The organism is Nocardia abscessus (genome assembly GCF_015477775.1).
Lineage (GTDB): Bacteria > Actinomycetota > Actinomycetes > Mycobacteriales > Mycobacteriaceae > Nocardia > Nocardia abscessus_A.
In genome coordinates this window covers 228,891-344,233 of the sequence record NZ_JADLQO010000007.1, presented here as the reverse complement: position 1 = coordinate 344,233, position 115,343 = coordinate 228,891, and the positions used below count along the sequence as shown (strand labels likewise).

Annotated in this window: 99 protein-coding genes (1 of these 99 only partly in view); 56 read left to right on the top strand and 43 right to left on the bottom strand. The window is 68.1% G+C overall.

All coding sequences use genetic code 11. The features are described from left to right. The first annotated feature begins 15 nt into the window (after positions 1–15). Genes IU450_RS20605 through IU450_RS20595 form a run of 3 tightly spaced genes read left to right on the top strand, consistent with a single transcriptional unit; the run spans position 16 to position 3,646 of the window. Complete coding sequence (locus tag IU450_RS20605; RefSeq protein WP_416382888.1) at positions 16–882, top strand: alpha/beta fold hydrolase; 867 nt, start codon at positions 16–18, stop codon at positions 880–882. Next, the gene (locus tag IU450_RS20600; protein WP_195151365.1) at positions 879–1,907 is read left to right on the top strand and encodes a VOC family protein; all 1,029 of its coding nucleotides are present in this window, start codon (positions 879–881) and stop codon (positions 1,905–1,907) included. The genes IU450_RS20605 and IU450_RS20600 overlap by 4 nt, the downstream gene beginning before the upstream one ends. After that, positions 1,904–3,646 carry a bifunctional 3-(3-hydroxy-phenyl)propionate/3-hydroxycinnamic acid hydroxylase gene (locus tag IU450_RS20595; RefSeq protein ID WP_195151364.1) on the top strand — a complete coding sequence of 581 codons (1,743 nt, stop codon included), beginning with the start codon at positions 1,904–1,906 and terminating at the stop codon, positions 3,644–3,646. The genes IU450_RS20600 and IU450_RS20595 overlap by 4 nt, the downstream gene beginning before the upstream one ends. Positions 3,647–3,757: 111 nt before the next feature. Here the strand turns inward: IU450_RS20595 and IU450_RS20590 are convergent, their stop codons facing one another. The 3 genes from IU450_RS20590 to IU450_RS20580 form a co-directional block, all read right to left on the bottom strand. After that, the gene (locus IU450_RS20590; protein WP_228834834.1) at positions 3,758–4,396 is read right to left on the bottom strand and encodes a TetR/AcrR family transcriptional regulator; all 639 of its coding nucleotides are present in this window, start codon (positions 4,394–4,396) and stop codon (positions 3,758–3,760) included. Between the two features lie 140 nt (positions 4,397–4,536). After that, entirely contained in the window at positions 4,537–5,760 is a 1,224-nt protein-coding gene (locus IU450_RS20585) for an alkane 1-monooxygenase (protein ID WP_195151363.1), read from the bottom strand. Positions 5,761–6,520: 760 nt separating this feature from the next. Further along, positions 6,521–7,822: a lipase family protein gene (locus IU450_RS20580; RefSeq protein WP_195151362.1), complete on the bottom strand. Its 1,302-nt coding sequence runs from the start codon at positions 7,820–7,822 to the stop codon at positions 6,521–6,523. On the opposite strand from IU450_RS20580, the gene IU450_RS20575 reads away from it, so the two are divergent. The 3 genes from IU450_RS20575 (at position 7,815) to IU450_RS20565 (ending at position 9,730) form a co-directional block, all read left to right on the top strand. After that, complete coding sequence (locus tag IU450_RS20575) at positions 7,815–8,552, top strand: TetR/AcrR family transcriptional regulator (protein WP_324197745.1); 738 nt, start codon at positions 7,815–7,817, stop codon at positions 8,550–8,552. The two genes, IU450_RS20580 and IU450_RS20575, sit on opposite strands and share 8 nt — an antisense overlap. Before the next feature lie 114 nt (positions 8,553–8,666). Beyond that, positions 8,667–9,323, top strand: a complete 657-nt coding sequence (locus IU450_RS20570; protein WP_195151361.1) for an SRPBCC family protein — start codon at positions 8,667–8,669, stop codon at positions 9,321–9,323. Continuing rightward, entirely contained in the window at positions 9,323–9,730 is a 408-nt protein-coding gene (locus IU450_RS20565) for an ArsR/SmtB family transcription factor (protein WP_195151360.1), read from the top strand. The genes IU450_RS20570 and IU450_RS20565 overlap by 1 nt, the downstream gene beginning before the upstream one ends. A 30-nt stretch (positions 9,731–9,760) precedes the next feature. Here IU450_RS20565 and IU450_RS20560 read toward each other — a convergent pair whose 3' ends face one another. Beyond that, positions 9,761–11,020 carry a KasA/KasB family beta-ketoacyl-ACP synthase gene (locus IU450_RS20560; protein ID WP_195035782.1) on the bottom strand — a complete coding sequence of 420 codons (1,260 nt, stop codon included), beginning with the start codon at positions 11,018–11,020 and terminating at the stop codon, positions 9,761–9,763. Positions 11,021–11,126: 106 nt separating this feature from the next. On the opposite strand from IU450_RS20560, the gene IU450_RS20555 reads away from it, so the two are divergent. Then, positions 11,127–12,077: a GlxA family transcriptional regulator gene (locus IU450_RS20555; RefSeq protein WP_195151359.1), complete on the top strand. Its 951-nt coding sequence runs from the start codon at positions 11,127–11,129 to the stop codon at positions 12,075–12,077. Positions 12,078–12,090: 13 nt separating this feature from the next. Here the strand turns inward: IU450_RS20555 and IU450_RS20550 are convergent, their stop codons facing one another. Both IU450_RS20550 and IU450_RS20545 read right to left on the bottom strand, forming a co-directional pair. Beyond that, complete coding sequence (locus tag IU450_RS20550; protein WP_195151358.1) at positions 12,091–12,807, bottom strand: HAD family hydrolase; 717 nt, start codon at positions 12,805–12,807, stop codon at positions 12,091–12,093. Beyond that, a complete protein-coding gene (locus IU450_RS20545; protein ID WP_195151357.1) occupies positions 12,804–14,057 on the bottom strand; it encodes a cation:proton antiporter in 1,254 nt (417 codons plus the stop codon). Before IU450_RS20545 ends, IU450_RS20550 begins: the two co-directional genes overlap by 4 nt. Before the next feature lie 326 nt (positions 14,058–14,383). On the opposite strand from IU450_RS20545, the gene IU450_RS20540 reads away from it, so the two are divergent. The 10 genes from IU450_RS20540 (at position 14,384) to IU450_RS20495 (ending at position 25,364) form a co-directional block, all read left to right on the top strand. Continuing rightward, entirely contained in the window at positions 14,384–15,199 is an 816-nt protein-coding gene (locus IU450_RS20540; protein WP_195151356.1) for an SDR family oxidoreductase, read from the top strand. A gap of 11 nt (positions 15,200–15,210) precedes the next feature. Then, positions 15,211–16,389 carry an acyl-CoA dehydrogenase family protein gene (locus IU450_RS20535; RefSeq protein WP_195151355.1) on the top strand — a complete coding sequence of 393 codons (1,179 nt, stop codon included), beginning with the start codon at positions 15,211–15,213 and terminating at the stop codon, positions 16,387–16,389. 5 nt (positions 16,390–16,394) lie between these two features. Further along, positions 16,395–17,540: an acyltransferase family protein gene (locus IU450_RS20530; RefSeq protein WP_195151354.1), complete on the top strand. Its 1,146-nt coding sequence runs from the start codon at positions 16,395–16,397 to the stop codon at positions 17,538–17,540. Between the two features lie 389 nt (positions 17,541–17,929). Then, a complete protein-coding gene (locus IU450_RS20525) occupies positions 17,930–18,973 on the top strand; it encodes an L-tyrosine/L-tryptophan isonitrile synthase family protein (protein WP_195151353.1) in 1,044 nt (347 codons plus the stop codon). A gap of 8 nt (positions 18,974–18,981) precedes the next feature. Continuing rightward, positions 18,982–19,785, top strand: a complete 804-nt coding sequence (locus IU450_RS20520) for a TauD/TfdA dioxygenase family protein (RefSeq protein ID WP_195151352.1) — start codon at positions 18,982–18,984, stop codon at positions 19,783–19,785. A gap of 27 nt (positions 19,786–19,812) precedes the next feature. Then, entirely contained in the window at positions 19,813–21,609 is a 1,797-nt protein-coding gene (locus IU450_RS20515) for an NAD(P)/FAD-dependent oxidoreductase (protein ID WP_195151351.1), read from the top strand. A gap of 9 nt (positions 21,610–21,618) precedes the next feature. Continuing rightward, positions 21,619–22,560: a GlxA family transcriptional regulator gene (locus IU450_RS20510; protein WP_195151350.1), complete on the top strand. Its 942-nt coding sequence runs from the start codon at positions 21,619–21,621 to the stop codon at positions 22,558–22,560. A gap of 275 nt (positions 22,561–22,835) precedes the next feature. Next, complete coding sequence (locus IU450_RS20505; protein WP_195151349.1) at positions 22,836–24,512, top strand: S8 family peptidase; 1,677 nt, start codon at positions 22,836–22,838, stop codon at positions 24,510–24,512. A 4-nt stretch (positions 24,513–24,516) separates the two neighbouring features. Continuing rightward, entirely contained in the window at positions 24,517–24,924 is a 408-nt protein-coding gene (locus IU450_RS20500; RefSeq protein WP_416382887.1) for a hypothetical protein, read from the top strand. Positions 24,925–25,013: 89 nt separating this feature from the next. Further along, positions 25,014–25,364, top strand: coding sequence for a hypothetical protein (locus IU450_RS20495; protein WP_181721821.1), 351 nt, complete (start codon positions 25,014–25,016; stop codon positions 25,362–25,364). Positions 25,365–25,434: 70 nt separating this feature from the next. Here the strand turns inward: IU450_RS20495 and IU450_RS20490 are convergent, their stop codons facing one another. Next, complete coding sequence (locus IU450_RS20490; protein ID WP_228834833.1) at positions 25,435–27,039, bottom strand: MDR family MFS transporter; 1,605 nt, start codon at positions 27,037–27,039, stop codon at positions 25,435–25,437. Then, positions 27,032–27,529 (bottom strand): MarR family winged helix-turn-helix transcriptional regulator, encoded by a 498-nt coding sequence (locus IU450_RS20485; RefSeq protein ID WP_195151347.1) that lies wholly within the window; start codon positions 27,527–27,529, stop codon positions 27,032–27,034. The genes IU450_RS20490 and IU450_RS20485 overlap by 8 nt, the downstream gene beginning before the upstream one ends. Positions 27,530–27,843: 314 nt before the next feature. Here IU450_RS20485 and IU450_RS20480 point away from each other — a divergent pair, with 314 nt between their 5' ends. The 4 genes from IU450_RS20480 (at position 27,844) to IU450_RS20465 (ending at position 36,194) form a co-directional block, all read left to right on the top strand. Beyond that, entirely contained in the window at positions 27,844–29,487 is a 1,644-nt protein-coding gene (locus tag IU450_RS20480) for a fatty acyl-AMP ligase (RefSeq protein ID WP_228834832.1), read from the top strand. A 29-nt stretch (positions 29,488–29,516) separates the two neighbouring features. Continuing rightward, positions 29,517–29,783: an acyl carrier protein gene (locus IU450_RS20475; protein WP_195151345.1), complete on the top strand. Its 267-nt coding sequence runs from the start codon at positions 29,517–29,519 to the stop codon at positions 29,781–29,783. Next, positions 29,780–34,072, top strand: coding sequence for a type I polyketide synthase (locus IU450_RS20470; RefSeq protein WP_195151344.1), 4,293 nt, complete (start codon positions 29,780–29,782; stop codon positions 34,070–34,072). Before IU450_RS20475 ends, IU450_RS20470 begins: the two co-directional genes overlap by 4 nt. A gap of 520 nt (positions 34,073–34,592) precedes the next feature. Next, positions 34,593–36,194, top strand: a complete 1,602-nt coding sequence (locus IU450_RS20465; protein WP_195151343.1) for a carboxylesterase/lipase family protein — start codon at positions 34,593–34,595, stop codon at positions 36,192–36,194. A 121-nt stretch (positions 36,195–36,315) separates the two neighbouring features. Here the strand turns inward: IU450_RS20465 and IU450_RS20460 are convergent, their stop codons facing one another. Beyond that, positions 36,316–36,876 carry a TetR/AcrR family transcriptional regulator gene (locus tag IU450_RS20460; protein WP_195151342.1) on the bottom strand — a complete coding sequence of 187 codons (561 nt, stop codon included), beginning with the start codon at positions 36,874–36,876 and terminating at the stop codon, positions 36,316–36,318. Between the two features lie 151 nt (positions 36,877–37,027). Here IU450_RS20460 and IU450_RS20455 point away from each other — a divergent pair, with 151 nt between their 5' ends. The 4 genes from IU450_RS20455 (at position 37,028) to IU450_RS20440 (ending at position 42,420) form a co-directional block, all read left to right on the top strand. Further along, positions 37,028–39,505, top strand: a complete 2,478-nt coding sequence (locus IU450_RS20455) for a 2Fe-2S iron-sulfur cluster-binding protein (RefSeq protein WP_195151341.1) — start codon at positions 37,028–37,030, stop codon at positions 39,503–39,505. A gap of 232 nt (positions 39,506–39,737) precedes the next feature. Further along, positions 39,738–39,992: a S1 RNA-binding domain-containing protein gene (locus IU450_RS20450; RefSeq protein ID WP_195151340.1), complete on the top strand. Its 255-nt coding sequence runs from the start codon at positions 39,738–39,740 to the stop codon at positions 39,990–39,992. 486 nt (positions 39,993–40,478) lie between these two features. Continuing rightward, complete coding sequence (locus IU450_RS20445) at positions 40,479–41,483, top strand: glycosyltransferase (RefSeq protein ID WP_195151339.1); 1,005 nt, start codon at positions 40,479–40,481, stop codon at positions 41,481–41,483. 250 nt (positions 41,484–41,733) lie between these two features. Next, positions 41,734–42,420, top strand: a complete 687-nt coding sequence (locus IU450_RS20440) for a PAS and ANTAR domain-containing protein (protein ID WP_195151338.1) — start codon at positions 41,734–41,736, stop codon at positions 42,418–42,420. Between the two features lie 27 nt (positions 42,421–42,447). Here IU450_RS20440 and IU450_RS20435 read toward each other — a convergent pair whose 3' ends face one another. Next, positions 42,448–43,521: a hypothetical protein gene (locus IU450_RS20435; RefSeq protein WP_195151337.1), complete on the bottom strand. Its 1,074-nt coding sequence runs from the start codon at positions 43,519–43,521 to the stop codon at positions 42,448–42,450. Positions 43,522–44,274: 753 nt separating this feature from the next. Between IU450_RS20435 and IU450_RS20430 the strand changes: the two genes are divergently transcribed. Then, the gene (locus IU450_RS20430; protein WP_157230073.1) at positions 44,275–44,433 is read left to right on the top strand and encodes a hypothetical protein; all 159 of its coding nucleotides are present in this window, start codon (positions 44,275–44,277) and stop codon (positions 44,431–44,433) included. A 404-nt stretch (positions 44,434–44,837) separates the two neighbouring features. Beyond that, a complete protein-coding gene (locus IU450_RS20425; RefSeq protein WP_195151336.1) occupies positions 44,838–47,594 on the top strand; it encodes a hypothetical protein in 2,757 nt (918 codons plus the stop codon). Here IU450_RS20425 and IU450_RS20420 read toward each other — a convergent pair. After that, positions 47,576–49,048 carry an MFS transporter gene (locus IU450_RS20420; protein ID WP_195151335.1) on the bottom strand — a complete coding sequence of 491 codons (1,473 nt, stop codon included), beginning with the start codon at positions 49,046–49,048 and terminating at the stop codon, positions 47,576–47,578. The two genes, IU450_RS20425 and IU450_RS20420, sit on opposite strands and share 19 nt — an antisense overlap. A gap of 113 nt (positions 49,049–49,161) precedes the next feature. Here IU450_RS20420 and IU450_RS20415 point away from each other — a divergent pair, with 113 nt between their 5' ends. Then, the gene (locus IU450_RS20415) at positions 49,162–49,818 is read left to right on the top strand and encodes an EthD domain-containing protein (RefSeq protein ID WP_195151334.1); all 657 of its coding nucleotides are present in this window, start codon (positions 49,162–49,164) and stop codon (positions 49,816–49,818) included. 4 nt (positions 49,819–49,822) lie between these two features. On the opposite strand, the gene IU450_RS20410 is transcribed toward IU450_RS20415, so the two are convergent. Then, positions 49,823–50,701 carry a LysR family transcriptional regulator gene (locus IU450_RS20410; RefSeq protein WP_195151333.1) on the bottom strand — a complete coding sequence of 293 codons (879 nt, stop codon included), beginning with the start codon at positions 50,699–50,701 and terminating at the stop codon, positions 49,823–49,825. A 71-nt stretch (positions 50,702–50,772) separates the two neighbouring features. Here IU450_RS20410 and dapA point away from each other — a divergent pair, with 71 nt between their 5' ends. Both dapA and IU450_RS20400 read left to right on the top strand, forming a co-directional pair. Further along, a complete protein-coding gene (gene dapA, locus IU450_RS20405; protein ID WP_195151332.1) occupies positions 50,773–51,708 on the top strand; it encodes a 4-hydroxy-tetrahydrodipicolinate synthase in 936 nt (311 codons plus the stop codon). Then, positions 51,705–53,243 (top strand): DHA2 family efflux MFS transporter permease subunit, encoded by a 1,539-nt coding sequence (locus IU450_RS20400; RefSeq protein WP_195151331.1) that lies wholly within the window; start codon positions 51,705–51,707, stop codon positions 53,241–53,243. The genes dapA and IU450_RS20400 overlap by 4 nt, the downstream gene beginning before the upstream one ends. Before the next feature lie 60 nt (positions 53,244–53,303). Here the strand turns inward: IU450_RS20400 and IU450_RS20395 are convergent, their stop codons facing one another. Beyond that, a complete protein-coding gene (locus tag IU450_RS20395) occupies positions 53,304–53,858 on the bottom strand; it encodes a TetR/AcrR family transcriptional regulator (RefSeq protein WP_195151330.1) in 555 nt (184 codons plus the stop codon). An 84-nt stretch (positions 53,859–53,942) separates the two neighbouring features. On the opposite strand from IU450_RS20395, the gene IU450_RS20390 reads away from it, so the two are divergent. Then, positions 53,943–54,659 carry an SDR family NAD(P)-dependent oxidoreductase gene (locus tag IU450_RS20390; protein ID WP_195151329.1) on the top strand — a complete coding sequence of 239 codons (717 nt, stop codon included), beginning with the start codon at positions 53,943–53,945 and terminating at the stop codon, positions 54,657–54,659. 27 nt (positions 54,660–54,686) lie between these two features. Here IU450_RS20390 and IU450_RS20385 read toward each other — a convergent pair whose 3' ends face one another. Continuing rightward, the gene (locus tag IU450_RS20385) at positions 54,687–55,118 is read right to left on the bottom strand and encodes an SRPBCC family protein (RefSeq protein WP_195151328.1); all 432 of its coding nucleotides are present in this window, start codon (positions 55,116–55,118) and stop codon (positions 54,687–54,689) included. Between the two features lie 625 nt (positions 55,119–55,743). Here IU450_RS20385 and IU450_RS20380 point away from each other — a divergent pair. From IU450_RS20380 to IU450_RS20335, 10 genes are all read left to right on the top strand, one after another. After that, on the top strand, positions 55,744–57,114 hold the full coding sequence (locus IU450_RS20380; protein WP_195151327.1) for a sensor histidine kinase: 1,371 nt from the start codon (positions 55,744–55,746) through the stop codon (positions 57,112–57,114). Then, positions 57,114–57,539 carry a roadblock/LC7 domain-containing protein gene (locus IU450_RS20375; RefSeq protein WP_043739327.1) on the top strand — a complete coding sequence of 142 codons (426 nt, stop codon included), beginning with the start codon at positions 57,114–57,116 and terminating at the stop codon, positions 57,537–57,539. Before IU450_RS20380 ends, IU450_RS20375 begins: the two co-directional genes overlap by 1 nt. A 73-nt stretch (positions 57,540–57,612) precedes the next feature. Beyond that, positions 57,613–57,963, top strand: coding sequence for a DUF742 domain-containing protein (locus tag IU450_RS20370; RefSeq protein ID WP_039805398.1), 351 nt, complete (start codon positions 57,613–57,615; stop codon positions 57,961–57,963). Further along, positions 57,938–58,543 (top strand): GTP-binding protein, encoded by a 606-nt coding sequence (locus IU450_RS20365; protein ID WP_174184304.1) that lies wholly within the window; start codon positions 57,938–57,940, stop codon positions 58,541–58,543. Before IU450_RS20370 ends, IU450_RS20365 begins: the two co-directional genes overlap by 26 nt. Next, positions 58,540–59,811 (top strand): cytochrome P450, encoded by a 1,272-nt coding sequence (locus IU450_RS20360; protein ID WP_228834831.1) that lies wholly within the window; start codon positions 58,540–58,542, stop codon positions 59,809–59,811. The genes IU450_RS20365 and IU450_RS20360 overlap by 4 nt, the downstream gene beginning before the upstream one ends. 13 nt (positions 59,812–59,824) lie before the next feature. Beyond that, the gene (locus IU450_RS20355; RefSeq protein WP_195151326.1) at positions 59,825–61,054 is read left to right on the top strand and encodes a cytochrome P450 family protein; all 1,230 of its coding nucleotides are present in this window, start codon (positions 59,825–59,827) and stop codon (positions 61,052–61,054) included. A 299-nt stretch (positions 61,055–61,353) separates the two neighbouring features. After that, positions 61,354–62,646 (top strand): cytochrome P450, encoded by a 1,293-nt coding sequence (locus IU450_RS20350; RefSeq protein WP_195151325.1) that lies wholly within the window; start codon positions 61,354–61,356, stop codon positions 62,644–62,646. 234 nt (positions 62,647–62,880) lie between these two features. After that, on the top strand, positions 62,881–64,110 hold the full coding sequence (locus IU450_RS20345) for a cytochrome P450 (RefSeq protein WP_195151324.1): 1,230 nt from the start codon (positions 62,881–62,883) through the stop codon (positions 64,108–64,110). A gap of 10 nt (positions 64,111–64,120) precedes the next feature. Then, positions 64,121–65,350, top strand: coding sequence for a cytochrome P450 family protein (locus IU450_RS20340; protein WP_195151323.1), 1,230 nt, complete (start codon positions 64,121–64,123; stop codon positions 65,348–65,350). Between the two features lie 296 nt (positions 65,351–65,646). Next, positions 65,647–66,147 carry a flavin reductase family protein gene (locus tag IU450_RS20335; RefSeq protein ID WP_195151322.1) on the top strand — a complete coding sequence of 167 codons (501 nt, stop codon included), beginning with the start codon at positions 65,647–65,649 and terminating at the stop codon, positions 66,145–66,147. A gap of 32 nt (positions 66,148–66,179) precedes the next feature. Here the strand turns inward: IU450_RS20335 and IU450_RS20330 are convergent, their stop codons facing one another. Together IU450_RS20330 and IU450_RS20325 are read right to left on the bottom strand one after the other, a co-directional pair. After that, positions 66,180–67,046: a TIGR03619 family F420-dependent LLM class oxidoreductase gene (locus IU450_RS20330; RefSeq protein WP_195151321.1), complete on the bottom strand. Its 867-nt coding sequence runs from the start codon at positions 67,044–67,046 to the stop codon at positions 66,180–66,182. After that, positions 67,043–67,417, bottom strand: coding sequence for a MerR family transcriptional regulator (locus IU450_RS20325; protein WP_195151320.1), 375 nt, complete (start codon positions 67,415–67,417; stop codon positions 67,043–67,045). The genes IU450_RS20330 and IU450_RS20325 overlap by 4 nt, the downstream gene beginning before the upstream one ends. A gap of 165 nt (positions 67,418–67,582) precedes the next feature. Between IU450_RS20325 and IU450_RS20320 the strand changes: the two genes are divergently transcribed. Together IU450_RS20320 and IU450_RS20315 are read left to right on the top strand one after the other, a co-directional pair. Further along, positions 67,583–68,710: an acyl-CoA dehydrogenase family protein gene (locus IU450_RS20320; RefSeq protein ID WP_324197744.1), complete on the top strand. Its 1,128-nt coding sequence runs from the start codon at positions 67,583–67,585 to the stop codon at positions 68,708–68,710. Positions 68,711–68,809: 99 nt separating this feature from the next. After that, positions 68,810–71,053: a hypothetical protein gene (locus IU450_RS20315; RefSeq protein WP_195151318.1), complete on the top strand. Its 2,244-nt coding sequence runs from the start codon at positions 68,810–68,812 to the stop codon at positions 71,051–71,053. An 11-nt stretch (positions 71,054–71,064) separates the two neighbouring features. Here IU450_RS20315 and IU450_RS20310 read toward each other — a convergent pair whose 3' ends face one another. Next, the gene (locus tag IU450_RS20310; protein ID WP_195151317.1) at positions 71,065–71,925 is read right to left on the bottom strand and encodes an alpha/beta fold hydrolase; all 861 of its coding nucleotides are present in this window, start codon (positions 71,923–71,925) and stop codon (positions 71,065–71,067) included. A gap of 64 nt (positions 71,926–71,989) precedes the next feature. Here IU450_RS20310 and IU450_RS20305 point away from each other — a divergent pair, with 64 nt between their 5' ends. Continuing rightward, a complete protein-coding gene (locus IU450_RS20305) occupies positions 71,990–72,574 on the top strand; it encodes a TetR/AcrR family transcriptional regulator (RefSeq protein ID WP_228834829.1) in 585 nt (194 codons plus the stop codon). Positions 72,575–72,696: 122 nt separating this feature from the next. Here the strand turns inward: IU450_RS20305 and IU450_RS20300 are convergent, their stop codons facing one another. Continuing rightward, positions 72,697–73,113: a GNAT family N-acetyltransferase gene (locus IU450_RS20300; protein ID WP_228834828.1), complete on the bottom strand. Its 417-nt coding sequence runs from the start codon at positions 73,111–73,113 to the stop codon at positions 72,697–72,699. Positions 73,114–73,280: 167 nt separating this feature from the next. On the opposite strand from IU450_RS20300, the gene IU450_RS20295 reads away from it, so the two are divergent. Next, entirely contained in the window at positions 73,281–73,976 is a 696-nt protein-coding gene (locus IU450_RS20295) for a hypothetical protein (RefSeq protein WP_195151314.1), read from the top strand. A gap of 111 nt (positions 73,977–74,087) precedes the next feature. Here IU450_RS20295 and IU450_RS20290 read toward each other — a convergent pair whose 3' ends face one another. From IU450_RS20290 to IU450_RS20280, 3 genes are all read right to left on the bottom strand, one after another. Next, entirely contained in the window at positions 74,088–74,783 is a 696-nt protein-coding gene (locus tag IU450_RS20290; protein WP_195151313.1) for an NAD(P)-dependent oxidoreductase, read from the bottom strand. Positions 74,784–74,863: 80 nt separating this feature from the next. Continuing rightward, positions 74,864–75,358, bottom strand: coding sequence for a cupin domain-containing protein (locus IU450_RS20285; protein WP_195151312.1), 495 nt, complete (start codon positions 75,356–75,358; stop codon positions 74,864–74,866). Then, complete coding sequence (locus IU450_RS20280; RefSeq protein WP_195151311.1) at positions 75,355–76,188, bottom strand: NAD(P)H-binding protein; 834 nt, start codon at positions 76,186–76,188, stop codon at positions 75,355–75,357. The genes IU450_RS20285 and IU450_RS20280 overlap by 4 nt, the downstream gene beginning before the upstream one ends. 172 nt (positions 76,189–76,360) lie before the next feature. Here IU450_RS20280 and IU450_RS20275 point away from each other — a divergent pair, with 172 nt between their 5' ends. Beyond that, on the top strand, positions 76,361–76,840 hold the full coding sequence (locus IU450_RS20275; protein WP_324197743.1) for a MarR family transcriptional regulator: 480 nt from the start codon (positions 76,361–76,363) through the stop codon (positions 76,838–76,840). On the opposite strand, the gene IU450_RS20270 is transcribed toward IU450_RS20275, so the two are convergent. Beyond that, positions 76,826–77,887 carry an NAD-dependent epimerase/dehydratase family protein gene (locus IU450_RS20270; RefSeq protein ID WP_195151309.1) on the bottom strand — a complete coding sequence of 354 codons (1,062 nt, stop codon included), beginning with the start codon at positions 77,885–77,887 and terminating at the stop codon, positions 76,826–76,828. The genes IU450_RS20275 and IU450_RS20270 overlap by 15 nt on opposite strands. A 138-nt stretch (positions 77,888–78,025) precedes the next feature. Further along, positions 78,026–79,186, bottom strand: coding sequence for a lipase family protein (locus tag IU450_RS20265; RefSeq protein ID WP_195151308.1), 1,161 nt, complete (start codon positions 79,184–79,186; stop codon positions 78,026–78,028). A 490-nt stretch (positions 79,187–79,676) separates the two neighbouring features. Between IU450_RS20265 and IU450_RS20260 the strand changes: the two genes are divergently transcribed. After that, positions 79,677–80,069 (top strand): hypothetical protein, encoded by a 393-nt coding sequence (locus IU450_RS20260; RefSeq protein WP_195151307.1) that lies wholly within the window; start codon positions 79,677–79,679, stop codon positions 80,067–80,069. A gap of 142 nt (positions 80,070–80,211) precedes the next feature. Here the strand turns inward: IU450_RS20260 and IU450_RS39820 are convergent, their stop codons facing one another. After that, positions 80,212–89,577 carry a beta strand repeat-containing protein gene (locus IU450_RS39820; RefSeq protein ID WP_228834827.1) on the bottom strand — a complete coding sequence of 3,122 codons (9,366 nt, stop codon included), beginning with the start codon at positions 89,575–89,577 and terminating at the stop codon, positions 80,212–80,214. 468 nt (positions 89,578–90,045) lie between these two features. Here IU450_RS39820 and IU450_RS20200 point away from each other — a divergent pair, with 468 nt between their 5' ends. Then, a complete protein-coding gene (locus tag IU450_RS20200) occupies positions 90,046–90,513 on the top strand; it encodes a PaaI family thioesterase (RefSeq protein WP_195151306.1) in 468 nt (155 codons plus the stop codon). A gap of 61 nt (positions 90,514–90,574) precedes the next feature. On the opposite strand, the gene IU450_RS20195 is transcribed toward IU450_RS20200, so the two are convergent. Genes IU450_RS20195 through IU450_RS20170 form a run of 6 tightly spaced genes read right to left on the bottom strand, consistent with a single transcriptional unit; the run spans position 90,575 to position 95,585 of the window. Further along, a complete protein-coding gene (locus tag IU450_RS20195) occupies positions 90,575–91,417 on the bottom strand; it encodes an acyl-ACP desaturase (protein ID WP_195151305.1) in 843 nt (280 codons plus the stop codon). A gap of 16 nt (positions 91,418–91,433) precedes the next feature. Then, positions 91,434–92,282, bottom strand: a complete 849-nt coding sequence (locus IU450_RS20190) for an SAM-dependent methyltransferase (RefSeq protein ID WP_195151304.1) — start codon at positions 92,280–92,282, stop codon at positions 91,434–91,436. Then, positions 92,279–92,545 carry an acyl carrier protein gene (locus IU450_RS20185; protein WP_195151303.1) on the bottom strand — a complete coding sequence of 89 codons (267 nt, stop codon included), beginning with the start codon at positions 92,543–92,545 and terminating at the stop codon, positions 92,279–92,281. The genes IU450_RS20190 and IU450_RS20185 overlap by 4 nt, the downstream gene beginning before the upstream one ends. Beyond that, positions 92,542–93,111, bottom strand: a complete 570-nt coding sequence (locus IU450_RS20180) for a PaaI family thioesterase (RefSeq protein ID WP_195151302.1) — start codon at positions 93,109–93,111, stop codon at positions 92,542–92,544. The genes IU450_RS20185 and IU450_RS20180 overlap by 4 nt, the downstream gene beginning before the upstream one ends. Positions 93,112–93,114: 3 nt before the next feature. Next, complete coding sequence (locus IU450_RS20175; RefSeq protein ID WP_195151301.1) at positions 93,115–93,903, bottom strand: ferritin-like domain-containing protein; 789 nt, start codon at positions 93,901–93,903, stop codon at positions 93,115–93,117. A gap of 23 nt (positions 93,904–93,926) precedes the next feature. Next, complete coding sequence (locus IU450_RS20170; RefSeq protein ID WP_195151393.1) at positions 93,927–95,585, bottom strand: fatty acyl-AMP ligase; 1,659 nt, start codon at positions 95,583–95,585, stop codon at positions 93,927–93,929. A gap of 268 nt (positions 95,586–95,853) precedes the next feature. On the opposite strand from IU450_RS20170, the gene IU450_RS20165 reads away from it, so the two are divergent. From IU450_RS20165 to IU450_RS20150, 4 genes are read left to right on the top strand one after another with little or no spacing between them, the layout of a single operon-like run. Continuing rightward, positions 95,854–97,092 (top strand): cytochrome P450, encoded by a 1,239-nt coding sequence (locus IU450_RS20165; RefSeq protein WP_195151300.1) that lies wholly within the window; start codon positions 95,854–95,856, stop codon positions 97,090–97,092. Then, entirely contained in the window at positions 97,089–98,312 is a 1,224-nt protein-coding gene (locus IU450_RS20160) for a cytochrome P450 (RefSeq protein ID WP_195151299.1), read from the top strand. The genes IU450_RS20165 and IU450_RS20160 overlap by 4 nt, the downstream gene beginning before the upstream one ends. Continuing rightward, positions 98,309–99,715, top strand: a complete 1,407-nt coding sequence (locus IU450_RS20155; RefSeq protein ID WP_195151298.1) for an FAD-dependent oxidoreductase — start codon at positions 98,309–98,311, stop codon at positions 99,713–99,715. Before IU450_RS20160 ends, IU450_RS20155 begins: the two co-directional genes overlap by 4 nt. A 58-nt stretch (positions 99,716–99,773) precedes the next feature. After that, the gene (locus IU450_RS20150) at positions 99,774–101,042 is read left to right on the top strand and encodes a cytochrome P450 (protein WP_195151297.1); all 1,269 of its coding nucleotides are present in this window, start codon (positions 99,774–99,776) and stop codon (positions 101,040–101,042) included. 45 nt (positions 101,043–101,087) lie between these two features. Here IU450_RS20150 and IU450_RS20145 read toward each other — a convergent pair whose 3' ends face one another. The 7 genes from IU450_RS20145 to IU450_RS20115 form a co-directional block, all read right to left on the bottom strand. Beyond that, positions 101,088–101,498 carry an RNHCP domain-containing protein gene (locus IU450_RS20145; RefSeq protein WP_195151296.1) on the bottom strand — a complete coding sequence of 137 codons (411 nt, stop codon included), beginning with the start codon at positions 101,496–101,498 and terminating at the stop codon, positions 101,088–101,090. Between the two features lie 10 nt (positions 101,499–101,508). Beyond that, the gene (locus tag IU450_RS20140; protein ID WP_324197747.1) at positions 101,509–101,823 is read right to left on the bottom strand and encodes an RNHCP domain-containing protein; all 315 of its coding nucleotides are present in this window, start codon (positions 101,821–101,823) and stop codon (positions 101,509–101,511) included. Positions 101,824–102,302: 479 nt separating this feature from the next. Then, complete coding sequence (locus tag IU450_RS20135) at positions 102,303–102,728, bottom strand: NUDIX hydrolase (RefSeq protein WP_195151294.1); 426 nt, start codon at positions 102,726–102,728, stop codon at positions 102,303–102,305. A gap of 99 nt (positions 102,729–102,827) precedes the next feature. Continuing rightward, on the bottom strand, positions 102,828–103,598 hold the full coding sequence (locus IU450_RS20130; RefSeq protein ID WP_195151293.1) for a glucose 1-dehydrogenase: 771 nt from the start codon (positions 103,596–103,598) through the stop codon (positions 102,828–102,830). Between the two features lie 75 nt (positions 103,599–103,673). Beyond that, entirely contained in the window at positions 103,674–104,525 is an 852-nt protein-coding gene (locus IU450_RS20125) for a helix-turn-helix transcriptional regulator (RefSeq protein ID WP_195151292.1), read from the bottom strand. Positions 104,526–104,581: 56 nt separating this feature from the next. Further along, on the bottom strand, positions 104,582–105,148 hold the full coding sequence (locus tag IU450_RS20120) for a flavoprotein (protein ID WP_195151291.1): 567 nt from the start codon (positions 105,146–105,148) through the stop codon (positions 104,582–104,584). 4 nt (positions 105,149–105,152) lie between these two features. After that, complete coding sequence (locus tag IU450_RS20115; protein WP_195151290.1) at positions 105,153–106,352, bottom strand: helix-turn-helix domain-containing protein; 1,200 nt, start codon at positions 106,350–106,352, stop codon at positions 105,153–105,155. A gap of 852 nt (positions 106,353–107,204) precedes the next feature. On the opposite strand from IU450_RS20115, the gene IU450_RS20110 reads away from it, so the two are divergent. From IU450_RS20110 to IU450_RS20095, 4 genes are all read left to right on the top strand, one after another. Continuing rightward, a complete protein-coding gene (locus IU450_RS20110) occupies positions 107,205–107,519 on the top strand; it encodes a hypothetical protein (RefSeq protein ID WP_195151289.1) in 315 nt (104 codons plus the stop codon). A gap of 301 nt (positions 107,520–107,820) precedes the next feature. Next, positions 107,821–108,669, top strand: a complete 849-nt coding sequence (locus tag IU450_RS20105) for a hypothetical protein (RefSeq protein ID WP_195151288.1) — start codon at positions 107,821–107,823, stop codon at positions 108,667–108,669. A gap of 46 nt (positions 108,670–108,715) precedes the next feature. Continuing rightward, on the top strand, positions 108,716–109,804 hold the full coding sequence (locus IU450_RS20100; RefSeq protein WP_195151287.1) for a hypothetical protein: 1,089 nt from the start codon (positions 108,716–108,718) through the stop codon (positions 109,802–109,804). A gap of 83 nt (positions 109,805–109,887) precedes the next feature. Further along, positions 109,888–110,838 (top strand): ADP-ribosylglycohydrolase family protein, encoded by a 951-nt coding sequence (locus IU450_RS20095; RefSeq protein ID WP_228834826.1) that lies wholly within the window; start codon positions 109,888–109,890, stop codon positions 110,836–110,838. Positions 110,839–110,900: 62 nt separating this feature from the next. On the opposite strand, the gene IU450_RS20090 is transcribed toward IU450_RS20095, so the two are convergent. The 6 genes in view from IU450_RS20090 to IU450_RS20065 are tightly spaced (each overlapping or abutting the next) and all read right to left on the bottom strand, a layout consistent with a single transcriptional unit that may run on beyond the window. Further along, a complete protein-coding gene (locus IU450_RS20090) occupies positions 110,901–112,136 on the bottom strand; it encodes a cytochrome P450 (protein WP_324197742.1) in 1,236 nt (411 codons plus the stop codon). After that, a complete protein-coding gene (locus IU450_RS20085; RefSeq protein ID WP_195151286.1) occupies positions 112,133–113,404 on the bottom strand; it encodes a cytochrome P450 in 1,272 nt (423 codons plus the stop codon). The genes IU450_RS20090 and IU450_RS20085 overlap by 4 nt, the downstream gene beginning before the upstream one ends. Further along, positions 113,401–114,045 carry an ATP/GTP-binding protein gene (locus IU450_RS20080; protein ID WP_195151285.1) on the bottom strand — a complete coding sequence of 215 codons (645 nt, stop codon included), beginning with the start codon at positions 114,043–114,045 and terminating at the stop codon, positions 113,401–113,403. Before IU450_RS20080 ends, IU450_RS20085 begins: the two co-directional genes overlap by 4 nt. Continuing rightward, positions 114,026–114,391 carry a DUF742 domain-containing protein gene (locus tag IU450_RS20075; RefSeq protein ID WP_195151284.1) on the bottom strand — a complete coding sequence of 122 codons (366 nt, stop codon included), beginning with the start codon at positions 114,389–114,391 and terminating at the stop codon, positions 114,026–114,028. Before IU450_RS20075 ends, IU450_RS20080 begins: the two co-directional genes overlap by 20 nt. Continuing rightward, positions 114,388–114,804: a roadblock/LC7 domain-containing protein gene (locus IU450_RS20070; RefSeq protein ID WP_195151283.1), complete on the bottom strand. Its 417-nt coding sequence runs from the start codon at positions 114,802–114,804 to the stop codon at positions 114,388–114,390. The genes IU450_RS20075 and IU450_RS20070 overlap by 4 nt, the downstream gene beginning before the upstream one ends. Continuing rightward, positions 114,801–115,343, bottom strand: the 3' portion of a protein-coding gene (locus tag IU450_RS20065) for a sensor histidine kinase (protein WP_324197741.1). The gene runs 747 nt beyond the window's last position; the window shows 543 of its 1,290 coding nt (coding positions 748–1,290); its start codon lies off the right edge, out of view; it ends in the stop codon at positions 114,801–114,803. The genes IU450_RS20070 and IU450_RS20065 overlap by 4 nt, the downstream gene beginning before the upstream one ends.

Here is a 115,343-nt window from a genome sequence, read left to right as displayed (position 1 = left end):
TATCTGGAGGTAGTGGTGACCATCGACAACGCCGCCGAGACCGGGCGGGTGATCCGGGTCGGCGATCGGGAGATCTTCTTCAGTGAGACCGGTGCCGGTCCGGCCGTGATGCTCCTGCACGGTGGTGGGCCCGGCGCAGGCGGCCTGTCGAACTACTCCCGCAACATCGAGCCGTTGGCGCGGCGGTTCCGGGTGATCGTGCCCGATATGCCCGGCTACGGGCGTTCGACGAAACGCATCGACCAGTCCGACCCGTTCGGCGACCTGGCCGCGGCGGTCGGCGGGCTGCTGGACGCCCTCGACATCGGCTCGGCACACCTGATCGGCAACTCCTATGGGGGAGCGGCGGCATTGCGGTTGGCGATGGATCGGCCCGAGAAGGTGGAAAAGCTGATCCTCATGGGGCCCGGCGGTGTCGGTACCACGCGCGCGTTGCCGACCAAAGGCTTGCAGTCGCTGCTGTCCTATTACGGTGGCGACGGTCCGAGCCGGGCCAAACTCGCCGAATTCATCCGCGAGTATCTGGTCTACGACGCCGGCGCCGTCACCGAAGAGATCATCGACGACCGTTATCGGGCCAGTCTCGACCCGGCCGTGGTGGCCGAGCCGCCGTTGCGCCGCCCCTCGGGTCCGTCGGCGTTGCGCACGCTGTGGCGGATGGATTTCACCCGTGATTCCCGGCTGTCCCAGGTGCGCAACCCGACGCTGGTGATCTGGGGCGCCGAAGACAAGGTCAATCGTCCCTCCGGTGGGCGCATGCTCGCCGAGACCATGCCGAACTGCGACCTGTACCTGGCGGCCAGGACCGGTCATTGGGTGCAGTGGGAGCGCGCGGAGCTGTTCAACGAGCTGGCCGGTGCGTTCCTGGGAGCGGCGGCATGAGCCGGTTCGCCCGGCCGAACACCGACGGGTCGGTGTTCGGCGCGGTGCACCTGGGTTATGTCGTGGTGCATTCGCGTCGGCTGGCCGACTGGCGCCGGTTCGGCGCGCTCGCGATCGGCATGCACGTCGACGAACTCGGCGCCGACGCGCTGCGCTTCCGCCTGGACGACCGCGCCTGCCGCTTCCTGATCCGCCGCGGGACGGCCGAGGACGTCACGGCGCTGGGCTGGCAGGTCGACGACCACGAGACCTTCGACCGCATCCTCGCGCGGGTCGGCGGTCGCGGGGTGCCGATCGAGGAAGGCACCGCCGAGCAGGCGGCATCGCGAGGCGTGGAGCGGTTGTGGCGCTTCCCCGGCCCGAAGGGCATCGCCACGGAGATCTTCACCACCCCGGTGACCACGCCGGAGCCACTGCGGATGATCGGTTCCGGCTGGGTCACCGGGGAGGCGGGGATGGGCCACGTCGCGATCCTCTCCCGGGAGCCGGAGTCGATGCGCGGTTACTACGACACCGTGTTCGACGCGCGATTGACCGACTACATCGATGAGAACGTCTCCGGGTTGACGATGAAGATCCGCTTCCTGCGGGTGAACGAACGGCACCACTCGATCGCGATCGCGAACCTGCGTGGAGTGAAGATCGATCCGATTCGAACCCGGGTGCAGCACATCAACATTCAGTCCGCGAGCCTGGACGACATGCTGGCCGCGTTCGGGCGGGTCACCGATCTGGGTTTCCGGATGGCATGGTCGGTCGGCCAGCACACCAATGATCGCGAGTTGTCGTTCTATTGCGTGACGCCGTCCGGGTTCGAGCTGGAGGTGGGGTGGAACCCGGTGGTGATCGGTCCGGAGCTGGAATCCACTTGGGAGCCGAGCACCTATCAGGGCATCAGCATCTGGGGCCACACCGCGGTAGGGGAGACGGTGCTGGACAAGTTCGCGCAGTTCCGCCGAGCGCTGTGGTCGGTGCGGACACCGGAGACGACTGTTCCGGAACTGGCGGAAGGACTGTCGCGATGAGTGTCTTCGATGTCGACGTCGTAGTGGTCGGCCTGGGCCCTACCGGTTTGACCTTGGCCAATCTGCTGGGCAGGCGCGGGGTTCGGGTGCTGGTGCTGGAACGTGAACCGGAGTACTACGGGTTGGCCCGTGCGGTCTACACCGATGACGAGGGCATGCGGATATTCCAGACCGCCGGTGCGGCGGACGAATTGGCGGCGGACATGAACGTCGATTCGACCGTGCAGTGGGTGCGCGGGGACGGCTCGGTGCTGGCGCAGTTCCACCGGATCGATCGGCCGCTGGGCTGGCCGGTGGTCAATTTCCTGTACCAGCCGTATCTGGAGAACACCCTCGAACGGGCTCTCGGCCGCTACCCGCACGTCACGGTGCGGCGCGGTCGCGAGGTCGTCGGCTTCGATCAGGATGCCGACGGTGTGAACGTCGAGCACGCCGGGTGCCGCGGCACCGGATACGGCAAATTCCCGGCGGACACCGACCTCGGCACCGCCGAGCGGGTGCGGGCGAAGTTCCTGGTCGGCTGCGACGGGGGCCGCAGTGTGGTGCGCACCGAGCTCGGCATCGATATGTCCGGCACCAGTTTTCCGGAACGGTGGCTGGTGGTGGACCTGAAAGCCCGTGACGGCGTCGACGCTTTCCGGCATCTGCCGTATTTCGACTTCGTGTGTGATCCCGAACTGCCGATCGTGTCCTGCCCGCAGCCGGGCCGGCATCACCGGTTCGAGTTCATGCTCACGCAGACGCAGACGAAGGAGGAGATGGAGGACGCCGACACCGTGCGCCGCCACATCGCCCGTTTCGTCGACCCGGACGAAGTGGAGGTGCTGCGCAAGCTCGTCTATACCTTCAACGCCGTCGTCGCCGACCGCTGGCGGGACGGCCGGGTCCTCATCGCGGGCGATGCCGCACACATGACGCCACAGTTCATCGGTCAAGGCATGAACTCCGGGGTGCGTGACGCGGACAACCTGTCCTGGAAGCTGACCGCGATCATCGAACACGGTGCGGCGCTGGAGATCCTGGACAGCTACGAGTCCGAGCGGAGACCGCACGCCGAGGCGATGATCGATCTGTCGGTGCTGAACAAGAAGCTCGTCTCCATCGACAACAGGGTGGTCGCGGCGGCCCGGGACATCGGGCTCACCACCGCGCTGCGCGTGCCTGGGCTCGGCGGCTGGATCCGTGGCGCGAAAATGAAGCCACGGCCGCGTTTCCGTCGTGGGGCATACCTCGGCCTGCCTCGCCGCGGGCTGCGCGGTATCGAGGGAACCCTGGCCCCGCAGCCGGATGTGCGCGACTACGACGGACGTCATCGGCGTTTGGACGAGGAATTGGGTATCGGGTTCGCGATCCTGGGCAACGGCGTCGATCCCCGCCTGGGGATCGGAGCCGGAGAACTGGCGATCATGCGGAATCTCGACGTCGCTTTCGTCACCGTGTACCCGCTGGGCGGACGCCCCCAGGGCAAGCCGGGCGAGGGACGTGACGACGTCATCGACGTCGAAGACCACACCGGCACGCTGACCCGGTGGTTCGGCAAGGCCGGACTGCGCACCGGCGGCGTCGTCGTGCTGCGGCCCGATCGATTCGTCTTCGGCACCGCCGCGGCCGGGCAAGGCACGGCGTTGATCGCCGAACTCGTGCGGCAACTGGGCGTTTCCGCGCAGACCCGGACATCGCCGGTCGATCAGCTCGTCACCGGTGGCGAAGGAACGCCGCAGTACGAGCAGACCCGTTGAGGTCGGGGACGACACCGGTTCGCCTGGTCATCGGGTCTCCCCGCCGCACCGGTCGGTGATCGCGACCGCCGAACCGGCGTCCACCGGTCGCGGCGTCAGTGACCGGCACGTTCACAACTGCGGCTGGGGCGGTAGCTGCCCGGACACCAGTTTGCGGGCCGTCCGCTTCGGCATACCGAACATCCGCAGCACGTGAAAGGTCATCTCGTCCGACAGCGCCCCGGCGTCGGCATCGGGGCGGGTGTCGAGCATCTGCAACAACCCCAGCAACGCGCCGCCCGCGGCCATCATCGCCATCTCCACGTCCATCTCCTCGAACCGGCCCGCCTCCTGTGCGGCGAGGATGTCGCGGCGTGCCCGCGGGGCCAAGCCGTCGTCCCGCGAGAGCACCGGCATTCCGGAATTCAGGATGACCCGCACCATCTCCGGGATCTGCCGCTGCAAGCGCCCGGTCATGCGGAAACTGACCGCGAACACCTCGGCCGGGTCGTCGTAGAGCCGCACGATCTCGTCGCGCATCTGGGCGTAGATCTCCAGCGCCGAACGCACCGCTTCGTCGAACAACTGCTCTTTGGTCTGGAAGTGGTTGTAGAACGAGCCGAAACCGACGTCGGCGGCATCGGTGATCTCCTGAATGCTCACCGCCGACCGGCCTTCCGCCAGGAACTTCCGCGCGGCCGCCAGCAGCGCGTTGCGGGTGCGCTCCCGGCGTCGATCGGTCCGAGTACGCACCACCGGTTCCGCAGTCATCGACCTACCCCGCCTCCGCCATCAGTGCGGGAATCGTAACTGATCAAAGAATCAGTTCCAGCGTGGCGTGCGCTACGACCAAGGGCGGGGCGCTACACCTGATCGCGGCGCGATCGGGACCGTCACCCGGCGATAGGCAGTTACCGATCCGCCCCGGTCGAGAAGCGCTCCTCGTCGGCACCCGAGGACGTGATCGGCTGCTCGTCGTCTCGCTGTTGCCGGATCGGAAGGACGAGCCGGCGTTTGCGGGGCAACGTGTTGATGAGGGCGGTATCGCCGTTGTAGTGGGCAAGGACCCGGTGGTCCATGACCGCGCGCCACAGCGGTGGAATCGCCGCCAGCACAACCATCGTGGCGTAACCCGCGGGAAGCTGGGGAGCTCGCGCGGAGCTGCGGAGGGTCTGGTAGCGACGGCCGGGGTTGGCGTGATGGTCGCTGTGGCGCTGGAGGTGGAACAGGAAGATGTTGGTGACCAAGCGGTCGCTGTTCCAGCTGTCGCGCGGCGAGCAGCGGGCATAGCGGCCGTCAGGGCGGCGGGCGCGCAGTAGTCCGTAGTGCTCGACGTAGTTGACCGTCTCCAGCAGGCCGGCGCCGATGAGCGCTTGGAGGGCCAGGTAGGGGATGACCACGGGGCCGAAGGCCACGATCAGGGCGGTGAACAACGCCGCGCTCATCGCCCAGGCTTGCAGAAGATGGTTCGCCGGGCTGAACCAGCGTTTGCCGTTCCGGGCGAGGCGTTGGCGTTCCAGCGCGAGGGCGGAGCGGAAACCGCCCACCATGGTGCGCGGCAGGAACCGCCACAGCGATTCGCCGAAGCGGGCGCTGGCCGGGTCCTCGGGCGTGGCGACGCGAACGTGGTGGCCACGATTGTGCTCGACGAAGAAGTGCCCGTACCCGGACTGGGCGAGCGCGATCTTGGCCAGCCAGCGTTCGAGGCGCTCGACGCGATGCCCGAGTTCGTGGGCGGCGTTGATGCCGATACCGGAGACGAAGCCGAGAGTTACGGCCAAGCCGAGTTTGTCGGCCAGGCTCAACTCGTCGCTGGCCCACAGGTAGCCCGCGATGAGCAGGCCGATGAATTGAAGCGGCAGGAAAAGGTAGGTGCACCAGCGGTAATAGCGGTCGTTGGACAGCGCCTCGTAGTCTTCGTCACGAGGGTTGCTACCGTCGTCGCCGATGGCCCAATCCAGCAGGGGGATCACCACCAGGACGATGATCGGGCCTATCCACCAGAACACCTCCAGCCCGGTGTACACCACCAGCTGGGAAGGCAGTAATGCGCAACCCGGGGCGATCAAGCCCAGTACCCACAGGTAGCGCTTGGGATCGCGGGCTCTCGTGTGCTCGAAGATCGTCATAGTCATCTCGCCGATCCATCAGGAGAACACTCAACCGACAGTTCTGACTGCGGATAACGCAGACACCTTGCTCGCCCTTCAAGGATAGCTGGAAGTTCGCTGAATGGTAGCGATCCATGGAAACCGCCGTCTGAGCGGGCAGTGTCCGCCCCGAGGTCGCGCAGCGGCCCTCGGTCGGCCGGGGTGTCATCGGAAGGGCTCGAGCATGCGACGCATGTCCGGCTCGAAGCCCTGTGATCGGATTCGGCGACCGCGATCTCCGCGGCCATGTCGATGCCAACTGCATACGCGGAGTGCGTATTCGAACGGCACAGCATCGACCTGCGGCCTTCGCGCAGTCGGTGTCGTCGCCTCGGGCACGGATCGATCCGCGCCGGATCTCCGTATTTCACCGGTGTGCGCACCTGAGCGGCTCGGGCGGGCAGGGGTGAGCCAACTCCGACATTCGAACCTTTCTGTACCGAATTCGACCTAGCTGACGAACGGCTGAAGACTGCGACAGCAAATTTCCTGCGAATCAGGCTCCGCCGATTTCGGAGCCGGGCATCAGGCTGATCCTCGGGCGAAGCCCGCCTGCCACACGAGGGATCTGTGATGACCCGGGCAGGCAGGTCGGCCGCGGTTCGGTCGTGAGACCGAACCGCGGCCGACCACCGTGCGTGGAGATCACGGCACTACGCGCCGATGTCGCGCTCCAGCGCGAGGCGCTGCCCCGAGTCTCCGATCGAGATACCGACGGTATCCGAGTCGATCGTGATTTCGCAAATCAGGGCAGGGCACCGCAGTTGGTCGGTGCGGGCTGATTCGCGAGCCGCTCGGTTATCCACTGCTGCGACGAGACCAGCGAGGGGAAGAACGCCAGCACGTGGGTGGCCCGCAATCCCGTGATGACGCTGGGCAGCTCGACGTTCGCGTTCAGCTGCACCGGCACGCCCGCGGCGCACCATCCGGCGGCCATCTCGCGCACGGGCACGTACGGCGCACCCTCGTCGCTCGGGCTCGAGGAGATGAGGACCGGCACCCCCGGGTTCAGCGTGCCGACTCGTTGCTCGGTGAACGCCGACTTCAACACGGGGGACTGATCGATCACCGCGGTGAGCGGTTGCCCGCTGGTGGTCCACTGTGACGTGTTCGGGAACTGCTGGGCCAGTCCGAGCGGTACGGCGCACTTCTCCAGGGACTCGCGCAGGATCGCCTTGCCGGTGTCGTTGAGTTCGGCCTCGAGTACCGGACGGGTTTCGGGATAGTTGGCGGCGATGCCGTTGAGGATCCACGCGAAAGCCGGTCCGAGTGGGGCTCGGCCATCGTTGAACCCGATGAAGTACTGGTCGTCCACCACCGGCCCGCCGATGTAGGCGCCACGGACGTTCAAATCAGGGGCGTAACTTGGTTGCAATTCGGCCGCGCCCGCGGAGGCCATGCCGCCCTGCGAGTAGCCGTACAGAATCACCGGTGAGCCGGGGTGCAGACTGGTGCCCGGCAATTGCAGTGCCGCACGCGCGGAGTCGAGTAGCGCGTAGGCCTGAGATTTCCGGTTGAGATAGTCGTGGACCGCAGGCGTTCCCAGACCGTGGTAATCGGTCACCATCACCGCCATGCCGCGCGCCAGCAGCGTGTACAGCGCCAGTACGTCGTATTCGACGATCACGTCGAACGGAGGCTGGTATTGGACGAATTGCGCGAGCAGTTTCGAAGGCGCGCATTGGTCGCCTTGCCCCTTCGTGCCGACCGCGTACGCGATCAGCGGGCGCTCACCGGGGCCGGTCCACGGTGCTGCCGGCTCCAGATACGTACCCACCACCGTTGTCCTGGCGCTGTGGGTATCGCTGCTGACGTACATCAGGCGCGTCGACGTGGCCGGAATCGCTCCGGACAGTCCGGGGACCGATATCGCCAGCCGCGACGCTTCGGTGCGGATGATGGATCCCGGCGCGCCCCCGGGCTCCGCAGGCGGGATGTAGAACTCGTCGCCCGCCACCGCCTCCGCGACCGGCTCCGCCCACCCGTTCGGGGCCGCGAGCGCCGCGCCTCCGGCCACGATGAGGGTTCCCGTCAAAGCTGTGGCCAATCTGAGTATTCGACTCCTCACGATGCGATCCTTCCTGCGATTGGGATACCCATGGCATCTAGAATCGGATACTGAGAGTATCTGTAAGGGGTATGGATTGTCTGGGAATAGCGATGAGTGTCGGCGGCTTCGGGGGGCAGGGCATTCGCGGCCGACTCGAGCGCAGAGCCAGGCGCGGACGCGCACCGTGTTGACGGCGACCGCCAAACGGCTTTTTCTGGAGGACGGGTATCAGGCGACGACTCTGGACAAGGTCGCAAAGGCCGCCGGTTTCACCAAAGGGGCGGTGTATTCGAACTTCCGCACCAAAGACGACCTGTGTCTGGCGGTGCTCGACGAAATTCACCGTGAGCGAGCGGCGGAGGTCGCCGAAATCATCGCCGCGCCGACGGCTACCGACCGTCTGAAGCGGATGACGGAATGGGCCGAACGGGTCGTCGGCGATCCCGATTGGACGCAGCTGGAACTGGAGTTCAGCGTTCATGCGCGGCGCGACGACCACCTCCGTGCCGAACTCGCGACCCGGCTCGGCAACATCGTCGGCATGGTCGGCGCCGCGTTGGAGACGGCGGACGACACCGAAACCCCGAAGCCGCGGGCCGAAGCCGCGGTCGCCGTACTGGCGCTCGGCGTCGGGCTGGGCCTGTTCCGGTCGATCGATCCGGGCATCCCGGTGACGGGCATGATCTCGGCGCTGCGCGCGATCGCGGGGTTGGCTCGGAACGGCTGATCCGCTGGCCGGAATGTGTTCCGGCCGCAAGCCCGCGAGGCCGAGCACTCGGGTGGTGTTGCGGTCGCCACGTTTGCATCTAATATAAGTCAAAACTTATTCAAGGAGGACGCCATGCCACTGCTCACCGATCCCGCCGCCATCGCCGGGCTCGTGACCCGCGAGGTCCGCACCGGTTCCCGGGACGGCACCCCGACCAGAATCGCTGTCGCCCGGCGCAGCTACCCGACCGATCAGGCGGATCTCTGGGACGCACTCACCGATATCGAGCGGATCCCGCGCTGGTTCCTGCCCGTCAGCGGTGATCTGCGGGTCGGCGGCCGCTATCAGACCGAGGGCAACGCCAACGGTGTGGTGGAAGAGTGTGATGCCCCGGAGCGGTTCACCGTGACCTGGGAGATGGGCCCGCAGATCTCCTGGCTGACGGTTCGTCTCACGCCCGCCGGAGACGGCACCGAGCTGGAGTTGCTGCACGAGGCTCCGGTCGATCCCGAGTTCTGGTCGCAGTACGGGCCGGGCGCTGTGGGCGTCGGCTGGGATCTCGCCCTGATGGGTCTCGGGCTGCACCTGTCCAGCGGAGCTCCGGTGGACTCGGCGGAGGCGCTGGCCTTTCCGGTCACGCCCGAAGGAGTGGCGTTCGTGCGCAAGGCGGCGCTCGGTTGGGCGGATGCCGCAGTCGACGACGGTGACGACCCGGCGGAGGCGAACGCGGCGGCGCTGCGAACCGTCGATTTCTACACGATCGTTCCCGAGGAGGGCTCCGAGGGCTGATGGATCGGTCCCCGGCGAAGGTCTTCGAGGCACTCGGCGACCCGGTTCGCCGATTCATCCTCGAATTGGTGGCGGCCGACGAGCAGCCCGCGGGTGCGGTGGTCGCCGCCGTGCAGCAGCGCGCGCCGATCTCCCAGCCCGGCGTCTCCCAGCACCTCAAGGTGCTCCGCGACGCCGGGCTGGTACGCGTCCGCGCCGAAGGCACTCGACGGCTGTACGCCCTCGACCCCGAGGGCGTCGACGCCGCCCGGGCTTGGCTCACCGGATTGGCCGACCCGCTGCACCAGTTCGCGCAACCGCTCGACGCTCTCGCGACGGAAATCGCCCGCGGGAAACGAGCCCGCCGCAGCGCCGCGCCCGATCAGGCCGGCGACGAGGATTCCGGCCGACGAGCCCGGCAGGCATGACCCGCCGGGCCGGGGCCCACGATCTTCTTGTCAGCAGCGGCCGAACACGACGGCCGCGTTGTGGCCGCCGAAACCGTAGGAGTTGTTCAACGCGAAGTTGATGTTCTGGGTTCGGGCGCTGCCGTGGACGATGTCGAGATCGATCTCCGGGTCCTGGTTGTCGAGGTTCAGCGTCGGCGGCACCACACCGTCGCGGACGCTGAGCACGGTCAGGGCGGCTTCTACCGCGCCGACCGCGCCGACCGAGTGTCCCAACGCGGATTTCGGCGCGTAGACCGACGCGTGGTCGCCCACCGCGGCCCGGATCCCCTTGGCTTCCGCGAGATCGCCGAACGGGGTGGCCGTCGCGTGGGCATTGACGTGGTCGATCTCGGTGGGGCTCACCCCGGCCGTTTCGATCGCCCGGCGCATGGCTCGGATGTTTCCCTCGCCTTCCGGATGCGGGAGCACCATGTGGTAGCCGTCGGCGGTGAGGCCCGCGCCCATCAAGCGAGCCAGGGGCTTGGCCCCCCGGGCCCGTGCGTGGTCTTCCGACTCCAGCACGAACAGCGCGGCGGCTTCGCCGAAGACGAATCCGTCGCGGTCCCGGTCGAACGGCCGTGACGCGCGTTCGGGTTCGTCGATCCGTGTGCTCAACGCGCGCATCATGGAGAATCCGGCCACCGCGAGCGGGTTGATACGGCCCTCCACGCCTCCCGCGACGATGATGTCGGCTTCCCCCAGGATGATCGAACGCCACGCGTGGACCAGCGCCTCGCATCCCGAGGCACAGGCGGAGACGGGCGTGATCACGCTGGCTCGCGCGCCCAGTTCCAGTCCGACCACCGCGGCAGCGCCGTTCGGCATGGCCATGGGTACCGCGAAGGGTGACACCTTGCGGTAGCCGGCTTGCTGCATCAGGTCGTTGGACTCGATGATCGTGTCGGCGCCACCGAGGCCGGTGCCGATGCAGACGCCGAGGCGATCGAGATCCACCTCCGGCCGTCCCACCGTGTCCCAGATCCGGTTGCCCATGACATAGGCGACCTGCTGGACATAGGACATCCGGCGCTTCTGGACGCGGCTGAGTTCATCGGTCGGATCCAGTTCGAACTGGCCGCCGATGTCGACGGGAACCTGGAAGCGCTCGAAGTCCGGGTCTTGCACCTTGCCGATACCGGTTTCCCCGGCGAGCAGTCTCTTCCAGGTCGCCTCGGTGTCGGCGCCGACCGCCGTCGACATCTCGACAGCCGTCACGACCACGCTCCGGAACCCTCCGTTGCTGGTGGAGAAGTCCGTCAAATCGGACATCAAACCCCTTCTTTCGGCTTGTCGGCTCGGATGCTCAAGCGAGGCTATGTGCGCTCCCGAAGGCCGGGGTAGTAGCCCGAGTGCCTTTCACCGCTACGATCGGGCCATGCAACCGGATGGGGGAGCGCGCCGGGTCGCCGTCGTCATTCCCGATGAAGTAGTCGTGCTGGACGCGGCGATTCCAATCGACGTGTTCGGCTCGGATCCCAACTATTTACTCGAGGTATGCGCGGTATCACCTGAGGTGCAGACGTCGGCGCCGGGGTTGTCTTGTGTGGCGGTAGCGGGGCTGGAGGCTTTGCAGCGCGCCGACACGGTGGTGGTGCCCGGTTACGCGTCCTTCGAAACACCGCCGCCGGATTCGGTGCTGCGAGCACTTCGCGACGCCCACGAGCGGGGCGCGCGGGTGCTGTCGATCTGTACCGGTGCTTTCGCTCTGGCCGCCGCGGGACTGCTGGCCAACCGGCCCGCGACGACGCACTGGCGGGCCGCCGCGATACTGCAGAGCCGGTACCCCGACGTCGAGGTCCATCCGGACCGCCTGTTCGTGGACGACGGTGACGTGATGACCTCCGCCGGGGTCACCAGCGGGATCGACCTGTGCCTGCACGTGGTGCGCAAGGACATCGGTGCGGCGGCCGCGAACGAACGCGCCCGCGACCTGGTGGCGCCACCGGTTCGCGAGGGCGGGCAGGCACAGTACACCCGGCAGTTCCCGACGCAGACCTCCTCCGGCGTGCTGGCCGAGACACGGGCGTGGATCCTAGCCAACCTCGATCACCGGCATTCGCTCGAAGAGCTCGCCAGGCGGTCGAATCTCTCGCGGCGCAGCTTCGTCCGGCGGTTCCGGGAGGAGACCGGAACCTCCGCGCACGTGTGGATCACCAGTGCGCGCCTGAACCAGGCGCGCGAACTGCTCGAGACGACCGAACTGCCGATCGATCAGATCGGCTACCGCGTCGGTCTCGGGAACCCGGCCAACACCCGCGCGGTATTCAAGCGTCATCTGGGCGTCAGCCCCGGTCAGTACCGGCGCACGTTCGCGGTCGGAAACTGAAGGAGCGCGAGACTCAGCCCGGAAGTCGTTCCGCGGGATAGTCGCGCAGTCGCGGATCGGCGTCGCCGACGACGACCGGATGGCCGACCAGGTCGAACATCGCGATGTCGGAATGGTGATCGCCGAACGCCGTACAGGAGGCCGGATCGATGGCCCTCCGCTCGGCGTACCGGAGCAAGGCCGCGGACTTGTCGGCCCCGACCATCGTCGCGAGGACGTTCCCGGTGTATTTTCCGGCCGCCGTCTCCATCGTCGTGCACAGCACCGAGGTGGCGCCCACGGCGTCGGCGATCGGTCGCAGCGCCGGGGTGAACGAGCCGGAGACCAGCACGATCCGAGTCCCGGCCAGGGACAGTTCGTCGAGCCGCCGTCGCACGGCGGCGTTGAAGAAAGCCGGATCCGCGGCGCACGAGGTGAACCAGTCGTGGCCGATGCGTCGCACGTCGGCGACGTCGCGGCCGGCCCATTGCCGATAGAACCACCGATGGGATTCGCTGCGGCTCATCCCTGCCCCGCGAAGTGCGCGGAACTCGTCGACCACGGTGTCGGCTTCGGGGCCGTGGCCACGTCGGCGCGCGTCGAACAGGAACAAGGACAGGAAGCTCACGCAACGGACCAAGGTTTCGTCGACGTCGACGAAAGCCGCTGGGACACCCGCTGGATCGATCCGACGCGCCACCGGCGACGCGCCGGCGCGGGCGGAGTCCGGAGTCTCCGCATGCTGTCTCATGACGCGGCGACCTCGGTCTGGTCGGCGGAATCGACGCGACGGCCTCCTTCTTTCCCCGGTGGCGGGTCGCCGCGGTGCGCCGCGGGGGTGGCGCCACAGAGTTTCAGCAACGGTGCCGTCATCGCGGTGGTGACCAACGCCATCATGACGAGCAGCGAGTACAGCCGCTGTTCGATGACGCCGATCGTGAGCCCGATGTTCAGGATCACCAGTTCCGTCAGCCCTCGGGTGTTCATCAGCGCCGCGAGGGCCGCGGACTCGGCTCGATCGGTCCGAGCGAGCCGGGCCGCCAGGTAGGTGCCGCCGAGCTTTCCGGCGATCGCGGCGAACATGATCGCGGCGAACTCACCGATCGCGGCGCGATCGAGGGCGCCGAGGTCGACCTGGAGGCCGGCCACCACGAAGAACGCGGGCAGGAAGATGCTGCTCAGGAGCTGGGCGCCGCTGTCGACCGCCGCGCGCAGCCGCCGGGGGAAGACGACACCGAACAGGAACGCGCCGAAGATCAAGTGCAGTCCCAGCCATTCGGTGGTGGCGCCCAGCAGCAGAGCACCGGCGACGCCGAGGAAGACCATGTTGCCCGGAGTCTTCTCGGAACCGGTGCGGGAGAGGTGGTCGAGGGCTGGACGCACCGCCCACCACAACGCCAGGACCAGCGGAACGAACAACAGCAACCGCCAGTGGTGATCCGTGCCCGGCCGGGCGATGGCGATGACCACCGCCAGCCCGCACCAGGCCAGGACGTCGTCGAGCGCGGCGCAGGTCATGGCGGATTGGCCGAGACGGGTACCGAGCAGCTTGCGGTCGTGCAGGATCCGGGCCAGCACCGGGAACGCCGTGACGGACAGCGCGCAACCGATGAAGAGCGCGAAGGTCAGCCGGTTGCCGCCGTCGTGCCGGGCCAGCGCCCAGAGCGCGATGACGGAACCGAGCGCGAAGGGCGCGAGGTAGGCCGACAGCGCGATCGCCGTGACCGACCGCCTGCGTCCGGCGAGCGACCGCAGATCCATCTCGAGGCCCGCCGAGAACATGAAGATCATCACCCCGACATTCGCGAATGCCGTGAGGTACGAACGGATGTCGAGCGGGAAGACCGCCTCGGACAACTGCGCCCCGAGAACCGTCGGACCCGCGAGTATGCCCGCCACGATCTCCCCGATCACGGCGGGCTGGCCGAGCCGCTCGGCCAGCCCGCCCAGCAGACGTGCCGCGCCCACGATCAAGACGAGGTCCAGCAACAGAAAGATCATTTGATGGCTCGGCAACGCCTTGACTCCGTTCGACCTCGAGAAATCGCGGGATCGGATTCGATGCTCGCACGGGGTATCTCCGTAGCGAATCGACCGCGGTGCGGAACCCCCCGAAACATGGACTGCCTGCACCGAGACGATAGCGCACCGGCCCGGTGGACGAGAGCGCGGAGTGATCCAGGACACGCCTGTCGTGACAGGGGTGCGGACTGGCGCAAAGAGGTGCATCTCTGTCGCGAATCGGACTGGCTGGTCGCTCTTTTGGTTGTGAATACTTCGTTCTATGGCTTGTGCCGGTCGGATGGCTCAGCCGAGGGGAGTCGACGTTGTTCGAAGGTAAGACGGTACTCGTAACCGGTGCGGCAACCATCATCGGAGCTGAAGTCGCTGGTGTCTTCGCCGAATATTCCGCGAATGTCGTACTGGGTGACATAGATACGGACGGGGGGAAGAGGGCGGCCGCCGCGATCGGCGACCGAGCCGTCTTCGTGCCCCTCGATGTGCGCAGCGACGCGTCGATCAGGTCGTTCGTCGCGGCCGCGGCCGAACGGCACGGACGGATCGATGTTCTGGTCAACATCGCCTGCGTCTACGGCGACGACCGGCCCGACGGGGATGCGCGAGCACAGTGGCTCGACGTGCTGAACACCAATGTGGTCGGCGCGGCGATGTTGTGCGAGCAGGCGCGCACCCAGCTACGGGACACGGCGGGGTCCATTGTCAATTTCGCGTCTCCCAGCGGACGCGTCGCTCAGGCCGGGCGGATTCGATACCCGGTCAGCAAGGCGGGAATGCTGCAGCTGACCCGCAGTCTCGCACTGGAGTACGCCGGCGACGGGATCCGGGTGAACAGTGTCTCGCCGGGCTGGACCTGGTCTCGCGTGATGGACGAGATCACCGAAGGGGACCGGGCCCGCACCGATGCGGTGGCCTCGCGGTTCCACATGCTGGGCAGGGCGGCCGACGCCCGCGAGATCGGCGAGGTGGTCGCCTTTCTCACCTCGTCCAAGGCGAGCTTCGTGACCGGTGCCGAGTGGACCGTGGACGGCGGTTACTCGGCTCTCGGACCCGAGCAGACCACGTCGGCGATCGAGCTGCTCATGCGACAGCGACCGGAATCGCCCGCAACTTCTCTGGCTTAGGAATTGGGAAAATGACTGCAGCAACAATTTCGGCGACCTCCCTGCTGACGGCGGTCCGATCGCTGGCGCCCGATCTGGCCGCGCGTCGCAGCGAGATCGATGCCGAGCGCAGGCTTCCGGTCGACATCGTCGAGCGGCTCCGCGAAATCGGTGTCTACCGTATGTGTTTCAGTGCCGAGATCGGCGGCCCCGGCCTGACCTCGCTCGAGCAACTGGAAATCGTCGAGGCGCTGTCGTACGGCGACACGGCGACCGGCTGGTGCGCCATGATCGGCGCCGCCACCGGCATCTATGCCGGCTATCTCGACGAACAGGCCATCGCGGAACTGATGCCGACGCAGGACCTGATCACCGCGGGACTGATCTTTCCGGCCGCTCGCGCCGAGCGCGTCACCGATGGTTACCGGCTGACGGGGCGATGGAAGTTCGGAAGCGCGATCACGCACGCGGACCTGGTCATCGGTGGCGCTTTCGTGACATCGGACGGCAAGGTGGAGCAGACCCCGGACGGCAAGCCGGTCGTTCGGCTGTTCTACATGCGCCGCGATCAGGTCGCGGTGTTCGACACCTGGGACACCACGGGCCTGCGCGGCAGCGGAAGCAATGACTACGCCGTCGAGGACCTGTTCGTCCCCGAGCGCCATTCCTTCACCTTCGGGGAGCCGAAGAGCTGTAGCGGGAAGCTGGCCGAGCCGGAGGCGCTGGCCCGGATCATGCCGGGGGTACCCCTGGGGACGGCCCGCGCGGCGTTGGACTACGTGCGCGATGTCGCGGACGGAAAAGTAGTGGCCGCGACGGGGCAGAAATGGGCGGACAACTACCGCGCCCAATATCTGCTCGGTGAGTGCGAGATGGAGTACATCGTCGCGCGCGGCGCTGTCGTCAACACCATCGGGGAGCTGTGGAACGCGTTGGACGGCAACCGTTTCGTGGACCTGCCCACGGATCTGCGGATCGCGACCGCGCTGGCCAGAACCAATGCCTTCCGCGCCGCGCAACGAATCCTCTCTCGCCTGTGCGAGCTGGTGGGCACCGATTCGATCTACCGGCCGAATCCGCTCGATATCTGGCTGCGCGATACGAACACCATGGTTCGGCACATCATCGCGCACGACCAGGTGATCCAGTCGACGGGCGCCTTCGTGCTCGGCGGCAGACCGGAGTTCCCGTTCGTCGTAGGGTTGGGCTGATCGCGATGGAAGTCGACAATCGCAAACGGCTGCCGTCCTTGACCGGACTGCGGTTCTTCGCCGCGTTCTCGGTATTCATCTTCCATGTGATGCTGCCGAACTCACCGATACCGCCGTACAAGCCGGTCAACCTGTTCTCCGATCCGGATATCGCGTACAACGCGGCGGTGGTGGTCGGCAAAGCCGGATTCCTGGGGGTGTCGTTCTTCTTCATCTTGAGCGGCTTCGTGCTGACCTGGTCGTGGAAGCCGGGCTCGAGCAAACTGCAGTTCATCCGGCGCCGTGTGGTGAAGATATTCCCCAATCACCTGACGCTGTGGGTAGCGTCGATGGTGCTCTTCGCGGCGGCGATCACGTCCTGGAAGGCATGGCTGCCGAATATCTTCTTGATCCATGCCTGGTTCCCGCAGAACTATATCAACGCGGGGGTCAATACGCCGTCGTGGACATTGTCCTGTGAGCTCCTGTTCTATGTGCTCTTCCCGTTTCTGATACCGGCGGTGCTGCGCATCGACGTGAAGTATCTGTGGTACGGCGCCGCCGCCATGGTGGCCGGCATGTGCGTGATCGTCCTGCTGACGGTCTTCGTCGTGCCGGACTCCGATAAATCGGAACTCACGCCCATTCCCGTGCTGCAATTGTGGTTCGGATATCTTTTCCCGCCGTCGCGCCTGTTCGAATTCTTCCTCGGCGTGTTCGTGGCGCGCATCGTGATGGAAGGGCGATGGATACGGATCCCGCTCTGGGCGGCGGTGGCCGCGGTCGGCGTGGGATACCTGGTGGCCATGTACACGCCGTTCTACATCGGCTTCGTGCTGGCGACAGCTGCTCCGCTCGCGTTGCTGATCGGCTCCGCGGCGAAGTCCGACCTGGACGGGAACTCCAGGTTCCTGTCCAGCAGACTCGCGGTCTGGCTCGGTGAGATCTCGTTCGCCTTCTATATCTGTCAGGGCGTGACGGTGTTCTACGTCCGTCGCGTGATGGGGGCGGCCACATTCAGCGCGCCGGTCGCGGTGCTGCTGATCGTGCTTCTGTTCTTCCTCAATATCCTCGCCGCCTGGTTGCTGTTCACCTTCGTGGAATCTCCCGCGATGCGCCGTTTCGCGCGCCCGAAACGACGTCCGGTTGTCGTGGAACAGGTGGTGAAATAGCCGGGGCGGCGACGCTCGACCGACAACGCCGTATCCGTTCGGAGGCCCGTGGTGATCCCATGGGCCTCCGAATTAATTTCATGTGTCGGTGGTAAATCTATTTGGTTGCCTCGCTGTCCCGGCGAAGGTATCCTGAGAGTGTTCTAACCACGGAACCGGTTATAGACGTGGGGGGTGTTCGATCAATGAACTGCGTGACTCGGATTTGGCTCTGAGCATCGGGGCTCGCCGATCCTGGGTTTCCGCTGGATTCCGGTTCCTGCTTTCGTTCTTACTCTGACGTTTCTGATCGCAGGCAGCTCACCGACGGCTCGATCCGCGCGAATAGCGGATTTCGCCGTGCGGTCCAGTTGTGTGCGCTCGTTCTGTCGGGTGCCAGGAAGGTAGTAATGAGTACGACTGTCGACAATGGGTCCGAGCGCGTCAGCGAACTCGGGCGCCGAGACGCCCGATACGCCCAAGCCAGACCCGAGCATGACGTCGGGTCGGTCGCAACCCGAATACTCGGCATGGTCTTCGCGCGCAGGCGAAGTGCCGAGCCCGGGGCGGTGTGCGACCTGGCCCCCTGTGCGGAGTGCTTCGCACCGCACCTGACGAAGGTGATCCGCTACATCGAGCTCGGATTGCCGGTCCACTTCATCATCCCCGCCTTCCCGGCGAAGTCGCGTAACCGCCGCAAGACGCTGGGCCATCTGCCCGACATGGCCGAGACCCTGGCGATCGAGTCCCTGCAAGGTTTCTGCGACCAGATCTCGGCCGTGTACCGGCCGGGCGCCATCGTGACCATCTGTTCGGACGGCCATGTGTTCAGTGACACGCTGGGAATTCCGGATATACACGTCGACCACTACGGCGACGAGCTCCGTCGCGTGATCCGGTCGACCGGCGGCGGTTCCATCGGCCTGTACGGATTGCGTGACGCCATGCCGGAAATGGGGTGGGACGAACGCAGGCAGCGCCTGCTGAAGGAGTTCTCCGACGGGATCGACGTGCTGCGCGAGGCGGTCCGGACCGACCCGGCCGCCCGGCGGATGTTCAACGGAATCCATCGTTTCATGGTCGAGGACAACGCGGTGCTGATGCCCGAGCTGTCCGCCACGCAGCGGCGGAATCGGTCGAAGGAGACGGCGTACGAAGTGGTACAGCGCAGTCAGGCGTGGAGCCGGCTGATGGGGGAGACCTTCCCCGACGCGGTGCGGCTGTCGATCCATCCGCAGACGAATCACTCCGAGAAAATCGGATTTCACCTCCTGCGAACGCAGGACAGCTGGCTGACCCCGTGGCACGGCGTGGTGCTCGACGACGGAACGAACTACACGCTGGTCAAGCGGATGCAGGCCGAGGAACTGGGTGCTCGCCTGGTCTGGCGCAACAGCCGTCCCAGTCATTTCGTCCTCGGTGGGGCGCCGGAGACCGAATCACAGCGAGCGTAAGGAAGCTCATGACCAGAAGTTTGAACGAAGCACTGCTGGAGGGAGAGCGGCTGCGCCCGTTCGGCCGCCTGGTGACCTCCCCGGCGCGGGGGCAGACACTCGCGGACGTGCCGATCGAAGAACTGCTCGCACTCGCGCTCGGCGCGAAGGTGGTCGTACTGCGCGGATTCGGCCTGCTCGGCAAGCCGGAACTCGAGAACTACTGCCGCACCGCGGGAGAGATCCTGCAGTGGAACTTCGGCTCGATTCTCGATCTGGTGGTGCGGGACACGCCCGAGAACTATCTGTTCGACCGAGGCGATGTCCCATTCCACTGGGACGGCGCGTTCGCCGAGCAGGTGCCGCGGTTCTTCCTCTTCCAATGTGTGCAAGGCGAGGGCGCCGGTGGCGAGACCGTGTTCTGTGACAGCGTCCAGGTCTATCGGGAAGCGCCCGAAGACCTGAAAGAGCTGTGGGCCAGGGCCACGATCACCTACCGAACCGACAAGCTCGCGCATTACGGCGGCCTCGCCGAATGGCCGTTGCTCGGTATCCATCCGGCCACCGGTGAGACGACGATCAGATATGCCGAGCCGTTGGATCCCGCGCGGTACGCCAATCCGCTGTTCTTGACCGTCGACGGCGTTTCGGCCGAGGACGGCGTGCGCGTCATGGAGGACTTGCGTGCGAGGCTGCACGACGCGCGCTACTGCTACGCCCACGAATGGCAGACCGGCGACATCGTCGTAGCCGAGAACCACGCGCTGCTGCACGGCAGAAATGCGTTCACCGGGTCGGTATCCCGGCATCTGCAGCGCATCCAGATCATCTGAGCTATCGGCCATTAGAGAGGACTATCAATGGCTACATCAAACTCACGGCCGGCGAGCGAGTACGACGTCGTCATCATGGGCGGTGGTCCCGCGGGGTCCACTCTCGCCGCCATACTCTGCCGCGAGACCGATCTGCGGGTGGCGGTCTTCGACCGCGAGGTGTTCCCGCGCGAGCACATCGGCGAATCCGGTGCGCACCCACTGGTTCCCGTTCTGCAGGCCAGTGGAGCTCTGGAAAAGGTGCTCGCGAGCGAGTGCTGGATCCAGAAGTTCGGCGGGATCTATCAGTGGGACACGGACCGGCCGTTCGTGGGCTTCTTCGAGCACTCGGACTATCTGGCCGACGGCGTGTACCGCTGGTCGGTGCACGTGAATCGCGCCGAATTCGACACCGTACTGCTGGAACACGCCGAAGCCTGCGGCGCACACGTTTTCCAAGGTGTTCGGATCGTAGGTTTCCTCCCCGGCGAATCCGACGCCACGATCGTGCTGGAAGACGGAACCGAGATCAAGGCAGGCTATTTCGTCGACGCATCCGGCCGGGCGAATCAGGTCGCGGCCCGCGGTTCGCAGCGTGACAAGCAATGGCTGTCGGACTACCGCAATGTGGCCGTCTGGTCGCACTACCGGAACTGTGTGCCTGCGCAGCGGGCGGACGGTGACTGGAACGTCTTTCGCGCCGAGGACCTGTCGCCGATCTACGCGGTGGCCTTCGAACACGGGTGGGTGTGGTACATCCCGACGCCTCGCCTGGTCGACGGCGTCCGGGAGAACGTGTGGTCGATCGGCATCGTGACCAATCCGGAATCGATCGCCCGGGTGGATCTGCGTGATCCGGACATCTTCCTGAAGACGATCAAATCGATTCCGGTGCTGCGGGATCTGGTCGCGGATGCCGAACCGATTCGTGCCGAGATGCTGACGGCCACCAACTACTCCCGCGTCAGCGAGTGTTTCGGTTCGTACTCGGATCGCTGGATGGCGGTCGGGGACGCGTCCTACTTCGTGGATCCGCTGTTCTCCTCGGGGATGTCGTTCGCCGTCACGCAAGCCTGGGCGGCCGCGCTGGTCCTGCGGAAGACCTTCGACCAGGAGCTGGACGAGCAATCCAAGGAAGACCTCTGGCGTGATTACGACGTCGAGTGGCGCGGCATGGCGGAGACGTGGGCGCTCAGTATCGACCAGTGGTACCACGAGATCTCGCGTTCGCATCCCGAGAGCCCGTACTGGAGCGCCCAGGGCCGGCGAGTCGGGGTCGACAACGCCACGGAGGGAACGTTCCAGGCGCTGCTGAACACCGCGCTGGTGCCCGACCTGCTGAACATCATGACGAAGGGGACTCGCGATCCGCGTGACCTCGCCACCGAAGGGCCCTACCTCCGAGCCTTCACCGCGGCCGACGCGGTCGACTTGGGACCGGGCGACATGGTGGCGCTGTCTCCTGACGCACGGATCCGCGCGAGCGTGGGCGCGGACATCCCGGGCTTCAAAGGCATGTCGCCGCCGTTCGAGATTCCGCAGGCAGCACGCGAAGGGCTGGCCGACTACTGGCGAGATCCCATCGCCAACAGCGACGCCGCGCCGTCGCCGCTGGCCGACCCGGTGCCCTGCCACCGGATCTACTCCGCGGCCGACCCCGGCATCGAGGTGCGGTGCCTGGAGCGGGACGGGGGCGAAGAACTGTGGGAAACGCTGCACCGCGGTGCCGCGCGCTGGTCGGAGCTGGCGCCACAGCTGTCGGTGTTGCAGGGACGGGCCTTGAAGCGCTTGATTCGCGCCGGGTTGGTGGTCGTCGGGCCGGAAGCGGATCAGCAGGTCGACTAGGTCGGCGACATGAGGTCATTGGCTGTACTGGCGGTCGACGACGTGATTCCGTTCGACCTCTCGGTTCCGATCGAGATCTTCGGCCGGGCCAAACAGGAGGACGGAACTCCGGCGTACGACGTGGAGGTGTGCGGCCTGCGCTCCGACGTGCCGTCGAAGTTCTTCGGGATCTCGTGTCTGCGCGACATCGATTATCTCGAGGAGGAGGCCGGAACGATCATCGTGCCGGGATCGATGAGTTACCGGTCCCGGCCGTCGGATCGTTTGCGAAGCGCGTTGGTTCGCGCCCACGAGCGGGGAGCGAGGGTGGCATCGATTTGCCTGGGCGCGTTCACTCTCGCCTCGGTCGGGCTGCTCGACGGGAGACGGGCGACGACGCATTGGATGGCCGCCGCCGAATTGTCGAGGAGCTATCCGAGGGTGCGAGTGGATCCCACGGTGTTGTATGTGGACAGCGGGTGCATCCTGACCTCGGCCGGGGCCGCGGCGGGACTGGATCTGTGCCTCCACATGGTTCGGCGGGATTACGGGACCGCTGTGGCGGCGGATACCGCCCGGCTCTCGGTGATGCCGTTGACGCGTGACGGAGGGCAGGCACAGTTCATCGCGGAACGTCCGCGCTCGGAGGCGGACAGCAAGTCCATCAATCCCACATTGGAGTGGGCGGACGCGATGCTCGGTGAGAAGATCACCGTGCTCGACCTCGCACAGCGTGCCGGAGTCAGCAAGCGCACGCTGATCCGGCGCTTCCACGAGCAGATCCGGATGACGCCGAACGAGTGGCTCCAGACCGCCCGGGTGCGCAAGGCGCAGGAGTTGCTCGAGACGACCATTCTCACGATGGAGTGCATCACCGATCGAACGGGGTTCGCTTCGGTGGCCGCGTTCCGGAAGGTCTTTCGCAAGACCGTGGGGGTGACGCCTCAGGCGTACCGGCGGGCCTTCCGCTGACCGTTCGCGCGGCCCGTCCGCGCGCCGGTCGTTCGCAGCCGGCGGCCGGGTCTCACCGTGGATCCAGATTCCGGATTCGCGGCGAGAATCCCGGCCGGCCGGTTCACCCGTGGGCCACTCGAACCGGGCCCCTACGCCGCCGGTGTGCGGTAGGCAGGACAACCGCGAGCGGGTCCGCGGCGTTGTGCGCGGGTATCGCGCTACTCGGGATTTTCGTGATAGCCGGAGTTGGGACCATAGTTGGTGCTCGGGTCCCCACGACGAAGGAGATCATGATGCCCACAGCGAATTTCGGCACGAACGAAGATCCCGGCTTCGAACTCGAGCAGAGTCCCGATCTGATCGTGGTGCGCACGCACAGTGGCCGCGGGATCCGGCGCCAGTCGGGATCGGTGCGCACACCGCTGAGTGGTGAACTCGAGGACGCGACACTGGTGCAGGCATACCCCGAGGCGGGGGTCGAGGTCTATCGGCTGCCCGCGGGCTCGAGGTCGGTGGAGGAACGCAAGCCGGTGCTCGATGCCGCGCCGGAAGTGCGGTTCGCCGGCCATGTCCTGGTGGACCCGGGCACCGGGGAACCGGTGCTCTACACGGAGAACATCTTCGTGAAGTTCGTCGACCGCGTCGACGACGAGCATTGCCGCGCTGTTCTCGACGCGGCGAACCTGACTGTGAAGCAGGCGGTTTCGTATGCGACCAACGCCTACTTCACAGCGGCGCCCGAGGGTACCGGTCAGGAGGTCTTCGACATCGCCAATTCCCTGCTGAGCCGCGATGACGTCGAGTACTGCCATCCGGAATTGATCCGGCGCCGTGCCAGGAAGACGATCTTCCCTCAGCAGTGGCATCTGAAGAAGACCACCATCGGTGGCGTCACGATCGACGCGCATGCGGGAGTGGAAGCCGCCCACGCGGTCACCCGCGGCGCCGGGGTGACGATCGCCGTCATCGACGACGGCGTCGACATCGACCACCCCGAGTTCGCCGGCGCCGCGAAGATCGTCGCGCCACGGGATGTCACGTCGAAGACCGGCGATCCGCGGCCCAAGGACACTTTCGGCACCGGCCCCGACAACGGTGACAACCACGGCACCGCGTGCGCGGGCGTGGCCTGCGCCAACGGCACGGCCGGAGCATCGGGAGTGGCGCCGGAGGCCGCGCTGATGCCGATCCGGCTCGTCTCCGGGCTCGGCTCGCAGGCCGAGGCGGACGCTTTCGCGTGGGCCGCCGATCACGGCGCCGACGTGATCTCGTGCAGCTGGGGGCCCGCCGACGGCAAGTGGTTCCAGCCGAACGATCCGGTGCACAACCGGGTGGCGGCGCTCCCGGCGAGCACCCGGTTGGCGATCGAGCACGCCGTCACCACCGGACGCGACGGCAAGGGCTGCGTGGTGCTGTTCGCGGCGGGCAACGGCAACGAATCCGTCGACAACGACGGCTACGCGAGTTTCGGGAAGGTGATCGCGGTCGCGGCCTGCAACGACACCGGCAAACGCAGTGTCTACAGCGATTTCGGCAAGGCGGTGTGGTGCGCGTTCCCCAGCAGCGATTTCGGGCACCGCCCGTTCGGCCACCCCGACGCCCTGACGCCCGGGATCTGGACCGTGGACCGGCACGGAAAGGACGGCTACAACCCCGGTAAGGCGGCGTCCGGGGACGCGGCGGGCGATTACACCAACGATTTCGGCGGCACCTCCAGCGCGTGCCCCGGCGCCGCCGGAGTGGTCGCGCTGATGCTTTCGGTGAATCCGGATCTGGCCTGGAACGCGGTGAAGGACCTGCTGAAGGGCGCCTGCGACAAGATCGACCCGCAGGGCGGCGGCTATGGCGCGGACGGGCGCAGCGACAAGTACGGGTACGGCAGGTTGAACGCGCTCGCCGCGGTGCGGGCGGCTCGGCCCGCGGCGGACGACGCCGCTGCCGGTGCGGTGCTCACCGTGGGAGGGGAGTGAGGCAGTGGCGGTGGACGGCGTTCGGCTGATCGTGGTGGACGCCGCGAATGTCGTCGGTTCGCGGCCCGACGGGTGGTGGCGTGACCGCTCCGGCGCTGCTCGCCGCCTGCTCGCCCGGATCCCACGGCTGCGGGAGCGTCTGTCCGAGCCCGCCGAGGTGATCGTTGTGCTGGAGGGAGCGGCGAAGGCCGCGGTCGATGCGGCGGATCCGGAACCGGGCGGCGTGATCGTCGTGGCGGCGGACGGTTCGGGCGATGACGCGATCGTCGAGGTGGTCGCCGCGGCGCGTGCGGAGGACGGCCGCCGCTCGATCACGGTGGTGACGGCCGACCGGGGGCTCCGCGACCGCGTGGCGGCTCTCGGAGCGGAGGTGGTCGGGCCGAGCCGGCTTCTGGACTGCCTCGAATCGTGACTCGGTCAGCGCAGGGAAGTCGATATCGCCTTGATGACACCCGGCGTTTCAACCATCCGTCCAGTCCGTTTTGGGGCAGTCTGAGCGGTATGACCGCCTCCGACGTCGTGGGGATGCCGTTGCTCTACCTGGTCGAGATCTCCGAACCAGGTTACTTCAATCGGCCGTGGTGGAAGATCGCCAGCACCGGCGCGCCGACTCAGGTCCGTGCCGCGCTCACCGAACTGGCCGTCCGGGTCGAACGCGACGTCCAGCGCGCCGGAGGCGGGGGCAGGTGCTGGTACCGCTACGACGTGCGGTGGTCCGACGGCGCGGTGCTCGAGTGTTTCCAGGGTGCGATTCGATCGGTGTTGATTCCCGGCGAGTTGCGCTGCCTGGCCGTCGCCCTGACCTCGGCGACGACCGTCGACCTGCGCACCGCCGAGCGCCCGCCGTACTGATTCGTCGTCGTGTCGCCGACGGACGCCGCGGAGTCCCGAAAACTTCGGGGCTCCGCGGTGGCGCGGTGGCTCAGTCGAGCAGAGCCGGTTCCTTGACGGTGTGCGCGTTCTGCCGCAACGGGTCGGCGGCCGGATCGATGTCGATCGTGCGGCGCAGCGGCCGGTTCGGCAGCAGCGCCGCCGCGACGAGTGCGACGACCGTCGCGGCCGCGGCGATGAGGAAGATCCGCCCGGTCGCGTCACCGTAGGAGGCGCGCACGATGGCCGCGATCGGCGCGGGCAGGGCGTCCAGGTCCAGATTGCTGCCGCCGGAGGACGCGGTCCGGATGCCGAGTTCGGCGAACCCCTTCGCGGACAGCTCGCTGACCCGGGTGGCCAGGACCGACCCCAGCACCGAGACTCCGATGGCGCCGCCGAAGGTACGGAAGAAGGCGACACTGCTCGACGCGGCGCCGATGTCGTGCACGCTCACCGTGTTCTGCACGGCCAAGACGAGGTTCTGCATCATCATTCCGACGCCGAGCCCGACGACGGTGATGTACACGCCGACCAGCCACAGGCTCGTCGCGTGGTCGATCGTGGAGAGCAGCCCGAATCCGGCCACCAGCAGCGCGGCTCCGGCGACCACGAAACCCTTCCACTTGCCGCGCCGGGTGATCAGCTGGCCGGAGCCGACCGAGGCGATCAGCATGCCCGCGACGAGCGGGATGGTCAGCACACCTGCCGCGGTCGGGGAGTAGCCGCGGGCGGTCTGGAAGTACTGGCCGAGGAAGGTGGTCGCGCCGAACATGCCGATACCGACCGCGACGGACGCGATGATCGCCAGGCCCGTGGTGCGTTCGGTGACGATCGGCAGCGGGATGATCGGCGACTCGGCGCGGGACTCTACCCACACCGTCGCGATCAGCAGCAGCACTCCGGAAGCGACGTAGATCGCCGATTCCCGCGAGATCCAGTCGTAGTAACCGGCTTTCCCGGCGAACGACACCCAGATGAGCAGTACCGACACACCGCCGGTCAGCAGTGCCGCACCGAGCCAGTCGATCGACACCCCGTCCTTGCGGTCGGTGGGAAGCCGCAGCGTCCGCTGCAACAGCGCCAACGCGATCACCGCCAGCGGCACGCACACGAAGAAGCACCAGCGCCAGCCCAGCGGGCTGTCGACGATGACACCGCCGAGGACCGGTCCGCCGGACATCGAGACCGCCATCACGGCGCCCATGTAGCCGGAGTAGCGGCCTCGTTCGCGCGGCGCGACGATGGAGCCGATGATCGCGACGACGAGCGCGGTCAACCCGCCCATGCCGATGCCCTGGACGACGCGCGCGACCAGCAGCAGCGGGACGTTGCCCGCGAAGCCTGCGATGACCGAGCCGATCACGAAGATCACGATGGCCGACTGGACCAGCGCCTTCTTGTTGAACAGGTCGGCGAATTTGCCCCAGATCGGCGTGGACGCCGCGTTGGCCAGCAGCGCCGAGGTGATGACCCAGGCGTAGGCGGTCTGCGAGCCCTGCAGGTCGCCGATGATGGTGGGCAGCGCGGTGGCGACGATCGTGGTGCTCAGCAGCGCCGTGAACAACGCCGCGAGCAGCCCGGTCATCGCTTCCAGGACTTCGCGGTGGGTCATCGCGTACGGGTCGCGTCGCGTCACCGACTCGACTGAACTAGACATCTACTTCCTGACTCTCTTTCGAAACCGGCTGATGCGCGCCGACCGCGGTGCTCTGCGCGTGCGTGGTCAGTGCGTCGCGGAGCTTTTGCACGGCGACACAGGCCTGCTCGGCGTCGTGTTCACTCCAGTCCGCGAGGACGTTCTGCAACCCCCGCGCCCGTGACCCCCGCACACGGTGCAGCAGATCGCGGCCTTCGTCGGTCACCCGGATGAGGGTGGCCCGGCCGTCGGTGGGATCGGCGTGCCTGCTGATGTAGCCCGCGGCGACGAGTTCGGTGACGTGCCTGCTGAGGGCGCTCGGGCTGATGCACAGGTCCACGGCCAGGTCCACTTGCCTGCACGAGCCCTTGGATTCGAGCGTGCCCAGCACCCCGATACCACCCGGAAGCAATTGCCCTTCCTCCGGGTGTGCGAGCACGGTGCGGATCGCCCGGCCCATCAGATAGAGCTCTTTGATCAGGCTCTGAGCCGTGTCGGGTGAGACTGCCATGGCCGCTCCAGACGAAATAAGTTGCTTGCGCTATGCAACCTTATAGTAGTTGCTTGCGCTAAGCAACTACTAGCTCGGTCGTCTGTACCTGGTCGATGCGCGGAAGTGCGGGATGGGGGCGGCAGATTTGCGGCTGTCGACCCGCGAAAGGCGGGCGACCCCCACCCCAGGGTGGAGCGGTGCCAACCCCTGGGTTTGCTGGATGCTCCCTGAGGTCCCTGTTTATGCGGTTGTGAACGCCGGACAGTAGTAGCTGACACCAATGCCGACCGCCATGAAGGAACCACGAGATGCAGCCGACTTTCGTTCACCACATGAGGCAGCAAGTTGCCGAGTATGGGAATACCAGGTCGTACACCTACCTTCGTGAGACCGGGCGCGAACTCGGCGAAGAGATTCTCACCTACCATGAGCTCGACCGTGACGCCAGGGCGTTCGCGACCTGGCTCGCGGGCCGTCCGGAGTCGGCGGAGCCGGTCGTGCTTCTCTATCTCGACGGTATGGCGTTCCTGCGGGCGTTTCTCGGCTGTCTGTACGCAGGGGTCGTGGCCGTCCCCGCGCCCGTGCCGCACGACGCGGGCAGTGCCCGACGAGTAGCGGACGTGGTCGCGGATTCCGGCGCCCGCTTGGTGGTCACGAGCGCACACTTCCAGCCGCTCGTCGAAGAAGCCACCTCCGCGACCGTGGTCGCGACCGACGAGCCGCTCGGGGATCCCGACGCGTGGCGGATGCCCGACATCGACGCGGCGACGATCGCTTTCCTGCAGTACACGTCGGGGTCGACCGGCACTCCGAAGGGCGTCGTCGTGACGCACGGCAATCTCGTGCACAACGAGGCCGCCATCACCGCGGGCGGATTGAACGCCGCTGGGACCGGTGTCGGTTGGCTCCCGCACTTCCACGACATGGGCCTGATCGGCTTGCTGCTCGGAGCTGTGTACGCCGGCGCCAACTTGGTGTTCATGGCGCCGACGACGTTCCTCAAGCGTCCGGTGCGCTGGCTGCAAGCCATCGACAAGTACCGCGCGACCTTCACCGCAGCACCGAATTTCGCCTACGACCTGATCGCTCGCCGGGTGACCGACGAGCAACTGGCCGCTCTCGATCTCAGTAGCCTCGAGATCGCTATCAGCGGCGCAGAACCGGTCCGCGAGCCGACCATGGCAGCGGTGATCGAACGGTTCGCGTCCGCCGGCTGGCGGCCGACGACGTTTCGGCCGGCCTACGGCCTCGCCGAGGTGACGCTGCTCGCCAGCGGACGAACGGTACCTTCGGCGCCCGTCTACCTGGACGTCGGACGCGATACGCGGCTCGTCGGCTGCGGGCCGGCAGCCCGTGGTCTCGACATTCGCATCGTGGACCCGCATCGGCGCAGGCAGCTGCCGGAGAACGCTGTCGGCGAAATCTGGATCCGCGGCGAGAGCGTCGCCGCCGGCTATTGGAACCGCCCTGACGAGACCCGCGAAATCTTCGACGCCCACCTCGGCACCGAGGGCCCTTTTCTGCGCACCGGTGATCTCGGGCTGCTGCATGAGAACGAGCTGTTCATCGCGGGCCGCCTCAAGGATCTGTTGATCATCAACGGCCGCAACGTCTACCCCCAGGACATCGAGGAGCTGGTCCGCGAACTGCATCCGGCGTTCGCCGACAGCGCAGGCGTCGCCGTATCCGTCGACGCGGGCGGCCGGGAACGGCTTGTCGTGCTGCAGGGCGTCAAGACGGCGCGGCAAGGCGACACGACATTCGCCGAGCTGACCTCGGCGATCAAGATCGCGATCGCCCGCCGGTTCGATGTGCCCGCGCCGAATGTCGTTCTCGTCGCGCCCCGATCGGTACACCGCACCACCAGCGGCAAGGTCCAGCGCAACTCGATGCGGCAGGCGTTTCTCGAGGACCGCGTCGCGGGTGTCCTGCACGAGGATCTCGAACCGGCGCTGAGCCGGGCCATGACCGTCTGATCGATCCATTCCCCGCCGAGGAGCCGAACATGTTCAGCACAACCGCCATTCGCCCGAGCACGATCCAGGACTGGCTCATCGAGCGCGTGGCAGACTACACCGAACGCGCACCCCACCACGTGGATCCGGTCGTCCCGCTCGCCGAGCTCGGCTTGGACTCCGTCTCCGCGGTGAACCTGTGCGGCGAGATCGAGGACCGCTGGTCGCTCGAGGTGGACCCGGTGCTGGTCTTCGACTACCCCACCATCGCCGACATCGCCGCGTACATCGCCGCCGAATTCGCCCTCGCCGCATGACCGATATCGCCATCGTCGGCCTCGACTGTCGATTCCCGCAAGCACCCGATCCGGCCGCGTTGTGGCGGTTGCTGATCGACGGACGAGACGTGATCTCCGAAGTTCCGGCGAGCCGCTGGAATGCCGCCGACTTCCACGACCCGGCCGGTGCGCCCGGCACGATCAACACGCACAGCGGGGGCTTCCTCGACGACGCGGACGCGTTCGACGCCGAATTCTTCGGCATCGCCCCGAGCGAAGCCGAAACGATGGATCCGCAACAGCGGTTGCTGCTGCAAACCACCTGGCGGGCCTTCGAAGACGCGACGCTGGACCCGCGTGCCCAAGCCGGTTCCCGCACCGGGGTCTACGTCGGCGTGATGGCCAACGAATGGGCCAACTTGCAGATGAGCGACTATGCCGCGATCACCCCGCAGCACGGCTCCGGCAACGGATACTTCATGACCGCCAACCGGCTGTCCTACCAATTCGACCTGAAAGGACCGAGTGTCGCGGTCGACACGGCCTGCTCGTCGTCCCTGGTCGCGATCCACCTCGCCTGCGGCGCGCTGGCTTCCGGAGAATGTGATCAGGCGATCACCGGTGGCGTCAACCTCGTGCTCACGCCCGCTGTCGGCGTCTTCTACACCCAGGCCGGTCTCTCCGCGCCGGATGCCCGGTGTAAGCCGTTCAGCGGCAACGCCGACGGGATAGTGCGCGGCGAGGGCGTCGCGGTGCTCGTCTTGCGCCGCCTCGCCGACGCGCAGGCGGCGGGTCTGCCGATCTACGCGGTGATCAAGGGCAGCGCGGTCAATTCGGATGGGCGCAGCAACGGCATCACGGCGCCGAACCGGTGGGCGCAGCAGCAGGTGATCGGCGAGGCGTGCGAGCGCGCCGGGGTACGGCCGGAGGAAGTGGACTTCCTCGAGGCCCACGGCACCGGAACCGTGCTCGGCGACATGATCGAGGTCAACGCGCTGGGACAGCTGCACGCACGCAACCGGCGGCGGCCCTGCGGAATCGGGTCGATCAAGGGCAATCTCGGTCACACCGAGGGCGCCGCGGGAGTGGCGGGCCTGATGAAGGTCGCCCTGAGCTTGCGGCACGGTGTCGTCCCTCCGTCGAGGTTCGCCGAGCAGGAGAACCCGCGGCTGCGGATGTCCCAGCAGGGTTTGCGCCTGCTCACCGAACCGATGCCGCTGGAGGGCCCCGGCTACGGGGGAGTCAGCAGCTTCGGCATCGGCGGCACGAACGCCCACGTCGTGCTGGGCAGCGCTCCCGAAGCCGAGACCTCCGCGGCATCCGGCGGCGGCGTGCTCACGCTCTCGGCGAACGACGCGGAGGGGTTGCGGCGTAACGCGCATCGCCTCGCCGATGCCCTCGCTGCCACCCCGCAGGACCGATTCGCGCAACTGTGCTGGACGAGCAACCAGGTCAAGTCGTCCGGTCGCGTCCGGCTCGCCGTGGTCGCGGCCGATCGCGACGCCGCGATCGCGCAGCTGCGCGACGGCGCGGAAACCGGTGTCGCCGCACCGATCAGCGTCGGCTGGATGTTCACCGGACAGGGCTCGCAATTCGCGGGAATGGCACGCGCGCTCGACGCGAGCAGTCCGTTGTTCCGCGATGCGCTGGCGGCGGTCGACCAGGCCATGACCGCCCACCTCGGTCGCTCGGTGCGCGTGCTGATGCTCGACGAGCACACCGCGACCGACCGCACCGAATTCGCGCAGCCGTCGATCTTCGCGATGGAGTACGCGCTGGCCAAGTCGCTCGCCGACGTGGGCGTCCGACCTGCCTGGATGATCGGGCACAGCATCGGCGAACTCGCGGCCGCGGCGGTGGCGGGGGTGTTCGATCTGGACGACGCGTGCCGGCTCGTCGTCGCACGCGGACGGCTGATGCAGCAGCTGCCCGACGGCGGAGCGATGCTCGCCGTGCAGGCGGACCCGGACGACGTCGCCGGGTTGCTCGCCGGCCGGCCGGAGGTCGCGCTCGCCGCCGTCAACGGTCCGAGCGAGGTCGTGCTGTCCGGTGCGGCGTCGGTGATCGGCTGGATCAGGGATGAGCTCGCGGAGCGCGGCATACGCGCCAAGGCGCTGAACGTTTCGCACGCATTCCACAGCCCATTGATGGAACCCGTGCTCGAACAGTTCCGGGCCGTTGCCCGTGAATGCACCTACCGGGCGCCCGCTGTTCCGCTCTACTCGACCGTCTACGGGCGGCTGCTCGACGAGAACGAGGCGATGGACGCGCAGTACTGGACCGACCATGTCCGCGCCACCGTGCGCTTCGGCGACGCCATCCAGGCCGCGCTCGGCACCGAGCCCAGCCACGTCGTCGAGATCGGGCCACGCCGTGTGCTGACCGCGCTCGTCGGCCGGGCCCGCCCGGATATGGCCGCGCGTTGCCTGGCGCCGAGCCCGGGGCCCGGCGCGACGGGCGGCGAACTCGCCTGCACCGTCGCCGCGCTGTACCGCGACGGACTCGACCCCGACTGGGACCGGCTCTACGAACCGGCGCAGCGCGTCCGCCGCAGGCTGCCCGGGTACGAGTTCTCCACCGAACACCGGTTCTGGGTCGAACCGTGCACGCCCAGAACACCTTCCGCACCGACCGAGGAAACCTCAATGGACCACGTGATCGCCCTCTTCCGTGAGCAGAACGCCGTGCTGGCAAGTCTCCTCGGCGCCTCGTCTGCCGGGCAGGTACCGCAGCCCGCGGGCGCCACGCCGATGACGCCGCAGGATCTCGTCGCGCCGCGGGGAGCGGGGCAGAGGACCGTCGCGCCCGAGCCGATGGCCCCGGCGGCGGTCGCGGGTGTGGTTCGGACGGAATTCGCGCGGGTGAGCGGCTTCCCGGTCGATCGGCTGCGCGACGCCCAAATGCTGGGCGAGGATTTGGGTTTCGATTCGCTCATGCTGACCGACCTGATCGCCGCGCTCGTTCGCAAGCTGCCCGGACTGACCGTCGACCCGAGCCGGTTCACGTCCACCACGACGCTCGGCGACGTGACCGCGTACATCACGACTCGAATGGGCGGGCAAGTCACCGACGTGACCGACCGCCACACGCCGGTCGAGCCCCGTCAGGCGGTAGTCGAGCCGGAATACCGCATCGCGGAATTCGCGGAGGTGAAGGCGATCGCCGATCGGCTCTCCGGTGTCGAGACGCTCGGAGTGTCCAATCCCTACTTCATGGTCAACGACGGCATCACGCAGGACACCTCGGTCATAGACGGCACGTCGGTGATCAACTTCTCCAGCTACAACTACCTGGGGCTGTCCGGTCACCCGGCCGTCATCGCCGCCGTGCAGGACGCGGTCGCGCGCTACGGCAGCTCGTGCTCGGCCAGCCGGATCCTCTCCGGCGAGAAGCCGGTGCATCGCGAACTCGAGACCGAACTCGCGGCCCTGCTCGGCACCGAGGACGCCATCGCACTGGTCGGCGGCCACTCCACGAACGTCACCGTCATCGGGCATCTGGTCGGGCCGGAGGATCTCGTGATCCACGACAGCCTCGCCCACGACAGCATCATGCAGGGCTGCAAACTGTCCGGCGCGACCCGCCGTCCCTTCCCGCACAACGACCACGCCGCCCTCGACGAACTGCTCACCCAGATCCGCCATCAGTACCGGCGGGTGCTGATCCTGATCGAGGGCGTCTACAGCCAGGACGGCGACATTCCCGATCTGCCCGCCATCATCGCGGTGAAGAAGAAGCACAAGGCGCTGTTGATGATCGATGAGGCGCACAGCGTCGGCGTGCTCGGCGCGGGCGGCGGCGGCATCGGCGAATATTTCGACGTCGACCGCGGCGACGTCGAGTTGTGGTCGGGCACGACCTCGAAGGCGCTCGCCGGTTGCGGTGGCTATGTCGCGGGCAGCGCGGAGCTGATCCGGTTCCTGAAGTACACGACTCCCGGGTTCGTCTACAGCGTCGGTATGACGCCGATGAACGCGGCCGCCTCGGCCGCGGCGATCCGGCAGATGCGGGCCGACAGCGACATGCTGGAACGCCTTCGCCACAACGCCCGGCTGTTTCTCCAGTTGGCCAGGGAGGCGGGCATCGACACCGGCGACAGCCACGACACGCCGATCATCCCGTGCATCGTGGGCGACTCGCTGAAGACGTTGAAACTGTCGAACGCGCTGATGCGCCGCGGCATCAACGTCAACCCGATCCTGTACCCCGCGGTGCCGGAAAACCTTGCGCGCCTGCGGTTCTTCGTCACCGCCTGCCACACCGAAGACCAGATCCGCGACACCGTGAAGATCCTCGCCGAGGAAATCGCCCAACTCGCCGAGAGCTGAGCCGCGGCCGGTCGGCCGCCGACGCCTGCGCGTTCGATGCGAACGCGCAGGCGTCCTGCGCGGGCGGTGACGTTCGTCGACCGGTTGTCCGACCGAGTCCGGCGTAGCTCGCGGCGGCCCGCCCGGGTTACCGCTGTGCACGAGTGGAGGCGTGTGTGCCGAGCGCCTTGTGCCTGGACTTGCCGTGATCGCTGTAGCATCGGTCCGGCACGCCATTGCTCCAGTTCGGGCCGCTCGCGGTGCCGCTGGGCCGGTCGGCGATGAGGGCGGGTTGCGGCGGGCTGTTGGTGGGTCGGAGCGCTGCACGGGGGCGAGTTCGACCGGATCTTTCGTACAGGTGCCGTGGCTGATCCGCCGGGTGAGGGTTCGAGCGGTGATCGGGTTCGTTTCATGTGCGACTTGCGGCCTCTCGCTCGAGAGTGGCCGCACGCCCGTGCCGATCGATGCCGGCTACCGCGGTGGACGAGGCCGCCTGCCTCGCCGCCGACTGTAGCGACCGCATCGGAGGTAGTGGACAGCCATGATTCGCTCGATCGTGCGAACCGCGACCGCTCTGACGGTCGCCACCGGTCTGTGGTTCGCGGGCACTCCGGCGGTGGCGTCGGCGCCGCCGGTGGTGTTCGTGACCGGCGGCGCGATCTCCGGCCGCGCCGCCGACGGAATCGTCGAATACTTCGGCATCCCCTTCGCCGCGCCCACCGGGGGCGAAGCGCGGTTCGCACCGCCGCGCCCCGTGCCGCCGTGGCCCGGCGTGCGCCCCGCCCGCGAGCACGGGCTGCAGTGTCCGCAGAACGGATACCTGCCCGGCCTACCGCCGATCGGACCCACCGGCGAAGATTGTCTGACCATCGACGTGTACGCACCGGACGGTGCCCGCGACCGCCCGCTGCCCATCATGGTGTTCTTCCACGGCGGTGGCTATCTGAGCGGCTCCAACACCGAATACGACGGGCCTACCCGGATGGCTGCCGACGGCGACGTCATCGTGGCCATCCCCAATTACCGCCTCGGGCCGTTCGGCTTCCTGTCGCTCCCCGAACTGGCGGCCGAATCCGGCGGCGCCACCGGAACGGTCGGCATCCAGGACCAGCAAGCCGCTCTGCGGTGGCTGCGCGACAACGCGCACGCGTTCGGTGGCGATCCGGACAATGTCACGATCTTCGGTGAGTCGGCCGGCGGCGTGAGTGTCTGCACACACTTCGCCGCACCCGGTTCCGACGCCCTGTTCGCCAAGGCGATCATCCAGAGCGGTCCCTGCGCTCGAGCGCCCCTCGCCCCCGGCGATCGTGCCGAGGGTTTCGCGCGCTCGCAGCGCTACGCGGACAGCGTCGGATGTGTCGATGCCGCGACCCGGCTGGCCTGCCTGCGCGCACTGCCCGTAGCGACCCTCCTGAACTCGCCGAGCGCCCGATTCGACGGGCGAACTCCCGTCTGGGTGCCCAGCATCGACGGCGTCGTCATCACTCGCACACTCGACGCGGCCCTGGTGGGGGACGCCAGGAAGACGCCGCTCATGGTCGGGACCACCAGCGCGGAAGGTTCGCTGATGGTCGCCGAGACCGACTATGCCCGCGGCCACGTTCCGGACGCGGCAAGCTACGAACGATTCGTGCGCCAATCTTTCGGCGCCTACGCCGACCGAGTCCTGGCCCGGTATCCGCTCGACCGGTACCCCTCACCGGCAGCTGCCCAGATCGCGGTGATCACCGACAGTCAGCTCGCCTGTCCCACGTTGTCCACCAGCCGAACGGCGCGCGATGCCGGACATCCGCTGTGGCAGTACGAATTCGATCAGGCGCCGCTCGGTGACGCCAATCCTGTTCTGCCCGGCGCCTTTCACTCGGCCGAGCTGTTGTATCTGTTCACCAGATTCATGGGCGTGCCGATTCCTTGGACCGGTGCGTCCGCCGAATTCGCCGCGCAAATGCAACGGTGGTGGACCACCTTCGCCCACACCGGTGACCCGAACGCTCCGGGTTCACCGGAATGGTGGGCATGGCCGGAGTCGACCGGGCCCGGCTCCGATGGGCCTGCGCTGATCATGCGGGCGACCGGGAGCTTCATGAACAACGATTTCGCCGACCGGCACAGCTGTGCGTTCTGGTCCGAAATCGAGCGTTGAACCCGCGGGCCGGGCGGGGATGTCATCGAGCCGCAGGTACGGCCACGAGCGGGCGAGCGCAGTGAAACCATATGTGTAGTTCGTCTCAGTATCTGACTGCGTGCCGTCGGCGGTCGTCCCACTACCGCGTGATCGCCCGCGCCACCGTGTCGGCTATCTGCTCGTCGGTGAGCTCGCTGCGCTGGATGAGCGCGTGCGAGAGCACGGTGCGAACGACGACTTCGGCCGCCTGGGTCGGCGACAACCTGAGTGTCGAGTCGTCGCGAGCCGCGATCACGGGCGCCGCGATGGCCGCGACGGTCTCGACCAGGTTGAGCTCCGAGTCGCCGTGGGTGATGGCGACGTCGAGCAGTCGGGCGGGCTCATGGCGGCGAATGTAACTGAAGGCAGCGTGTTCTCGCAGGTAGCGCAAGGCGAAGAGGGTGCAGGCGCCGGCCACCTCCGCGGCAGGTGCGAAGAGGTCTATCCGGCGGTAGGCGGCTGCTGCCATCCGCCCGATCTCGCTGCGGCCGACGGCGGAGATCAGGCCGTCCTTGTCGCCGAACTCGCGGTAGGCGGTGGCGCGCGAGACGCCCGCGCGCTCGGCCACCGCGCTCAGCGTCAGGTTGTCCAGGCCGCTCTCGGCGATCAGTGCGACCGCCGCGTCGAGCAGCGTTTCCGACGACCGGGTGGAGGAAGTCATGGCCATTTCTACCTCGCACGGGCGACATCCGCCGTTGCGGACGATCGAGAACTGAGACTAACATAGCTAAATATCTCAGTTCTCGACGCTGTTCGGCCGTGCACGCCCGACCGGGGGCTGCGGAGGCCGTGGACGACGCCGGAGGGCAGTGATGACGATTACCGAGCGAGCGATCACCCGCCGCGGGCACGCGGTGGTGCTGGGCGCGAGCATGGCAGGACTCCTCGCGGCGCGGATCCTCAGCGACAGCTACGAGCAGGTCACCGTGATCGAGCGAGACGATCTGTCCACGCCGGGTGACCGGCGCGGGGTGCCGCAGGGCAGGCACGTGCACGCACTGCTCGCGCGTGGCAAGCAGATCATCGAGGAGCTGTTCCCCGGCATCACGGACGAGCTGCTGGCCGACGGCGCCATGGAGTGCCGGTCGTTGACGCAGATGCGGATGACCGTCGCGGGGCACACGCTCCGGCGATCCGACGGTGGCTACTCGCTTCTGCAGGCCAGTCGCCCCTTCTTGGAATGGCGCGTGCGCAATCGGGTCCGCGCGCTGCCGAACGTCGAGCTGGCCGACCGCCGTGCCGCCGTGGGATTGCTCGTCGACGCGGACCGAACGCGGGTCACCGGGGTGCGGGTCATGTCGGAGGACGCCACGGTGGCGCGAGAAGTCCGCGCCGATCTGGTGGTGAGTTGCCTGGGGCGGCACGGTCCGGTCGGCGATTGGCTCGCCGCTCTGGGCTACGAACGACCGGCCGAGGAGGGGGTGCGGATCGACATGATGTACGCGAGCCGCTATGTGCGGCTTCCGGTCGGCGCGCTGAGCGGCGACAAGGAGATCGTGATCGCGAACCAGGATCCCGCGCGAGGTCTGGCGCTGTTCGCGGTGGAGGGAGGAACGCACATCCTCACCTTGATCGGCTACGGAAAAGACCACCCGCCGACTGATTCCGAGGGCTTCTGGCGGTTCGCCGATTCGGTGGCGCCGCCGGACGTGCGCGCGGCGCTGCTCGACGCCGAACCGCTCACCGGGATCAGCGTCTACCGGTATCCGGCCAACCAGCGTCGCCGCTACGAGCGGCTGTCCCGGTTTCCGCTGGGACTACTGGTCCTCGGTGACGCGGTCTGCAGTTTCAGCCCGGCGTTCGGCCAGGGCATGACCGTGTCCGCGCTGCAGGCCGTGGCGTTGCGCCGCGCGCTCGCGACGGGGGACGACGATCTGGCCCGTCGCTTCTTCCGCACTGCCGCCCGCGAGATCGATGACGCGTGGATGATCACGAAACTGTTCGACTCGGCCATGCCCCACGTGGATGCCGGAGGACAGGCCCGGATGTGGGCGCTCGGCGCGCTGGCGAGGCTGACCATGGCCGTCGGTGCACAGGATGCGGTGGTGGCGCGGCAGATCGCACGCATCGCCGGGCTCCTGGACAGTCCGGTGGCGGTGCTGAACCCAGCCCTTGTGGTTCGCGCGGCGAAGGGTTTGGCGGCGGCCGGGGTGGAAAGACTGCGTGAGTTCGGACCGGCGGCGGCCGAGTCGGTCGCCACGGAGGCGTTCGACCCGATTCCCCAGGGACCCGCGCGGGGTTTCCACCGGCTGGCGGTGCGCTCGATCGACCCCGCCGGCGCCGACAGCGTCCTGGTCGAATTCGACGTTCCCGCGCAGCTCGCCGGTCGGTATGCCTTCGCGGCAGGCCAGCATGTGGTCGTGCGGGGGACGCATGCGGGACAGCAGATCCGGCGTAGCTATTCGCTGTGTGACGCGGCGGGTTCCGGCAGGGTGCGGATCGGGATCAAGCGACGGTCGGGCGGAGCGTTCTCCGGCTACGCCCTCGACCGTCTGACCGTCGGCACGGTCTTGCATGTGTCCGAGCCCGCGGGCAGGTTCACGCCGAAGCTGGACCCCGAACGTGCGCGCACCTACGCCGCGGTGGCGGCGGGCAGTGGCATCACGCCGATCGCCTCGATCATCGCCACCATCCTCGAAACCGAGCCGGACAGCACGTTCACCCTGCATTACGGCAGCCGGGACAGCGAACACGTCATGCTGGCCGATCAACTCGCCGCGCTCGCGGACCGCTTCGGGGGCAGGCTGCGCGTCATCCACCACCTGTCCCGGCAGCGACCGGCGACGATGCCCCGGGGCCGGGCAGGCGTGGCCTACCGCCACGGCCGCGTCTCGGCGGCCGAGGTCATCGAGCAAGACGCCGAACAGTGGTTCCTGTGTGGGCCGAAAGAACTGGTCGCAGCCATGGTGTCGGCCCTGGAGCGGCGTGGCGTGGCGAAGTCCCGCATCATGCTCGAGCTGTTCGAGACGGATGTTCCCGTGTTGTCCGTGCCGGCGGCGAACGCCCCGACCAGCCGTGTGACCCTCACCGGACACGGCGAAGACCTGCTGTTCGAGATGGCCCAGGGTCCGGCCATCCTGGAGGCGGCATTACGTCATCGGGCTGACCTGCCCTACTCCTGTCTCGGCGGCGCGTGCGGAACTTGCGTGGCGACAGTCGAATCCGGGCAGGTCGGCATGGACCCCGATCCGCTGTCGGCCCTCACCGAAAAGGAGATCGCTCGGGGCCAGGTGCTGGCATGTCGCGCGACTCCTGTTTCGGCCGAGGTGACGCTGCGCTTCGGCGGATAGTCGCGCGGCACGAAAACTGTTTTGCTGCGGTGTGTTTCGACGTGCACCGCAAGACTGGTATTGCTGTGCGCGATGCGCTGGGCTAAGGTCGTCGTCATGACTGCCGGGTCGGCGACGCGCCGCACACAGAACGGTTACCCGGCCGCGCGGTGATCATCCGGCGGGCCAGGGGCCCGCCCGCCTCCTTCACGAAATCCCGAGTACTACAGGGACATCGGAAGGAGGTGATTACATGTCCCATGCGGAAACGCCACATGCGAGCGGATGGCCGGACTTCGTCTCCGCCCACGCTCAGGGCGGAGTGCTCGAGGCGACCGTCGTAGAGATCGTGCCGTTCGGCGCGTTCCTGGAGGTCGCTCCCGGCGTGCACGGATTGCTGCACAAGACCGAGTGGTCCAGCGAGCCGCAGGTCGGCGCCACGCTGACGGTGCGCATTCTCGATATCGACAACGAGAAGCAGCGAGTGGCCTTGGCGCACGCTGAATAACGCTCCGTGCGGGTGTGCCGGGGCAGACTCCACCTGCCCCGGCACATCGTCAAGCCTATCCGTCCCCGCGGCGGCCTTCCACCTGCGCTGCCGCCTCGGCACGGCTGCTACGAAACCCGCAGTGGCGCAGCGGATATCGAGTAATGGGCAGACCGCTGCCGACCTTGTCTGTCGCGAACCGGCGGGGCCGGTGCCGCTTGCTCTTCAAGGCGAATGTTTGCCGTGCCGTAGCGACAGCATGTAGGCGGCTTTCCGGGGCCAGTCTGCGGACGATGCCTGCGGTCGGGTCGGGGCTATCAACTGGTCAGTTGACCGCTCAGCTTGCGGAAACGGGGTGATTGCTAAATGTTTGCTAGGAAAAAACGCGGGTAGAACCGCCACGTCGCCCCTCAGTCCTGGAAGGCCCGATGCCATGGTTGTCAGACCCGTCGGTATGCGAGAGGTCGGTCGCGAACTCCTCGGGGTGCTTCCTGTCGCGGCGGCCGCATGATCGGCTACTACATCCACCACCACGGCTGCGGGCCTCTGCTTCGAGCGCAATGCGTTCGCCCGCACATCGCTCGACCCGTCGTCGCACTGTCGTCGTTGTCGCCGGCCGACCACCAGGCTTTCGACGACGCGGTGTGCTTGCCCGCCGACGATCGAGCGCCGATCATCGAGGACCCCACCGCCGGCGGGACGTTGCACTGGGCGCCGCGCCACGATCGCGGCCTCGCCGAGCGGATGGCGGCGGTCGCCGCCTGGATCGTGCGCGCGCGTCCGGACGCGATGGTGGTCGACGGGTCGGCGGAGATCGCGCTGCTGGCCCGGCTGCACGGCGTGCCCGTCGTCGCGATGGTGCTGCCCGGTACCCGGGTGGATCCGGCGCACCAAATGGTCCACCGGGTCGCCGACCGGTTGATCGCCGCGTGGCCGCGGGGACTGTACGACCCGTTGTGGCTGCACCCGTACGCGGACAAGACGCACTATGTCGGCGGGATCACCCGCTTCGCCGGGCGCGTGCCCGTCCGGACCGACCGAGGGGACCAGCGCCCGGTGGTCCTGGTGCTCGGGGGAACGGGCGGCGTTCCGTCCACCGCGGCGATGGTCCGCGCCTGCGCCGCGCGCCACAGCCGCTACCGATGGCGCAGTGTCGGTTCGGGTGACTGGGTGGACGACCCGTGGCCGCAGTTGTGCGAAGCCGACGTGATCGTCTCGCACGCCGGTCAGGCCGCGGTCGCCGACATCGCCGCCGCGGGCAAACCGGCCATCCTGATCCCGGCGGACCGCCCGTTCGGCGAGCAGCGGGCGACCGCGCGCGCACTGGCCGCCGCGGATATGGCGCTCACCCTGGACCGCTGGCCGAACCTCGACGACTGGCCCGGGCTGCTCGCGCGGGCGGGTGAGCTGGATACGGATCGGTGGCGGTGGTGGCATACCCAAGGGGCGGCGGCCCGCGCCGCGGCGGCCGTCAGCGAGATCGACGCCGACGACCTGCTCCCGGCGTCGTGAAACCGCTGCAGTCACGGGCGTGGCCGATCCGGCTCGATCGCTCTGCCGCCGCCGACGGCTTCCACCGCCGCCGACGGCACAGCGGATCAGCGTGCGGCGCCAGGGGCGTCGAGCGGGCTCGGGCAGGCCGGGAATCCGCTGCGGCGGTAATAGGATGATGGGGTTGCCGGGGCGGCGGCGAGCGGTCCGGGCATTGCTTCGATCTGGCGGATCCGCGGTGAAAAACCGCAGGTAGGAGCATACTGACGCGATGAACGAATCGGGCGACCGAATCGTGGATACGGCCGAGGGGGCGGTAGCCCGGGTGGTGGGCGCCGGGACACCGCAGACCACGGGAAGCTTCCGTTTCTGGTTCGTCGATCGGCGGTGGGAGTGGTCTGACGAGGTCGCCGCGATGCACGGATACGCGCCCGACTCGGTGACGCCGACGACGGAGTTGCTGCTCGCGCACAAACACCCCGAGGACCGGGATCATGTCGCCGAGGCGATCGAGAAGTCGGTCCGCAACGCCGAACCGTTCTGCAGCCGTCATCGCATCATCGACACCGCCGGGGTCGCGCACCACGTCATCGTGCTGGGCGACACGATGATCGACAAGAGCGGCACCGTCGTCGGCACCGCGGGTTACTACATCGACCTGACGGCCACCATCGCCGAGGAACGCCAGGACCTGCTCGACGGCACGCTGCCCAAACTCTTCGAGGCGCGCGCGTTGATCGAGCAGGCCAAAGGCGTGCTGATGCGGATCTACCGGATCAACGCCGACCAGGCATTCCACGTCCTGCAGTGGCGCTCGCAGGAGACCAACGTCAAACTGCGCGATCTGGCCGCCCAGCTCATCGCCGAAATCGACCGCTTGCCCCCGGCTCCGCCGGCGGTGCAGACCGCTTTCGATCACATGCTGCTGACGCTGCACGAGCGCGTCCCGAAGTCGTGAGGGTCGCTGCCGCGCCTCGGGTTCGGCCTAGCGGCGCCGCAGCAGAGCGCCGACACCGTCGCGCAGGGCTGCGACGGCGTCGACCAGGGTGACCTGGGCCCCGATCGCCAAGGCGGCCACCGGCAGCGCTTCGTCGGCGCGGCGCATCTCCCCGGTCGCGTTATTCGCGGCGGGCCCGATCAGTGGGTTCGGAGCGGTTCCGGCCAGCATCAAGCGGTCGCCCAGGACGACGCGGTCGAGCAGCAGCCGCTCCACGGTGGCGGCGCGCAATGCGCTCGTGGTCGCGGCCAGCCCGGCCACCGCAAGCCCGTCCGGACGCTCGATCTCGGCGGCGAAGCGGTCGAGCACGCGGCGGCGTCGCTGCGCCACCATGCGGTGCAGGATCGCGCGGACCTCCGCGTCGAGCGCCTTCGGATCCGAACCCGGCGTCAGTGTGCCGGATTCGGCCTCGACGACATCCCGGCCCTTCGCGTCGAACTCCGCACGCAGTTCCGCACGAGCCCTCGACTCTCCGGCGAGCACGACGACTTCCGCGTGCACGGTGTCGGCGAGCCGGTCGAGTTCCTGCGCGAATTCCCGGATGTTCCGTCGCGTGCTGTCCGCGGTCCGCTGCCGGATCGTGCGATGAGACCAGTCGTCCCGCTGGATATCGGGCATCGGAGGGCCCGCGGCACGCAGGAATTCCTCGTCTTCGTCGCGTTTGTCGAGCGAGTACAGCTCCGAGCCGACCCGGTCCACGAGCGCGATGACGTGCGGTATCTGCTCGCCTTGCATCTCGATCAGCGGCAGCAGGTACGGCAGCGGGGAGACCCGGACGGTTTCGATCTCCGGCGGTCTCGGCAGGCGTTCGTCGGCGAGCACCTCGGTCTCGTCGGCGATGAGCATCCTGCCGCACCGCCCGCGCGGTGGTGGGTGCAGTTCGATCGCCTGGGCCAGTAGCCGCCGGATCCGTGGTCTGGCCCCGCTGCGGTCCAGTTCGGCGTCGATCCAGTGCCAACGCAGCTCGGATCGGCGTGCCGCGTCTTCGGTGTCGTGCGAACTGTCGAAGCAGACCGATGCGAAGGGGCCGTGCTTTCGCATGATCCGCCGGAGGTCGGCCATCGGCATCACCTGGTTTCCCCGGCCGTGGACGCCCCCGCCGACGGTCCTCGGCGAACATCGAGCGACGACCCGGCGGTGGGCCTCGACGCCCGGGTGACTTCGTCATGTGTGCCGACAGCTTCGGTTCGGCGAACCATGGTGAGCGGGTACCCGGGTGTCTCGCGCCGAATCAGCCGGCGCACAACTGTCGAATCCAGCCGCCGCCGATCTTCGAATCGCGCGTCCGGGCCGCAACCGCATCGCCGTACCGGTTGTGCGCGAGGGGTTTCGGTGCGGTCATCGGCGGGCCGCCGATCGGATCGGGCCGCACCGGGTGGCGGCTCGGGTGACCGCTTCCGGGGAATGCCGAGTTGCTGTCGCTTCGGCGGTGGTACGGCCGCCCTCGGTCGCTTCGGCGGAATCCATACCGCCGCTGTGAGCCGCCGGGTGTGAAAGTCGTCCTTTTTCGGTTTCGTGCAATAAAGTCGGGGGAGTCGCTATTTCCACAGCTCAGCGGCCGCAATTCTGACCAAGCGACCGCTTGGTGATCAGATCGTGAAGCGGAAAGATCGGTTTGTTACAGGTGAGCTGTGGTAAACGTTGGATGTATCGGATCGACAGCGCGGTCGGCCGATAAAAGGGGCGAGGAACCCGCGCTGCTCGATGTTCAGCCGATTCGAAGCGCTCTGTCGTGAACTACCGGCGCCGCTCGAACACGAGGGCTCTCCGCAAGCATGTGCACGACTACGTGCACCAGCGCAGAGGAATGTCATCGTGAGCGAGAAGCCCGAAGCGCCCGTCGTGGACGACGAAGAACGAGATCGGATCATCTGGCCCGACCCCAGCCCGCTGAGTGGCTGGTGGGCCGAAGTCATGGCCCACCGCCGGATCACCCGGCAGCCCACCCCGACCGCGAATCCGCGCCACAACTGACCGGTCACCCGCGGTTGCACCGACCCACCGCGACGTGTGGAAGGTGGGCGCCGAACGTCGGCGGATGAGCGACGTCCGGCGCTCGCCCCACCACGCGTAATTCGCGCCCCTGCTGTTCCCGGCGCCTTGTCGCAATTTTTCTGCGGGCATCTGTGTTCTCGATGCCGCGCATGAATCCGCCGTCCGGAAACCGACTTTCGATCCGAGTTCGGCGTCGGAATACGGCGCGCCCGAAGTGTGGTGCCGCCCCGCGAATTTCGAGCTTCTCCGGCGCGCCGACCGCGCGGCGCGCCTGCTTGCCCGCGCAGGAACCGGTGATCGGCATCCGCCGTCTGCCGTGGTGCCTGCGAGTTCGGAGTCTGCTTCAATGGGTGGTCATATTCGGCGTAGGACACGGGGGCGTCATGTCCGGCACCAGAGCTGTCTCCTTTCGGGGAGTCGATGTGCTCGAAGAACTGCTGCGCTGGCTGGTACCGCGGCCGCCGCGCGGGGAGCGGATGCTCCCGATGGTGGGTCTGTGCGGTGATCCGACCAATGTCGAAGTCTGCCTGGACATGTTCGGCGCGGCACTCCGCGGCGCGGTGCATGTGTCCGTGGACGTGGACGCTCTCGACCCGTTGCCCGATGACAGCTCGCTGGTCGAGGACAACACGCCGGGCCTGACCGCGTTGCGCCAACTGCTCTACAACCTGTGCAAAGGATTGGCCGCGGACCGCTTCGGGCGATTGCGCCCCTTGCCTTTCCGGCGCTACCGGTTGGCGGAATGGTTGATGGCGCGCAAGCTCAGCTCGGACAACGAGCTCGACGAACTGGCGTCGCTGTTGCGCAAGGACTTCGGCCGGTGGGGCGAGGAGTTACTCGGCGAAGCCCAGGCCACAGTGGGCCCCATCCAGCGAATCCTGTTGGGCCTGCTGCGTATCGTGCTGCCCCCGGCGGTGTTCCGGGCGCGCACCGGTGGTCGGATTCCCGGCGTCGGCCGCGAGTTCCGGTGGTTCATGCGCCAGCAGTACCTGGCGCCGGAACAGTCCAGCCAGTTCGTCGGATTCGCACACCGTCTCACCGAGGGCGCCCGCCGCCACGAGCACGCCGAGCATTTGGCCAAGCTTCTGGTGCACGCCTTTCTGGAAGATCTGCGGGTGGCCTACCAGCGCCGGTGGTGGCGCATCAGCGCGGCACGGCGCACCACCTATCCGGTCGTGATCCTGCGCGCGCTCGACGGCGACGCCGGTCCCCGGCTGCTGGATCTGGTCAACGACGTCCGCAACGAGACCGGCAAGGACGATCCGCTGCTGCTGGTGACCGGCACCCGCACGCCGCCGGCCGACGTCACCGCGCGGCCGGTGTACCGGGTGCGGAGGCTGTACGAGGTCTGGAAGGACGAGTTGCCCGTCGGGCGGCAGCGCCAGCGGCCCCGGGCCTGGCAGCTGTGGTTCGCGATACCCGCGACCGGCCCACACGACGACGAGCCGGACCCGTTCCGCCGAATTCCGGTGCCCGCGCCGCCGTGGTGGGCCCGGCGTGCGGTGTCGGCAGGTGCGGTGTTCCTGGTGATCGCGCTGGCGGTGGCCGCGACCGGGTTCGCGACATTGCGACCGTGGCATGCGGGCGACGGCGCGTGCGCCACCGGAGCGGGTATCGACTGGGTGCGGGTCGTCCCCGGTCCGGACGGGAACTGCATCGGTTTCAGCGCCTACGATCCGGACGATCCCGCAACCGGCGGCAACGGCTTCCTCTTCGCCGGCGACGAGCCGGGGAGTCGACGCCTGGTGGAAGTGCAGCGGCGGGTGTATAAGCAGAATCTGCTCGCCGAACAGCTGGCTCGCGAGCAACCTGCGCGGCCGCTGTTCACCCTGGTCTATTTCGGTCAGCTCACCGGCGTTCCGGGCGATTACCCGGCGCAGAGCGAGGACATCGAGGGCTTGGCGCTGGCGCAGTACAACGCGCTCGAATCGGTCGTGTTGTCCGACGCCGTCACGCCCGACACGGTCCCGCTGATCCGGCTGCTGCTCGCCAACACCGGTCCGGCCAACCTGCAGGGGCCGGAGGTCGTCGATCTGCTGACGCCGCTCATCCACGCCGAACCGAGCATTGTCGGGGCGATCGGACTGGATCAGAGCCGTACCGCGACTCTGAGCATGATCAATGCGCTGACCGGCCTCGGCATCCCGATGGTGGCGCCGAGCCTGTCGGCCGACGAGATGGTGCGGTCCTCCCCGCTGTACTTCCAGATCGCCCCGCCGAACTACGCGATCGCCGACATGATCAAGCAGTACCTGAACTCCCTCCCCGGTATGGCCGGGCGCGGCGTGCGGATCTACCACCGGCCCGACCCGACCGACCTCTACACCAAGAACATGGCCGCGGACCTGCACGTCCTCGCCGGCGACGGGCGAGAGATCTGGGAGGGCTCCTGGGACCTGCGCGATGCCTTCACCGGGCAGGGCGACACCGACGCCTGCGACGAGGTGCTGTTCTTCGCCGGCCGGGACTCGGAGTTCCCCGACTTCCTGCAGAGCCTCAACAAAGCGTGCGGCGACCAGCGGGTGATGTTGATCGCGGACGATTCGGTCAACCGGTTCATGGCCAGCGTGGACCGGCGCCGGGCGGCCAACAGCGCGCGTCCGCTGGTCTACGTGGCCAAGGCGAGCTTGGTGACCTGCCGCAACAAAGGGCAGGGATTCCGCAGCCGGGTCGAGTTCTACCACCTCGCCACCACCGTCGATCCGGACATCCCGAGCTGGAACGCCTGCGCCGAAGCGGACAAACCGATGGGTGAGCGTGTCCAACTGCATCCGCTGGGGGAGCGGGTCGCGTTGACCTACGACGCCGTGGGGTTGTTCGTGCGCGCCGTGCAGGCGCTGGCCCCGGCTGTCTCCGGCGTCTGGACCGAGCCGATCCCGATCAGCGCCGCCGCGGTGTGGGCGGCACTGCGCGACCTGCCCCGGCATCCGGTGATCGAGTCCAGCAGTGGCGTGCTGGACTTCTCGGTCAGTCAGGGCGCCCACGCGGGCCGGGTGGCGCACGACAAATGGGTGGGCATGCTCAGTGTGGAGCAGATCTGGGATCCCTCGACGAACGCCGAACCCGTGATGGTCTACGGCTGCGGCCGGGCCACCGCCGCCGACACGGCGCAGTGCCGTCCCTACCCGCTGGGCCGCTGAGCGGCATCGACGGGACCAGGCGTACCGGTCACGCTGAGCGGCTCGGCCAGTTCCTCCAGCGACCGTCCTTCGGCTCGCACGCCGTAGGCCAGTTCGACCAGCCCGGCTGCGAACATGGCGAGCGCGCCGATGGTGAACGCCAGGGCGGTCTTGCCGGGATCGCCTTCCGCGGACAGCTCGGCGAACACCAGCGGGCCCGCGACGCCGCCCGCGACGGTCCCGATCGCGTAGAAGAAGGCGATGGCCATGGCGCGGGTCTCCATCGGGAAGATCTCGCTGACGGTCAAGTAGGCCGCGCTGGCGCCGCACGACGCGACGAACAGCACGGCGGTCCAGCAGGCGGTGAGGGTCGTCGCGGTCAGGTGACCGCCCGCGAAAAGCCATGCGGTGGCGAGTAACAGCACGGCCGAACCGAGGTAGCTGCCGGCGATCATCGGCTTGCGCCCGATCGTGTCGAACAGCTTGCCGAGCAGGAGCGGACCGAGGAAGTTGCCGAAACAGAGGACCGCGAAGTAGTAGCCGACCCGGTCGTCGGCGATGCCGAAGGATTTGGACAGGATGAGCGCGTAGTTGAACGTAATGGCGTTGTAGAGGAATGCCTGTCCGATGAACAGCGACAACCCCAGCACGCCACGACGTGGATAACGCCGCACCATCACCGCCGCGATCTCGCGGAAGGAGATGGTCCGGCGCTGCCGGATCTGGATCCGCTGATCGGAGACGTCCGCGAGCGAGGTGCCCTTGTCGGCCTGCACGCGCGCTTCGATCGCGGTGACGGTGCGCTCCGCGTCGTCCTCGCGACCGTGGATGAACTGCCAGCGCGGACTCTCCGGGACATTCTTGCGCACCAGCAGGATGACCAGGCCGAACACGGCACCGAGCGCGAAGGTCAAGCGCCAGCCCACGTTCGGTGCGAACAGATCGGTGTTGAGCGCGACGATGGACAGCAGCGCACCGCCGACGGCGCCGAGCCAGTAGGTTCCGTTGATGACGATGTCGATGCGGCCGCGGTACTGCTTCGGGATCAGCTCGTCGATGGCGGAATTGATCGCCGCGTACTCGCCGCCGATGCCGAAACCGGTGAGGAACCGGAAGAAGACGAACCACCACATCGAGAACGACAGCGCCGTCATCGCGGTCGCGAAGAGGTACACCGCGAGGGTGATCAAGAAGAGTTTCTTGCGGCCGAATCTGTCGGTCAGCCAACCGAAGAAGAGCGCCCCGGCACCTGCGCCCGCGACGTACATGGCCGCGGCGACGCCGGAAACCTGTGCCGCCGTGATGCTCAGGCCGCTGCCCGGTTCCGACAGCCGGGCGGCCACGCTGCCGACGACGGTGACTTCCAGCCCGTCGAGGATCCAGACGGATCCGAGTCCGATCACGATCATCCAATGCCACCGCGACCAGGGCAGCCGGTCCAGCCTGGCCGGGATGTCGGTCGATATGGTCCGCACGGATCACCCCTTCGAAAGACTGACGGCCGGATACCCCGAGCCGCCGCGGCCAACCGCGCCGGTGGGCTAGGCTCGGACCGAGAGTGAAACGTGTTCTAGAAAGTGGCCTGCCGATGAAGACGATCTATGCGCTGTGGGGCGTGCGTGACCTGCTCACGGCGGATCTCGCGCCGCGACTGCCAGGGGCCGCCGCGGTGCAGGCGAACATCTCGGACGCGGCGGTGCAGACGGCGATGTTGCGCATCACGACGTTCGACGAGCCGGTACGGGCCGTCCTCAGCGTCTGGTGGGAGGGGACGCCGCGGCCGGACGCGGCCGAGCGAGCGCTGAGCGCCGTGGCCGAGCGAGTGGCCGGCTGGCACGTCGAGGAGGCGACTCCCATTCCGCCGCCGGTCACCGCCGCGCTCGAGCGCGCTCCGGGTCTGTCGAACATCGCTTTCCTGCGTAAGCCGCACGATCTGCCCCACGCCGAGTGGTTGGATCGCTGGCGCACCCACCACACCGCGATCGCCATCGAGACTCAGGCGACGTTCGGTTATGTACAGAATCTGGTGACCGGACCCGCCACGGCCGGTGCGCCGGACATCGCGGGGATCGTCGAGGAGCTGTTCCCGATCGAGGCGCTCACCGACCCGCACGCCTTCTACGGCAGCGGCGGCGACGGCGCGGAACTGGCGCGCCGCGTCGAGCGGCTGATGACCAGCGTCGCCACCTTCGGCGGCGACCGGAACCTGGACGTGGTGCCCACCAGCAGATACCGGCTGCGCTGAGGATTCAGCCGCCGGGCGCCCGCCCCGCCGATTCACGCAGGGCGGATCGAGCGGCGCGCACCACGGGATGGTTTCCGGTGCCACGCCGATAGGCGAGGTGAGTCCGCCGACGCATCGGCAGGGGGGTGAGTGTGACGCCGGCGGGGCATTCCCGCGCACCGAATTCGGGTACCAAGGCCACGCCCTGATCCGCGGCGACGAGCGCGAGGACCGTGCCGAAGTCGTCGGCGTGGTGGCGGATCCTGGGCGTGAATCCGGCCGCCTCACAGGCGCGCACGGTCATCGTGTGGCACAGCGTGCCGGGAGTGCTTGCGATCCAAGGACTTTCGCGGTGTGCGGCGAGCGGGTCGGCGGCGTGCGCGGCGAGATGGACGATCTCCTCGAACAGCGGCTCGCTGTGCAGCGCGGGATCGGCGGAGACCGGCACGTAGTCGTACTCCTGGATCAGCGCGACGTCCAGCACCTCGGCGCGCAGCGCGTCGGGCGCCAGCGCCGGATCGAGTTCGGTCACGCGCAGTTCCAGCCGGGGATGAGCGCTGCTCAGCGCGACGAGCGCGGGGGAGAGGATGGTCCGCACCGCGGTCGGGAAAGCTCCGATGCGCAGCGTTCCGGTCAATTCGGCGCGGGTGGTGGCCAGCTCGGCGGCGGCCTGCTCGAGCACCGCGAGTATGCGCTCGGTGTGCCGGACCAGGGCCAGAGCCGCGGGGGTGAGGGACACGCGGCGACCGGTGCGGGTCAGCAGCGGCACACCGGCCTCCCGCTCCAGGGCAGCGAGCTGCTGCGAGACCGCCGAGGGGGTGTACGCGAGGGCCTCCGCGACCGCGGCGATGGTTTCCCGATGCGACAGTTCCCGCAGCAGCCGCAGTTTGCGGACATCCAGCATCAGTTCACCTTACGGTCTGCGACAGAAATGTGAACTGGATCTGATGGTTGGAACCGGTCAGGCTGGTCGTCATGACGCTCGCAGGTCTCTTCGTCCCCCTGATCACACCGTTCACGGCCGACGGCGTGATCGCCGCCGACGCGCTGGAGCGGCTCGCCCACGAGGTACTCGACGAGGGCGCGACCGGCATCGTCGCATTGGGCACCACCGGGGAACCCGCGACGCTGACGGATGCGGAGCGGGCTCAGGTGGTCGCCGTCTGTGCGGGCGTCTGCCGGGAACGCGACGCACCCTTGATCGTCGGCGTCGGGTCGAACGACACGGCGGCTTCGGTGACGGCCCTCGCCCATCTCGACCCGGGCAGCACCGCGGCGCTCACCGTGGTCCCGTACTACACGCGCCCCTCCGAGGCGGGTGTGCTCGCGCATTTCCGCGAACTCGCCGCAGCCGCCCCGGTACCGCTGATCGTGTATCACATCCCTTACCGCACAGGACTTTCCCTCGGCGTCGACACCCTGCTCGCACTCGCCGACCTGCCCAACGTCATCGGACTGAAGCACGCGGTCGGCGCCGTCGACGACGCCACCATCGCGCTGATGAGCGCGCGGCCCGCCGATTTCGCCGTGCTGGCCGGTGACGACCGGTTCGCCGCGCCGCTGCTGGCCCTCGGCGCGTCAGGTGCGATCGCGGCCTCGGCCGCCGTGCACACCCCGTCGTTCGCCGCACTGATCACCGCCTGGCGCGACGGTCCGGTCGATGCCGCGCGGTCACTCGGTCATCGGCTCGCGACGCTGTCGGGGGCCCTGTTCGCCGAACCCAATCCCACGGTGATCAAAGCGGTGCTCGCCGCGCAGGGCCGCATACCGAGCGCCGAGGTGCGGCTACCCCTGCTACCCGCGAGCGAGGCCACGACGCGCGCGGCGTTGACCGCGCTCGCGGAATTCCCGGCATCAGGAACCGGCAATCACTGGTGCAACGGCAACGGAGCTGCCACGCTTAAGCGGTGACACAACCTCCGGATACCCAGAAGGCTGGGCCCGACCCGACGGCCGACAAACTGGACGCGGCCGTCTTCAAGGTCGCGGGCGTGGTCGTGCTCGGCGCGATCATGTCGATTCTCGACATCACCGTCGTCAGCGTCGCGATCCCGACCTTCCAGCGCGAATTCGAGACGAGCTACGCCATCGCGGCGTGGACGATGACGGGGTACACCCTCGCGCTGGCCACCGTGATCCCGCTGACCGGGTGGGCGGCCGACCGCTTCGGCACCAAGCGGCTGTACATCATGGCCCTCGTCTTCTTCGTCCTCGGCTCGCTGCTGTGCAGCACGGCGTGGAACATCGAGTCGCTGATCGCGTTCCGTGTGATCCAGGGCCTCGGCGGCGGCATGCTGATGCCGCTGGGCATGACGATCATGACCCACGCCGCCGGTCCGCAGCGGGTGGGCCGGGTGATGGCGGTGCTCGGCGTGCCGATGCTGCTCGGTCCGATCGGAGGCCCGATCCTGGGCGGCTGGCTGATCGAGAACTTCAGCTGGCACTGGATCTTCCTGATCAACCTGCCGATCGGCGTGGTCGCCCTTGCGCTCGCGGTCATCGTGCTGCCCGGCGACAAGCCGGAGCCGTCGGAGTCGTTCGACTTCGTCGGCATGCTGCTGGCCTCGCCCGGCCTGGCGCTGTTCCTGTTCGGCGTCTCCTCCATCCCGGAGGAGGAGACGGTGATCGCGGCGAAGGTGCTGATCCCGGCCGCCATCGGCGCGCTGCTGATGGTGGCCTTCGTGTTCCACGCGCTGCGCACCGAGCACCCGCTGATCGACCTGCACCTGTTCCGCAACCGCGCGCTCACCTTCGCGGTGCTCACGATGGTGCTGTTCGCGGTCGCGTTCTTCGGAGCGGGTCTGCTGCTGCCGACCTATCTGCAACAGGTGCGGGGTGAGTCGGCGCTGCAAGCCGGTCTGCTGATCGCGCCGCAGGGCATCGGCGCGATGTTGAGCATGCCGATCGCGGGCCGTTTCGTGGACAAGATCGGCCCGGGCAAGATCGTGCTCGTCGGTATCGCGCTGATCTCGATCGGGACGGCCTACTTCGTCCAGCTCGACGCGGACAGCTCCTACCTCCCCATGATCGGCGCGCTGGTCGTGATGGGCCTCGGTATGGGCTGCACGATGATGCCGATCATGACCGCCGCGATCCAGACCCTGACCCACCAGCAGGTGGCTCGCGGGTCGACGCTGATGAACATCGTCAACCAGACCGCCGGCTCGATCGGCACGGCGACGATGTCGGTGGTGCTGACCAACCTGCTGAACAACGAGCCGCTGGCGCGTCCGGCGATCGCGGCCAACTTCGATCCCGCCATCGCGAGCCAGCTTCCGCCGGGAGCCGTCGAAACCGGTCTGCAGCAGGCCGCGCAAGCGTTCAGCCACACCTACGTGGTGGCGCTGGTACTGATCGTGCTGACCTTGGTCCCGGCGTTCTTCCTGCCGCGCACCAAGCCGAAGAACCCGGAGGCGGTCGACGCGGCGGCCGTGGTGCACGCGTAGTCGCGGGTCCCGAGATCACCTGTCCGGCAGGTGATCTCGGGACACTGCCGGCAGGCGGCTTCATCCTCGATTTCGAAGGCCGTCGAACACGATCTCCAAACCACGGCGCCACGACGCGGAACCGGTGGTCTCCCCGAGCAGCGACAGCGCCCATACCAAGTTGACGACGTCTTCGTCGGTCGCGTCCGCGCGCAGCGCGCCGGCTTCCCGGACGCGCGCGAGCACCGCGGACAGCTGCGACATGCCGCGATGGCAGGCTTGCGCCAGCTGCGCCGCCGCCGGATGGTCCCCGGTGAACGCTTCGAGCAGCCCGCGATCGGCGGTCAGCCTGCCGAGCAGGTCTTCGATGAACCCGGTGAAAGCCGCCCATGCGTCCGGCTCTGCCGCCGCGTGGGCGGCGATCTCGTCCACCGCCGCCAGTCGCGGCGGAAGGAGAGCGTCGATGAGCGTGTCGCGGCTCGGGAAATGGTTGTACAGCGTCCCGATGCTGACGCCCGCGCGCCGCGCGATCTCCTCCAGGGAACCTTCGAGGCCCTGCTCGGTGAACACTTCGGCCGCCGACCGCAACAACTTCTCCCGATTACGGGCGGCATCCCGGCGCAGGGGTTTGGTCACCGGGTCATTCTACAAAATCTGAGGGGTGCCTCGAATTCGTGCTACGGTGAGAAACCGAGGGGGGCCTCACATTAGGGAGAGTTCATGTCACACCGTGGAACAGCGTTGATCGTCGGGGTCGGCCCCGGTCTCGGAATGTCGATGGCCCGGCGCTTCGGGCGGGAAGGGTTCCGCGTCGCGCTGGTCTCGCGCAGCGACGCGCGCCATGCCACGTACCTGGCGGACCTGACGGCGCGCGGCATCGACGCCACCACCCATGTCGCCGATGTGACCGATCGGTCGCGGCTCGGCGCGGTACTCGGCGACATCGGCAGGGACGGGCCGATCGGAATGGTCTACTACGGGCCGGGTCCGACGCAGCAGCCGGTGCCGATCACCGACATCGATTCCGCCACGGCGCAATCCGCGTTCGAGTGGGTGTGGCCCGCGGTCGACGTGGTGAGCGAGGTGCTACCCGGCATGCTCGAGCGCGGAGAGGGCGCATTGCTTTTCGCGGGTGGCCTGTCCAGCGTCCGGCCGATGCCCATGCTCGGCCACCTCGCCCTCGCCGCCGCCGCGCTGCGCAACTACGCCCTCACGCTCAACGCGGCGCTGAGCGAGCGCAACCTCTACGCGGGCACCTTGACCATCGGCGGCCTCGTGGAACGCGGCGACATCCATGCCATGGTCACCGCGGACCCGGAGCGCTTCGGCAGCCCCGAGGGTCACACGCTCGATCCGGACGACCTGGCCGAGACCGCGTGGAACATGTATCGCACCCGCGACCGGGCCGAAGAAATCTTCGACGCCCTCGGCGGGTGAGCGTCGGAGTCTGCCGTAAAGGCGGAGTCAGCCGTAAAGGGCGATGAAGCGGTCGAGGGAGCGTTCGATATCCCCTTTGACCGCACGGGCTACCCCGGAGCCGATCGGGCCGAACAGGGGCGCGCCGCCGAGTTCGATGTCGACGGTGACTTCGGAGCCCGAGCCCTTCGGGGCGACGAGCAGTTGCAGGCCCAGTTTGGTGCCGCCCTTGCCCGCGCCGGACAGCCGCAGGCAGCGCGGCGGTTCGGCGGCCCGCACAGTCCAGGTGACCCGGTTGCGCAGGCCCTTCACCGAGGCGATGCCGACCAGTTGAGTGCCGACGGTCAGTTCGGCGGGCACCTCACCGCGCCATGCCTCGTGCATGGTCAGCCATTTGTCGAGTTCGGCGAGGTTGGAGGTGTGCGTCCAGGCCTCCTCGGGCGAGATCGGGACATCGACCGAGACCTTCAGCTTTGCCATGGGCGCATGGTATCCGGTACCGGCGGTCCGCCCTGTGGCGAGGGCGGCCGTTCGGGTGCACAGCTGACGGCGAGGTGAACGCGACCTTACGTGATGCGAATTCGAGCGCTCGCCGATAATTTTGTTGATGCGTCAGTAAACGTCCATTCCGGCTGCGGCGTTCCGCCGCCGGGGTCGCCGCCGCCCAGGGGGCGCCGCAGACGTTCCGGCGCTCGTCCTGCATGCGAGCCCGCACGCAGGGCTTATGGCGTGCGGGTTGCAGGGCAACCCAATATCATTGCGCAGCTATGTCGCGATCTCCGGCACCTATCGTCCCAGCTCCGGGAAACCGAAAGTGTCGGTGGGATCGGCAGAGACTTCGTTGGAATGCTGCTAATGTGCGAATGGTCGGGTTCTGGTTACCGTTCGGACACGATCCGAGCGGTCGGCGATTGACGTGTAATCGCCTGTCCTGCGGGCACTGTGCGATAGGCACTCTCGGTGAGTGCCGGCGTCGACGCGGGTTCCGGTACTCCGACGCGGACCCCACCGACCGGTCCGTTCATGGTCGGCAGGCGAGGGAAGGCGAGCGAAGCAGGATGGCAGTGGGCCGACTCCTCGAGACCAGTCAACGACGAAAGAACTGATGAATCAAGATATCGCCGTGGTGCTTTCATGGATCCTCGCCGCCGCTTTGGTGATCGCCGTAGCGGGGGCGTTGTACGCAGTGCAGTATGCCAGGGCTCAGCGGGCCAAGCTCGAGGCTCTGACCAGGGAACAGCGCGCGACAGAGGACACGCTCGAGCGGTTCGCCGCCACCACGTTACCCGCGGTGGCCGAGTCGATCCGCCGGTTCGAGTCGCAGGTGCCCCCGGTCGAAGTCCAGGCGGGTATGGAGAATTCACGGCTCGCGCAGATCCTGCGGTGGATCTCCGAGCGGTACGCCGACGATCTGAGCCTGATGCGCTCGGAGACCAGGGACCTGACCAACAACGAAGCGCAGCAGGCGATCAAGGCCGCCGAGGAGGCCGCGCGCAACGAGGTGTCCTCCGCCTCGCGCCAGGCGACCAGCGCCGCGGTCCGCTCGTTCGGCACCTCCGTGGTCAGTCTCGGCGCGGACGTCAGCCAGGTGGTGAGCGCCGCGCTGCGCGAGCACCGCGACGACCAGGTGTACGAAACCCTCACCCGCATCGACCACACCGTGCAGCAGATGATCCGTCAGGCGCAGTCCTACGTGATCGTCTGTGGTGGCCTGCCCGGCCGCCGCTGGCCCGCGCAGACGCTGACCGACGTGGTCGGCGGCGCCATCGGCCGGGTCCGCGAATACCTGCGGGTGCGGCCCAACCAGCTCGACCGCGTCGTGATCAGCCGCGCGGTGGAACCGCTCGTGCACACGCTGGCGACCCTGCTGGACAACGCGTTGCGGTACTCCCCGCCGACTTCCTACGTGGACGTCAACTTCCAGGAGGGCCATCACGGCGTCACCGTCATCATCGATGACGCGGGCGTGCGGATGAACGCCGAGCAGATGGAGGAGGCCCGCCAGGTGCTCGCGCACGAGCGGCCCGTCGACATCCATCAGCTCGGCCCGTCGCCCAAGGTCGGCTTCCCGGGTATCGCCGCGCTGGCCCGACGCTACGGCTTCACCGTCTACATCGACGGCCCGAACGTCTACGGCGGCATGCGCGCGATGGTCTACATCCCGGAGTCGCTGCTGGTCACCCCGCAGAACGTCCAGGAGGTCGCGCCCGTGACCGAGGCAAAACCGGAGCCGGTCACGGTTCCCGCGCAGGACGCGCCGAGCGAGCAGCCCGGCGAGGACGAGCAGCCGCTGACGCTGAGCGAGATCACCAGCGGCGGGTTACCCAAGCGGCGACGCCGAACGGTCGCGCTCGCGCCGGTCGGGCCGCGCACCGAACCGGGCCTCGCTCGCCCCGAGGTCGCCGCAGCTTGGCATACCGGCTCCAAGAGCGGCCGCGCCGCCGCATCTGATGACACGGAAGGGATGACATCCTGATGGCCACACCCGTGACCGACAGCAGCAACAAACTGGGCTGGCTACTCGAAGATCTCAGCATCACGGGTGTGCGGTTCGCGGTGTTGCTGTCCGACGACGGCCTGCGGATCGCGCACTCCACGGGGATCGCGCGCGACGAAGCGGAACGCTTCGCCGCCGCGGCCTCCGGCCTGCGCTCGCTCGGCAAGGCGCTCGGCGAATTCTGTGGCGACTCCGCCAATGGAGTGCGGCAGAACATGACCGAGTACGACCAGGGAATGATCCTCATCACCGCGGCGGGGGAGGGCGCGTTACTCGGTGTCGCGACCACCAACGACATCGATGTGGGCTTGGTCGCGCACCGGATGAACGAGCTGGCCGGCCGGGTCGGACGCGAGCTGGGCAGCCAGCCGCGCAGGCGCGTAGACGGCAGCGAAATGCCATGATCGAGCGCGGCGAGCGAGTCAAAGGTACTGCGCCGCTGGGCATTACGGGGCCGAGCTGGCGCGAGGTCCCGTCATGAGCAAACCGCGGCGCGACCCGGACCTGGTCCGGGCATATGTGCGCACCGGAGGGCGTACGCGTCCCACTCGCGAGCTGGACCTGGTTACTTTGGTCCTGACCGCCAAAGATCCACTTCCCGGCGCGTCGCCCGATGCGCGCCGGGTCATGGCCCTGTGCAGCCGCCGAGGTGCGCTGTCGATCGCGGAGATCGCGGCGTACCTCGATCTGCCGCCGTCCGTCGTGAAGATCGTCGCGTCCGATCTCATGGACGGCGGGCACCTGGTCACCCCCACCCCGGCCGAGTCCCTGCCGGAGATCGCTCTGCTGGAGGAGGTACTCAATGGGCTCCGTGCTCTCGCCGTCTGATCGCGCTGTCGACTACGTGCCGGAGACCGTGACCCGCTCGGTGAAACTGCTGGTGGCCGGCAACTTCGGTGTCGGCAAGACCACTTTCGTGAGCAGCGTCTCGGAGATCAAGCCGCTGCGCACCGAGGAGACCATCACCGAAGCCAGCGTCGGCGTCGACGACATGGCCGGGCTGCCGGGCAAGTCGCAGACCACGGTCGCGATGGACTTCGGCCGCATCACACTCAGTCCGAAACTGGCGCTCTACCTGTTCGGCACGCCGGGCCAGCAGCGTTTCGTCCCCTTGTGGGAGGAGTTGGCCCGGGGTGCGCTCGGCGCGCTCGTGCTGGTCGACACCCGCCGCATCGAGAAGTCCGACGAGGTGCTGTCGGTGCTCGAGGAACGCGGCGTCCCGTATTCGGTCGCGGTCAACCAGTTCGAAGGCGCGCGGCCCTACCCGCTCGAAGAGGTGCGCGATGCCCTCGATCTGGAGCCCGGCACACCGTTGACGTCACTGGACGCGCGCGACCGGGGCACGTGCCTGCGTTCGCTGATCACGCTAGTCGAATTCTTGTTCCACCGTTTGGAGTCTCGCATTTGACCACACCACAGTCCTCGATCTACCCCGGGAACCTATCCGGCGGCGCCTGCCCGGTCGCACACGGATCGCCGATCGACACCGACGGTCCCAGGATTCCGCTGTACGCGGAGGAATTCGCGGCCGACCCGCACGGGACCTACCGAAATATGCGCAGGCGCCACGGTTCACTGGTCCCGATCGAATTGTCGCCCGGAGTTCCCGCCACGCTGGTGATCGGCTACCAGGAGGCTGTGCGGATCCTCAACGATCCGGAGCACTTCCCGGCCGATCCCCGCATCTGGCAGAAGAACATTCCCGAGGACTCGCCCATCCGCCCGATGATGGAGTGGTACCCGAACGCCCTGCGCAACAGCGGCGCCGCGCATGCCCGCTACCGGGGCGCCTATACCGCCAGCATCGACGCCATCGACCTGCACGAGGTCCACTCGATGGTCGAGCGCATCGCCATTCCGCTGATCAACACCTTCTGCGCGGAAGGCTCCGCCGATCTGGTGACGCAGTACGCCTTCCCGCTCGTCTTCGAGGTGCTCAACCGGATCGTCGGCTGTTCCACCGAACTGGGGCAGCGGGTCGCGACCGGCATGGCCATGCTCTTCGACACCGTCGAGGCGGCCAGGGGCATGGAGATGCTCTCCGCGGCCCTGATGGAGCTGATCCAGCAGCGTCGCGCGGAGCCGGGCGAGGACGTCACGTCCCGGTTGGCTCATCACTCGTCCAATCTCAACGACGAGGAGATGCTCTCGAACCTGATCAGCCTCTACGGCGCGGGAATCGAGCCGCAGCAGAACCTGATCACCAACACGCTGCTGCTGATGCTCACCGACGACCGTTTCGGCGGTGAGGTTCTCGGCGGCAGCCTGTCGACGCGCGACGCGCTGGACGAGGTGTTGTTCAACGACCCGCCGATGGCGAACTTCTGCATCACGTACCCGCGCCAGCCCATCCTGATCGACAACACCTGGTTGCCCGCGCACCAGCCGGTGCTGGTCAGTCTCGCCGCCTGTAACAACGACCCGGCGATCCGCGGCGGTGACCGCACCGGCAACCGCTCGCATCTGGCGTGGGCCGTCGGACCGCACGCCTGCCCCGCGAAGTCCGTGGCGTCCGTTGTCGTTCAAGAAGCCATCGATCAGCTGCTCGACGCTCTCCCCGAGATGCAATTGGCCGTGCCGGTGGACGAAGTGGTCTGGCGGCCCGGCCCATTCCACCGGGCGTTGGCGGCCTTGCCGGTCGTCTTCCCCAAGTCCCCTCCGTTGAACATGGTGTAAGGAGAAGCGTCCCATGTCGCAAGAGCCGATAGTCTTGGATCTGACCGGTTCCGATATCCAAGGCGAGGCCGCGCGGCTGCGCGAGCGTGGGCCGGTGGCCCTGGTGGAGCTGCCCGGCGGGGTGCCCGCGTGGTCGATCACCGATGCCGTCGTGCTCAAGAGCCTGCTGGCCGATCCGCGCGTGTCGAAAGACCCCCGGCAGCACTGGGCGGCGTTCATGAACGGCGAGATCACCCAGGACTGGCCGCTGCATCCCTGGGTGGCGGTCGACAATATGTTCACCGCTTACGGTTCCGAACATCGGCGGCTGCGGAAGCTGGTCGCGCCTGCGTTCACGCATCGCCGCACCGTGGCGCTTCGACCGCGCATCGAAGCGATCACCGCCGACCTGCTCGACCGGCTCGCGGCGACCCCGCGCGGTACGGCCGTCGATCTGCGTGAGGGTTACGCCTATCCGGTGCCGATCCAGGTCATCACCGAGCTGATGGGTGTGCCCGAGCACTTGGGCCCCGGCGTGCGGAAATGTGTCGACGGATTCTTCGACACCTCGTTCGGGCCGGAGGAGGCGCAGGCCAACTATCTCGAGATGTACCGGCTCATCAGCGAACTCGTGGCCTTCCGGCGGGAGACGCCCGGCGACGACATCACGAGCGTGCTGATCGCCAGCCGGGACGAGGAGGACGGCTCGCAGCTGACCGAGAAGGAACTCGTCGACACCCTGATGTTGGTGATCAACGCCGGGCACGAGACGACGGTGAACCTGCTCGATCAGGCCATCTTCGCGTTGCTCACCCGCGCGGACCAGCGTGCCGACGTGGTGGAGGGCAGGCTCGCCTGGTCGGACGTGGTGGAGGAGTCGCTGCGCTTCGAGGCGCCGGTCGCGCACCTGCCGCTGCGCTACGCGGTCGAGGACATCGACATCGCAGGCGCCCGCATCCCCAAGGGTGAGGCGATCCTGGCGTCCTACGTGGCGGCCAACCGCGATCCGAAGGTGCACGGTGCGACCGCGGACGAGTTCGACGTGCGCCGGTCGGTCAAGGATCACCTGGCCTTCGGGTACGGGGCGCATCACTGCCTGGGCGCGCCGCTGGCCCGGATGGAAGCCGAGATCGCCCTTCCGGCCATCTTCCGTCGCTTCCCCGACATGCGCCTCGCGGTCGACCCGTCCGAGCTGGGCCCCGTGCTCAGCTTCATCTCCAACGGTCACTCCGAGCTGCCGGTCCTACTGGAGGCGGCGGAGTAGTCCGGTCCGCACGAACATCTCGATCACACCTGCCCGGCATCGGGGCTCGGCCGTCCCGAATCCGGACTCGGCGGCCCGCGTATCCGTTGGTGATACGCGGGCAGCGGTGTTTCGCAAGGGGTGTGCCCGGACCCGCCACGATCGCGTCGACCTGACGCACGAGATATGCTCTGCCACGGCGGAATTCGGCGTAAAGTCGAAATCGCCACGCTCGCACGGTAATTCGGCTACCGAGATCGGCGGAATGCGTCGTGTGAGCCCACCCTGCTCGTCGAACGTTCCGACTTTGGAGTCACGTTTTGACCCACCCACAGTCCTCGTCCGCGTCCACCTCCAGCGGCTGCCCGGTTCGGCACGGTTCACCGGTCGGCGCGGACGGCCCACGGGTCGCGCTGTATTCGGAGGATTTCGCGGCGGACCCGCATCGCGCCTATCGGGAAATGCGCAGACGGTACGGTTCGCTCGTTCCCGTGGAACTGTCCCCCGGTGTGCCCGCGACGCTCGTGATCGGATATCACACCGCGCTGCGCATCCTGAACGATCCCGACCACTTCCCGGCCGATTCCCGGACATGGCAGCAGACCGTGCCCAGTGACTGCCCGGTGCTGCCCCTGCTCGAGTGGCGTCCGGCCGCGATCCGCAATTCCGGCCCGGAGCATGCCAGGTACCGGCAGGCCACGGTCGCGGGCATCGAGGAGATCGACCAGTTCGCACTGCGCACTACGGTGGAGCGGATCGCCGTTCCGCTGATCAACAGCTTCTGCGGCGACGGCTCGGCCGACCTGATCGCGCAATACGCGTTCCCGCTGTCGTTCGCGGTGATCAATGCCATGCTCGGGTGCCCGCCGGACATCGGGCAACGGGCGGCGATGGGGCTCGCGGCGATGTTCGAAGGCGTGGATGCCGAGCAGGGCAACGCGATGTTCAACGACGCGATGGCGGACCTGGTAGCGCTCAAGCGGTCTCAGCCCGGCGACGACATCGTCTCACGCATCCTGCGGCATCCTGTCGATTTCGACGACACGGAGATGGTGCAGCAGGTGCTTATGCTGTACGGCGCCGGCATCGAACCGCAGCAGAACCTGATCATCAACACTCTGCGGCTGATGCTCACCGACCAGCGGTTCGCGGGCGGCATCCTCGGCGGCAGCCTCTCGACACGGGACGCGCTGGACGAGGTGTTGTTCACCGATCCGCCGCTGTCGAACTACTGCGTCACTTTCCCACGTCAGCCGATCCTGATCGACGGCGTCTGGCTCCCCGCGCACCAGCCGGTGGTCATCAGCATGGCCGGATGCAACAACGATCCGGCGATCAACACGGGGCAGTACACCGACAACCGGGCTCATCTCGCGTGGAGTGTCGGGCCGCACACCTGTCCGGCCCGGTCGGTGGCCTATCTGATCGCCCAGGACGCCATTGATCAGCTGCTCGACGCGTTGCCCGAGATGCGGCTGGCGGTGCCCGCCGAGCAACTGACCTGGCGGCCGGGTCCGTTCCATCGCTCACTGGCCGCCCTGCCGGTCCTCTTCCCGGAATCCCCGCCCCTGCCCGTCCTCTCGGACCAGCCGGAGGCGAGTCCGGCGTCGTAGCCGACTCCGTCCGGCGAGCCGACATCGCCGCATACCGATCCAGAAGGAGGTTGCCGCTCAGAGGTCGTCGTGCACACAGCTGATGAGGGTGTGCGCCGGCCTGTCACCGATCCCCACGCATCACGTCGACCTACGCCGTCGCGGCGCGCCCGCGCCTGCGCCTGCGCGTTCGTCGAATGTTCGTTCTTCTGGAGTTCGTCTTTGACCACGCCACACTTCCCATCGTCCGCCTCCGTGAGCGGGTGCCCCGTGCCGCACGGGTCGCCGATCGACACCGGCGGCCCGCGCTACCCGTTGTACTCGCAGGAATACGCGGAGGATCCGCACCAGGCCTACCGTGAAATGCGCCGCAAGTGGGGTCCGCTCGTTCCGGTCGAGCTGTCGCCGAACGTGCCCGCCACCTTGGTGATCGGCTACCACACCGCGTTGCGCATCCTGAACGATCCGGATCACTTCCCGGCCGATCCGCGTACCTGGCAGAAGGACATTCCCGGCGAGTGTCCGGTGCTGCCGATGCTGGAGTGGCGTCCGAACGCGCTGCGCAGCTCGGGCCTGGAGCATCTGCGCTACCGGCAGGCGAACGTCGCCAGCATCGCCGGGGTCGATCTGCACACGCTGCACGGAACCATCGAGCAGATCGCGATTCCGCTGATCAACGCCTTCTGCCAGGACGGAGCGGCGGATCTGATCAGCCAGTACGCGTTCCCGGTCAGCTTCGCGGTGCTCAACGCCATGATCGGCTGCCCGCCGGACATCGGGCAGCAGGTCGCGACCGGCATGGCCGCCATCTTCGAGGGCGTCAACGCGGACAAGGGCAACGCGATGCTCACCGACGCACTGTTCGAACTGGTGCAGATGAAGCGCAAAGAGCCCGGCGACGACATCACCTCGAGGCTGCTACAGCACACCGCCGGCCTGGACGACGTCGAGATGATCCACCAGCTGGTGACGCTCTACGGCGCGGGGATCGAACCGATGCAGAACCTGATCGTCAACACGCTGCTGCTGATGCTCACCGACGAACGCTTCGCGGGAGACTTCCTCGGTGGGAGCCTTTCGACCCGCGACGCCCTCGACGAGGTGTTGTTCAACGACCCGCCGATGGCGAACTACTGCGTGAGCTATCCGAGGCAGCCGATCCTCATCGATGACGTCTGGCTGCCCGCGCATCAGCCGGTCGTGATCAGCATGGCCGGGTGCAACAACGATCCCGCGATCGGGGTCGGCCAACGCACCGACAGCCGCGCCCATCTGGCCTGGAGCGTGGGCCCGCACGCCTGTCCCGCCCGATCGGCCGCGTACCTGGTGGTCCAGGACGCCATCGATCAGATCCTCGACGCGTTGCCGGAGCTGCGCCTGGCCGTGGAGCCCGGCCAATTGAACTGGCGGCCCGGCCCGTTCCACCGCGCTCTGGTGTCGCTACCTGTCGTCTTTCCGAAATCCCCTCCGCTGACCGTCTTCTAAGGAGTCCCCGATGGACACACAGCCCCTAGTTCTCGACCCGACGGGCGCCGACATCCACGGTGAGTCCGCTCGAATCCGTGCGCGCGGGCCGGTGGCCCGAGTCGAACTGCCCGGCGGCGTGCAGGCGTGGTCGGTCACCGACGCCGGCGTGCTCAAGCGGTTGCTGGCGGATCCCCGGGTGTCGAAAGACGCCAAGCAGCACTGGCCCGCGTTCATCAACGGCGAAATACCCCAGGACTGGCCGTTGTTCCTGTGGGTCGCGGTGAACAACATGTTCACCGCGTACGGCGCGGACCATCGCAGGTTGCGCAAACTGGTCGCGCCCGCGTTCACCCACCGCCGCACCCAGGCGATGCGGCCGATGATCGAGCAGATCACCGCGAATCTGCTCACCGAGCTCGCGGCGACACCGCGGGGCGAAGCGGTCGACCTCAGGGAAGGGTTCGCCTATCCGCTGCCGATCCAGGTCATCAGTGCGCTGATGGGCGTTCCGGAATCCCTGAACGCCGGTCTGCGCAAGTGCGTCGACGGCATCTTCGATACTTCGCTCGGACCGGAGGAGTCGCAGGCGAATTATATGGAGATGTACCGGATCCTCGGTGAGTTGGTCGCCCATCGGCGCGAGAATCCCGCCGACGACATGACCAGCCTGCTCGTCTCGCACCGCGATGAGGAGGACGGCTCGCAGCTGACCGAGCAGGAGCTGATCGATACGCTGCTGCTGGTTATCAGCGCCGGGCACGAGACCACGGTGAATCTGTTGGACCAAGCCGTGTTCGCGCTGCTGACCCACCAGCAGCAGCGCGCCGAGGTGACCGAGGGACGCGCGACCTGGACCGATCTGATCGAGGAGGCGTTGCGCTACGAGGCGCCGGTGGCGCACCTGCCGCTGCGCTTCGCCGCCGACGACATCGAGATCGACGGCCTGCGCATCGCCAAGGGTGAGCCGATCCTCGCGTCCTACGCCGCGGCGAACCGGGACCCGAACATGCACGGCGCCACCGCCGACGAGTTCGACGTGCGGCGAGCGACCAAGGAGCACTTGGCCTTCGGCTACGGGGCGCATCACTGCCTCGGTGCGCCGCTGGCCCGGATGGAAGCCGAAATCGCCCTGCCCGCCCTCTTCCGGCGCTTCCCGAACATGCGCCTGGCGGCCGGACCCGCCGAACTCGGCACGGTGTCCAGCTTCATCTCCAACGGGCACGCCAGACTTCCCGTGTACCTGGAACCGGCGGACTAGCGGCGGACGCGCGCCCCCGGTGCGGCCGGGGGCGCGGGGGCGCTCGCAATGTGGCGACCGCCACTATGCATTTTCAGTGTCGGCGCGGAAGTCGTTGTGGTGGACTATCATCCACGGGATGTGGATCGGAATGAGCTGATCTGCACGGCCGTCGCACGGGCGCCCCACCCCTGCCGGCGTCGGCGTCTCAGACGACCTGCCGCCGCGGTTACCGGGTGAGCGCTGCTCGTCCGGCATGTTTGCGCGACGATCGCGCGGGCATCCGGAAAAGACGTCGCATCACGCTGGGAGGACCGATGGCTACCGAAGACCGGACCGCAGTGTTCGACGCGGTGGTCGCGGCGGCGGACTATCCCGTGCTGCTGGTCACCGTGCAGGCGGAGGGCAGGCGCGCGGGCTGTCTGGTCGGATTCGCGACGCAGGTCAGCATCGAGCCGCGCCGGTTCTTGATCGGCCTGTCCAAGAAGAACCACACCTACCGGGTGGCGCAGCGCGCCGACCGGCTCGCGGTGCATGTGCTCAGCAGCGAACAGCTCTCGCTGGCCAGGCTTTTCGGTGGCGAGACCGGCGACGACATCGACAAGTTCGTGCACTGCGACTGGCACCCCGGCCCCGGTGGTATCCCGGTGCTCAGCACGGTGCCCAGCTGGTTCAGCGCCCGCATCCGCGAGCGTTACGACTTCGGCGATCACGTCGGATTGCTGCTGGAGCCCGAGGATGCCGCCGTGCGGCGGCATCCCGCGGAGACACTGCACTATCACTCGGTGGCGGATCTGGTTGCGGGCCATGCCGTCTGAGGAGGTTCGCGGCGCGGAGTCCTGCGCGGTAGCTACTTCCGTGCGTTCGCAAGATCGAAGCGGTCGGCGAAGGCGGACAACTCGTCGCGGGCGCGCTCCGGGTCGCCCGTGCTCGCGCTCACCACGACACGCGTGACACCCTGTTCGGCCAGTCCCTCGACCCGCTCGACCGGCATGTCGATCGAGCCCCAGCGCGTGTAGTCGAACGCCTCGGCGGTCCGGCCTGCTGCTCCGGCCGCGGCTCGGGCGATCTCCAGATGGGTGGCGCGTTCGGCCGGTCCGAGCATCCCGCCCGGAAAGTAGCCGTCGCCGCGGGATCCGGCTCGGCGCGCGGCGGCACGGCTCGATCCGCCGACATGGATCGGCAGCGGCTCGCCCCTGAACGGTTTCGGATAACTGCACAGGTTCTCGAACCGGAAGAACTCCCCGTCGAAGCTCACCCTCTCGGCATCGCCGGACCACAGCAGTCGCAGCACGTCGATGGCCTCGTCGGCGCGGCGGCCGCGGCCGGTGAAATCGACGCCGACGGCTCGCGCCTCACCGGGCAGGGTGCCCAATCCGACCGTGAGCAGGCGCATCCGTCCCTTGGACAGCACATCGATCGTGGCCAGGCGCTTGGCCAGCACCACAGGATGGTGATAGGGCAGCAGCAGCACGGCGGTGCCGAGCAGGATCCGATCCGTCGCGGCGGCCACGAAGCTCAGCGCGTCGAGCGGGTCGGCGAACGGGACCGACGGCGTGATCTCCATCGGCCCGATCGTGGCCCCCGGGTACAGCGCGATGTGCTCGGGCAGGTAGATCGCCTCGAATCCGCAGCGCTCGGCGTGCTGGGCGTAGCCGATCAGCCGATCCGGGTCGACGCCGAAGAACGGGGTGCTGTAGCTGACCGCGAATTTCACCGCTGTCGTTCGATTCGGTCGAACTCGCAGGCCGCCGCGAGCCGGTCGTTCAGGTGACCCCGGACCTGCTCCAGTCGTTCCAGGTACGAATCGACCTCGGCCAGCTTGCGCCGCAACGTGGAGACCGAGTCCGGGCAGACGTCGCCGGAGCCGTTGCCCGCCCGCAGGCAGGCGACGAACGGGCGGATATCGTCGAGGTCGAAGCCGGCGCCGAGCAGTTCGCGGATATTCGCCACGATCAGCACTTCCGCGTCGTCATAGGAGCGGTACCCGTTGGCGGCGCGGCGCGGCCGGACCAGGCCGTGCTCTTCGTAGTACCGCAGGGCGCGCGTGCTGGTGCCCGCCCGTTGCGCCAGTTCGCCGATGCGCATCCGTCCTCCTTCGTCTTCGTCACCGCAACGCTAAACCTTCTCGTCGATGTCAAGGCAAGCCGTGGCGGACGCTGCATACTCTCGGAACGGACGCTCGGAACGTACTGTCGGAACGAATCCATGCGGCGGTCTCACCGCCGATTCGCTCCGACTAGAAAGCATTTCGTGACGAACGCGCATTTCTTTCTTCCGGTCCGCGACAGCGAGCGGGAACTGCTCGACCGGGTAGCCGACCTGGCGGCCGGATTCGCCGCCGTGGCGGCCGACTACGACGAGCGCGCCGAACTCGCCGTAGAGCATCTGGACGCGTTGCACGGCGCGGGGGTGAACCGAGCGGTCCTGCCGGAGTCGGCCGGTGGCACCGGCCTGAGCTACCAGGGACTCGGGCGCCTGGTCCGCATCCTCGCGAAAGCCGATCCGTCCACCGCGACGATCTGGACGATGCACGCGGGGGCCGGCGTCGCCCTCGCGGAATTGACCACCGAGACATCGGGATCGTTCTTCGCCGAGGAGTTCCGCGCCGGCAGGCGTTTCGCGAACGCGCTGTCCGAACCGGCCAGCGGAAACCGCTTTCTCCAGCCGCAGCAGATCGCCGCGCCGATCGAGGGCGGGTGGGCCCTCAGCGGGGCCAAGCGGTTCGTGTCCGGTAGTGAGATCGCCGACTATTTGCTGGTCAACGCGCTGGTGGACGGGGAGCCCGCGTTCTTCGGCGTGGTCCCCGACGGCACGGTGTCGATCATCCCGATCTGGGACACCCTCGGCCTGCGCGCGACGCGCAGTCAGCTGCTGGCGTTCGACGACACCGTTCTGCGTGCCGAGTACCGTGGTCGCGCGCCGGGCCCGGGAGATTTCGCGGTGATCCCGGCCGGTCTGCCCGCGATCTCGCTGGGGATCGCCGATGCCGCGCTGGAGGCGCTGGTCGAGCACGCACGGGCCAGGGAGATCCTGGGCAAGCCCTTGGCGCACCAGCAGTGGGTGCAATACGAGGTCGCGGACGCCCAGACCCGGCTCGCGGCGGCGCACACGCTCTACGAGCAGGCGCTGTGGCAGGCCGACAACGGGATTCCGCTGTTCTTCGACAACCTCTCCCGGGCCAAGTATCTCGCGAACAAGGTCGCGGTCGAGGTGGCGCAGCTGGGCGTGCGGATCGGCGGCGCTTCGGGGTATCTCAAGCGGTCGCCGATCCAACGTCACCTGCGCGATGCCCAGGCCGGTCAGCTCATGGCGTATTCGACGGAGGTGATCGCCGGTGTGATCGGCCGGGTAGTCCTCGGCGTGCCGGGCGAAGCGTGAATCGCGGGGCTTCGATCGAGGGTCTGACGTCGATTATTCGGGCATAAGGTGCGAACCGGCCGTCACGTGTTCACCCGGCGCGACTACACTCCGCGCCTTGTGAGTACAGCCGCAGTATCCGGACCACGAAAAGAGCGTTACGTCTGGGGCGCGGCGACCGTCGTCGGAGTCATCGCCGGATATGTGTCGGTGCTGCTGGCCGACGCCAGGCACTACTACACCGACGACACCGAGGCGCAATACGCCCCGATGTGGGTGATGCTCGGAGAGTTGTTGCGTGACCGCCGCTTTCCCGCGCTGGTCCCGCACGAGTGGATGGCGGGCAACTACACGCTGGAAGAGGCGGCGCTGTTCAATCCGCCGCAGCTGCTCGTCTATCTCCTCGCGCCATCGATGGACGACCTCGCCGCCTACGCGACGGCGGTGAAGCTCGTCTTCTCGATCATCGCCGCGCTCGGTGTGTTCCGCATCTGCCTCGCCTACGGCGCCCGACCACAGTGGGCCGCCGTCGCGGGTATCGCGTTCCCGCTCAGCGGCTGGTTCCTGTTCTTCGACCAGGCCAGCTGGTTCACTCCGCACGTGGCGACCGCCTGGATGGTGCACGCCTGGGCGTCGGCGGTGCAGTACGCCCGCGGCCGGAGCGGACCGCTGCCGGTCTTCGTCTTCCTCTACCTGACGCTCACGGTCCAATACGCCTTCCCCGCGGTGGAATCGGCGCTGATCATCGTCGCGGTCGCGGCAGGCGAGGTCGTGTATCAGCGACGGTGGGCTCCCGCGGTGCGGTTGTGCCTCGCGGCGGGGTGCGCGGCGCTCACCGCGGCGATCGCGAACCTGTCCGGCATCCTGTCCTCACAGGTGACCTGGCGCGGCAGCGTGCAGATCCACAACGACCCGTTTCTGACGGTGCCGTGGTCGGAGTCGCTGAACGCGAGCCTGCCGAGCACGACCCCCGCCTTCACCGCCTGGTGGGGTCACGTCCAGCCGTTGCCGATGGTCTACATCGCCTGGTTCCTCATCCCGGCGCTCGCGTTCGTCGACTGGCGGGCCGCGCGCACCGCCGCACGGGATTTCAGCGGCCCGATCTTCTTCGCGGTGGCGGTGCTGATGTGGACGGCCGGGCCCGGGGCCATCGGTCCGCTGCGCTGGCCGGCCCGGGTGCTGCCGATGCTCGCCATCGTGCTGCTCGTGCTGGTCTGTGTCGTGCTGAGCCGCTACGGCACGTTCGCCGTCTCGCGCCGCCGTGCCACGGCCGCCCTCGTGCTGATCGGACTGTTGTTCGTGCGGTCGGTCTCGGCCGCCCCCGAACTGGTGTTGCGGCACGTGGCGGGGGCGCTGGCGGTGGGCGCGCTCGGCGCAGCCGCCGTATGGCTGGCCCGCCACCGTGGCGCCGCCGCCGCGTGCGCACTGGCCGTCCTCGCCATGTTCCCGATCGCCTATGCGCAGGTGGCCGGTGCGCCGATGACGCCGATGTCCTACGACTTCCCGGAGCGGCGCTCGGCGATGCGCGCGGCCTTCCCTGATTTCGACGGGCTCACCCTGCAATTGGCCGACCGCGCCGCCGTGCGCCCCGAGGACCGGAACCTCGCAGGCGCGTACGGCTCGCTGGCCATCGGCAACTACGCGAAGGCGCTCGGACTCGACTACGTCAACGCCTATACGCCGATCGGGCACGCGGCTTTCGCCGGCATGCTGTGCATGGCGTGGGACGGCAGCACCTGCCCCGACGCGTTCCGCCGTGCCTTCGCGACCGAACCCGTCACCGGAGCGCGGATCGTCGACCTGATGAAGGTCGATCGGGTGGTCCTGCACCGCACGCAGTACCCGGACGCCCGCGACCGTCCCGCGCCCCCGGGCTGGCGGTGGGCCGACTATCCGGGACACGAGCGTCACATCTGGGTGCTGGAACGCGCCGACGGGCTCGTGTCCGCCCGCGACGGGGCGATCGCCCACACCACGGGGGTGACCGCCGAGTCGAGCAGTTCCCTCGACGACATCACGACCCGGGCCGTGGTCAGCTCGTCGAGCGGCGGGCGCATAGTGTTCGCCCGGCTCGCCTGGCCGGGGCATCGGGTGACCCTGAACGGCCGCGAGTTGACGGCGGGCACGATCGGCGGCGTCTTCCTCACCGTGGACATACCGGCGGGCACCGACGGGGCCGAGTTGGTGGTGGACTGGCGTCCACCCGGCAGCGGAATCGGGATCGCGACCACCGCAGCCGGACTCATCGGGCTCGGCCTGCTGCAATGGGCGTACCACCGGACGCGGCGGCGCACGACCGGCGAACCGTCGGAGGCTCCGAAGATCGTCATACCCCCACCGGCGCTGGTGCCCGTCGACGCGTGAGCACCGCGGGATCAGCGGGTGGGTGGCTCCGGCGCGGCGTGCTGCTCGACGAGGAACGCCGACATCGCCTCGGCGATCGCGGCGGGCTGGTCGAGCATGGAGAGGACGTACGCGTCGTCGATTTCGACCAGTCTCGCCTTCGGGATGAGTTCGGCGAGCCTGTGCCCGTGCTCGCGGGGCATCACCTTGCCCGCCGAGGACCACAGGATCAGCGCCTCACCCTGGAAGTCGCGCAGCGCTTCGGTGTTCGCGATCAGTTCCGGCTTGCGGAAGCCCGATTTGGTGTAGGCGAGCAGGTCCCGCCGGATGCGGGCATCCCGCAGCCCCGGCTCGGTCCAGCCGTGCACCAGCGCGTCGGACAGCGGGCGCCGCGCCATCCAGCCGAACAGCAGCGGCGAGCGGCGCAGCCACCGAACGCGTAGCTGCCGCAGCGCCAGCGAGATCCCGCCGGGGAGATAGGTGGCGACGGTGGCCATCTTGCCCGGCAGGCCGGGCGGGAAGTTGTCGAATGCCTCGCACGGCAGCACGATCAGCCTGCCGACGCGTTGGTCGAGCCCGAAGGCGGTGAGGAACAGCGCGCCGCCCCAATCGCTGTGCACGAGCGTCACGTCGCGCAGGTCCAGCGCGGCGAGGAAATCGGCGACCAACTGATTCAGGCCGCGCAGGCTCAGGTCGACGCCGGGACGCAGCGGCAGGGGATGGGCGCCGAGCGGCAGGTCGGGCAGCACGTACCGGAAGCCAGCGGGAAGCGCGTCGAGCACCTCGTCCCACAGCGTGTGGTTCATCAGCAGGCCGTGCAGCAGGACGACCGGTGGCCCCTCGCCCCGTTCGACAAAGTGCACGCGGCCCGCGGGTAGTTCGACAACAGGCATGTCCGCCTCCATCCGAGCGATCGCTCTAGAGTGTTTGCTCTAGTCTGGAATGGTGAGCGAGAGAATGTCAACCAGCACCCGGGAACGCCTCGTCACCGCGACGGCCGAGCTGATGCGCACGCAGGGCTACGCGGGAACGAGCGTCAAGCAGATCACCGTCGCAGCCCGCGCCCCGATGGGCTCGCTCTACCACCACTTTCCCGAAGGCAAACCGCAGATCGCCGCCGCGGCGCTGCGCACATCGGGAGCCGCGTACATCCAGTTGCTGCCCTTGCTGCTCGATCCGCACGACGATCTGCGCGAAGCGGTTCCCGCCGCGTTCGCCGCGGCCGCCGAGCAGATCGAGCAGACCGGCTGGATCAACATGTGCCCGGTCGGCACCGTCGCGGGCGAGGTCGCCGACAGCGAACCCGCGCTGCGCGAAGTCGCCGCCGAGGTCATGGCCGCCTGGATCGACGAAGGCACCGGCTACTTCGTCCGCCGTGGCCTGCCCGCACCGCAGGCCCGCGAGTTCATCCTCGCCGTGCTCACCGCGCTCGAGGGCGCTTTCGTCCTCAGTCGCACGCTCCGCTCGACCGAACCCCTGCACGCGGCGGGTCGATCGTTGCGCGCGCGCATCGAGGAAGTGCTGGCCGGAGTACGCGCATAGCGGCTCACGCGTCGAGCGAACGACCGCTCGCCTCGAGCGTTTCGCGCAGGATGCGAACGGCTTTCGGGCCGACTCCGTGCATCGCGAGCAGTTGCGCCTCGGTCGATGTGGCGATCGGCGAGCTACGGGCGGGTCAAGGGGATTTCCAGGTGCACGGTCTGGAACCCGGGGCCGGGTAGGCGCGCGTCGTGGACGATCTCGCCGAAGGTGAGCCAGAAATCCAGCGCACCCGGGGTCCGCGCGTCGGTGTGCAAGTACAGCCGGTCGAATTCCGGTGTAGCGGAAACGTAGTCGACGGCTGCCCGGACCAGCCGTGTGGCAAGCCCGCGCCGGTGGTGTTCGGGACGGACGTAGACCCGGAACAACTGTGCGGTGCCCTGGTCGGGGAACCGTTCGACCAGCCACGCGGGGTGCGGTGGATGGCGAGGGCCGCGAGCGCGAATCGCCGTGGTGGCGACGATGCGGCCTTCGTGCTCGGCCACCCAGAGGCGGTTGAGCGGGTTGCGCAGGTACACCCCTCCAAGCTTCGAGCGGCACATAATGATAATCGTTATCGTTTTCTCTGCAAACGGGTTCGCCGACCTGACTCGACAGTGATGCTGTGCCACAAGGAATTTCATCGAAAAGTTGTCGATAATGACAATCATTATCAATGATAATCTCGATCGCGCACCCGGCGCGGCCGAGATCGCGATGAGGAATCACCATGCTGACGAGGATTTTCGCCGTGCCTGCGCTGGCGCTGGCCGCCCTGACCGCCGTCGCGGGCACGGCCTACGCCGACCTGGGTGACGACCAGCCCATCTCGTTCACCGCGCACGCCACCGACACGTCCTCGATCATCGAGATCGACTCCGGTGCGCTGGTAGTCGAGGACGGGACGCTGAAGGTCAAGTCCCGAGACGGCGTCACCGTCGCCGGGACGCCGCTGACGTTCACCGTCGACGAGTTCGAGTTCCCGATCGTTGCCGAGATCTCCGGCCGCACAGCGACGCTGACACCGGACCTGTCGATGGACCGCGCGGTCTACAAGCCGGTCGCCCTGCCGTTCGAGGACAAGGCGCCGTGGAAGACCGAGTACGACCGTGAACAAGCCGCTTGGTCCCGCATGACCAGCACCATCAGCATGGGCGCCACCATCGGCACCCTGGTCGGCGGCCTCGGTGGCGCGGCGGTCGGCTGCGTGCTCGGCGGCCTCGCGGGCGCGACCATCGCCGCGGGGACCATCGCGGGCCTGTTCGGTCCGTTCATCCCCGCCGCGGCCGTCGGCTGTCTGGTCGGCGTCGCCGCGGTCGGCGCCCTGGGCACCGTGGCGGGCCAGATCCTGGTCACCGCCCCGGTGGCGATCGGCGCCGCGATCCAGTACTTCACCACGATCAACGCGCCCTATCCGGCGAAGTAACCCCTCCATGCCCATCCGCTCGTGGACGAATGAGGCCGCTCGTTGTCCAGCGAGCGGATGGGCTGGGAACGGCGTCGGGACTACGCGACTACGACCCGGTGGCCGCCGTGCTCAGTGCTTGCCGAATGCCTCGGTACGGATCAGTTGGAGCAGACCGGGATTGTTCGAAGTCGTGACCACACCGACGGTCTCCCGTATGTGCCTGTCGTCTTCGGCGAGTCGCAGCAGGCAGGCGGCCAGGTCGGCGCGGGAGGTGAACCGGCCTTCGGCGTGGCCTCGGACCATGGTGTAGTCGGTGACAGTGGGGGAGGTGTAGAGGCCGCTGGGGCGCACGATCGTCCAGTCGAGTTCGGTCGCGGTGACCAGGGACTCCATCGCGCGCATGTCGTCGTACAACGTTCTGCCCATGACTCGGGTGATGTACGGCTGTAGGACCCGATTGAACAGGAAGCCCGCGTCCGCGTACGGACGTGGGGCCACGGCACTCGACGAGACGACCGCGAGACGGCGAATGCCGTGTTCGCGCATCGCGGCAACGATATTGGCCGCGCCGGACGAGTACGTCGTTATCGGTTGCTTGCTGAAGGGGACACCCAAGGTGGACAACACCGCGTCGCCACCCGCGACCGCCGCCTCGACCGACGGGAGGGAGAAGACGTCACCCTCGAGCGTGGTCAACCGCTCGTGCTCGAGGGGGAACTCCGACGGCCTGCGGGTGACGGCGACCACGTCGTGCCCTGCGGCCAGGGCCTGGGAGGTGAGCAGGCGACCGGTGGGGCCGTTGGCTCCGAAGACGATGAGACGCATGAGAATTCCTTCGGGAGGTGTCATGGGCGCCGGATCGCGACGTCCATGAAAGCGAAAGCGGAAGTGGATTCCGGGGCGGGTCAGTCGGCCGACGCCGGATCCGGGGTAGGGCCGAGGATTTCGACGTTGTGCCGAGCGGCGGCGGAGACGAGTAAGGCGACGTCGGGCGGCTCGGTCGGCGCCGGTGGCAGGGAGAGCGTCTCGGCCGGTGTGCCGGTGTCGGTGAACCATTGCTCGAATCCGCCCGGGGTGATCACCGCGAGAAACCGGCAGACCGGCGACTCCACGCGATAGGCGTGCGGTACTCCGCACGGGGCGAACAAGGTGGAGCCGGTCGGGACGCGGAACCAGTGCCCGGCGATATGGACGGAGAGTTCGCCGGCCAAGACGATGAACACCTCGTCTTCGCGTTCGTGACGGTGCAGCGGTGCGGCGGTCCCGTGACGGCAGGTGTGCCTGGTGACGGCGAAGCAGCCGCCGGTTTGTTCCGCGGTGGCGTCGAATTCGATCAGCGCGCCGAGATGCCATACCGCCCGGTCGGCATTGTCGCCGGACCGAACGGGGGACAGGGTCATGACCATGCCGCCCGGTGATCGGTGACCCAGGTCGTGAAGGGACGCGGTGGACGTCCGAGGACGACGGCCACCTCGCCGGTGACCATCGGTGTCCGTTCGAGTTCGCGGGCGTAGCGATCCAGGAGTGCGTGCACGAACCCTTCGCCGAGGCCGTGCTCGATCATCCTCCGAGCGGCGATGTCGGCCGGAATCTCCTGGTAGCGCAATGGTCTGCCGAGCGCCTCGCCGATGGCCGCGACCATCTGCCGCAGGGTCACCGCCTCCGGGCCGGTGACGGGGATGCGTCGGCCGAGTAAGGTCTCATCCCACATGGCACGGGCGAGCACGTCCGCGACGTCCTGTTCGTGGATCACCGCTTCGGCGAAGGACGCGTAGGGCCCGTAGACGATGTCGCCCCGGGTCAGCTGATCGCGCCACATCGCGAGGGTGTTCATGGCGAACGAACTCGGGCGAACACTCACCCACGGCAGTCCGCTGGTGATGGCCGCCCGCTCGACCTCGGTGTTGCGGTCGCCGTTGTATCGGGAAGGCTGGTGCGCGGGTTCGTCGTCGGCGTTGATCGCGGACATCACGACCACCCGTTCGACGCCGCGAGCAGCCGCGAGTTCGAGCAGTTCCCGGACATGATCCTTCGTCGCCCGCGGATGGACGAACAGGCTTTCCACTCCCGCCATGGCGACCTCGACCGCTTCGGGTGGCACGACCTCGACGCTGTCGGGCAAACCAGTGGCGGGTTGCCGCGATACCGCTCGGACGGGCTTTCCAGTGGCAGCCAATGCGCGGACGAGTGGGCGGCCGACCGTCCCTGTCGCGCCCGTGACCAGGTACATAGCAACTCCTTGTTGGCAGATATTACGAAACTCATATTACATAGTTCGAAGTTCATTTGATATGAGTTTCGTAACACTGTCGGCCCAGGCGGCGGCGGCGTGTGCGCAACGGGCCGCGACTACCTGACGACGTAAGATATGGAATCCATACGAAATGCAGGAGGGTCACATCGTGAGCGAAGCGGCCGACCGGCAGCATCGTCGGCTGTCCAACGCCGTCAAGGACGCGCTGCGCGAGCTGAACGGTCAACTCGCCGTACTGAACCGCCGCTTCGGCAGCAAGGTGGAACTCAAGGACGCCGACTGGGCCTGCTTGGATCTGATCAATCGGTACGGCCCGCTGACACCGAGCGCGCTGGCCCGCCGCGCCGCTCTGCATCCGGCCACGCTGACCGGCATTCTGGACCGATTGGAGCGCGGCGGCTGGGTCGCCCGCGAGCGTGACCCGGCCGCAGGCGACCGGCGCGCGGTCGCCGTCGTCGCGCTGCGTGAGCGCAACCAGGAGCTGTACGGGTTGTTCGCCGGAATGAACGGACGCATGGACCATCTGTGCGACGGCTACAGCAACGCCGAACTCGAGCTCATCGCGGATTTCCTCCGCCGCGCCGCCGCCGCGGGCCACGATTCGGCCGAAGAGCTAGCCGACTCCTAGCTCTCGGCCGCCCACACCGGAGGCGAACTCGCGCCATCGCCAGGGTCCGCCCGCGTCGCGAGCCAGCGGCGGGGTGTCCTCGCCCGCCCCCGCGCGTAAACCGGAGAGCAGGTCCTGGAGTGCCTCGACCGCCGTGAATTGTGGCGTCCAACCCAATTCGGCTCGCGCGCGCCCGGTGTCCAGGATCGGCAGATGCATCACACCGTCGAACAGGTCCGGCGCGGCGGGCAAGGTCCGCGCGTGCCATCCCATGGCGAGCGCGGCGCGGACGACCGCGGGCGGCACGGACACCACCCGAGCCTCGAACACCTCGGCCAACCGGGCGCGGTCGATCACCGGTTCCGCGGCGAGATTGAACGGTCCGCGCGCGTCGGTCGTGATGGCGAGGGCGTAGGCGCGGCCGATGTCGGCACTGTGGACCGCCTGGAATCGCAGGCCGCGCGGAATCGGCAGGATCGGCGGGAGTCCGGGCCGGAGCAGGCGATTCGGTAGCAGGGGCCCGGCGAACAGACGTCGCTGCTGGCTGGCGGTCTCCCGCCGGAAGATGAATCCCGGTCGCATGCGAACCACCCGCCGATCCGGCTCCTCGGCCTCGAAACGATCCAGAAGTCGTTCGACATAGGACTTTTCGCGCATGTACGCGGCAGGAGGCCATCCATCGGTCGGCCAACTCTCCGGCACCGGCTCGTCGTCCTGACACGGGGAGTAGGCGCCGACCGACGAGGCGTAGACCAAAGCGGGAACCTGTGCCGCGGCCACAGCCCGCAGCACCCGTTCGGTGCCGCCGACGTTCGCGCGCCAAGTGACCAAGGGCTGATGGGTGGGTTGGAACAGCCAAGCCAAATGCACTACGACGTCGGCGCCGTGGAAATGGGATTCGAGGTCGTCGGTTCGCACGTCCGCGCGCACCCATTCGACGCCGTCACGAAGCTTGCCCGGCACGCGCCGCGCGATGCCGACGATCGAACTGATCCCTGCTTCGGCCGACAGCGTCTCCAGCACGCTCGTTCCCACGTTTCCGGTGGCACCGACCACGACGACACGCATGTCTGCTCCTTGGCTCGCCGGCGAGATTCGTGAGCGATCTACGAGATGGGTGGAGAGGGTGGCCACATGGGCTGCACCCTCCCCGCCCGGCGCGTCGGACAGTGTGTGCGCCGGCTGTTTCTTCGTCCTCTGGATTCGTCAGCAGTTGGACGGCGCGGGCTCTCCACGAATCCGGCCTTCGAGCCACGCCGCCACCGCGGGGGCGCCCATGGCCGCCGCGGACAGATGGTCGAAGGCGGGCACGTGCACCACCTGCACCGGCACCCCGGCCGAGCACCAGCGGCCCGCGGTGTTGTCGATGGCCTTGATCGGAATCAGTGGGTCGCTCGGCGAATGCCATTCGAATATCGGGGTTTGCGGAGCGCCGCCGTAGAGCTCCACGCTGTTCTCCTCCACCACCGACCAAGCGTCGGGCGTGTCGAAGACCGAGGTGCTGTCCACGAAATCGCGCGCGCTGCCGCCCGCGCCTATGGCGAGGATGTCGTTGGTGCAACTGTTGGCCATGGCGTCACGCAGCGCGCGGCCGCGAGCGTTGAGATTCGGGCTGATCGGCACCCGGTCCGGGTACTCCCGCTCCAGGCCGATCGCCGCCGCCATGGCCAAGCCGAAGGCCGGGTGCGGATTGAGTCCCAGCCCCTCCGCCATCGCCACCAGGTTCATCGGGGCGCCGCCGATCGCCGCGCCCGCCAGCCGCAGGTCAGGCGCGTAGGACGGCTGCAGCGCGGCCGCCCAGGCCGTGGCGAGACCGCCGCCGGAGTAGCCCGCCAGCGCCACCGGGCTGTGCTCGACGGCGAGTTCGGGCAGTTGCCTCGCCGCACGGACGCCGTCGAGCGTGATCTGGCCGCCCAAACGCCCGGCTCCGAGTGCGAACTGCGGTCCGAGATGGTCCGGCAGCGCCAGACTCCAGCCCTGTTGCAGCAGCACGTTCAACATCGGGGTCGCCATCGACAGGTTGAAATCGTTCGCGTAGAGCAGGTGCGATACCGCGCAGCCGGTGCCGAGCGAATTGATGAAGTGCTGATACGACAGCAGCGGCATGCCGGGGCGATGGAAGGCGGGGGTGACGATCGTGGTGGTCGCCGCGATCGGCGCGCCCCGCGAATTGGTGGAACGGAACTCGACCAGCCTGACGGCGGCGCCGGGGAAGGAGGCAAGCGGCGGCAAGGGCCGCACTTCGAGCACGTCACCTGGTCGGTGCGCCGCCAGATTGGCCGGGGCCGCGTAGAACGGGTCTGGATCGGGCAGCGGATATATCGGCTCCGCGGTTGCCGTCGTCGCCAGCAGCAGCGTGAATGCCATACCGCCGATCGCACCGAGGGCGCGGGCCGAACCGATGCGCCGTCTGGCGAGGTTACGAAGAAACGGACGAGTCACGACCTTGACCTCCAGGGGTAGTTCGCCGCATTCGTCGAGTGGTTGGCTGAATCCGTATGTACCGCCAGCAAATTACCAGCGACATCCACGGGTTAGACCGGAATGCGTCAAATAGCCCATTCACGTGCGGTAGAACTGCGAATCCTGACAGTTCTCTTCGCGGTATCGTGGAACTCAGCAACCTTATAGCCATTGTCAGGTTCGTCGATTCGGTTCGAAGTCTCGGCCGCGTTGCGGACCTGGATGCGATCCGCGGCGTGTTCGTAGCCGTGCGACGGTCGACGAAACGTCCGTATGCGCCACAGTCGCTGCCGTCGCGAGCATCCGGACCCTGAGGGGTTGCGACGCGGGGCGAGCCCGGCTTGGCTGGATCACATACACAGCGACGAGGTTCAGGACGAAGGAAGGAGCGGTCATGTCCAAGTCAGCAAGCCATAAGGTCCGCGCATCCGGCTCCGGGGCACCTGAGACGGCGCGTTCGGGGCCGGACACCGAGACCGCATCGCCGCCCCCGACCACCAAGCGCGCCGGTTTGTCCGTCCCGGTTCCGACTCTCGGGGTACGGATGGCGCGCGTCCCGCTTCCGCCCGGGCCGCGCACCGTGGCCGGCGGTGTCGCGTCGGCGACCGCGGCGGTGCGCAAAGGGGTGCCGGATCGGGAGTCGTTGCTCTACTTCGGCGGGCTCGGGGCGGCCGCGGTCACCGGGGTGGTGTCGTGGCCGGTGGCCGGGGCGATCGGCGTCGGCGTCTGGGTGGCGGAGCACGCCCGTCGCGATTCGGGCACCGCGCGAAGCGGGGCTCGCGAGTAACCGTGCCCCGGAAAGCCCGGCAACGATCGCTCTCCTGATTCGCGGAGCCTGCCTACCGGCGTCGGCGAGTGCTTCGGCGAGGTCGGTCGGGCCAGGCTGGACGGACGGACGGACGGACGAGTATCGTCGCGTGATCCGTGACCTATCCGCCGAGGTAGGTGTAGGGGACGCCGTTACTGGTGCCACCTGGGGTCGTGACGGTGATGCTGACGACGCCGCTCCCGGCGGGCACCGTCGCCCGGAGCAGCGTGTCGGAGATGACGGTGAACGAGGGCGTCGTCGTCGTGCCGAAACGCACCGCGCTCGCTGCGGTCAATCCCGTGCCGGTGAGGATGACGGTGGTGCCGCCGGAGACGGGCCCTTGGTTCGGGTGGATCGCAGCGATCGCCGGTGCGGGGACGTAGGTGTAGACGGCGCCGTTGCTGGTGCCGCCGGGGGCGGTGACGGTGACCGCGACCGGTCCGGCGGGCCGACCGGGAGCGACGGCGGCGATCTCGGTTTCGGAGATCACCGTGAAAGAGGTCGCGGAGACGGTTCCGAAGCGGACGGCGGCGGCTCCGGTGAAACCCGTGCCGGTGAGGACGACGGTGGTGCCTCCCGCGGCCGGACCCGAGTGCGTGGCGACGGAGACGAGGGTAGGCGCGGTGACATAGGCGTAGGAGACTCCGTTGCTCGTGCCGCCGGCAGTGGTGACGGTGACCGGCGCCGTTCCCGCGCCGCCGGCAGGCGCAACGGCGCTGATCAGGGAATCCGAGACCAGGCTGAAGGAAACAGCGGTATTCGCGCCGAAGCGCACGGCCGTAGCGCCGGTGAAACCGGTGCCGGTGAGGACGACGGTGTCGGCGCCGGTGGTCGGACCCGAACTCGGGACGACCGAGGTGAGCGTGGGCGCGGCGACGTAGGTGTAGAGCACGCTGTTGCTCGTGCCACCCGCGGTGGCGACGGTGACGGCGACCGGCCCGGCGGGCGCGGCGGGCGCTACCGCGGTGATCCGGGTGTCGGAGACCACGGTGTAGGAGGTCACCGGGATCGCGCCGAAACGGACGGCGGTCGCGCCGGTGAACCCGGTGCCGTCGAGGGTGACGGTGTTTCCGCCCGTGGCGGGCCCGGAGCCGGGGACCACCGAGGCGAGGGCCGGTGCAGGCACGTATGTGTAGAAGACGCGGTTGCTCCTTCCGCCGGTCGCGACAACGGCGACGGTGACGGTCCCGGCCATCCCGGCGGGCGCCACGGCCCTGATCTCGGAATCCGAGACCACGACAAAGGAGATCGCGGTGTTCGCACCGAAATTCACCACAGTCGCGCCGGTGAATCCTGTCCCGTTGAGGATGACGGTGTTGCCGCCGGACGTCGCACCCGAGTCGGGGGCCACCGAGGCGAGGACGGGTGCCGGGACGTAGGCATAGCGGACCGAGTTGCTCGTCCCACCGGCCGTGGTGACGGTGAGGCCGACCGTACCGGCTCCCGGAGGGACGGTGGCGCTGATCTCGCTGTCGGAGACGACCGTGAACGACGCGGGCACGGCGCCGAAACGCACAGCGGTTGTCGCCGTGAGGTCGGTACCGGTGAGAGTGACGGTGTTGCCGCCGGTTTCGGGTCCGGAGCCGGGATCGACGGCGGCGAGGGCGGGTGCTGGGACGTAGGCGTAGGCGACATCGTTGCTGGTGCCGCCCGCGGTGGTGAGGGTGACCGCGGCCGTGCCGGTTCCGGCGGGAACCACGGCCGTGACCTCGGTATCCGACACCACCGTGAAGGACACGGCAGGTGTGGCGCCGAAGCGGACAGCGGTCGTGCCGGTGAATCCGGTACCGGTGAGCGTGACGGTGCCGCCGCCGGTCACCGGTCCCGAGCGGGGCACGCTCGAGGCGAGCGCCGGTGCCGGGACATAGGTGTAGAGGACGCCGCCGCTGGTGCCGCCCGCGGTGGTGACAGTGACCGCGGTCGTGCCGGTACCCGCCGGGGCCGTCACCGTGATCTGCGTGTCGGAGACCACCGTGAACGACGTCGCCGGGGTGAGGCCGAAATTCACCGCGGTCGTGCCGGTGAATCCGGTGCCGGTGAGGGTGACGGTGTCGCCGCCGGTCTCCGCTCCGGAACCGGGGTTCACCGACGCGAGGGCCGGTGCCGGGACGTAGGTGTAGCGGACGCCGGCGCTGCTGCCGCCGGCGCTGGTGACGACGACATCCACCGGACCGATCCCGGACGGTGCGACCGCTGTGATCCGGGAATCGGAGACCACGCCGAAGGAGACCGCGGCGGCGACGCCGAAGGTGACCTCGCTCGCGGCGGTGAATCCGGTGCCGGTGAGGGTGACGGTGTCGCCGCCGGTCTCCGGTCCGGAGCCGGGGACGGTCGAGGTGAGTGCCGGTGCTGGGACGAAGCTGTAGGAGACGCCGTTGCTGGTACCGCCGACGGCGGTGACGCTGACTGTGGCCGTGCCGGTACCGGTAGGAGTGACCGCGGTGAGCTCGGTGTCCGACACCACGGTGAAGGAGGTGGCGGGTGTGGCGCCGAAGCGGACGGCGGTCGCGCCGGTGAATCCGGTGCCGGTGAGGGTGACGGTGTCGCCGCCGGTCTCCGCTCCGGAACCAGGGTTCACCGAGGCGAGCACCGGCGCCGGGGTGTAGGGGTAGAGGACGTCGTTGCTGTCGCCGCCGATGGTGGTGACGGTGACCGCGGCCGTACCGGTGCCCGCGGGGGCGGCGGCGGTGATCTCGGTGTCCGACACCACGGTGAACGAGATCGCCGGGGCTGCACCGAAGTTCACGGCGGTCGCGGTCGCGAATCCGGTGCCGGTGAGGGTGACGGTGTTGCCGCCGGTCTCCGGTCCGGAGTCCGGGACCATCGAGGCGAGTGCCGGTGCGGGGACGTAGCTGTAGGTCACGGGGTTGCTGGTGCCACCGGGGGAGGCGACCGTGACACCGACCGGGCCGGTGCCGGCAGGGACCGCCGCACTGATCTCGGTATCCGACACCACCGTGAACGAGATCGACGGGGTCGCACCGAAGTTCACCGCGGTCGCGGTCGCGAATCCGGTGCCGGTGAGACTGACGGTGTCGCCGCCGGTCTCCGGTCCGGAGCCGGGGACGGTCGAGGCGAGTACCGGTGCTGGGACGAAGCTGTAGGAGACGCCGTTGCTGGTGCCGCCGACGGCGGTGACGGTCACCGCGGCGGTGCCGGTACCGGCGGGAGTGACCGCGGTGAGCTCGGTGTCCGATACCACGGTGAAGGAGGCGGCGGGTGTGGCGCCGAAGCGGACGGCGGTCGTGCCGGTGAATCCGGCGCCGATGAGCGTGACGGTATTGCCACCGGTCACCGGTCCCGCACCGGGAACCACCGAGGCGAGAGTCGGCGCCGGGACATAGGTGTAGACGCTGTCGTTGCTGGCCCCACCCGCAGTGGTGACGGTGACCGCGGCCGTGCCGGTACCCGCGGGTGCGCCCGCGGTGACCGTGGTATCCGACACCACCGTGAACGAGATCGCCGGGGCCGCACCGAAGTTCACCGCTGTCGCGGTCGCGAATCCGGTGCCGGTGAGGGTGACGGTGTTGCCGCCGGTCTCCGGACCCGGATTCGGAACCACCGCGGTGAGGCTCGGTACCGGGACGTAGCTGTAGGACACGCCGTTGCTGATGCCCCCCGTCGTGGTGACGGTGACCGCGGCGGTACCGGTGCCCGCCGGTGCGACCGCCCTGATCTCGGTAGCCGACACGACGGTGAAGGCCACCGCCGCGTTCGCTCCGAAACGCACCGCGGTGGCGCCGGAGAGGTTGGCGCCGGTCAGAACCACGGTGTTGCCGCCGGTCTCCGGCCCGATGCCGGGGACCGCGGCGTCGAGAACCGGTGCCGGAACATAGGCGTAGGAACGACTGTTGCTGGTGCCACCCGGTGTGGTGACGGAGACGTTCGCCGCGCCGGTTCCGGCGGGTGCGACGGCGCTGATCTGGGTGCTCGACACCACGGTGAAGGAGATCGCCGCTGTCCCACCGAAATCGACGGCAGTGGCTCCGGTGAACTCGGTGCCCGTGAGGGTGACCGTGTTGCCACCGGAGGCGGGACCCTGGTTCGGGTCGACCGAGGTGAGGCTCGGGGTTCCGAGGTAGGTGTACGCAACCGCGTTGCCGGTGCCGACCGCGTTGGTCACCGTGACCGGCACTACGCCGGTGCCTGCCGGAACGACGGCCGTGAGCCGGGTATCGGAGTCGACGGTGAAGGACGTCGCCGCGGTGGCGCCGAAATTCACCGCGATCGTCCCGGTGAAGTTGCCGCCTTGGAGTACGACCGTGTTGCCGCCTGCTCGGGCCCCCGCGCCGGGGACCACCGCGACGAGGGCGGGGGCGCCGCCGTAGGTGTAGAGGACCCCGTTACTGGTGCCGTTGGGTGAGACGACGGTGGCCGACACCGTTCCGGTCCCGGCGGGTACGACGGCGCTGATCTGGGTATCGGACAGGACGCTGTACGAGCCCGCCGGGACCGCACCGAAACGAACCGAGGTGACAGCGGTGAGGTTGGCGCCGGTGAGGAGCACGGTGTTGCCGCCCTCCACCGGACCCGAATTCGGCACGGCGGAGACGAGGGCGGGAACGAGAAGGTAGGTGTAGGACACGCCGTTGCTGGTGCCGCCCGGCGTCCTGGCGGTGACCGAGATCGTGCCGGTGCCCGCGGGAGCGACGGCGCTGATCTGGGTGTTCGACACGACGGTGAAGGAGCTCGCCGGTGTGCCGCCGAAGGTGACCGCGGTGGTTCCGGTGAGATTGGCGCCGGTGAGGAGGACGGTGTTGCCGCCGCTCGCCGGTCCCGAGCCAGGGACCAGCGCGGCGAGGGTCGGTGCCGGGACGAAGGTGTAGGTGACACCGTTGCTGGTACCGCCCGGGCTGGTGACGGTGACCGCGGCGGTGCCGGTGCGCGCGGGTGCGACCGCGGTGATCTCGGTGTTCGACACGACGGTGAACGAGGTGGCGGGTGTGGTGCCGAAGCGGACCGCGGTGGTTCGGGTGAGGTTGGTGCCGTTGAGGGTGACGGTGTTGCCGCCCGTCGTCGGCCCGAACCGGGGCGTGACCGTGGTGAGTGTCGGTGCGGGGGTGTATCCGTAGGCGACGAAGTTGCTGGTGCCACCCGGGGTGGTGACGGTGATGGCGGCGGTGCCGGTGCGTGCGGGTGCGACGGCGGTGATCTGGGTGTCGGAGACCACGGTGAACGAGGTGGCGGGTGTGGCGCCGAAGCGGACGGCGACGGTTCGGGTGAGATCGGTGCCGGTGAGGGTGACGGTGTTGCCGCCGGTTTCCGGTCCGAAGCGTGGGGCCACGCTGGTGAGCGTCGGGAGGGGCGTGTATCCGTAGGCGACGAAGTTGCTGGTGCCACCCGGGGTGGTGACGGTGATGGCGGCGGTGCCGGTGCGTGCGGGTGCGACGGCGGTGATCTGGGTGTCGGACACGACGGTGAACGAGGTGGCGGGTGTGGCGCCGAAGCGGACGGCGACAGTGCCGTTGAGGTTGGTGCCGGTGAGGGTGACGGTGTTGCCGCCGGTCTCGGGGCCGAAGCGAGGGGTCACGCTGACGAGCGTCGGCACCGGGACGAACGCATAGGCCACGAAGTTGCTGATTCCGCCCGGTGTGGTGACGGAGACGGCGGCGATACCGGTGCGCGCGGGTGCGACGGCGGTGATCTGGGTGTCGGAGACCACGGTGAACGAGGTGGCGGGTGTGGTGCCGAACCGGACGACGGTGGTTCCGGTGAACCCGGAGCCGGTGAGGGTGACAGTGTTGCCGCCGGTCTCCGGCCCGAAGCGCGGCGTCACACCGGCGAGCGTCGGAGCCGGTATGTAGGCATAGGTCATCGGGTCACTGGTGCCGCCGGCTGTGGTCACGGAGGCGTTCACCGCCCCGGCCCCGGCAGGCGCGATCGCTGTGATCCGCGAATCGGACACCACGGCGAACGAAACCGCCCTGTTCGCACCGAAGTGCACCGCGGTCGCGTCCGTGAATCCGGTGCCGGTGAAATCGACTGTGTTACCGCCGTTTTCGGGTCCCGAGCCGGATGTCACCGTGGTGAGCGATGGTGCCGGGAGGTAGGCATAGCGGACGCTGCCGCTGGTGCCGCCCGGAGTGCCGACGGTGACGTCGACCGCGCCGGTCCCCGCGGGGACGACCGCGCTGATCTCGGTGTTCGACAGCACAGTGAAGGAGATCGCGGCTGTCCCACCGAAATCGACCCGGGTTGCCCCGGTGAACTCGGTACCCGTGAGGACGACGGTGTTGCCGCCGGTTTCCGGCCCGGAGCCGGGTTCGACGGAGGCGAGGGCAGGTGCTGGGACGAAGCTGTAGAGGACGCCGTTGCCTGCTCCGCCGGCAGAGGTGACGGTGACCGCGGCGGTACCGGTACCCGCGGGTGCGACCGCGGTGATCTCGGTATCCGACACCACCGTGAACGAGGTCGCCGGGGTGGTACCGAAGTGCACGGCGGTGGCTCCGGTGAATCCCGTACCGGTCAAGGCAACGGTGTTGCCGCCGGTCTCCGGGCCTGAGTCGGGCACCGCCGCGGCTGGCGCCGGCGCCGGGACGTAGGTGTAGGCCACGGGGTTGCTGGTGCCGCCGGCTGTGGTCACGGTGGCCTCCACCGACCCGGACCCCGCGGGCGCGATCGCCGTGATCCGGGAGTCGGAGACCACGGTGAACGAAACCGCCGCTGCCCCATCGAAGTCGACCGCGGTCGCGCCGGTGAATCCGGTGCCGGTGAAATCGACTGTGTCGCCGCCGGTCTGCGGCCCCGAGTCCGGCCCCACCGAAGCGAGCGTGGGCGCTGGGACGTAGGTGTAGCCCACCGTGTTGCCGGTGCCGCCTGCCGTGGTGACGGTTACGTCGGCCGTGCCGGTCCCCGCAGGGGCTGTCGCGGTGATCTCGGTATCCGAGACGACCGTGAACGATGTGGCGGGTGTCCCGTCGAAGGTGACGGCGGTCGTGCCGGTGAGTCTCGTGCCGGTGAGGGTGACGGTGTTGCCGCCGGTCTGCGGCCCCGAGCTCGGTACCACCGAGGCGAGCGTGGGCGCCGGAACGTACGCATAGGTCACCGGGTCGCTGGTGCCGCCTGCCGTGGTGACGGTTACGTCGGCCGTGCCGGTCCCCGCAGGGGCTGTCGCGGTGATCTCGGTATCCGAGACGACCGTGAACGATGTGGCGGGTGTCCCGTCGAAGGTGACGGCGGTCGTGCGGGTGAATCCGGTGCCGGTGAGGGTGACTGTGTTGCCGCCGGTCTCGGGGCCGGAGCCCGGTGCCGCCGAGGCGAGTACCGGTGCCGGGACATAGGTATAGCTCACCGGGCTGCTTTCGCCACCGGCGGAGGTGACAGTGACAAAGGCCGGGCCGGTTCCGGCAGGCGCTTCGGCGGCGATCTGGGTGTCGGAGACGATCGTGAAGGCGATCGCGGTGTTCGCGCCGAAGCGCACGGCCGTAGCGCCGGTGAAACCGCTGCCGGTGAGGATGACGGTATTGCCGCCCGTCTCCGGGCCGAAGCCGGGCACGATCGAGGTGAGCGCGGGTGCGGGAACGTAGTTGTAGGCCAGTGCGTTACTGGCGCCACCGTTGGTGGTGACGGAGACATCGACGGTCCCGCTCCCCGCGGGCGCTGTGGCGCTGATCCGGGTGTCGGAATCCACCACGAACGCGATCGCGGCGGTAGCGCCGAACATGACGTCGGTCGTGCCGGTGAGGTCGGCGCCGGTCAAAACCACGGTGTTGCCGCCGGTCTCGGGACCAGAGCCCGGTGCGACCGAGACGAGAGCCGGTGCGGCGACGAAGGTGTAGAGCAGCCCGTTGCTGTCGCCGCCCGTGGCCGTGACCGTGACGACGACAGGCCCCGGGGTCCCGGCGGGCGCCACGGCGGTGATCCGGGTGTCGGAGACGACGGTGAAGGAGGTCGCGGGTGTCCGATCGAAATGCACGGCGGTGGCGCCGGCCAGGTTCGCGCCGGTCAGGGTGACGGTGTTCCCGCCGGACTCCGGGCCGTCGTCGGGGACGACTGTGGCGAGGGTAGGCGCCGCGACGAAGGTGTAGTCCACCGTGTTGCTGGCGCCTCCGTCGGTGGTGACGGCGACATCGACGGTCCCGGTGCCCGCGGGGGCCGTGGCGCTGATCCGGGTGTCCGATTCCACCACGAAAGCGATCGCCGGGGTGGCGCCGAACACGACCGAGGTCGTGCCGGTGAGATCGGTTCCGGTGAGGACGACCGTGTTGCCGCCGGTCTCGGGTCCGGAGCCCGGCGCCACCGCGGCGAGTGCCGGTACCGGGACGTAGGTATAGGGCGCCGGGTTACTGGTGCCACCGATCGCGGTGACGGTGACGTCGACCGTGCCGGTACCTGGGGGCGCGACGGCCCTGATCTCGGTGGCGGAGACCACCGTGAAGGAGGCCGCGGGCCTGTCGCCGAAGCGGACGGCACTGGTACCGGTGAACCCGGTTCCTGCGAGAACGACGGTATTGCCGCCCATTTCGGGTCCGGAGCCCGGTGCCACCGAGGCGAGAGTGGGTGCGGCGACGAAGGTGTAGGCGATCCCGTTGCTGGTGCCTCGGGGGTTGGTGACGGTGACGGCGACCGTACCGGTTCCGGCCGGTGCTACGGCGGTGATGCGGGTGCCGGAGACGACGGTGAACGATCTCGCCGCGGTCACACCGAACTTCACCGCGGTGGTCGCGCCGAACCCGGTACCGGTGAGGACGACGGTGTTGCCGCCCGCCGCCGGGCCGGAGACGGGGCTGACCGAGCTCAGCGACGGCGCGGCGGGATAGGTGTAGGCCACCCCGTTGCTGGTACCGCCCGCTGTGGTGACGGTGACCTGCACATCACCTGTCCCGGGCGGAGCGATCGCGGTGATCCGCGTCGGGGACTCGAGGGTGAATGTGGTTGCGGTCGAGCCGAACCGCACGGTGGTGGGGCCGATGAATTCGGTGCCGGTGATCACCACGCTGTTGCCGCCGGTTGCCGGTCCCGAAGACGGTGACAGCGATGTGATGGTGGGGCGAGACGGGATATAGGTGTAGAGCAGTGGGTTGCTCGTTCCGGCCTGGGACGTGACGGTCACCGGAACTATGCCGGTCCCCTGCGGAACCGTCGCGGTGATCTGGGTCCCGGACCCGACAGTGAACGAAGGCGCGGGAGTGCCACCGAAATTCACCGCCGTCACGCCGGAGAGCCCGGATCCGTTGATGGTGACCGTGGTCCCGGACGGCCCTTGGACGGGACCGATCGAGGTCAGGGAGGGAACTGCCACGTAGGTGTAGGGCAGTGCGTTACTGGTGCCGCTCAGCGGTGCGGCGACGGTGACTTGCACCGTCCCGCTTCCGGTGGGGGCGACAGCCGTGATCCGGGTTTCGGAGTCGATGGTGAAGGTGGTGGCGGCCGTGCCGAATCGCACGGTCAAAGGGCCTGCGCCGCGGAACCCGGTGCCGGTGACCACCACGCTGTTGCCCCCGGACGCCGGCCCCGAAGCCGGTGAAAGCGACGCGATAGTAGGCATGGGGCTGCCCTCCGGCGGAGACGTGAGCTGAAAGATGGTGCTACGCCGACGTTGTCGTAACCCGGCTTCTCCAGTAATCCTCGAGCTATTACAGCTTGGCAATGAGGACGCACTCCGTTTTTGTCCGTTTTCGCGTGCGGCAGCGTCACCACCCGGTTCGCGGCAACCGGAACCGTTCTCGCTCTGGGGACCGATTCGCTCCGGCCTCCCAGCCGCCGTCCAGCGGTGTGGAGCGGCTATCGGGTCCGAGCCGAATCGGACCATCGACGCGTGGGCCGGGCAGGGAACGAGAAGGTCAGACGGAGAGCCGGTCGTCCGGTACCAGGCGGGTGATCGAGAGTGGCGGAACCGCCCGGGCCGCACGTCCTATCGGCCGATCGAAACACGGTATGCAATCGAGTGGGGTCGGCTGGAGTTCATCGGGTGCTGATCGAATAGCGGGGCAACGTTCGCCAGGGAGGAAAAGCCATGACCAGCATCGACACTCACGCCAACGGGACCGTGGCGTCCCGTGTCACCGAACTGACCACGGTTTTCGAGCGGGGGCTTCGCGAGAATCTCGGCGTCGGCGCGTCTCTGGGCATTCGACTGGAGACGGCGGGCGACGGCTACACCCGGTACTACCTCGACCCGAACCCGGCCACCATCAACGCCATGTTCACCGTGCACGGCGGGGTGCTGGCCACCTTGATGGACACGGCGATGGGCAGCGCGGTCTTCACGAAACTCGGCGACGGCGTGGCCTATACGACGCTCGAGCTGAAGGTGAACTTCATCCGGCCGGTGACGCTGGACGGCTCGCGGCTGACCTGCGAGGCCAACGCGGTGCACGTCGGACGGCGCACCGCGACGGCGGAGGGCCGGATCACCGACGCGGGCGGCAAGCTGATCGCGCACGGTTCCACCACGATCCTGGTGTTGCAGCCCGAGAACTGAACGCCGCGCAGGGCCCTGTTCCCGAACTCGTCCGGGGACAGGGCCCTGCGGCGTTCCGGATTCACGCCAGCGATCGGCACTCGTCGATGAAGCGCACCAGTTCGTCGAGGCGATCGCTGCGCGCGTCCACCGCGCGGTCGATCACCTTCACCAGGTGCTCGTAGGCCTCGGTGTGGTCGTAGGCGGCCACATCGGCGATCTTCAGCGCCCACCGCCAGTAGCCGCGCATGGTGTCGGCCAGTGGCATGCGGAAGGTGGCGATCACCTCGCGGATCGGCTCCACGGTGGCGTCGCCCTGGACGCGGAGGTAGCGGCCGACCACGTCGGCCATGAAGCTGAAATGCCGCGCCTCGTCGCGCGACAGCCGCGCCAGCACCGCCGCGAGCACCGGGTCGTTCACCACCTCGCGCAGGTGCTGGTAGTACATCTGCGTCGCCTTCTCCTGCACCAGCGCGTAGGCGAAGAACTGCACCGGGTGCCGGTACGGCAGGTCGAACGGTTTCTGCCCCTCGATCGCGAGTTCCGTGCGCAGCGCACCGCGTTCGGCGATGCCGGACGCCTCCTGGTAGCGGGTCAGCGCGCGGGCGTGCGTGTCCTCCTCCAGTGCCCAGCGCACGGTGAAGTGGTAGAGCTCGCGGTTGTGGATGAACGCGTCCCGGCCGACGGTGTCGTCCACCGGGAAATAGCGGTGGTAGACGTCGAAGTAGCCGGGCAGGTGGTCCTCGATGAGGGTGACGAACTGGACCGCCGACCGCTGGCCCTCGGTGAGCCTGCCCGCGTCGGCGCGGGACCAGTCGAACGCGGTCTCCACGTCCCAGGCCCGTGTGGCGGGCGACGCCGCGAGGAATCCGTCCACCGCCGCCACGACTTCGTCCACGGGAATCAGCGCCGATTCGATGTTCATCTCTCGCTCCTCCCGTTCAGCGGGCGTTCCGGCAGGTCAGCGCGTAGTGCTTGGTGGTGTAACCCCATCCGGCGTTCGCGATCTCCAGGTAGTGCCGCAGCTTCGCGGCCAAGCCCGGCCCATGCGTGTCGATGCGTTCGGCGGCCGCGTCGACGCCTGCGATCCAATCGTCGATGGTGCGGCGGTAGTGCTCGGTGAGGTCGTCCACCGCGATGATGGAGAATCCCGCGTCCTCGGCGGCGGTCACCAGGTCCGAGAGCGGACGCAGATCGCCCCACCCGAAGATGTCCTCGCGCACGAACTCGGTGCCGTCCTTGGCGTCGAACGCCGTGCGCGCGGCGGCGTTGCGGAAGCAGCTCTCCGACACATACAGCGTGCCGCCGCGCCGCAGCACCGCGCGAGCCCGGCGGAAGATCGCGCCGAGGTCGGGCATGTGCACGATCGAGCCGAGCAGCGTCACGGCGTCGAATCCGCGCGGCGGCAGGTCCAGCCGCTCGAAGTGACCGACCCTGGTGTGCACCCGATCCGCGAGACCACGGACGCGCGCCTGCTCGGCGATGTACTCGTGCTGGCGCGGCGCCGGGCTGACACCCGTTGTCTCGCAGCCGAATTCCGCGGCCATGAACAGGATCAGCGAGCCCCACCCGCAACCGACGTCCAGCAGGCGTTCGCCGCCGGTCACCCCGAGCCGGTCGGCCACGAATCGCAGCTTGCGCCGCTGCGCCTGCTCGAGCGTGTCGGACTCGGACTCGTAGAGCGCCGAGCTGTACTTGCGCAGCGGGTCGAGGAACTGGCCGAAGACGTCCGGGTCGAGGTCGTAGTGCTGATTGGTGTCGGCGGTGACCGGCTGGTCGGTGACGGTCACGCCGCCGCCTCGCGCAGCGCCTTGCCGACCACCGTGACGACGTCGTTCAGCGAGGAAAGGCCGAACACGTCCTGATCCTCGAGTTCGATGTCGTAGGTGCGTTCGATCTTGGCGACCATGCGCAGCACGCGCACCGAGTCGACGCCCGCCATGCCGCGCAGGTCCAGCTCCGGACGCAGTTCCGCCTCCGGGATGCCGGTCTCGGCGGTGGCGATTTCGGTGACCGTGCGCAGGATGTCGTCGGCGGTGTGGATGGTGGTCATGAGTGGACTCCGTTCGGTGCGAGGGCGGTGCCGGTGGACAGGGCGTGGGAGAGCGCGGCGACCTCGTCGTCGCCGAGGGTGAGCTGATGGCGCACGTCGTCGAGCGCGAACGGCTGGTAGGCCGCGGTGGAGCTGGCGCACACCAGGTCGTCGGCGTCACGGATCTCCGCGGACGCCTGGATCGGGCGGTCGTCCTCGGCGCCGGACAATGTCGCGACACAGTGGTATTCGCGACCCACGAGCAGTGGTGTGAGGAATCGGGTGCGCTGCGTGACGGTGAACGCCGGGTGGTGGCGAGCCAGGACGATCAGGTTGCCCATCACCTCGTCGCAGATCACGCCGGTCAATCCGCCGTGCACGACGCCGGGGTAGGACTCGAACTCGCGCCCGAGCCGGAACCGGGCCTGCAGCCCGTCCGGATGCGGGGTGAAACGCAGGCGCAGACCCGTCGTGTTGTGCGGTGAGCAGCCGAAGCAGCGGTAGTCCGGGATCACCGACCAGGGCACCCGGACGGTGTCCACCCCGCCGTGCCCGGTGTCCTCGCAGAAGGCGTTGTCGTGGTCCATGCGTCAGGCGATCGCGTCGGCCAGGGCCCGGCGAACCTTGGCGTTGCTGGACAGATCCAGTCCGGTCATGTTGCCGAAGGTGCGACGGACCTTGTCGTGCAGCACGTCCAGCTCACCCTCCGCGGCGACCTGCTCGAGGAACAGTTCGAACCCGGTGTCGATGGTCTCGTGGTCGCCGAGCTCGCTGATGCCGGCCTTGAACGTGCTGACCGGGTGCTTGATCTTGGCCTCGGAGCTGTACACGTACAGGGTCTCCAGCACCGAGGGCAGCTCCTCGGGACGGCGCCGCAGCCGCTCGGTGGCGTAGTGGATGAACTCGCGCGCGTGGCCCGCCTCGTCGCGACCGGCGTTGAGCAGCAACCCCTTCAGCACGGGCTCCTCGACCCAGTTCGCCACCGCGCGGTAGATGTGGTTGACGGTGAGCTCGGAGATGATGTTGGTGGCCAGGGTCGCCGAGGGGGTGGTGCCCGGCGCGTACGGCTCGCGCATCGAGTCGACGGCCTTGTCGTCCACGCTCTCGCCGAGCGCGTTCAGCCAGGACCGGAACGCGTAGTGGTGCTGCACTTCCTGGTAGCCCCACACCACCGCGAACGTGGAGAAGTCGTAGTCGTCGACGAACTCGTTCATGAACCCGTGCACCGCGGCGATGACATTGGACTCGCCCATCGTCGCGCTCTTGGCGAGGGTGATGTACTCGGGACGGACCAAGGACTTGTCGACGGCGTCGAGATCGAGGTCGGCCAGCTTCCAATGCAGGCGCTCGTAGTGGCGGAAGACGTCATAGCTGTGCACGAAGGACTCCAGTTCGGTCGGGATTACCGGCGGTGCGTGATGAGATCGCGGGCGGCGAGCCGCTGGAGCTTGCCGCTGCTGGTTCGGGGAATGCTGCGCGGCGCGACCAGGTGGACGCGCACCGCGGCCAGGCCGAGTTCGGCGGAGATCCGGGCGCGGATCGCCGCGGTCAGCGCGTCGGCGTCGGCTCCGGTGCGCTCGGACTCGGCGATCAGCGCGATCACGTCCGCGCCGTCCGGGTCGATCGCCGCCGTGCACCGGCCCTTGTACACACCGTCGAGGCCGCGCACGGCCGCCTCGACGTCCTGGGCGTAGTAGTTCACGCCGCGCACGGTGATCATGTCCTTGCACCGGCCGGTGACGAAAAGCTCGCCGTCGCGCAGGTATCCGAGGTCACCGGTGCGCAACCAGCCGTCGGCGAACAGCCCGGCCACTCGCGACGGGTCGGCGGTGAGGTATCCGTCGGTGACCGCGTCGCCCTGGATGAGGATCTCGCCGACTTCGCCGTCGGGCAGCGGACGGTCCCCGTCGGCGGCGACGACGCGCAAACGCAGCCGCTGTACCGGCGAACCGACTCCGGCGACCGGCCGAGCGCCCGGCGCCTCCGGTGAAACGCTCTGTGCGACCGCGTCATCCGACAGTTTCGCCCGATCGACCCACTCGAAGACGGGTTCCCGGCCGAGCGGGGGGAAGGTGACCGCCAGGGTGGCTTCGGCCATGCCGTAGACGCCGAACATGGTCGCCGGGCGGAATCCGGCGGGCGCGAAACGCTCGCCGAACGCGACGACGATGTCCCGGGAGATCGGCTCCGACCCGTTGAAGGCGATCCGCCAGCGGCTCAGGTCGTAGTCGCGCACCCGGTCGGCGGGCACGGCGGCCAGCAGCGACTCGTAGCCGAAATTGGGCATCGCGGTGATGGTGGCGCCGCTGGCGGCGAATTCGCCGAGCCAGCGCGCCGGGTCCTTGACGAACGCGATGGGGGACCACACGTGTGCGGGAATGCCGCGCAGAATGGCCGAGAGGGTGCCGAACAGGCCCATGTCGTGGAACAGCGGAAGCCAGAACCCGCCCTGGTCCTCCAGGCTCAACTCGATTCCGGTGCGAATCGCCGCCAGGCCGCTGAGCACGTTGTGGTGGGTCAGGCGAACGCCCTTGGGTGTCGCGGTGCTGCCGGAGGTGAACTGGATGACGGCCGGATCGTCGGACCCGAGCGCGGGAAGGGCTCGGTCCGCAGGCGTGCCCGATTCGAAAAGCGTTGCGCTGTCGATCAGTTCGACGTCCAGAGCGTCGCTCAGCAGCGCGGCCAGATCGGCGAAGCGGTGCGACACCAGGACGGTGCGCATGCCCGCCGCCGCGATGACGGCCGCCAGCTTCTGCGGGTAGCCACTCGCCGCCCGCGCGCCGGCGGGCAGCGGGAGGGGAGTGGCGGCGCCGCCCGCCGCGGTCACCCCGAACAGGCAGGTGAGGAACTCGGGGGCGTTCGGGCTGAGGACGCCCACCGGTTCGCCGCGCCGCACGCCGTGCCGGACCAGCGCCGTCGCCGCTACCAGGGACAGCCGGTGCAGCTCGGCGTAGTCCACGGTTTGCGACACCGACCAGAACGTGGCGGCCACCGCGGGGTGGGCGGCGGCGATCTCGGCGAGGCGGCCGTGCAGCGTCACGGCTGATTCCGCGGAATTCATACCTGCCACGACAACAGTGAATTATGACGGTGCATTGAACTCGTTGTGAATTGACGCCGGCGATAAACAGGGCCGATCAGCCGATCGATTTGCGCGATAAAGTATTCGGCTATGGGGCGATAGGAACGGGTAATCGCCGCCGCGCCGGGCCGGTGGCGAGCACCACGATGGACGAGAAATTTCTTTCGCGTCCCGGAATTGTCCGCAGCGATCCGGCGGATGGTATGCCCTTTTCCGCGCCGCGTCCATTTCTATTCAGGAGTCGCCGGTGAGTTCCGAGCATTCCGCGGTCGAGGAATCGACCCCGGTCCAGCTGGCGGTCGTCGAGAGCGTCGCTTCGCATATGCGGCACAACCCCTACGGCAGTTACGGCGTGCTGCGGGCGGCGGGCCCGTTCGTACCCGGCCCGCACGACACCCACCTGGTGACCCGCCACCACGAGGCGCAGGCGATCATGCAGGACCCGCGCTGGAGCCACGCCGAAGAACCGGATCTGCTGCACGGCGACAGCGAGGTGGAACTGCCCGGATCGTTCCTCTGGATGGAACCGCCGGAGCACACCCGCCTGCGCGGGCTGGTGAGCAAGGCGTTCACCGCGCGCACCGTCAGCGGCATGCGGGAGCGCGCCGAGCGACTGGTCGACGACCTGATGGCGAAGATGCTCGCCGAGCGCGACGTGGACGTGCTCGAGGCGCTGGCCTACCCGCTGCCGCTGACCATGGTGTGCGAGCTGCTCGGCGTGCCCGCCGAGGCGCACGAGCACGTCCGGGAGATCTCCACGAGCATCGCGCGCGGCCTCGACCCCGACGTGCTGCTGTCGAAGCAGGAACTCGACGCGCGCACCCACGCGGTGCACGCCTTCCTCGAATTCTTCGGCGAGCTGGTCGAACAGCGCCGCCACGCGCCACGCGCCGATCTGATCACCGCACTGGTGCAGGCCGACGACGCGGGCGCCCGGCTCACCCGCACCGAACTGCTCGGCACCCTGCTGATCCTCGTGGTGGCCGGGCACGAGACCACGGTCAACCTGATCGGCAACGGTGTGCTCGCGCTGATCCGCCACCCGGAACAGTTCGAGCGGCTGCGCAGCTTTCCCGAGCTGTCCGAACCCGCGGTGGACGAGGTGCTGCGCTACGACGCCCCGGTGCACCTGACCACGCGCACCGCGCACGAGGAGATCACCGTCTCCGGAAAGACGTTCGCGCCGGGCGAGGCGGTGATCGTGCTGCTCGCGTCGGCCAATCGCGATCCGGCGGCCTTCCCCCGGGCCGACGAGTTCGACATCGCGAGGTATGCGCGAGGTCGAAAAGCCGAGCGGCACTTGTCTTTCGGGCTCGGTCTGCACTATTGCCTCGGTGCGCCGCTGGCCCGGCTGGAGATGCGCACCGTGCTGCGGGCGATCGCCGATCGAGTCGAGTCGCTGTCCCTGCTCGAGGAACCGCCGTACCGGCCGAACGTGGTCGTGCGCGGCATGTCGCAACTGCGTGTCCGGATGGAGGCCCGATGAACACCGTTACGCCCGCCGACGTGACCTTCGATGCTTTCGACCCGAGCGCCCGCGCCGACCCGTATCCGGCCTACCGGCGGGTGCGGGACGCGGCGGCGCTGGTCCCGTACGCGTTCGGCGACGTGCCGGTCACTCTGATCACCCGCTACGAGGAGTGCGCCGCGATTCTGACCGGCGCCGACTGGGGGCACGGCTACGCGGCGGGGATCAGTCCGTTCCGCGACACCACCGCCGCGATCCCCGGTTCGTTCGTCCGGATGGATCCGCCCGAGCACGGTCGCTACCGCAAGCTGGTCGCGAAGGCGTTCACCCCGCGGCTGATGGCCGAGATGGCGCCGGTCGCCGGGCAGGTGGTGCGGGAGATCGTGGACGCGGCGCTCGTGCGTGGCGAACTCGACGTGCTCGACGGTTTGGCCGTGCCGCTGGCGGTCGCGATGGTTCCGGTCCGGCTGCTCGGCGCCGACCCGGCCGACGGCGCGAAGTTCCGGGAATGGCAGCTGGCCATCGCGCGCGGCAGCGACCCCGACTCGCTGCTCGGCGCGGAGGATGTCACCGCCCGCACCGCGGCGGCGATGGAGTGCATGGGGTACTTCGCCCGGCTGGTCCAGCAGAAGAAGCAGAACCCGACGCCGGACCTGCTGAGCGCCCTGGTCGCCGCCGCCGCGGACAGCGATCGGCTGACCGAGCCGGAGGTGATCGGCATGGCCCTGCTCACCCTGGTGGCCGGCATGGAAACCTCGATCAATCTGATCGGCAACGGCATGCTGGCGCTGCTGCGCAACCCCGGCCAAATCGCCCTGCTCCGGGAAAACCCCGAGCTGATCGCGCCCGCGCTCGACGAAATGCTCCGCTACGACGCCCCCACCCAGTTCACCATTCGCGTCGCACTGGCCGACACCACGGTCGGCGAGCATCGGTTCCGGCGTGGTGACGGGGTCGTGGTACTCACGGCCTCGGCCAGCCGGGACGACCGGGTGTATCCGGACGCGGACAGCTTCGATGTCACCCGCTACGCCGGAAATCGCCCGGCGCGCAAGCATCTCGGTTTCAGCCTCGGCATCCACTACTGCGTGGGTGCGCCGTTGGCGCGGATCGAGGCCGAGGCAGCGATCGGCGCGCTGCTGGCTCGCGCTCCGAAGCTCGCACCGGCGACCGACGCGATCGAGTACCGGCCGAGCCTGATCCACCGCGGCATCGTGTCGCTGCCGGTGACGTTGTGAACGCGACACGGCACGCGGTCGTGCTCGGCGCGGGCGTCGCCGGGCTGCTGGCGGCCCGGGTGCTGGCCGACCATTTCGACCGTGTCACGGTCTTCGAGCGGGACGGCTTCGACGCCGAGGGCATGCGCAAAGGCGTGCCGCAAGCCCGGCACCTGCACGGGCTGCTGGATCGTGGCCGCACCGTCATCGAGGAACTGTTCCCCGGATTCACCGACGAGATGACCGCCCGCGGTGCGACGCGGGCCGAAGCCCTGGTCGGAACCCGATGGTATGTGGGCGGACTGCGGGCCGCGCAGGCGTCCACCGGGCTCACGTCCCTGATCGCGACCCGCCCGCTGCTGGAATCCATACTGCGCGAACGCACTTCGGCGTCGACCGGGGTGCGGCTCGTGGCGGGAACCGCGCGCGGGCTGGTCGGTGACGCGCGTGGTGTGCGCGCGGTGTCCGTGGACGGTGACTCCGGCGTCGAGACACACGCCACTGACCTCGTGATCGATGCCACCGGCCGCGGCTCCCGGGCCGCGGTGTGGCTCACCGCGCTCGGCGCCGAGCCACCGGACGAGCAGCGGCTGGAGGTGGACCTCGGCTACGCCTCACAGTTCTACCGGCGGATCGAAGGCCAGCTCGACGGGCACTCGTCGGTGATCATCTCGACCGGCGCCAACGGGCGCGGCGGCGGCGCGGTCCGGGTGGAAGGCGATCGCTGGCACGTCACCCTGGCCGGAATCCTCGGCGACCATCCGCCCACCGACCCGGACGGATTCACCCGCTTCGCCGCCTCCCTCGCCGCGCCGGACATCCTCGAACTGATCGCGCGATCCGAACCGCTCGGCGACGCGGTGGCGCACCGATTCCGCGCTCCGGTGCGCAGGCGCTACCGGCATCGTGCGGCGATGCCTTCCGGATTCGTGCTGCTCGGTGACGCGCTGTGCAGCTTCAACCCGCTCTATGCCCAGGGCATGGCGGTCGCCGCGCAGCAGGCCGTCGCGCTGCGCGCCTGTCTGCGCGCGGGCGGACACACGCCCGACCTGCCCGCGCGGTTCTACGCGGCGGCCGACAAGGCACTCGATGTCGCCTGGCAACTGTCGGCCGGAGCGGATCTCGCGCATCCGGGTGTGGCCGGGCCGCGTACGGTGCGCACGCGCCTCACCAACGCCTACGTCGCCCGCGTTCATCGCGCCGCGCACGTCGACCCGCAGGTGTCGCGGACCTTCTTGCGGGTGGCGAACCTGGTCGAACCGCCGACGGCACTGCTGCACCCCTCGATGGCGAGACGAGTACTGCTGCCCAGGCGCTCGCGGACCGGCGCACCCGGAATCAGCGCCACCGGTCCGGGAGCCGTTCGGGCGCCGGGTTCGTCATCGCCGCCGGACCCGGGCCACCGCATCCATTCCGATCACTGACCGTTTCGAACGACCGGCAGCATCGACCAGGTGCTCCGTGAAGGAGGGACCACGAGACATGGACTCGTCAACCGCGGGTACGGCTGTCGCGGAACAGGATTCCGCCATCCAGACCGCCCTGGCCCAGCTCTTCGGACCTGAAGGCAGGCCCGATCCCTACGCCCCAGCCCGGGTGCTGCGCGAGGCGGGCAGACTGCACCGGACCCCGCTGGGGCACTACGTGCTCACTCGCTACGACGACTGCGCCGCCGTCCTGTCGACCACCGCGTGGAGCCACGCGGAGGAGGCGGCGATGATGCATCCCACGGTGTCGCCGGAGGACGCGCCCGAAGAACTGCCCACCTCGTTCCTGTGGATGGAGCCGCCGGACCACACCCGCCTGCGCAACCTGGTGACCAAGGGCTTCACCCCGCGCATGGTGACCAGGCTGCGTCCGCGGATTCTGGAGCTCACCGAGCAACTGGTCGACAAAGCCCTGGAGGCGGGCGAATTCGACCTCGTCGAGATGATCGCCTACCCGCTGCCGCTGATCATCGCGTGCGAGCTGATCGGCGTGCCGCCGGACGCCTACGACCAGGTGCACCGGTGGTCGCAGGATCTGGCGCGCGGCTTCGACCACGACTACACGCTGCCCGAGGAGTCGCTGAAAGCCCGCAGCGCGGCCTCACGCGGATTCATGGGCTACTTCCGGCAATTGCTGAACGAACGCCGCCGCGATCCGAAGGACGACTTGCTCAGTGCGCTGTCCCAGGTCGAGGACCGGGGAGACGTGCTCACCGAACAGGAGTTGCTGGCCACCTGCATCACCACGTTCGTGGCCGGGCACGAGACGACGGCCAACCTGATCGGCACCGGCATGCTGCAGTTGATGCGCAACCCCGAAGCGATCGACACCTTGCGCAAGCGCCCGGAACTGGTGGCCTCGGCCCCCGACGAACTCTTGCGCCTGGAGCCGTCGGTGCAGATCACCACGCGCGCCGCGACCCGCCCGATCACGCTGGCCGGTCACGACTTCGAACCGGGCGAGGGCGTGGTGGTGCTGATCAACTCGGCCAACCGCGACGACGCGGCCTACACCGATCCCGATCGCATCGACGTCGCCCGGTACGCCGATCCGATGAATCCCGCCAAGAAGCACCTCGGCTTCAGCCTCGGCATCCACTACTGCCTCGGTGCGCCGCTGGCGCTGCTGGAGATGGAAGTGCTGCTCGAGGTGGTGCTGCGGAGGGTCCGCGACATCGAATTGCTGTCGGACACCCCGCCCTACAAGCCGAATGTCGTGATCCGCGGATTGGAAGCGCTGCCGACCCGGTTCACCGCGGTCTGAGCCGGTGCCCCTCGGGCCGAGCAGGACTCGGCCCGAGGGCGCCGGTCACAGCGACAGCAGCACCCGCCTGCCCAGGCGTGGATCGGACAGCGGGCGCAACGCGATGCGTATCAGCGCCATCGCGTCGTCGTCGCCCGCGATGCGATTGGCCCGGACGCGGCCGCAGGCCACGCACTGGTGCACCAGCAGCCATTCCCCGTCTTCGCGCGACGACATGCTCACCGCTGCCATCCGCCCGCGACATTCGGCGGCGCGGTCACCCGGCACTCGCTGATCGACATGCCTACTGGCCAGACAGTGCGGACAGTGATTGCGGTGCGCGGTGCCGGGCGCACGCACCGGGATCTCCCTTCGGCAGCCGACGCAGCGGAAAATATCGCCGGATTCGCCACCGTGCCCGTGCAGTACCTCTTTGGGACGTTGCGGGCGGCGCCGCTCGGCTTTCCTTCGTGGCATGACGCGCGCCTCACAGATCCGCGAATATTTCGAGTGGGAACGGTGGCTCGGCCAACGGTCGAACGGCGATGCGCATCAAGATCAGCTGGTTGTCGTCGCCGGACACCGGGTGCAGCGCCAGTTCGTGACAGCCGGTGCATCGGTGCACCACAGCCCACTCGCCGCCGCGCGACACGGCGATCGAGAGCGGAGCCATGCGCGCCCCGCAGTCGGACGGGCCGCCACCGACCTGGTCGCGGGTGTGCCGCGAATTCAAGCAGCTCGGGCAGTGGTTGCGCCTGCTGCTGTCGGGCCCGAGCGTCGATACGACGAGCCCACAGCGCACGCAGGTGAAAGTGTCGGTCCGCAGCGACGGGCTGGGACCGCGATGAGACGAAGAGGTGTTGCTCGACACCCGGGTACTCCTCACTGAGCGGTGATTGATGCAGCAGGAGAAGACCGAGCGCGCCTCGACGATGCCGACGGCGTTCCGGCTTGGTCAGGCGTGACCGAACGGGTCGTTCGAATCCACACGATGGGGCGCGCTCGGCGCTCGCCGGGACATAAACCACTCCTCTCGGGTTCGGTGGACCATCGGCCTCCGAGGTCGCGTCACCGTACCGCCGCACGCGGCCACGCCACCACCGATTTTCGACGGCGTGCACGACGGGCGCGGCGGACGGTGGATCCGATCATGCGACCTCGACGTCCTCGCCGGAGGGGTCGGCTTCGGGTCGCACGGGAACGCGCGACTTGTCGACGCCCGCGGCTTCGAATTCGATGCGAGGTCGCCGCGCCGGACGTCGGCCGGTAGCGGATCCTGAACTACCAGTCGACCACGCCGAGTTCGTGGAGTTTGCGGAAGACCAGCATCGAGCCGGGTGCCACGTGGTCCATGGCGGCGTACTCGCTCACGGTGAAATAGCGGAGTTCGGCGATCTCGCTGGTGGGTCGCGGATCGCCGTCGAGTTCCGCGGTGAAGCAGGTCATGTGCAGCCGGGTGCCGGGGGAGTGCCCGTACGCCTCGGCATGGAACACCCCGAGCTCGTCGAAAGAGACGACACCGACACCGAGTTCCTCGCGCACCTCGCGGTGCAGCGCCGCCTCGGGCGTCTCGCCGGGATCGATCTTGCCGCCGGCCATATAGAAGACCTCCTTGCCGGCCGAGCGCGCCTGCAACAGGCGACGATCCCGGACATGGGCCAGCGCGGCGGTGCGAATCACCGGCCCACTGTACTGAGCGGCGCGCATGCGACGGCAACCGGATATTGGAGCTTCGGCCGCTCAGCGATCGAGCAAGGCGCGGTGCAGGAGTTCGCCGATGCGCCGGTGGAGCCCGGCGACGGCCGCCTAGATCATCTCGCGGGAGATGGCCGCGACCAGGCCGCCGTCGATGACGAGATCCTGCCCGTTGACGTAGGACGCCTCGGCGGAGGCGAGGAACGCGACGGCGTCCGCGACGTCCTCGGCGGTGCCCAACCGGCGGCTCGCCACCTCGGCGAGCACGGCGGCGTGCGCTTCGGGGCTGACGTTGTCGTGGAACATCGGGGTCTCGATGTATCCGGGGCTCACGGAGTTGACCCGAATTCCCTTCGGCCCCAGCTCCGCCGCGAGCGTGCGGGCCAGATTGTGCACGGCCGCTTTGGTGGCCGCGTACAACGTACCTCCGGGCAGGCCACGATGCAGCGTCCACGAGGCGTTGATGACGATCGCCGCGTGCTCCGACAGCAGCGGCAGAGCTTTCTGGATGGTGAAGAACACGCCTTTGAAGTTGATGTCCACGACGCGGTCGAACTCGTCCTCGGAGATCTCGGCGTGTGGCCGGAAGGACGCGACCCCGGCGTTGGCGAACACGACGTCCAGGCGTCCGTGCCGGTCGCGGATGGCGGCGGCCAGCGCGTCGAGATCGGCGACGCGTCCCGCGTCACCTTGGATCGCGACCACCCGGTCGGCGCCGTTCAATTCCTCGACCGCGGCGTCCAGCCGAGTCTTGTCCCGGCCGGTGATGACCACCTGCGCGCCCTCGGTGAGCAGCCGTCGTGCGGTGGCCAGTCCCATGCCGCTCGAGCCACCGGTGACGAGCGCGACCTGACCGTCGAATCGGGAGATGCTGTGTGTCATGCGAATCAGCGTGCCGAAGGCCGTGTCCGCGTAACAGTGTTCGGTTGTCCTAGGTGTGGCACCACCAGGCTACGGTCACGCCGGGGCGGCGAGTCTGATCCGCATCAGCCCCTCGACCCGCTGCGCGGTCTCGGTGCCGGGTTGCGGGTTGTAGAGCACCAGGAACCAATCCGGGTGGTCGGCCACCGCGAGGGTGGTCGTGTCGAACAGCAGGTCGCCCGCTTCGGGGTGGCGCACCGCCTTCACGGCCTGGCCCGCGGCGTCCACGTCGTGGCGAGCCCACAACTCGGCGAATTCCTCACTCGCGGCGGTGAGCTCGCCGATCACCCGGCCGAACTCGGGGTCGCCGGGGTGATGCGCCGCATCCGCGCGGAAAGCGGCCACGACCGCGGGCGCGATCGCGCTCCACTCCGCGTGCATGCCGCGGTACCTGGCGTTGGTGAAGAACGAGACCAGGCAGTTGTGGTCGGCGTCGGTGAAACCGAAGACGGCTCGCGCGGTGTCGTTGACCGCGAGCAGATTCCAGGAGCGGTCGCGCAGCACCGCGGGCCTCGAGCCCCACGCGTCGAGCAGCCTGCGCAGCTGCGGGGTGAGTTCGGCGTCGCGCGTCGAGCCCGGCGGCGGCGGGTTGAGGCCTGCGAGCAGATACAGATGCGTCCGCTCCGGACCGGACAGGCGCAGTGCGGCGCCGATCGCGTCGAGCACCTCCGCCGACACGGTGATGTCGCGTCCCTGCTCCAGCCACGTGTACCAGGACACGCCCACCCCGGCGAGCATCGCGACCTCCTCGCGCCGCAGGCCGGGCGTCCGTCGCCGCCCCACGGTCGCCAGGCCGATGTCCTCCGGCGTGAGCCGGGCCCTACGGGTGCGGAGGAAGTCGCGGAGCTGGTCACGCCGGTGCGGCGCCGCCGAGGATTCGCTGGCCATAGGCCACGGTAACAACTGGTGCTTCGGGCCGTGTGGTCTGTTCGCCGGTGGACCGGTCAGGGCGTCCGCGACCACCTGTCTACAAGGGTCTTCCATGCGAGCGCCCAAGGGAACCGGTCTATGTACTGTTCTCCCGTCCCAGGATCATGTTGGCGGTATACGTTGTCGCCGACCAGAACGGTTACACCCCATCGTTCGAGCTTGGCCATTGCTTCCTGTACGGCAGGAAACCTGATCTGCGCCCAGTTCGAGAAGGGCATCGCGACGATGGGCAGCTGCTTGCCGACACCTTCGACCAGCAGCCCCAGCGGCAGTGTGTCCGAGATCCCGGCCGCCCATTTGGCCAGCGAGTTACAGGTGATCGGAGCCACGATCATCGCGTCTGGAGGCGGCAGCACGTCCGGCGCGTCAGGGTCTTTGTACTCGCTGCGAACTGTGTGACCGGTCAGTGCAGCCAACGCGGCAGTGTCGATGAATCGCCGACCTTCCGGGGAGGCGATGACGCAGACATCCCAGCCGTCACGTTGAGCCAGCTCCACCAGTTTGCCGACATCCTGTGCAGCGGGTGAACCCGTTACGAGTGCGTACAGTACCGGGCTGCGGTGTTCGTTCGTGTCTTCCATCGGCTCAGCCCTTCACTCCGCACCACGCGGCGAAGTTCGCCAAGCTGTTGGTGGTGCGCGAGTCACGCGCTGCTAATGCGTGAACCGTCTCGTGAACTTGGGGGTGGTATCGGGTCAGCTGGGGCGCGATCCGTCGTGCCTGATTCAACGATTCCAGCGCACGCCGCCGATCGCCGTGCAGTAGCCACGCCCGCGACAGGTCGATCCAGTAGTGGCCGCTGCGGCTCGGTGCCGTGTCAGCAGGGAGGCGAATGCCGTCAGCTCTCGATACAGCCGTGGTGCCGTCACACAGTTCGACCGGCACCGCTACACGATGGATATCGACGTTCGCGGCACCGAACTTCGTCCCGTAATGGTTCGCTGCCTCATGTGACGGCATCGCCAGTTCACCAGCCGCGCGCAAGTGCTCGTCGGCAAGTTCGCCGTCGCCACTTCGCGCCGCCAACACCGAAGCCCGTAGGTGCAGAGCGCCGCGGACCGCTGATGAGCTCGAGTCCGTCTGCACCAGGTCGACGAGCGCCGCCGCCCGGTCGATGCTCCGCAATCCTGCGTTGTACGAACCATCGAAGAGCAGGATCAGAGCATGGTTCCACTCACTTACGGCCGCGCGCAGCGGATCTCCGCCCAGCGATGCCGCCCGCCTCGCCCGCTCATCCGCCAGGTGCGCTAAATCGAGATGCCCAAGCCGGTACAGGGCCACTACAGCGTAGGAGTAGGCAGCAGAGAGCAATTCGAACACTTCAGGGCGATCCGACGCCGCTACATCATGACTGGCCCGATGCAGGTGACGTAACACGTCGGGCAAGGCCCGCACTGCTTCCGCGTGCTTTGTCCGTCGGTCGAACTCCTTGATCTCAGCGACCGCCGCTCGAAGCTCGACCAGCCCCCGAACATCGGTATCGATATCCGGATCGTCACCTTCTACCAACGCCTGCCGAAGCCCTGGCACACCCGACTGCTCTGAGTCCGGTGCAGCATTCCGCGACCAGTACGGCTGCTCCGTAAGGTCGATCACACTGACACCCAACGCTGCCGCAACCGCAGCGATCAGCGACGGGCTAGCTGGCCGGGTACCACGCTCCACCTTTTGCAGTAACGATGACGACACACGCGCCCGCCGTGCCAGCGACACTTGAGTGACGCCATGCGTCTTGCGTACCTCGGCAATCCGCACACCGATGGCTGTTCTCGACTCGCCGGTCATATGCCCAGCGTCCAACGCTGAGAACCCCCACGTCAACCAAACTCGGCAGTGTGCCGATTTTGTGTGAGTTCCGGCCGACAATCTCCGCCACCCTCGATTCAGCCCCGACGCCGGGTGCCGCCGGTTTCTCATCCCGGCCCTGCTGGTCGCCCGATGATGGGCAGTCGGCGGTTCGGCCTCGGCGTCGGGTGCACACCAGCGCATCGAGCAGGGGAGTGGTTCGTGAATTCATTGAAACAGCCTGGGCATACACCGTTGTCGGTCTGTCACTTTTACCGGCACGTATGCGACCTGCCCGCCGAAGTCCACCCACCGCACCTGGGGCGCATCACGCTACGCGCGGGTCGGGTGTGCGGATTGATGATGCCCGCGTTCATCGGCTCGGAAGTCAAAGCATGGATGCACCGAGCGGGCCAACAGGCCGGGCCGGTACTCACGCATCCACGTTCGCAGCGGTGAACGTTTTTGACAGGGCCGGACCTGCCGGAGGACATCCGGTTGTTCGCGGAGATGTCGCGATTGGGTGTGTCGATCCTCCGTGCCGGAGAGATAGCGTTGCCCGGTCCCGGACAGCGCCCTGGCTTGTTCCGGGCGTGGGTGCAACCACCCCACGATTCCTATCGGCCGCCAGGGCGGATCGTGGTCGAGGCGATCCGGTATTGCGCCGCCCAGCACACCCGACAGCGCCGGAAGGTGAGGGCGTATGCGTGACACCACCACGGCGGCAGTGCCTTATGGGTGTGGTCCATTGTGTCAGCTGTGGATCACGACCTGGCAGTGCTGGCTGTTCACCATGCACGCTGAAACCGCGCTTGCTTCCCCGCCACCATCGCAGCCGCCGCAGGCCCGTCGGTGATCGGTGACCAGGACGCCGAGCGCACCGCTGCCGAGTTCGACATCCTCACTGACGTTATCGGCACCCTCATGGCCGCCACTGAGGTTGCCGCGCGAGACGGGATGACCGACACCACCCGCGTGCGTGTGATGTCGATGGTCGTCTATGAACTGATCAGCAGCGCCCGCACCGCTGCCGCACCCCACACCGGCCGCCTCTACGCCGCGCCGCTGCTCGATCCGATCATCGACAACATTTCCGCCGCCGATGACATCACTCTTCTTGACCTGCTGATCCCCGCGATCATCGGTCAGCACCTCAACAACACCTGAACCACCAGACCGCCGCGCACGGTCGCGTCCCCTGGCACCCCGTTGTATCAGAGGGAAGCGCGCGACCTGGCGGCGCAGCTGAGAGTGGAGGCTGGATGAACGGGACGCCACATCGGTGTGCCCAACCGAACCCGCCCGGCGGCCTCCCCTGCTCACCAAACGCATTGCACGACAGCCATTGCCACGCCAGATCAACCCGTCACGGACGGGTCGTCACATGCAACTCGGCCGATACACACCGCTTCTCGGCGAAAATCGGCTTCCGCGACGACTGTCAGTGCTTCTGGGGCCGGGGCTTGTGATGAGTTCAGCTCTGCCGGACGTACCCGACGTGCACCTGATCGTGCGGATGCGCGGCTACCAACTGCACTACGCGGCGTGTTCGACTGCGGCCCTAATATTCATCCAGGACAACGGTATCCGCCATTGCGCCGAGGCCATATACGTCGCCAGCGGCCGCACTGATCAGCTACCCGGTTGGCCTGTGAACAACTGTATGTCGAGCGATGACGGTTCCATCGCGACGCAACGCTCCCGTCCGCGCTGCTTGCCCAGTGACGAGTGCGGACGCGACACTGTAGTGCTCGAACGTGCGATACCTGACAGCCGAAATGAGGGGAAGGCCCGGCCAGTGGACAACGAACAGATGGCGATGGATCTCGGCGTTCCAGTCGAGCAGACCGAATGGGGTAAATGGGTCGCCCCGGATCGGCGGGCAGCGCAGGTGCGGAAGTTCCTCGATCACGCCGGATTGCGTGACATTCCGTCCGAACCATGGCCCGAAGAGGATCCAGAATTGTCCCATCTGGACGCCGTGGTAGCCGCATTGTTCCCGGATATGGCTACCGCAATGGCTCCCGAGAGCGCTGATATGGCTGACGCCTTCATATGTTTTCTGGGTGAGCTTTTCATCAGGTTCGCTGGCGCACACTGGGAGGATTACAAATGGTTCGGCCGCGAGAATTCATTCTACGATCACGTCAATCCATTGCTCGAATATGGGTTCGACGTCGACGGTGACACCGCGTACGGGCTGATGAAACTCATGATCGACGACTATGACCCGGCAGAGGGTGGCATGTTCTCCAGCATGGCCGAGATGCTGCGCGAATTCGCTGACGAATACTCCTCGTCACGTGATGGCGTGTAGCTCAACGCTTTAATCGATCATCGCAATATTCGGGGTGGGCGCTGTCATGCCTGATGAGTACGACAGAATCCGAGATCCATACGATAACCCTGCTCGCGGACGGATATTCGAGAACGGCATAGAATACCTTTTCCGTGATCGGCAGAACGGTTATGTCAAGCAGCCGGATCGGTACGTCACATCGCTGGGCTACCGGCATTATGACAAGGCCAGGGCCGATGAACAAGGCCGGATTCATGCCATCGAAGACAAGTCGGGCCAGACCGGCAGCAAGAACGACATCCGGGAGTTGCAAAAGGACCGCGAGCTCCTCGCGAAACGCGAAATCGAATCGCTTCGGATTCGGACTGTAGCGGGTGAGCAAATGTCGCCTAAATATCAGAAAATGCTGACCGAGTTGAAGCAAGAATTCGGCGACAGAGTGATTCACCAAGAGCTGACACGGGAACAGGCTCGTGCGGCATTCTCGAAAGGGCTGGAACGCGAAAGTGACGCCCGGCAGCTGGAATTGAAGACGAGATACGAACTGAACCGCGCGAACCGTGCGCGTCAACGGTTGGCGAAGTTACGCGATATCGTGCGGGCACGAGGGCGAGCCGAGAAATTCCGGAAGATGCAGCTATTCCGGGAAGCCGCTGCGCGTGGCCGGGTCGATGCCCCGCAGCAGGCCGAACGCGACCGGCAGGCCCGCGAGCAAGCCGAGCGTGCCAGGCAAGCACTCCGAACGCCGGAAACCGAGCGTGCACGGGTGGAACGGGAGGCTGCCGAACGGGTGGCGCAGGAATTCCCGGTGCCCCACCAGTACCCGCAGCGGGAGGCCGCTGGTGCTGGGGAACAAGCGGTCCGAGAGGCGGCCGACGCGGCCAGCGCGGAGCGTGCCGCAGCCGAGGCCCGCGCGGCAGCGGAGAAGGAACGCGAGGCTTCCTTGCAGGACCTGAACGAGGCGCGGAATGCGGCGTTCAGGGAATTGGACGAAAAGGGGCGTCTGTCGGAGGTGGAAAGACTGTTGTGGTTGGGGCAGGCGCAGCATCCGCAAGCGGCAGTCAGGCAGCCGCCTGGTCATGTCCCGGGGGTTGTGCGAGGCGGCACCGGGCAAGGCCAGGACCGCTCACGCGGAGTATCCCGCGAACAATAGCTGTCCGCGCTCGGCTCAGTGTGTGGTCGACTTCTGGTGTCCCAGCAACCGGGCATCCCCTGCGAGCACACGCTCATGCCGAGTTGCGGCAGCTGGTTGCGGTGGGCATCATATGCGCCTATATGCCGCATAATTTAGATGCCGCTGGTGCCAGCCTCGATGGTTTGTCCGTTGGTGATGCGCTGGGTGCTCAGTTCTTTGTGCCGGGTCGCTCCATACCCGATCTTCTCGCCGGACGCCCGCCCGCAGCGCCGTGGCAATGGACCGACGACACCGAGATGGCTTGTTCGGTGTACGTGGAGGTTTGCGGCCGCAGTCACATCGACCGCGACGCGCTCGCAACCGCATTCGCCGAACGCTGCGAACCCTATCGGGGGTATGGCGCCGGCACCGTCGTCGTGCTACACGAGATTCGCGATGGACGCCCCTGGGTGGACGCGGCGGGTGCCGTATTCGACGGGCGCGGATCGTGGGGAAACGGAGCCGCGATGCGAGTCGCCCCGCTCGGGGCGTATTTCGCCGGGGATCCCGACCGAGCGGCAGTTCAGGCCGCACTGTCGGCTGAGGTGACGCATCAGCATCCGGAAGCGATCGTGGGTGCGATGGCGGTCGCAGTCGCCGCGAGCCATGCTGCGGCGACTTGCGGGAAAGGATGCTCGCCGCGCGAATTGCTGACTGCGGTCGAGCCGTATCTCGTTGATGGCCGGACCGCGACAGGTGTCCGCCGCGCCCAGAAGCTACTGGGCCGATCGATAGCCGAAGCGGCCTACGAGCTCGGCAACGGCTCGCAGGTCAGCGCTCAGGACACGGTTCCGTTCGCCTTGTGGGCAGCGGCTACCTTTCTCGGTGACTATCCTGCCGCTGTAACCGCGTGCATCGAAGCTGGTGGGGATGTGGATACCACGGCCGCTATCGTCGGCGGAATCGTGGCGTCACACACCGGCATTGGATGCCGAGGCGAGACACGAGGGATACCGGAGGAGTGGCTGGCGGCGCGTGAGCCTCTGCCCGCATGGGCGAGAGTTCGGCGGTAGGAGCAGGTTTGCGCGCCGAATGTCGGTGCGCCACAGGGGCCACCGACAATTGTTGCTTCGGGTCAGTTCCCGAGATGCACCGGGAACGCTTCGAGGTCGTTCTGGGTGAGCACCGGCAGGTTGCGGATCTCCTCGACGGGCACGGCGAAGCGCAGGGCAGGGAAGCGATCGAACAGGGCGGGCAGCGCGATCCCCGCTTCCAGGCGGGCGAGTGCCGCACCAGGGCAGATATGCGGGCCGTAACCGAACGCCAGATGCCGGTTCGCCGTCGGGCGGGCGACGTCGAAGTCGTCGGCGTCCGGGCCGTGCACGGCGAAATCCCGCCCGATCGCGCGGTAGGACATCACCACTCCCTCGCCCTGCGCGATGACCGTGTCGCCCACGGCGATGTCCTCGGTGGCGAACCGCATCAGCAAATGGGTCACCGGGCTGTCCCAGCGCAGGGTTTCCTCCACCGCGGCTTCCCAGGTGAGCTCGCCGGTGCGCACGGCGCTCAACTGGTCCGGGCGCCCGAGCAGTGCGCGCACGGCGTTGAGGATGAGGCCGATCGTCGTTTCGTGCCCCGCGGCCACCAGCGCCTTCAGGTTGCCCACCACCTCTTCTTCGGTGAGCGGCTCGATGTCGTCGCCGCCGACGATGAAAGCGCTGGTCAGATCGTCGGTCGGGTCGGCGGTCTTCTTGCGCACCAGGTCGGTGAAATAGACGTCCAATTCGTCGATCACCCGTAGCCGCTCGTCCTGCGGCGTCAGCAGCGAGAAGAACGCTTTGTACCAGCCGAGCAGCATCGGATGGTCGGCCCGGTCCACGCCCATCAGCTCACTGATGACCCGCATCGGCAGCGGATAGGCGAACACCGTCTTGAGGTCCACCACCGCGCCGTCGCGTCCGGCCTCGGCGAGATCGTCCAGCAGTTCGGCGGTCATCCGCTCGATTGCAGGCCGCAGCGCGTCCAGCCTGCGCTTGGTCAACGCCTGGGTGGTCTTGATCCGCAGCCTGCGGTGCTCGGCGCCGTCGACGGTGAACATGGAACGGCCCGCGTCGATCATGCCGATCAGCGGCCACTGCCTGGTCACCGCGCCGGACTGCCACAGCGACCAGGCGCCGATGTCCTTGACCAGCCTGGTGTCGACGAGCAGCTGCCTGGCCAGCGCGTGCTGGGTGACCGTCCAGGCGGGCACACCGAGCAACTCGATCCGGGTGAGCGGACCGGCGGCGCGCAACCGGCTGGTCTCCGCGCCCAAGTCGCCGACCATCGGGTCGATGACAAGGGTTGCTGCGTGTGGGCATTCGGTGCTCACGGGGTACCTCCGACGGCGCGAACGGGTGTGAAGCGGACGGGCAGGGATGTCATGCCGCGCAGGAAGGCCGACGGTCGCCGGACCAGGTTCTGGGCGGGTACCGCCAGGTCGAGGTCGGGCAGCCGGTCGAGCAGCACCTCGATGCCGGTGCGCGCGATCACCTCGGCGATCTCCTGTGCGGGAAACGGGCAGCGGTATTCGCCGTAGCTGAAGGCGAAGTGTGCGCTGTTTCCGGTGTGCGCCGGTTCGGCGCCGTCGGAGACATGCTGGCGCACATGGGGATCGGCATTGGCCGCGGCCAGGCCCAGCAGCAGCATGTCCCCGGCCCGGATGACCTTGTCGCCCAGGCGTGTGTCGCGGGCCGCCCAGCGCCCGGCGAGGATCTGGGTGGGCGTGTCCTCCCACAGCACTTCGTTCATCGCCTGGCCCACGCTGTGGCGCCCGCCGCCGAGCGCGGCGGCGAACCGGTCGTCGGTGAGCATCAGCCGCACCGAGTTCCCGATCCAGTCGGCCGTGGGCAGGTACCCCGCGGCGGTGATCGCCATCAGGTCCAAGACGTATTCCTGGTCGGTGAACGCACCGGGACGCGCCAGCATCCAGGACACGAGGTCGGCGCCACGCGCGGCCTTCTTGGTCGCGAGCAGATGCTGCATGTGCTCGGCGAACTGCTGATGCGCCGCCTGGGCGTCGGCCTCGCCGTCGGCGAGCGTCTTCATCGTCCACGCCACCCGGGGCCCGTCCTCGGCGGGGAAGCCGAGGATCCGCGCCAGGGCCAGCACCGGCAGCGGCTCGGCGTAGTCGGCGACCAACTCCGCTTCGCCGCGTCCACAGAACGCGTCGATCAGGCGGTCGGCCAAGTCCTCGCAGGCGCGGCGCAATTCGAAGGTGTCGACCATTTCCAGCGCGGGCTCCACCATCGCCACGTGCCTGCGGTGCTCCGCGCCCGCGGTGAAATAGATCGACGGCATCGGCTGCCCGACCATCGGCAGCAGCGGCCAGTCCGCGGGGATGTTCGGCCACTGGTTCCACCGGGCGACGTCGCGCGGGAACAACTCGGGATCGCTGGTCACCTGGTGCAATTCGCGATAACCGATGACCAGCCACGCGGGGACGCCGCCGGGCAACTCGACGGCGACGACCGGACCGTGTTCGCGGCGCATCTCGTGATAGAGCTGATGCGGGTCGGTGTGGAAACGCGGACCGCTCAACGTGACCGGGGCGGCGTGGACGGGGCAGCTGTCGGTGGAACTCGGCGCGGGCACGGTCATGACGCGGCCTCCGGAGTCGGGAACAGGGGACGCCGGGCCGCAGGGGGCGTGGCGATGGAGTAGAGGTGCTCGATGAGGGTGATCAGCACGCCCGCGCCGGACTCGCGGGAGCGGGCGTCGCAATCGATCACCGGCACGTGCGGATCCAGGTCGAGCGCATCGCGGACCTCGCCGGGACGGTGACCCGCGCCGAAGTCGTTGCAGGCGACGATGAACGGCGTCTTCTGGTGTTCCAGCCGGTCGATGGCGTACCAGGAATCGGCTATCCGGTGCGGGTCGACCAGCACGATGGCGCCGAGCGCGCCGGTGAACAGCCGATCCCAGAGGAACCGGAACCGCTCCTGCCCGGGTGCGCCGAACAGGTACAGCACGTGCTCGTCGTCGATGGTGATCCGCCCGAAGTCGAAGGCGACGGTCGTCGTCGATTTGCCCGGCGCGCCGCTGGGGTCGTCGATGTCCAGCCCCTCGTCGGTCATGATCGCCTCGGTGTCCAGTGGGCGGATCTCGCTCACCGCGCGGACCATCGTCGTCTTGCCGACGCCGAAACCCCCGACGATGACGATCTTCAGTCCCCGCCTTGTCGCATGGTGCAGGGGCGCGTCCGCGCGGGCGGGGCGCGGATCAGAGTTTGCGAAGTCCAACGAGCACCTTCTCGAGCGTGGTGGTGTCGGGCAGGGAAGACCATGGCGCGCCGGGAAGACCGCTGCGCGGCGGACGGACGGTGATCTTGCCCGCGTGCAGCAGGTCCGAGAGCAGAATTGTCGCGATGCCCACCGGAATGCGCAGTTCGGCGGCGATTTCCACGACGGCGGTCGGGGCGCGGCACAGGTCGAGGATCGCCACGTGCTCGGACTGCATGCCCGGTGTGGGCGCGCACTCGCTGACCACCAGGGTGACCAGATCGAAAGTGTCGGAGTCCGGCTTGCTGCGCCCCCCGGTCAGCGTGTAGAGCCGATCGGGGTCGTCGTCGCGGCCTGGCCTGGTCACGACACGCTCGCCCCCGGGAAGCGCGGTGCGGCCGCCAGGTGCTCGCCCAGCTGTTCCACCAGCTCCCGCATGTTGTGACCGACCAACCCGGCATCCGCGTCCTCGGCGGCGACGACCGCGATATGCGCGCCGAGCCCGGCCTCGACGATGAACAGGATGCCGCCGTAGAACTCGGTCATCGACTGGCGCACCCCCGCCCGGCCGTCGCCGAATTCGACCGATGCCCCGTGCGAGAGGCTCTGGATGCCCGCGGCGATGGCGGCGAGCTGGTCGGCTCCGTCCACGGTGAGTTCGGGCGTGTGGCAGATCTTCAGCCCGTCACTGGACAGCAGCAGCGCGTGCCTGGTGCGCGGTGTGCGGGTGAGCAGCTGTTCCAATAGCCAGCTCAGCTGTGCGGTCTCGGAGGTTGTCATCGTTCGCTCTCCACGGAGACGGAAGGGGCGGGGGAAGGGGTGACGGCACTGTCGGTCGCGCGCCCGGTCACCGCGCGCTGGAACGCGCCGAGTGAGTCCGGCCGCGCCGCGGGTGGCGTCGGCGCGGCCGGTTCCGGTGCGGCGAGCCCTTCGGGATGGACGGCGGCCAGCGTGCTGCCGCGGCGTCGCTTGGGCAGCGCCGGACCGGCAGTGGGCGGTTGTGCCCTGCCGGAGCTCACCGGCTCCGGTTCGGCGGGCGTCCGTTCCGGCGGTGCGGTGGCGCCCGCGCGCTCCCGCGTGACGGGCAGCGTGCCGGTGATGGTGGACGGCTGGGGCCGCTCCACGCGTGTGGTGAGATCGCGCGGGATCACCACGACCACCGCGGTGCCGCCGATGGCGGAAGGCCGGTAGGAGACGGTGAGGCCGTGCTTGCGCGCGAGATTGCCCACCACGGCGAGGCCGAGCCGGGTCCCGGTGAGTGACGAGAGGTCGAGTCCGGAACCGCGTGCGTCCGGTCCGGCGGCCGACACCGCCGCCTC

Coding starts and splice junctions, on each gene's coding strand:
- IU450_RS20410 (WP_195151333.1), bottom strand. CDS start 50,701: ATGCTGGATGTCCGCAAACTGCGGCTGCTGCGGGAACTGTCGCATCGG.
- IU450_RS20130 (WP_195151293.1), bottom strand. CDS start 103,598: ATGACACACAGCATCTCCCGATTCGACGGTCAGGTCGCGCTCGTCACC.
- IU450_RS20355 (WP_195151326.1), top strand. CDS start 59,825: ATGTCGCAAGAGCCGATAGTCTTGGATCTGACCGGTTCCGATATCCAA.
- IU450_RS20440 (WP_195151338.1), top strand. CDS start 41,734: ATGAACGAATCGGGCGACCGAATCGTGGATACGGCCGAGGGGGCGGTA.
- IU450_RS20105 (WP_195151288.1), top strand. CDS start 107,821: ATGAGTTCAGCTCTGCCGGACGTACCCGACGTGCACCTGATCGTGCGG.
- IU450_RS20510 (WP_195151350.1), top strand. CDS start 21,619: ATGAGGTCATTGGCTGTACTGGCGGTCGACGACGTGATTCCGTTCGAC.
- IU450_RS20470 (WP_195151344.1), top strand. CDS start 29,780: ATGACCGATATCGCCATCGTCGGCCTCGACTGTCGATTCCCGCAAGCA.
- IU450_RS20385 (WP_195151328.1), bottom strand. CDS start 55,118: ATGGCAAAGCTGAAGGTCTCGGTCGATGTCCCGATCTCGCCCGAGGAG.
- IU450_RS20300 (WP_228834828.1), bottom strand. CDS start 73,113: ATGTGCCGCTCGAAGCTTGGAGGGGTGTACCTGCGCAACCCGCTCAAC.
- IU450_RS20260 (WP_195151307.1), top strand. CDS start 79,677: ATGTCCAAGTCAGCAAGCCATAAGGTCCGCGCATCCGGCTCCGGGGCA.
- IU450_RS20335 (WP_195151322.1), top strand. CDS start 65,647: ATGGCTACCGAAGACCGGACCGCAGTGTTCGACGCGGTGGTCGCGGCG.
- IU450_RS20370 (WP_039805398.1), top strand. CDS start 57,613: ATGAGCAAACCGCGGCGCGACCCGGACCTGGTCCGGGCATATGTGCGC.
- IU450_RS20170 (WP_195151393.1), bottom strand. CDS start 95,585: ATGAATTCCGCGGAATCAGCCGTGACGCTGCACGGCCGCCTCGCCGAG.
- IU450_RS20085 (WP_195151286.1), bottom strand. CDS start 113,404: ATGACCGTGCCCGCGCCGAGTTCCACCGACAGCTGCCCCGTCCACGCC.
- IU450_RS20425 (WP_195151336.1), top strand. CDS start 44,838: ATGTCCGGCACCAGAGCTGTCTCCTTTCGGGGAGTCGATGTGCTCGAA.
- IU450_RS20445 (WP_195151339.1), top strand. CDS start 40,479: ATGATCGGCTACTACATCCACCACCACGGCTGCGGGCCTCTGCTTCGA.
- IU450_RS20285 (WP_195151312.1), bottom strand. CDS start 75,358: ATGACCCTGTCCCCCGTTCGGTCCGGCGACAATGCCGACCGGGCGGTA.
- IU450_RS20475 (WP_195151345.1), top strand. CDS start 29,517: ATGTTCAGCACAACCGCCATTCGCCCGAGCACGATCCAGGACTGGCTC.
- IU450_RS20450 (WP_195151340.1), top strand. CDS start 39,738: ATGTCCCATGCGGAAACGCCACATGCGAGCGGATGGCCGGACTTCGTC.
- IU450_RS20390 (WP_195151329.1), top strand. CDS start 53,943: ATGTCACACCGTGGAACAGCGTTGATCGTCGGGGTCGGCCCCGGTCTC.
- IU450_RS20325 (WP_195151320.1), bottom strand. CDS start 67,417: ATGCGCATCGGCGAACTGGCGCAACGGGCGGGCACCAGCACGCGCGCC.
- IU450_RS20600 (WP_195151365.1), top strand. CDS start 879: ATGAGCCGGTTCGCCCGGCCGAACACCGACGGGTCGGTGTTCGGCGCG.
- IU450_RS20590 (WP_228834834.1), bottom strand. CDS start 4,396: ATGACTGCGGAACCGGTGGTGCGTACTCGGACCGATCGACGCCGGGAG.
- IU450_RS20565 (WP_195151360.1), top strand. CDS start 9,323: ATGGATCGGTCCCCGGCGAAGGTCTTCGAGGCACTCGGCGACCCGGTT.
- IU450_RS20505 (WP_195151349.1), top strand. CDS start 22,836: ATGCCCACAGCGAATTTCGGCACGAACGAAGATCCCGGCTTCGAACTC.
- IU450_RS20310 (WP_195151317.1), bottom strand. CDS start 71,925: ATGCCTGTTGTCGAACTACCCGCGGGCCGCGTGCACTTTGTCGAACGG.
- IU450_RS20265 (WP_195151308.1), bottom strand. CDS start 79,186: ATGGCATTCACGCTGCTGCTGGCGACGACGGCAACCGCGGAGCCGATA.
- IU450_RS20145 (WP_195151296.1), bottom strand. CDS start 101,498: ATGCCACGAAGGAAAGCCGAGCGGCGCCGCCCGCAACGTCCCAAAGAG.
- IU450_RS20380 (WP_195151327.1), top strand. CDS start 55,744: ATGAATCAAGATATCGCCGTGGTGCTTTCATGGATCCTCGCCGCCGCT.
- IU450_RS20465 (WP_195151343.1), top strand. CDS start 34,593: ATGATTCGCTCGATCGTGCGAACCGCGACCGCTCTGACGGTCGCCACC.
- IU450_RS20125 (WP_195151292.1), bottom strand. CDS start 104,525: ATGGCCAGCGAATCCTCGGCGGCGCCGCACCGGCGTGACCAGCTCCGC.
- IU450_RS20460 (WP_195151342.1), bottom strand. CDS start 36,876: ATGACTTCCTCCACCCGGTCGTCGGAAACGCTGCTCGACGCGGCGGTC.
- IU450_RS20525 (WP_195151353.1), top strand. CDS start 17,930: ATGAGTACGACTGTCGACAATGGGTCCGAGCGCGTCAGCGAACTCGGG.
- IU450_RS20365 (WP_174184304.1), top strand. CDS start 57,938: ATGGGCTCCGTGCTCTCGCCGTCTGATCGCGCTGTCGACTACGTGCCG.
- IU450_RS20485 (WP_195151347.1), bottom strand. CDS start 27,529: ATGGCAGTCTCACCCGACACGGCTCAGAGCCTGATCAAAGAGCTCTAT.
- IU450_RS20555 (WP_195151359.1), top strand. CDS start 11,127: ATGCAACCGGATGGGGGAGCGCGCCGGGTCGCCGTCGTCATTCCCGAT.
- IU450_RS20435 (WP_195151337.1), bottom strand. CDS start 43,521: ATGGCCGACCTCCGGCGGATCATGCGAAAGCACGGCCCCTTCGCATCG.
- IU450_RS20415 (WP_195151334.1), top strand. CDS start 49,162: ATGAAGACGATCTATGCGCTGTGGGGCGTGCGTGACCTGCTCACGGCG.
- IU450_RS20560 (WP_195035782.1), bottom strand. CDS start 11,020: ATGTCCGATTTGACGGACTTCTCCACCAGCAACGGAGGGTTCCGGAGC.
- IU450_RS20585 (WP_195151363.1), bottom strand. CDS start 5,760: ATGACTATGACGATCTTCGAGCACACGAGAGCCCGCGATCCCAAGCGC.
- IU450_RS20180 (WP_195151302.1), bottom strand. CDS start 93,111: ATGGACCACGACAACGCCTTCTGCGAGGACACCGGGCACGGCGGGGTG.
- IU450_RS20545 (WP_195151357.1), bottom strand. CDS start 14,057: ATGATCTTTCTGTTGCTGGACCTCGTCTTGATCGTGGGCGCGGCACGT.
- IU450_RS20550 (WP_195151358.1), bottom strand. CDS start 12,807: ATGAGACAGCATGCGGAGACTCCGGACTCCGCCCGCGCCGGCGCGTCG.
- IU450_RS20340 (WP_195151323.1), top strand. CDS start 64,121: ATGGACACACAGCCCCTAGTTCTCGACCCGACGGGCGCCGACATCCAC.
- IU450_RS39820 (WP_228834827.1), bottom strand. CDS start 89,577: ATGCCTACTATCGCGTCGCTTTCACCGGCTTCGGGGCCGGCGTCCGGG.
- IU450_RS20480 (WP_228834832.1), top strand. CDS start 27,844: ATGAGGCAGCAAGTTGCCGAGTATGGGAATACCAGGTCGTACACCTAC.
- dapA (WP_195151332.1), top strand. CDS start 50,773: ATGACGCTCGCAGGTCTCTTCGTCCCCCTGATCACACCGTTCACGGCC.
- IU450_RS20100 (WP_195151287.1), top strand. CDS start 108,716: ATGCCTGATGAGTACGACAGAATCCGAGATCCATACGATAACCCTGCT.
- IU450_RS20160 (WP_195151299.1), top strand. CDS start 97,089: ATGAACACCGTTACGCCCGCCGACGTGACCTTCGATGCTTTCGACCCG.
- IU450_RS20070 (WP_195151283.1), bottom strand. CDS start 114,804: ATGACAACCTCCGAGACCGCACAGCTGAGCTGGCTATTGGAACAGCTG.
- IU450_RS20375 (WP_043739327.1), top strand. CDS start 57,114: ATGGCCACACCCGTGACCGACAGCAGCAACAAACTGGGCTGGCTACTC.
- IU450_RS20305 (WP_228834829.1), top strand. CDS start 71,990: ATGTCAACCAGCACCCGGGAACGCCTCGTCACCGCGACGGCCGAGCTG.
- IU450_RS20280 (WP_195151311.1), bottom strand. CDS start 76,188: ATGTACCTGGTCACGGGCGCGACAGGGACGGTCGGCCGCCCACTCGTC.
- IU450_RS20195 (WP_195151305.1), bottom strand. CDS start 91,417: ATGAACATCGAATCGGCGCTGATTCCCGTGGACGAAGTCGTGGCGGCG.
- IU450_RS20515 (WP_195151351.1), top strand. CDS start 19,813: ATGGCTACATCAAACTCACGGCCGGCGAGCGAGTACGACGTCGTCATC.
- IU450_RS20120 (WP_195151291.1), bottom strand. CDS start 105,148: ATGGAAGACACGAACGAACACCGCAGCCCGGTACTGTACGCACTCGTA.
- IU450_RS20530 (WP_195151354.1), top strand. CDS start 16,395: ATGGAAGTCGACAATCGCAAACGGCTGCCGTCCTTGACCGGACTGCGG.
- IU450_RS20115 (WP_195151290.1), bottom strand. CDS start 106,352: ATGACCGGCGAGTCGAGAACAGCCATCGGTGTGCGGATTGCCGAGGTA.
- IU450_RS20270 (WP_195151309.1), bottom strand. CDS start 77,887: ATGCGTGTCGTCGTGGTCGGTGCCACCGGAAACGTGGGAACGAGCGTG.
- IU450_RS20495 (WP_181721821.1), top strand. CDS start 25,014: ATGACCGCCTCCGACGTCGTGGGGATGCCGTTGCTCTACCTGGTCGAG.
- IU450_RS20535 (WP_195151355.1), top strand. CDS start 15,211: ATGACTGCAGCAACAATTTCGGCGACCTCCCTGCTGACGGCGGTCCGA.
- IU450_RS20570 (WP_195151361.1), top strand. CDS start 8,667: ATGCCACTGCTCACCGATCCCGCCGCCATCGCCGGGCTCGTGACCCGC.
- IU450_RS20185 (WP_195151303.1), bottom strand. CDS start 92,545: ATGACCACCATCCACACCGCCGACGACATCCTGCGCACGGTCACCGAA.
- IU450_RS20290 (WP_195151313.1), bottom strand. CDS start 74,783: ATGCGTCTCATCGTCTTCGGAGCCAACGGCCCCACCGGTCGCCTGCTC.
- IU450_RS20135 (WP_195151294.1), bottom strand. CDS start 102,728: ATGCGCGCCGCTCAGTACAGTGGGCCGGTGATTCGCACCGCCGCGCTG.
- IU450_RS20520 (WP_195151352.1), top strand. CDS start 18,982: ATGACCAGAAGTTTGAACGAAGCACTGCTGGAGGGAGAGCGGCTGCGC.
- IU450_RS20150 (WP_195151297.1), top strand. CDS start 99,774: ATGGACTCGTCAACCGCGGGTACGGCTGTCGCGGAACAGGATTCCGCC.
- IU450_RS20455 (WP_195151341.1), top strand. CDS start 37,028: ATGACGATTACCGAGCGAGCGATCACCCGCCGCGGGCACGCGGTGGTG.
- IU450_RS20295 (WP_195151314.1), top strand. CDS start 73,281: ATGCTGACGAGGATTTTCGCCGTGCCTGCGCTGGCGCTGGCCGCCCTG.
- IU450_RS20595 (WP_195151364.1), top strand. CDS start 1,904: ATGAGTGTCTTCGATGTCGACGTCGTAGTGGTCGGCCTGGGCCCTACC.
- IU450_RS20200 (WP_195151306.1), top strand. CDS start 90,046: ATGACCAGCATCGACACTCACGCCAACGGGACCGTGGCGTCCCGTGTC.
- IU450_RS20490 (WP_228834833.1), bottom strand. CDS start 27,039: ATGTCTAGTTCAGTCGAGTCGGTGACGCGACGCGACCCGTACGCGATG.